The organism is Solirubrobacter ginsenosidimutans (assembly GCF_027587205.1).
On the sequence record NZ_JAPDOD010000001.1, the window covers coordinates 1 to 111803 of the forward strand.

Consider the following 111803-nt stretch of genomic DNA (forward strand, 5'->3'; position numbering starts at 1 on the left):
GCGGGCGCGTCATACCTCCAGGGTGATTTCCGCACGCGGGGGGTAGATGGAGCTCTCCAGGAGCCCGGCCTCGACGGCACGCTCGATCGCCTCGCTGCGCGACGCGGCGCCGAGCTTTCCGTAGAACGCGACCGTCTCGCCTACCGCAGTCGAGGGCTAGATTCGGCGCCGGCGACCCGGTCGTCCGGGGGTGACGGCCGCGGCCACGACCGCGGTTTTCGCGACTGGCGCAGGGCCGGGTGTGACGGCCTTGGCCACCACTGCGGTCCTCGCCACCGGCGCGCCGACGACTCCCACTCGTCCCACACGTGCTGGTCTCAGGGGCATTTTCAGTCTCCTACGCTCGTCAGTGCGTCATCGGCCTCGAGGGAGGCGATGATCGCTTGGATCGGAATCCGTCCGGTGGCGATCAGTTGGCCGCCCGAGCGCCGCGCCGCCGACGCGAAGCGCGCGGCCCACAAGTTCTCCCAGATCAGCACTCCGGCGGTGCTGTTGGGCTCCATGGCCGCGGCGAGGTGCTCGATGTCCTCCTCGGCCAACAGCTCGGCCAGCTCGGCCTCCAGTGCTTGCAGCTCTCCGAGCTCGCCGACGTCGGCGAGCTCCATCGCCTCGACGGCACCGTCCTCGTCCTTGGTGAGGATCACGATGTCGATCACGCGGATCGTTCCGGAGTCCACCAGCGCGAGCAGCTCTGCCGCCATCTCGCCGGTGAAGTTGCTCGCGCCCGCCGGGAACTCGACGATCAGGTAGTCGACGGGGCCGAGGTCATCCAGGGATGTGTCTGTCATCGCTCGTTTCCTTTCATGGCCGGTTGGGCCGTTCGCTACTGGCGCGCCATCGCGACGCGCAGGCGCTCCTCGGGCATGATCAGGTGGTCGGCGTCTTCTGCGTCCTCGCCGAGATCGATCTGCACCCAGTTGACCGTGCCGGTGAAGACGCTGCTCTCGCCCTCGTAGTCGTCGCTGACCGGGGACGCGGAGTCCTGTCCGACGTCAGCGGTCTCATCCGCGGAGAAGATCAGCGGCACGGTGGCCTCGACGCGACCTTCACCGGTCTTGGAACCATCGAGGTAGAGCGAGACGGTGCCGCCCTTGGCGAGGCCGCCGCCGTCGTAGGCGAACTCCATGCGCACCTGGTGCGTTCCCGGCGCAATCGCGGCGTCCGCGCTGATCTTGAAGCGCTGCAGGCCGAGCAGGTTGTAGCAATAGGTCGGGCGGCCATCTTTGACGTAGAGGCTCCAGCCGGCGAAGGCGCCGCCTTGGGCCAGGATCACGCCCTCGGCGCCCGCCTCGGGCACGACGACCTCCGCCGTGACCGCGTGGGACTTGTTCTTGGTGTTGAGGACGCTGTTCTCGCTGAGGCGTCCCATACCACCGAAGAGCAGCTGCGACTTTCCCTTCACGAGCTCCGGGCGGCCGACGAGGTCGGCGTCGAAGCGCTCGACGCGACGGTCGTCGAGCGGGAGCACGTTGTACTTGCGCGCCTCGTCGAGCCAGAGCTGTTGCAGTTCGGCCAGCTTCTCCGGCATCTCGGCGGCGAGGTCGTGCGCCTGGCTCCAGTCCGTAGTCGTGTCGTAGAGCTCCCAGACGTCGTCCGAGAACGGCGGCAAAGCTCCCGCCACCACCCATGGCACGCTGTGGTTGGTGACCGCGGTCCAGCCCTGGTGGTAGATGCCGCGGTTGCAGAACATCTCGAAGTACTGCGTGTCGTGGCGGTCATTCTCGGTCGCCCCGTCGAACGAGTAGGCCATGCTCACGCCCTCGATCGGCTGCTGGGTGACCCCATTGACAGTCGTCGGTTGGGGGAGCCCGGCCGCTTCGAGCACGGTGGGGGCGACGTCGATCACATGGTGGAACTGCGAGCGGACCTCGCCGCGCGCGGCGATCCCGCGCGGCCAATGGACGATCGTGCCGTTGCGCGTTCCGCCCCAGTGTGAGGCGACCTGCTTCGTCCATTGATACGGCGTATCCATCGCGTGCGCCCAGCCAACCGCGAAGTGGTTGTACGCCTTCGGTGTGCCGAAGTCGTCGATGTGCGCCGCCATGAACTCGGGCGTCTCGAGGGCCGCGGCGCCGTTGAAGATGAATGTCTCGTTGAAGCTGCCGTTGATCCCGCCCTCAGCGCTGGCCCCGTTGTCGCCGATGATGTAGTAGACGAGCGTGTCCTCGAGCACGCCGAGGTCGTCGAGCGCGTCGACGAGCCGTCCGACGTGATAGTCGGTGTGCTCCAGGAAGCCGGCGTAGACCTCCATCTGGCGGGCGAGAATCGGCTTCAGTTCATCGGGCATGTCATCCCAAGCCGGAATCTCGTCATGCCGGGCCGTCAGCTTGGTCTCGGCGGGCACGACTCCGAGCTCCTTCTGCCGGGTCAGGATCTCTTCGCGCAGCGCGTCCCAGCCCTGGTCAAAGCGCCCCTTGTACTTGTCCGACCACTCCGTCGGAACGTGATGCGGAGCGTGCGTCGCGCCCGGCGCGAAGTACATGAAAAATGGCTTGTCGGGCATCAGCGACTTCTGCTGGCGCGTCCACTTGATCGCCTTGTCGGTCATGTCCGCGGTGAAGTGGTAGCCCTGCTCCGGCGTCGTCTCGGGCTCGACCGGCGTCGTGCCCTCATAGACGGCCGGGTAGTACTGGTTCGTCTCTCCGCCGATGAATCCGTAGAAGTACTCGAAGCCTCCGCCGCCGGTCGGCCACGCGTCGAACGGGCCCATCGGGCTCGTCTGCCAGACCGGCACCTCGTGGCACTTGCCGAACTGGGCCGTCGAATAGCCGTTCAGCAGCAGCGTCTGCGCCAACGGGGCACAGGTATTGGGGCGAACCGAGTTGTACCCAGGCGCCGAGGTGGCCAATTCCGTGATGACCCCCATTCCCACCGAATGGTGGTTGCGCCCCGACAGCAAGGCCGCCCGCGTCGGCGCGCACAGCGCCGTCGTGTGGAAGCGGTTGTACCTAAGGCCGTTGCCTGCCAGCCGCTCAGCCGTCGGCGTCGCGCACGGCCCGCCGAACGCGCTCGCGGCGGCGAAGCCGACATCGTCGAGCAAGACGACGAGCACGTTGGGCGCGCCCGCCGGTGGGCGAAGCGGCTTGATCGCCGGAAACGACGCGTCTGGGTCCCTGGCGTCGTACGGGAGTGTTCCTTCGAACGGTCTGTCCGGAATCGGCAGAACGGCACGATCCAGTCCATCGGACTCACCCTGGCTCACGAAATTCCTCTCGACCGGTTTGGGCGTTGCGCCAGCTTCCACGACGGATCGCCCGCGGTCGTCACCCAATCTGGACGATCTTGCTCGCCCCGCACGTCGGAAAGATCACGCAACCGCGGTATCGAAGATCGCCGTCGCGGCGTCCAGGATGCATCTGCATGTCGCCCACCCGCGTTCTGATCGTCGACGACCAGCCGGTCTTCCGGCAGGCTGCTCGCGATCTTCTCGAGGCGCGGGGGTACTCCGTCGTCGCGGAGGCTTGCGGGTTGGCCACCGCGCGGAAGGCACTCGCGAGCACAGCACCGGATGCGGTGTTGCTCGACGTCTGCCTGGGGGAGGAGAGCGGGTTCGACGTCGCACGTGCGCTGACCGGTGAGCGCCCGGACCTCGCCGTGCTCCTGGTATCGGCGGACGCCTGCGACGGAGGCCACGAATACGCGCGGGAGTGCGGTGCACGCGGATTCGTGCTCAAGGCGCGCCTGGTCGACGCGGACTTGAACACGTTCTGGCGACAGGCGGCAGGGGTCTTGGCGGCGCGGGAGCGGGACGAGCTCCGGCTTCCGCGTCGCTGAGAGCTCCAGAACTCGCGTCACCGCTCGCGGCGGTGCGAGGGACCGCATCACCCACTTGAGGCGATGCACGGGCGGCGAGTCAGGTAGAAGGTCGGCGCCGTGGCACACGCCGACGGCTGGCCCACACTGTTCTCGAGCGCGTTCCGCCAATCGCGTAACGCGATGTTGCTCGTCGATGAGCAGCGCCACGTGATCGAAGCCAACGGAGCCTTTCTCGGGCTCGTCGGCCGCGGCAGCGAAGCGCTTGTCGGGCGCCCAGTCTGGGAACTCGTAATCGATGGTCCGCTCGCCACTGAGCGCGAGTGGCGCCATCATCTCGCCGTGCGGCGTTTCACCGGCGAAGCCATGCTGCACACCGCCGACGGCACCGGTGTCGCGATTCAGTGGGGTGCGACCGCGGAGGTCGTCGCCGGCCGTCACGTCGTGCTCTTCGTGACGCTCAGCACCTCACGCTGGGGTGGCCGTTTCCGCCGTGAGGCCGACCAGGACGGTCCGCCGCGGGTGCTCTCAGCTCGCGAGCGTGAAGTGGTCCGCCTCGTCGCGCGGGGCGCTTCCGGCCCAGAGATCGCCGATGAGCTGCGGATCACCCATGACACGGTGCGCACCCACGTGCGTAACGCCATGACCAAGCTCGGCGCTCGCTCGCGCGCCCACCTCGTCGCCAAGGCACTCGGCGCCGATCTGCTGGGGCCCGAACCCGCTTGAGCAGGATGCGCTCGTCGATCAGGCGGCCAAGCCAACGCGTTCGACGAGATCGTCGCCTAGCGCGGTCCGCTGGCGCTGGCGGCAGCCCGAAGTGGCCCTGACGTTTTGGGGCTGCTCGTCGCCGAGGCGCTATATGCCGTCGCGGCGTAGGGCTTGACTTCGTCCTCGCGGCGCGGGAGGGTCTGCCTCAGAGGCGTTCGCGCCGATCGCCAGTGGGTGCGAACGCCACGATTGGAGGAAGCATGAAGCTCCAGATCGCGGCCACCGCGCTCGCCGTGGGGGCGTGCGCAGCAGTCGCGCCGGCGGCATCGGCTCACGCGCCGGCGCGCGTGTCGGTGGCCGGCCTCAATGGCTCGGGTGACTGGGTCATGGACCAGGTCTACGACGCCGACATCGGCGTGCATTTCAAACAACACTTCACCTTCGCCAAGCGCGCAGGGCGTGTGGCAAGCATCCCGGCCGGAGGTGGCTCGGTCAAAGTGCCGATACGCGTGCACGTCGAGTCTGCGGCCGACGGCACGTACTCGAGCGGCTCAGGACTGAAGTCGTATACATGCACCGCGACCTCGGACACCAACGCCAAAGCGACGGTCTCGCTGGCCCGCCGAGGGGCGAAGCTCCGGGTGACCACCACAGTCCTCGAGGAACTCGCCCCCGGATCACCTGACTGCACCGAACCAGGCGCGGCGTGGTGGCCCACCGATACTGACCTCTTCGAGCGCGCCCTGAGGATCCACGCAGACGTCAGCCGCGCCTCGCTGCTCAAACCGATCCCGCTGCAGTTCCCCGAAACGACCGCCGACTGTGGCGAGCCGGCACTCGTCGCAGCCTGCAGCGAGAAGATCGCCTGGTCGGGCACGCTCAAGATGCAGGGCCAGCGCTAGGGGCGGTGGTGATCGAGTGCGGTTCACGCCGCCGGACGACGGCCGTTGCCGCAACGATGCCCGGTTCCATCCAGATGGCACGCGAAGGCGCCGCTGGTCGGCACCGAGGTAGCGTTGGCATATGAGCAAGAAGGTCGCGGTGACTGGGGGGGAGCGGAAAGCTGGGTTCGGCTTGTATCGACGCGCTTCTGGAGGACGGTTGGACGGTTTTCAACTTCGACCTTTCCCCTCCGCGTGAGCCGAAGTGTCGCTTCACTCGACTGGATCTGACCGACTACGGCCAGGTGGTGGAAGCGTTCGCCGGCATCGACGAGCTCCACGACGGCGTCGATGCGGTGGTGCACCTTGCGGCGATCCCGGGCGCGACGCACGCCGGCAATGCCGCGACCTTCGTCAACAACATCACCGCGACCTACCACGTCTTTCAGGCGGTGAAGCCGCTCAAGATCCACAACGTCGTCTGGGCCTCCAGCGAGACGCTGCTCGGCTACCCGTTCAATCGCCCGCCGGTGTACGTCCCGCTGGACGAGGACGTGCCCAAGTTGCCCGAGGTCGCCTACTCACTCGTCAAGGACCTCGAGGAGGAGATGGCGGTCCAGTTCTGCCGCTGGGACCCCGGCCAGAAGCTGATCGGGCTGCGGTTCTCGAACGTCATGTCTCCTGACGACTACGCCGACTTCGCGGCCTTCGAGAACGACCCTGCGAGCCGCAAATGGAACCTGTGGTCCTACATCGACGCCCGCGACGGCGCCCAAGCTGTCGTTCAAGCTCTCGCTTACGACCGACCCGGCTTTGAAGCCTTCCTGATCGCCGCTGACGACACCGCGATGAGCACGCCGTCGCTCCAGCTCATGGACGTATTCTTCCCCGGCGTCGAGGTCCGCTCCGAGATCGAAGGCACCGCCGCACTCTGCTCGATCGCGAAGGCGCGCCGGCTCCTCGGATTCACCCCGCGCCACCGGTGGCGCGACCATGTGCCGACCCCTCCGACAGCGAGCTGACACTCAGACAGCGTGGCCACCGCGGCCCCGCCACGTTCTCGATCGCGTCGTCGAGGGCTTCGGTTCAGCCGTCCGCATCAAGTGCACCGAAGCGGATGCCGACAGGACGTTCAATGGTCAAGGCGTCTCAACTCATTGGATCCTCGTCCTCCCCGTGGGCGCCGGTGCGTCGTCGGTCGGTGTTCGGGATCGTCGTGGGGTTCGGCACGCGGCTGCTCGTGGCGCTGGCGCTGACGCTCATGGCCGTCGGGTCGGTCGGATTCGTGTTGCTGGCCCATCAACTGCGAAGCAACCAGATCGCGAGCTACGCGAGCGAACACCGGACGGACGTGCGCAACATCGAACGCATCGGCCGACGCGACTCGACGACGTTGCACGCCCTGCCGGCGATCGACGATCTCCTCGCGGGCGTCGGCGAGCGCCCGGGCACGGTCCAGACGCGACTGATCGACGCACGCTCGGTCGTGATCGCGGCGGGCGATGACACCACCGCGAACGGCAGACGTGAGTCAAACGCGCGGATCACGCGCGCGCTGCGGAGCGGTGTCAGCTACGCGGGGGTCAAGGACGGCCCGACGCCCGATCGGCGGGATTTCGAATTCATCGCGCCGGCCCACCTCCCCGACGGGCACTACGTCCTCTTGGTCAGCTATGACCATCGTGTCCTCGATGCGGACTTCCGCGAGATCCGGAAGACCGTGATCTGGATCGGACTGCTCGCGCTGATCGCGGGCGCGGCCGTCTTCTACCTCGTGGGCGGGCGGACGCTGCTGCGCAGCCATCGCATCGCGCTCCAGCGTGCGACGCGCGACGGGCTGACCGATCTCCCCAACCATGGGGCCTTCCAGGACGAGTTCCCGCGGGCCGTGAGCTCGGCGGTGCGGCATCAGCAACCGCTGGCGCTGATCGTGCTCGACATCGACGACTTCAAGTTCCTCAACGACCGCCATGGGCACCTCCAAGGCGACGCCATTCTGCGCCGGATGGCCGACGCGCTTCGCTCCGGTCGTGTGGAGGATCGCGCCTATCGCGTCGGCGGCGACGAGTTCGCGCTCCTGCTGCCCGGCACCGACGGTGAGGGCGCCCGCGCGGTCGCGACGCGCCTCGCCGGAGCGCTCAGCGGCTCGGAGGTCGTCGCCAGCATGGGCATCAGCGACCTGCGCCAGGGTCAGCTGGCCGAGGATCTCCACGCCGAAGCCGACGCCGCGCTCTACGACGCCAAACGCCGCGGCGGCCAACGCATCACGCACTTCGACGAGATCCGCCAGCAGACGGTCATCACCACCTCCGCTCGCACCGATCTGGTCCGGAGCCTGATCGACGAAGCGCGCATGAGCATGGTCTTCCAGCCCATCTGGGATCTCGAATCCACGCGTCTACTTGGGATCGAGGCGCTGATGCGGCCGGATCCGGACAGCGGCCTTGGCAACCCGGCGGAAGCCTTCGACCTTGCCGAGCAGATCGGCCGCGTGCACGACCTCGATGTCCTCTGCGCCGAGCGAGCGCTGCAAGACGCCCCGGAACTGCCCGACGGGACGCTGCTGTTTCTCAACATCTCCCCGCAGACGCTCGACCTCGACGCCACCAGCGACGGCTGGTTGCTCGACGCCGCCGCGCGCGCCGGCATCTCGCCCGACCGGGTCGTCCTCGAGGTCACCGAGCGCTTCGGTGCCCGCACGGAATCGGTCGTCAGCAGCCTGCGACGACTGCGCGTCGAGGGCTTTCGCATCGCCCTCGACGACGTGGGAACCGGCAACTCGGGGCTGGAGATGCTGCAGAAGGTCAACGCCGACTTCGTGAAGATCGATCGCAGCATCGTGGTCGCGGCGCCTGCGGACCGCAGCGCCCGTGCGGTGCTGATGGCGATGGCGACCTACGCCCGTCAGACCGGCTCCTACGTCATCGCGGAGGGCATCGAAGACCAGCAGACCCTCGACTTCCTGGCAAGCATCGACGACCGCGACGTCCAACTCGACCAGATCATCCAGGGCGGACAGGGATACGGTCTCGGACGTCCCGCCCCCGCCGAGGACGTCCTCGCGGCGACATCAGACGGTTCTCGCCGGAACGTCGGCGTGCAGCGCGCTCCAGCCCAGCGCCCCCGTGACGCCCTCGAGCTGGGTCATGATCCGTGGCCCGTCGCCGTCGATGTCGAACTGGATCAAGCCCTTGGCATGCGCGCTGTCGCGCATCTTGAGGATGCTCATGGCCCGGCGCAGCTCTGAGCCGATCTCGACGTAGCGCAGCATGATCACGTTCTGAAACAGGAACGACAGGCCGCCGAGCGGCTCCAAGGTGGGGCCGAGGGCGAGTGTCTCACTGGTGATCATCAGCGAAGCGCCCGCGGCGCTGACGAGCGCGGTGAGGACTCGACAATAGGCCGGCAGCCGCTGGGTCTCGCCGGCGGCGAGGACGAGCTCGGTCAGGCTGTCGATGACCACGCGTTGGACGGGGGCATCGTCCAGTTCCGCGCGCACTACCGCGGCGAGCGCGTCGAGGTTGACGTCCTCGGGGAGGACGTGTCGGATCCGGAGTCGTCCGGAGTCGTGCGCGTCGGTCACGTCCCACCCGAACCCCAGGGCTTTGGCCAGGAGCTGTTCGGGGGTCTCCTGGAAGGAGATGTAGAGGCAGCTCTCGTCTTCCAGCGCGCCGTGGGCGACGAAGCGCAGCGCGATCGTCGTCTTGCCGCAACCGGTCGGGCCGAGCAGCGCGGTGGTGTCGGCGGCGTACAGCCCGCCGCCCATCAACGCGTCGAGCTCGGGCAATCCGCTTTCGATGCGCGCGCTCTCCACGGCGGGGGAGGGAAGGGCCGGCAACGTCTCCAGCCGTGGGTAGACCTTGATCCCCGCGTTTGAGACGCGCATCGCGTGCTTGCCCTCGAGGTGGCGTGCTCCGCGCAGCTTGACGGTTCGCAGCCAGCGGCGATCGACCGGCTCGCGTGATTCGTAGGCCATCCGGATGATCACGTCGGCGACCGCGAACTCCGGCAGCTCCTCCATCTCGAGCTCCGTGTACTCGCCGACGAGTACGAGCACGACCCCGGTACCGGCGACGAGGCTCGCGAAGTCATACAACGTCTTACGCATGCTCTTCGGGTCGCCATAGTCGCGAAGCGCCTTCGCGCTGTCGATCACGACGATGGCGGGATGGGTCTCGAAGCATTCGCGCACGACCTCGGCCGCGATTTCGCCTGTGGCGCCCGCGGGCTCCTCGCCGCCGCTCAGCAGGTCGGCGAGGTCGATGAACTCGACCTGCGTGCCCAGTTCGCCGGCGTCGAAGAAGGTGAACTGGCCGACGTGCTCGATGAGCTTGTCGTGGGGCTCCGAAAGGGTCGTGTAGTAGATCGCACGGCGCTCACGCGTGGCGATCCCAAAACACATCTGCTGCGCCAGGATCGTCTTGCCGGTGCCCGGGCTGCCGGCCAGGACCACGAGGCTTCCGGCAGGGAGGCCACCTCCGAGCACGAGATCCAGTTCTTCGATGCCGGTCCTGACGATGCGCATTTCAACCGGCTCTCTCGAGGAGTGTGTTGACGGTCTCAGTCAGATCACCGTTCTTGAATGGCTTGGCGATCGCCGCGTCGGCGTGGAACGTGGCGATGTTCGCCTCCGCGCTGAGGACGACGATCGGTATCGCCGCGGTGCGCGTGTCGGCGCGCAGGCGGGCGATCATCTCGTGCCCGTTCATCAGGGGCATCATCACGTCCGTCACGATCAGCGCGGCATTGCAGTTCGCCACCGCGGCGAGGCCCGCTTCGCCGTTGGCTGCCTCGATGACCTGATGACCGGCGTCTTCGAGGAGGAACCGAATCAGCGCGCGAACGCTGCGCTCGTCGTCGACGACGACGATCGTCTTCGCCGATGATGCGCGTGTCGGGTCGGCTGGAGGAGTGGCAATCTCTGACGTCATTGCCTGCCGGTCGCTCGCGATGCGCTGCAGTCGTTCGAGCGCGGCGCGGATCGTGCGCGACACCTGCATCTGGGTAATGCCGACGATTTCGCCGATCTGCGTCTGAGTGAGGTCTTCGTGGAAGCGGAGGTGCAGGACGCGACGTTCGCGCCGAGGGAGGTGACGCATCAGGCTCTCGAGCAGCATCGCGTTCTCGGTCGCGAGGAACCCGGTCTCGTCGATTGCGATTCCGGGGGTGCGGCTGTCTCCGTCGTTGCGGGGCTGATCGAGCGAGAGGGCGCGGCGCGCGGTGGCGGCTTGGAGCACTTCGGTGATTCGCTCCACGCTCGTTTCGACGCGGGCGGCGATCTCCGGGACGGTGGGGGAGCGGCCGAGTTCTGCGCGGAGCGCGCTCGTGTTGCGGTCCACGCGCGCGGCGAGCGTTTGGATGTCGCGGGGCGGGCGGACCGACCACCCGCGGTCGCGCAGATGGCGCCTGAGTTCGCCCAGGATCGTGGGGAACGCGAGCGTGGAGAACGCCAGCCCGCGTTTGGGGTCGAAGCGCTCGATTGCCTTGAGCAGCCCGATCGCGGCGATCTGCTCGAGATCCTCAATGTCGTCGGAGTCGCGGTAGCGCCACGCGAGTTTTCGCGCCAGCGGCATGAATTGCGCCGTGATGGCGTCTCGGGTCGCGGGGCTGTGGTCGACGGCGAACCGCGCGAACAGTCGTCGCTCGTTGTCGTGGAAGACCCGATAGCGACGGTCGTCCTCCGGAGTTCGTCGGGCCTTGGCCATAGAGGACATCACCCCCACGGACGGGAGGGAGAGCCGTCGAGTGGCGTCGCCGGCGACGCACGGTTCGAGCTAGAGAGCGACACGCGACAACCTCCGACAACCGCTGGCAGGCTGGATCAGAAGTCAGACGGCGTTACCGGAATCCCGACCGCGCCGTGCGATGCCCTCGCCACCAGTCTAGGCGCGCGCGGGAGACCTCGTGGAAGAAAACGTTGGCAACCTCACTTGGACGCGTGAGATGCTTGGTACGGGTGTGCCCGCGTTATGAGCCCTGAGCGCGATGAGACCGACCGAGAGCACGATCAGGAGGCGATGCTGACCCGCCTGCGCGAAGAGGCTGCGACGCGCGAGGGAGATCTGGCGGTGTTGCGTGAGCGGCTTGATGTGGCCGAGCACGAGTTGGACGACCTGCGCGCGATCCGCGACGCGCTGACCCCGCCTGAGCTGCCGAAGCGCCCCGGATTGGAGTTGGCCGCGGTGTTTGAACCCGCGGCGACGGAACGCGTGAGCGGCGACTTCTACCTCGTGGCCGAAGGGCCGCGGGAATCCACGGTGCTGGTCGTCGGCGATGTCGTCGGTCACGGGTTGACGGCCGCGCGCCGAGCCGCGTTCGTGCGGACGACCTTCGTCGTGACCGCGCCCTTCTCCGACGATCCCTGCCGGCTGTTGAATTGGGCCAACACCGCGCTGATCGAGCGTGCCGGCACCAGTACGGATTTCGTCACCGCCGCGTGCGTTACGTACCTGCCGGGCGAGCAACGGTTGCGCTGGGCCTACGCCGGGCATCCCCCAGCGCTGCGGCTCGACGGCGGCGGCGAACTCACGGCGCCCAGCCAAGGAACCCTGCTTGGCACTCGTGAGGATGTTGGGTGCGTGGAGGGCTCCCTGCAGACTCGTCCCGGCATGGGCGTTCTCCTGTACACCGACGGGCTGACCGAAGCTCGCCACGCAGGGGAGCAATTCGGGCTGGACGGCGTGAGCGTCGCGCTCGCTGGCCTGCTCCAGCCGTCGCCGTCTGAGGCGATCACGACGCTGCGCGCCCGCGTGGCCGAGTTCGCCTCCGGCCATCTGACGGACGATCTCTGCATGCTCGCCGCGCGGATCGACTGATGGAGGAGGCGTGATGTCAGAGCGAGATGACCGAAGCGATCGCGAAGCGGCGCGAATGAGGCTGCTGCGCGACGCGGAGCTGCAGACCCGAGACGACGCCGATCAGACGGCGGCAGATCTGGACCAGACGCATGCCAACACCGATCAGACGGCGTCGGACGTGGATCAATGGGGGTCGCAGGCCGATCAGGCACTGTCCGCACGCGATCAGCATGCTTCGGATCGCGACCAGGCCGCGGCCGATTGGGAGGAGGCGCAGACTCCCCCGAGTGTCGAGACCGATCAGGCGCACGAAGCGTCACGAGACGAGCGCGTGGCGGCCACAGATGAGCGTGATGCCACGGCGGCCAGCCGGGCGAGTGTCAGCGCCCAGCGACTCGATACGGCAAGACGACGCGACAACGTGGCCCGGGGGCGCGATCTCACCGCTGCGGCCCGCGACCGGGCTGCCCGCTCCCGCGACGAGGAGGCCGATATCCGCGATCGCTTGGCAGACGCGCAGGATCGCGAGTCAACGGTGCCCGGCGGCCCCGACGACGCCACCGACGTGCCGGCGGCGCTGCGCGATGCTGGAGCAACCCTCCGCAAGGACTCTGCGCAGGACCGCGCTGCCGCCGCCCGTGACCGCGACTCCGCCGCGAGGGACCGCGAAGCGGCCGCCTCCGATCGTGACCCGGAGTCCGCGAACGAGTGATCAACGCCCGCCTCGCTGAGCACGGCGACGAGCGCCGGCATGGCCTGATCGGGTGACGGAGCATGCTCAGCCTTCCGATCACGAACGCCGGCGATGCGCTGCGATGGGTCGAGCTTGACGGCGCGGAGCCTGTCCGGGTGTACCTGCATGGGCTGGGATCGGCCGGACCTGGTGGCGGCGCTGGTGGTGGTCGAGCCGAATCTCGACCCCGCGGAGCCTGACCGCGCGGTGATCGGCAGCCGCGGGATCGCGGCCTACTCCGAGGCCGAGTTTGCCGACTACGGCTTCGCCCAGACACTCGCGGCGGCCGGCTCGGTGTGGGCCGCGACCATGCGGCTATCCGACCCGCGGATCCTCCATCGCAGCGCGGTCGCGCTCACGCGAGCCGAGCTGCGAGCGACGTTCGCGGGCTTGTCGGTTCCCCGCACGCTGATCACGGGCGACGCCGTCGATCCGCACTCCGACGCGTTGCGCGGTGCCGGTGTGCGGGTGAAGACGATCGACGGCGCCGGACACAACGTGATGCTGGACGCACCCGCCGCGTTCGTGCACGCGCTCGCGCAAATCTGAGCGAGCGGCCCGCCACCGCACCCCTGGGCGATCGTGTGGCCGGAGAGCCGCTGCGCGCCGCCAGCCGCGGCCTGGCGGCGCTGCTTCGGCGTGGGCTACTCGCCCGAGTCGTACTTGAAGCTGATCGCCAGACGGACCCGGAAGTTCACGACGCCGCCGTCGCCGATCGTCACGTCCTGACGCACGACCTCGGCGACGCGTAGATCGCGCACCGTCTTGGCGGCGGTGTCGACGGCGGCCTTGGCCGCTGCCTCCCACGAGTCGCTACTCACACCGATGACCTCGGTCACGCGGTAGACACTGTCAGCCATTTTGCCCTCCCCGGGCTAGATGCTGCAGGACGCGCCCCTCGCATCCCGGGGCGCCGGATGCCGGCCGTACGCTACGTGACATTACGGGCACGCGCGATTTCACCCTGTTGGCCGGGCGTGTCCGCGCCGCCGGATCTTCGCCTCCGGCCGGGTCGGCCCTGACGGTGAACGCCCCGGGCGCGGCGAATGCGCGTCGGTAGTGCAGGTCCCCGTTGACTGCATTGGGAACTGGCGGTATTGCCGGTCGTCGCGCTAGGTCGCGTGGGCCTGACCGATGAATTTTGCGCGCCGTGCCGGTCTGTACGCCGAATACCGACTTACGGGAGGCTGTCGCCCATGCGGAAACTGACCTTTGGCATGAACCTGAGCCTGGACGGCTACATCGCCGCGCCCGGCGACGACCTCAGCTGGGGCGTGCCGAGCGACGAACTGTTCCAGTGGTGGTCCGACCGGGTGGGGGCGACGGGCCTGGCGCTGTACGGGCGCAAACTGTGGGAGGCGATGAGCTCCCACTGGCCGACCGCCGACCAGCAGCCTGGCGCCACACCGGCGCAGATCGAGTACGCCGGCCGCTGGCGGAACATGCCGAAGGTGGTGTTCTCCTCGACGACCAGCACGGTCGACTGGAACACCCGCCTGGTCACCGGCGACGCGGTCACCGAGATCACCAGGCTCAAGGCCGACGACGGCGGCCCCGTGGACATCGGCGGTGCCACCCTCGCCGCGGCGGCCATGCGGGCCGGGCTGATCGACGAGTACGCGATCGTCACCCATCCGGTCCTGGTGGGCGGCGGCACACGGTTCTTCACGGCCCTGGACAACTGGGTGAACCTAAGCCTGGTGGAGACCCGGGCGTTTCCCGACGGCGTGCTCCTGACCAGGTACGAGACCAGGCGCTGAATACCCGACCTCGGATCGGCGCGGCCTCGGGCTTCGATGCTCGTCACCGGTCACGGTTGCGCGTTGCCTCGCGCTCGGACTGGCGTCTCACGCACGCGTACCGGCGTGCCGCACTCCGAAGCGTCGTCGGCATACGCCTTGGTCGCGGTGCGATAGCGCGCGTAGAGTTCCCAGACACCGGTCTTCGGCAGACGCAGGGCCGCGATGCTCCAGGCTCCATCGCGCGCGCGTGCGACGGCCAGCCGCGTCGCGCGCTTGGCGCCCGGCGCGTAGCCCCACAGCTGCACCTGCCCTGAGTCCACATCGCTCCCGGCCGTGCCCGTGACGGCGAGCACTCGTGCGGACACGCGCACCACGTCGAAGCCGAGCTCGACGCCCAGCGCCCCGCGGTAGGCGGGTGCGGTGGAGGTGAGATCGAACGGCATGCCCTGGGCGGGCGTGATCGCCCACGTGGTGTCGAGTGTGTCCGAGGCCCACGGCGGCTGCGTGAACGAACGCGTCGTCTGGACCAGCGCGGTGGCGCCTGCCGCGACCGTGATCGTCGTGCTTGTGCTGGCGGGCTCGCCGAGCGCGTGATGCGGGCGGGCCCATCGACCGGCGCAGCGGACGACAGAGGCGCTGACGGCCGTCTGCTCGTCGATCGTCGCGCCGGAGATCGCCGGCTTGCCGAGTGTCTGGATGCTGAGAGTCTCGGCGGTTGCGCCGGCGGCGATCGACAGCTGGTGCGTGACCTTCGAAGGAAGGTTCCCCGGCACGCCCTCGGCGGCCTGCTGAAGCGTGAAGGACGGGTTGGCGAGCGCGGGCGCGGGAAGCGCGCACAGCAGCGCGACGGCGGCGAGCGGGAGGTGGCGGCGCATGATCCGCAAGTATCCCCCCGCCGCCGTCCCGGATAATCGCGAAGCGCACCCTTGGGCGGCCTTCGCATCAAGCGCGTGCCGCGGAGATCTGCGCTCGTCACCAAGCCGTCCGCCATGGGAGTGCTAAGGGATGGAGCTCGGTGACTCAGCGCGCGCGTGTAGGACGAAGCCTGCGTCGCCGGGTGGCAGCGTTTCGGTGCGTGGCGGGTCGGGGCTGGAGATCTTCCAGCGCAGGCGCTGGGCCGTCTGGCCCTGGGCGATGATCAGCGCGTTCGATGAGCGGGCGCTGCGGACGGCCGGCAGCACCTGGATGTGCTCCGCGGCGTCGGGGAACGCCGCGGCGACGATCCGCTCCGGCGTGCCGGCGAGGGCGACGACGAGCGGGAAGCGGACGTCGCCCACCTTGTGACGGCAGCCACTGGCCCGCCTGCCGTCGACGTCGAGGACGAGGCACACCGCGCTCTTGCGGGGGACCAGCCAGGCCGTGGCGTCCTCGAGATTCAGCAGCCGCCTGGCACCCGGCAGCCCGTCGAGCGCGTCGCCAGGCTGCTCGGGGCGCTTGAGAACCGAGTAGAAGTCGGAGGCTTTGAAGCCCGGAGCAGCGTGGTACTCGTTCTGCTGCGGTCGACCGTCGGGCGCCGTCCACTGGAGCTTGGTCGGGCGAGCGGGGACGTCGAGCGCGAAGGTGTTGTCCTTGACCGGGCGGGTCACCGTCGACCCATCCGCGAGCGTGACGGTCGCCTCCGCCACGCCGTCGGGGAAGACGCTGACGAGCGTGCTCGGCCCCTCCTCGTCGGAGAAGGAGCCGATCGGCCTGCGACCGTCCAAGTACGTGCTCGCCGGTCCGCAGCCCATCCCGCCCATCCGGTTCTGCTTCGTCGCCGTGACCAGGCAGAGATCGTTGCCGCGCAGGACGAGGAAGACGTTGATCGTCGGCGTGGCCGCGATCCGACGCGAGACGTCGCCCGGCTGCTCTCCGGCGAAGCGGTCGACACGGCGCGCGGGCCGGCGCAGAACGCCGTAGGCGTCCTCGACGCGCGTCGGCGTCGCCGGTTTCGCGCTCGGCGCCGGCGCTTCCCGCTCACGCTCCGGCACCGACGGTGACAGCGCGAGCACCGCTACGAGCGCAGCCAACGGCAACGCTGCCGCAGCGGCCACCCGGCGCGACCGGCGCAGCCGCCGCCGGCGCCGCGCCGCGTCGAGCAGGACCGCCTGCAACTCGGGCATATCCGTCATGCGTTGTCTCCCACCCGGCGTCGCAACGAGTCCAGGCCACGCGATACGCGCTTGCGCACCACCGCCTCCGAGGTCCGCAACTCACGCGCGATGTCCTCGTAGTCGCGCTCGTCGACGATCCTCGCCTGAACCGCCTGCGCCTGCTCCGGCGAGAGATGACCCATGGCGTCCGCCAGCACTTGGCCGGCATGAATGCGCTCCAACGCCGCCAACGTCTCGTCCTCGAGCACCAGCGGCCGCATCCGCAACCGCGCCCGCGCCCGTGACTCGACGCGCCGACGCTCGGCGCTGCGACCCATGACGTTGCGCGCGATCCCGAACAGCCACCCGACCGCCGGCGTGTCACCCGCCCGGAAGCGCTCGGAGCCCAGCAATGCCGCGGCAAAGCACTCCGCGCACAGATCTGCCGCGACCTCCACGTGCTGCACGCGGCGGTAGAAGTAGCGGAAGATCGCGCGCTCGTGCCGCGCGTAGAACTCGCCGAACGCGCTCGGATCGCGCCGGGCTCGAGCCAGCAGCTGCTCATCTGAGTCCACGACGATCTATCTACGGGATCGCGCACCGCTTGTGACCGGACAGACGCAACACGCGAGAACGTCGGCGACAGCTGGCGGCGGTCTGCTTGAGCGCAGGTCGCGCGGTCGCCCGTCGGGCGACCGCGGGCTCACATCCGGGCGCGCAGCACGTCGACCTCGCAGCCGGGCGCGGACGGGTCGAACCCATGCTCGACCAGCCAGCGGATCACCGACAGGCTCCGCAGCGACCACCACCCTTGGATCACGTCGCGGTCGACATCGGTGCCGTAGCCGGCGAGGACGTCGTCGAGGTGCTCCTCGTGTCCGAGCGTCAAGTTGGCGAGGTCGAACAGGGCGTCGCCCTGGCTCGCCTCGGACCAGTCGATCACGCCGGTGATCGCGTCGTCGCCGTCGACGAACACATGCGTGATCTGCAGGTCGCCGTGCGTGAACACGGGCGTCCACGGCCGCAGCGCGGCCGCGGCGATCTCGCGGTTGCGTGTCACCAGGTCGGTGGGCAGGACGCCGTCGGCGATCAGCCAAGCGCATTCGCGGTCGAGGTCTGCCTCGAACGCCTCGCGGCTGCGGCCGCGCCAGGGCGGGAGCGGCGCGTCGTGCAGCCGACGCACCGCGGCACCCGCCGCCGCCCATGCCGCCGGCGACGCGGGGGACGGCTCGCCGAGGCGGCCGAGCGCCGTTCCGGTGACGGCCGCGAGTGCGAGCACGGGCGGCTCGCGCCACAGGACCTTCGGCGTCGGGACCGGCGCCAGGGACATCGCCTCGACCTCGACGTCGATGCGCGTCTGATCGGCATCGATCTTGAGGAATACGTCGCCGACGCGGAGGGTCGCCCGCTCGCTGTGGGCAACGACGACTTTGACCTCATCCACGCCGGCGATCATCCCAGGACCGGGGGAGAACCGGCTATCTGAGCGTCACGCGCTAGCGGCGCCGAACGCGCATCCAGGCCAGCACGAGCAGCGGCACGATGACGACGACGGTGATGATGATCGGCCACATAAGGCGGAGACTAGACCACCGCCGCGTCGTGAGGTCCTACGGCGCTCGTCGTGCGCGTCGGCGAACGGGCGAGCGCGGGGGGGCAGCCGTCGGCACTCTGCGAGCCGTGAGATCGCCCACCGGGGGTGAGGGGCGGTCACCCGGGGGACGGCGAGCATCGCCGAGATGCACACGGCGACGCTCCCTGCCGGCTTTCCCGCGCCCGCGACGATCGAGCGCGCGTACGACCAGGCTGACCTCAACCGGGCGATCCAGGCCTACCGTTTCTTCTTTCCGACCGTGTCCGGGCTGGCGATGGTCAAGGGCAATGAACCCGTCGGACTCGTGGACAATCGCGTCTTCGGGCAGCTGGACACGCAGCCGCGCCATGTCGGCTTCACGCTGAACTCCGACACCCCCTATGGACCGATTCCGCTCGACCTGCGCGACGGGCCCATGGTCATCGAACTGCCTGCTGGTCCGCTGATCTGTGTCGCGCTGGACCTCAACCAGCGCTGGGTGGCAGACATGGGCCTCCCGGGTCCTGACGCCGGCCGTGGAGGGAAACATCTCCTGCTGCCACCCGGCTACGAAGGTGAGATCCCCGACGGGTACCACGCCGCCCGCGCGACCACCTACCGCGTGATCGCCGGCGTCCGATCGTTGCCGGTCGGCGGTGACGTCGAAGCGGCGATGGCCCGGATCGCGACGATCCGGGTGCACCCGTTGCACGCCGACGCCGACTGGGCGCCGCCGACGTTCGTGAACTTCAGCGATCGCGATCAGGACACGACGCCGCTGCGCTGGGAGACCACGCTCGAGTTCTGGCGCGCGCTGCACGAGGTGATCGATACCGAGCCGCGCCTCGACGAGTTCCGCATCCTCTATGGCGAGCTCGCCGCGCTCGGGATCGCTTGCGGCAAACCGTTCGCTCCTGACGAACGCATGACCCGCATCCTCGAACAGGCGGCGGTCACGGGCAACGAGCAGATGCGCGTGCAGGCGTTCGCTGACCGCCGGCCCGATCGCGTCGTCTGGCCGGACCGCCAGTGGGAGTGGGCGGCGCTGCGCTTCGAGGACGGCGACTTCTACGCCGACGGCTACCTCGACGTCGACGCGCGAGAGAAGTGGTTCTTTCAGGCGATCGCGTCCTCACCCGCCATGTTCCGGCGCGGCGCCGGCGCCGGCTCGGTCTACTGGCTCGGGCTGCGCGACGCCTCCGGCGCCTATCTCGACGGCAGCCAGAGCTATCGGCTGCGCGTGCCGCTGCCCGTGCCCGGCAAGCTGTTCTGGTCGGTCACGGTGTATGACGCAGTCACGCGCAGCCAGATCCGGACCGAGCAGGGTCACGCCGCGTTGCGCTCGCTGTTCGAACTGGCCGACGCTGACGATTCCGGGCACGTCGACCTGCTCTTCGGCCCACACGCACCCGGCGGACAGACCGACGCCTGGATCCGGACCATCCCGAACCGCGGCTGGTTCGTCTACTTCCGTGTCTACGGGCCGGAGACGTCAAGCTTCGACGGCTCCTGGAAACCCGGCGACTTCGAGCTTCTCTGAGACCCCCGGGACTGCCGCTCAATCGCCCGCCACAATGCCCGCGAGCACGTAGCGGAGTATGTCGACCACCTGCTCGGGCTCGCGTGCCACAGCGAGCGCGGCACGATCGACCTCCTTTAGCGCGTGATCGTGCTCGGTCGGATGCAAGGTGATCAGCGGCTTGCCGAGCGCCGCGGCGTAGCCGGCGTCAAACGCGGCGTTCCACTGCCGATACTGATCCCCGAACCGGACCACGACGATGTCGGCCCGCTCGATGAGCGTTCGCGTTCGGATGGCGTTGACCCCGGCCCCGAGGTGGTCGTTCCAGAAGGGACGCTCCTGCTCGCCGAGGATCGCCGTGCCGGCGGCGTCGGAGGCGGCGTGGTCGGTCACCGGTGCCGTGAGCCGAAGGTCGAGGCCGGCTGCCGCCGCGCCACGCTCGATCCGCTCACGCCAGTCCGTGTGGATCTCGCCCGAGAGGTAGACCTGCCAGTTCATCGCCAGAGCGTAGTGCGCGACGGACGCACGTCCGTGGCGCTACCGCCTGTGAAGGGCGACGTTGTCCGGTTCGATTCCACTGACTGCGAGCACGATCCGTACCTCGGTGGTGTCGCCGGCGGCGGCCCAACCGGCTGGGTCTCGGAGACCTGCGAAACGCACCGGCACGCCGTCGACGCGCAACTCGACGGCGAACGACTCCGCGCCGGCGACCCGCGCCGCGACCGCGCGGCGATGTGCGTGGATGCGGAGCGCGCGAGTCGCCCGGCGCACCGACGGCCAGGTGCGCGTTGACTCGTCGCCTCGTATGCGCGAGCATCGGCTGGTGTTCCGGTGGGCCTGCGTGTTGGCCGTCACCGCATGCGCCGTGTTCGGCCCTCGTGCTCGAGCGTCCGCGGCCGAGCCGCCCCTGTACGCCCGACGCCGTCGAGCATCGCGTCCATCAGGCCGCGTGGTCGCCGGACGGGAGACGACTTGCCGCGATCACCGAGGAGTCGATCCGGGTGTGGAACCTCGCGGGTACCTTGCGGGCGCGGATGCCGAAACCGGAGTCGTTTCTGCTTCTGGCGAAGCTGCTCTGGCCGCGAGGCGCGTGATGCGCGCGTTCGTGAGTTCCGCGGCGGTGGGCTCGACGCGGTTCCTGGTCCGAGCGGTCGCGGCCGTGACCGCGCTCGTCGCATGGATCTCGGTCTCACCGGCGCAAGCAGCGATGCCGGACGGCCAGATCTTCGCGACCGAGGAGCGGCTGTCGAACGAGTGCTCCACATGCGATCAGCCTGGCGCGACCTACGTCGTGTGGCGTGGCGCGCTCCAGCGTCCGTTTCACAAGCTCCGCGGCCTACGCGTCGACAACCAGCCAGCGGTCTCGCCGGACGGCCGCCTGGTGGCGTACGTGGGGTGGCCGCAAGCCAACGTCTACGTGCGTGCGATCGACGCGCACGCCAACTCGGTCGGTCCGCGCCGCTTGCTCGTCCGGCTGCCGTCGATCGCCGATCGCGCCCAGCTGGACTGCGCGTTCTCCCCCGACGGCCGCTCGCTCGTGATGCTCGGTGAGGGCGATTTCGAGGCGAACCCGGGACAGCTGGCGTGGACGGTCGGGCTCGACGGCAGCGGCTTACGTCAGCTGCCGATCCCGTAACCCCTACTCGGATGGGGGCCGGCTTGGTCGTCGCGGCAGCGGCTGGCCTTCGATGCTCAGGGCACGATCTACACCCTCGGAGACGACGGCAGCGACATCCGCCCGATCCCGAACCAGGGATACGACAATCACGAGGCGCGGTGGACGCCTGACGGCCGGCGGCTGTTGTTCCTGCGGGGCGGCCTGGAGCTGATGGCGGTCGACGCGGACGGCCAGCACCTGCGTCAGCTGCACCGATGGAGTCGCTTCCGGGATGCGATGGCGCTATCTCCCGACGGCCGTCATCTCGCATTGCTCGTCCGCGGGGAAAATCGCACCCACGTGGAGATCGCGCACGCAGACGGAACGCATCCGCATCGCCTGAAGCTGCAGCGCCCGCTGCCCGCCAGGGCGCTGGCGTGGACCACCGGGTGAAACGGGTCGAACAGGGAGACCGAAGCTCTGCCGCCCGGCAACCAACGTCAAGCTGCGATCCCCCCGCCCTGGACATCTCATTTCCAACGCGCCCCAAGCCGCGTACGCTGCCCGGTATGGCTAAGAGGCGCTGGAGCGACCTGGACCCACGATTCCGCCAGGCAATGATGCTCGTCGGCGCCGTGGAGGCCGGACTGAAGATCGCGGCGTTGATCGACCTCGCGCAGCGCCCGGCTCGGCACGTTCGCGGCTCGAAGGCGTGGTGGGCGGCCGCCATCACGGTGGTGAACTCCGCTGGTGCGGTACCGATCGTCTACTTCCTGCGCGGCCGACGCTCCCTGTAGCGTCTCGGCCATGCCCACGCTGTCACCCACGGAGATCATCGGCCGGGCGTTCCGGATCTACCGTGACCAGATCGGCGTCTTGTTGCCGGCCGCCCTGATCGTGTTCGCCATCAACGCCGTCGTGAGCTGGGTGTTCGACCACGGCGTGTTGGCGCTGGTTGCCGCCGTGGTCTCGCTCGTGCTGGCGATCCTCTACGACGGCATGGTCGTGCAGCTGGTGCGTGACGTGCAGGACGGCCGGCGTGACAACTCAGTGGGAGAGCTGTTCAGCAGTGTGTCGCCGGTCCTGCTGCCGCTGACCGGCGTCTCGATCCTCGGCGGCATCGGGATCGGCATCGGATTCGTGTTCTGCATCGTTCCGGGCCTGTTCTTGCTGACCTTCTGGTCTGTGGTGGCGCCCGTAACCGTGATCGAGCGGCCGGGAATGTTCAGCGCCTTCGGCCGCAGCTGGGAACTGGTGCGCGGCCACGCATGGCCGGTCTTCGGCGCGATCGTGCTCGTGTTCCTGCTCGTCGTCGCGGCCTCCGTCGCGGCCGCGCTGATCGGGCTGGTACTCGGAGACGTCGGCCGCGCCGTCCTGAACTGGATCTTCAACGCGCTCACGCAACCGGTGGCGGCGCTCACGACCTCGGTGCTCTACTTCGCGCTTCTTCAGGTGCGCAGCGCGGCCGAGACACCGCAGGCGTAGACGGTCATCGCGTCGACGCCGATCGAAGCGTGGGAGCTCGCTGGCGTCGCGGGCGACTGCACGAGTAGTCTGGCCGCCAGGCGCTGCGAGGCGGATACTGATCGCTATGTCACGCATCGCCCGCCTGCTCGCCGGCGTGGCCCATGCGCTGCGGACCGAAGACAACGCCGACGCGCGCGTGCACTTTCACTCCGGCGATCATGGCCGTCCGTACGTCTGCGAGGACCCGCGCTGCGAATCGCCGAGTCTTGACCCCGCGGAAGCCGAATGGTGGGAGATCACGCGAGAGCTGCTCGCACCTTAGTCCGCCTCGGGGCCGAGCGCGAGGGCGCGAGTCCGAGATCCGGCCCGCTCGAAATGTCGCTCGACGCGGTCCGGGACCGGATCAGGGCGCAGTCAGCATCACCCGAATCGGATGACGACCGCCGGGCGCTGTGCGCGCAGCATTCGGCGACGTGCATCCCGCACCGGCTGGGATGCACGCCCGCAACCGCTGTGTGGAGGTGCCGAATGCCGACGGCAGAGGAGCCACGGATCCTCGTGATCGCGAATCGCACGGCCTCGACGCCGAGGCTGCTGCACGAGATCGGCGAGCGCGCCGGCACGGGGGCGACGTTCACGCTGCTCATCCCGCCCGATCACGGGGAGCACTCCGACTGGAGCCCGGAAGTGGCACTGGAGCTGGTGGGGCGCGCCGCGGGCGCCGACGTGGCGAGCATGGCCTCCGGCGAGGATCCCCTCGACACCGTGCACCGCGCCGTCTCCGACGGCGAGTTCGACGAGCTGATCGTCTGCACCGCCCCGGCCCATCTCGCCCGCTGGGTGCATCACGACCTGCCCCATCGCCTCCAGCACCTCGGGCTCCCGGTCATGGTGATCGCGCCGGACGATGCGCCGATCCCCGGCCACGTAAGCCAAGCGATGCCGGAGACGGTGACCTTTGCCCTTCCGGGTGGCGGCGGTGAGTTCTAGCGGTGCGGAGTGGTGAGTCCGCGTCACCGATCTCCGGCGGCCAGGTGCTCTAGCCACGCCGCGAGCTGATCGTGGTGGGAATGTCCTGCCCAGTCCGCAGCTGGGGTGCCGAAGGATGCGTCGCGGATCGTGGGATCGGCCCCGAGTGTCACGAGGAGTTCGCAGAGATCCCGGTCGCCGGCGTAGGCGGCGACGTGTAGAGCGGTCTGGCCGTCGCGGTGGTTGACGTCGTAGCCGATGCGCGCGAGCAGTTCGACGCCGCGGGCGTTGCCGCGGTTGGCCGCGTCGATGAGGGCGCGGGGATGGCGGTGGGTGAGGGCGGCGGCGAGCGCCGGGTCGCGTGCCAACTCGCGCTCGACCCCGTCGCGGTCACCGCGCATGCCGAGCGCGAGCAGGTCATCGACCGCATCGGTCGCCCGGGGGGTTGCGCCCGCGTCGAGCAGCAGGCGCTCGATCGCCTGCGCTCCGCCGGCGCGGGCGCGCTCGACCGGGCGCAGGCCGCGCAGTGCGGGATGCCGGGTGCCGCGGCCGTCGGGGTCGACGCCGTGGCGGAGCAGCAGTGAGACGCGCTCGGCGTAGGCGTCGTTGTCGGCGACGAAGACAAGCGCGTCCTCGAGCAGCAGCTTCGGCTCGGTCAGATGCTCGCCCAGGCGTTGCGGCCAGGGCCCGCGCCGGCGCCCGCCCAGCCCGTGGGCGAGGAGCAGCTCGAGGTAGTCGCTCTCGGGCCGGAAGTGCCGGTTGTAGATCGTCTGGTCGTCGTTGGGGTCGGCTCCCGCTTCGAGGAGTACCGTCGCGAGCGCGAGCGATTCGTGGTGCGGCGGCTGGTTGGGCGCGTCCTCGCCGTACCCGAACGCGCCGGTGAGCGCCGTGAAGAGGTACGTCCCATCCCAGAGATAGCCGGCGTTGGGGTCAGCGCCGTGCTCGAGCAGCAGCCGCGCCACCGCGACCTGCGAGTGGCTCGGGTCGTCGCTCACCACGCGCGAGTAGGCGACGTAGAGCAGCGGCTTCCAGCCGAACGGCCCACCGATCGCCGCGGTCAGCGACCGATCACCGGCGAGCATCCGCGCCGCGGCCGCCGTGTCACCGACCGCGGCCGCGGTGTGGATCGAGCGGCCCGCGAGCGACGGATCGTGTCGGAGCAGTTGCGCGGCGCGCGCGGGCCGGCTCTGGTCGTCGCCGCCGTAGACGAGGCACGCCAGGCGGAGGAACTCGTCGGCGTCGTCACGCATCGGCGCGACCTCGTGTGGGTCGCGCCGGTAGCGGGTGACAGCCTCGACGTAGGCCTTGAGCTTCGGCCAGCTGGGGTGCCCGTAGCTGCGGGCGACGGTCAGCTGCGCATCGCTCAAGCGGAAGCCGGTGCCCTGATCCGCGACATGCCGATGGAACTCGCGCGCGAGCGCGAGCGCCCCTGGGTCGCCATCACGCACTCGGCGCTGAACCGTGCGTGCCTCATTGCGGAGGTGCTCCCAGCTCGGGCGCGGCGGAAGACTGCGGATAGCCATCGAACGCACCTCACGTTTGGGCCGATGTCCGCATGGGTCGGGCCGAGGAGGTCCGAAGCTGACCGTCGATACGGCTGCTCGGGTGGGCTGAGCCCTGTCCGCGGACGGGTGGCGCCCCGAGAGCGCCGGCGACAGCGTAAACCAATGCCGCGGGCCGGCGCCACGATCTCCAAGGTCGTGCCGACCTACCCCCGGACGCTCACGGTGACCTTCGTGCCCTGCTTTCGGAGGCTGACGGTCACGCGGGTCGTCCGGTTGCGCAGCGAGCGCCGCCCGGCCGCGCTGAGCTTCACGCGGACGCTGAGGGTCTTGCCCGCCTTGACGGACACGTCGCGTTGTGCGACCACGCGGCCTCGGCCACGCAGGACGAGCCGGTCGGCGCACGCTGCGCCACCGGTGGAGCAGCGGAGCTTGACGGTGAGCGTCCCGGTCCGGGAGGGCTTCAGATGCTTCGGCAATGCCAGGAGGCGCAGCGTTCCTGCCTTCGGGCGGGTGGGGACGGTCGGCTTCGGTGCCACGACGACGGGCGGTGCCGGCGCGGCGGGCCGGGGAACGAGCCGCTCGGCGGCGGTCGTGGGCCACGGGCCGGGTCCGTTGGCGCCGCCGGCGACGAGCATCGAGCCGTCGGCGAGCATCTTCGTGACGGCCCCGGCGTGGGCGTCCGCCATCGCCGGCAGCGGCTGCCAGGTGCCACTCGCGACGTCATAGACCTCGGCGGTGGCCTCGTAGGAGATCTCCCCGAAGCGCCGCTGGCCGAACGGCCCGACGATCGTGGCCCAGGACCCGCCGACGGCCGCGATGCGGCCGTCGGGCAACGTGACGAACGCTGAAGCGTATGCGCGCGGCCTGAGCAGATCCCCCGTGGGTGACCAGGTGCCGGTCGCCGGGTCGAAGATCTCCGAGCCGCGGTGGGCGGTGGCGTCGATCATCACCCCGGCGGCGCCGCCGGGACGCCCGCCGGCGACCAGCACGCGGCCATCCGGCAGGAGCGCGGCGCCGGACCCCTCGCCGCTGTAGGCAGGGCGGGCCACGACGGTCCAGGTGTCGCTCGCGACGTCGTAGATCTCCGCCCGCGGCTCGTCGTAGGAGATCGGATCGGCCCACACGCTCTTGTTGCCGACGACGAGGAACCGGCCGTCCCGCAACCGGACGACGGCCTGCCCGGCGCCGCCCACCTCATGCGGGTTCGCGGTCAGCTTCCACGCCCCGGTGGCGGGGTCGAAGATCTCGCCACCCGGCCACTGGCTCGAGTAGTTGCCGGCACCGAGGAAGAGCACGCGGCCGTCGTCGAGCACGAAGCTGGAGATGCCCGCGTGCTCCGCGAGCGTGTGCGCCGCCGGTGTCCACGTTCCGGCGGCTGGGTCGAGGATCTCGGCGTTGCGCAGATCGGCTTGCTCCTCGCCGCCGATGACGAGCACGCGGCCGTCGGGCAGCGTGACGGCCGAGGCGACCCGCCGCGGCTCACGCAGCGGCCGTCCGGCCGCCCACGTGTTCGTGCTCGGATCGTAGATGTCGACCGTGGCGACATCCCGCTGCGCCACCGGGTCGTACCCGCCGGCCAGCAGGACACGGCCGTCTTTGAGCACGGTGCTCGCGATGCTGCTCCGTATCTGACTGAACTGCCCGGCGGGCGTCCAGTCGTAGTCGGTCGCATACGCGGGGGTGGCGAACACGGCGCAGACGAGCGCGGCGGCCGGGAGGATCCGTCGGAACATTGCGCGGCATTCCACGCGTTCATTCAGGACTTGTCAACCAGATAATCGTCGAATCGGATGCCGTCGATCAAACGGCGGCGGGGTCCGGTCGGCGCTCTAGTGTCCCGTTGGTGGACGCCCTCCGGGGTCTCGGTCGTTGGCTGCCAGGGCTCGCGCTGCTGCGCGGCCCTCGTGACGGCGGGCTCCGCCGCGACGCCGTCGCGGGCGTCGTCCTCGCCGCGCTGCTCGTGCCGCAGGGCATGGCGTACGCCGAGCTCGCCGGCATGCCACCCGTCACCGGCCTCTATGCGACCGCCGTGCCGCTCGCCGTGTACTTCCTGCTCGGCCCATCCCGCATCCTCATCCTGGGGCCGGACTCGGCCGTGTCTCCGCTCGTCGCCGCGGCGATCATCCCGCTCGCGGCCGGCGGCGACATGGCGATGCGGGTCGAGCTCGCCGGGCTGCTCGCCCTGCTCGTCGGAGCGATCATGCTGGCCGGTGGCCTGGCGCGGTTCGGCTTCGTGACCGAGTTGCTGTCGATGCCCGTCCGGCTCGGCTACTTGGCGGGCATCGCGGTGACCGTCATCGTCGCGCAGCTCCCCAAGCTGTTCGGGTTCTCCGTCGACGCCGAGAGCTTCATCCCGGGGGTGCGGGACTTCGTCACCGGACTCGATGAGACCAACGCGACGGCGCTCGCCATCGGGCTCGGGTCGCTCGCGGTGATCGTCGGGCTGCGACTCGTCGCGCCCAAGGTGCCCGGTGTCTTTCTCGCCGTGGCGCTCGCGACGGCGGCGGTCGCCGCGCTCGGGCTCGCCGATGACGTGCCGGTCGTCGGCTCCGTCCCATCGGGCCTACCGGCTTTCGGGGTGCCCGATGTCTCGCTCGACGACTTCAAGGCGCTCATCCCGGCGGCGGTCGGAATCGCGTTCGTGGCGTTCACCGACACGAGCGTCCTGTCGCGCAGCTATGCCGGACGGCTGAATCAGGAGGTCGATCAGAACCAGGAGCTCGCGGTCCTCGGCGTCGCGAACCTCGCGACCGGGTTCTTCCAGGGGTTCCCGATCTCCTCCAGCAGCTCGCGTACCGCGGTCGCCGAGGACATCGGCGCCCGCAGCCAACTCGCCGGCGTGACCGGCGCTCTCGTCCTCAGCGTGCTGCTGATCGCCGGGACCGGCCTCGTGCATGACCTGCCGGTGTCGACGCTCGCCGCGGTCGTCATCGTCGCGGTCCTGTCGCTGATCGACGTCGGCGCCGCGCGCCGGCTGTACAGCCGGCGACGCTCGGAGTTCGCCCTGGCGATGGTGGCCTTCAGCGGCGTGGCCGTGCTCGGCGTGCTCTGGGGCATCGGGATCGCGATCGGGCTCTCGTTGCTGAACTTCATCCGGCGAGCCTGGCGCCCCCACGACGCCGTGCTCGGCCGCGTCGACAACCTGAAGGGCTATCACGACATCGGGCGCTACCCCGAAGCGCGTCGCATCCCCGGGCTCGTGCTCTACCGCTTCGACGCGCCGCTGTTCTTCGCGAACGTCGACCACTTCCGCGAGCGGGTCCGCGCGCTGGCGCGCTCCGGCGACGTCGCCTGGATCGTCGTCGCCGCCGAGCCGATCACCGACATCGACGTGACCGCGGGTGAGGCGCTCGGCGCCCTCCACGACGAGCTCGAGGCCGCCGGCATCGAGCTCGCGTTCGCCGAGCTCAAGGATCCGGTGCGCGACTGGCTGCGTCGCTACGGCGTCGACGACGCGATCGGCGGCAACCGGTTCTTTCCGACCATCGGCGTCGCCGTCGCCGCCTACCTGCGCGAGACCGGCGTCGACTGGTTCGACTGGGAAGATCGCCCGGAGCAGCCCGGCGCTCAGCGGTAGCGCTGACGCAGCTCGTGCTTGAGGACCTTTCCCGACGGCGTGTGGGGGAGGTCCTCGACCAGCTCGACCGAGCGCGGGAGCTTGTAGCCCGCGAGCCGCTCACGCGCGAAGGCGACGAGCTCCTCGGACGTGACGGGCGAGCGCGCCACGACGAGGGCCTTGACGGATTCGCCCCAGCGCGCGTCGGGCACGCCGATCACGGCCACCTCTTGCACCGCCGGGTGGTGTGAAAGCGCCTCCTCGACCTCGATCGGGTACACGTTCTCGCCGCCGGTCACGATCATGTCCTTGATCCGGTCGGTGAGGAACAGGTAGCCCTCCCGGTCGAGATAGCCGCCGTCGCCCGTGCGCAGCCAGCCGTCGTCGGTCAGGGCGGCCGCGGTCTCGGCGGGCCGGTTCGCGTAGCCGGCCATCACGTTCGGGCCGCGCAGCCAGACCTCGCCGTCGACGACGCGCAGCTCCATCCACGGCGACGGACGCCCCGCGGCGCGCAGCAGGTCCTCGCGCTCGTGATCGGCGGGAGCGAGGAGGACCACGCCGCCGGTCGTCTCGGTCAGGCCGTACACGCCGAACAGCTCGCAGTCGAACGTGCGCAGCGCGGCCTTCAGCACCGGTGTCGTGATCGGCGAGGCGCCGTAGGCGATCGACCGCAGCGCCGAGAAGTCGCGCGAAGCCGCTCCCGGGACCGACGTGAGCATCTGCAGGATCGTCGGCACGAACACGGCGTTGGTCACCCGCTCGGACTCGAGCTGGTCGAGCACGGCCGCCGCGTCGAACTCGCTGACGATGATCGTGGTCGCGCCCTGGGAGAGCCCGAGGTAGGTCCAGGCGATGCCGCCGACGTGGAACATCGGCAGCGGCGTCAGCGACACGGTGTCCGCGTCGAACGACCACACCGGCACATGCAGGCACGCCGCCGCAAGGTTGCGGTGCGTGGTCAGCACACCCTTGGGCACGCCGGTCGTGCCGGACGTGTACATCTGCAGGACGGGGTCATCGGCCTCGCCGCGCGCGCCCGGATCGGTGGGCGAAGCGGCGGCGAGCCACGCCTCGTAGTCGTCGCCGATCGCGACGACACGCAGGTCGTGCGCCACGCCGGCGGCGACCTCGACCGCGACGTCGACGAACTCCGGGCCCGCGAGCAGCACCGGTGCGCCGGCGTCCGTGACGACCGCCGTCAGCTCGGGCGCCGCGAGCCGCCAGTTCAACGGCACCGCGACCGCGCCGAGCTTGGCCGCCGCGGCCAGCAACTCGACCACCTCGGGCGCGCTGCGATCCAGGTGGGCGACGCGCGACCCAGGCCCTACGCCCGCGGCGAGCAGCGCCTGAGCGAGCCGGTTGGAGCGCTCGTCGAGCTGCGCATACGTGACGGTCCGCGCGCGGTGGCGGACGGCTGGGTGCGCGGGCCGCGCCGCGGCCATCTCGCGCACGACGTCCGCCACGCGCAGCGTGTCGAGGTCAATCATCCAGGAACCAGCGAGCGACCGAGAGCTGCGCGGCGCCGACGTCGCGCGTCGCGCCCGCCAGGGTCGAGGCGAGCGTGCGGATCGGCTCCACGCGCACGGTCTTGGCGAAGTTCAGCTGCAGGTTCGTCGCCATCCGGATGCCTGCCTCGTAGCGGTCGAGGACCGCCAGGCTGCCGCCCCACGGAGCGAGCGCCGTCTTCGCGACGACCCGCATCAAGCCGTCGACCTCCACGTCAGAGCTCTTCGGTGATGCCGGCGGTCGTCATCGCGGCGAACTGCGACTCGACGTCGTTGGCGAGCACGAGCAGATCGCGGATCTGCCCGTTGCGATCGCGCACGTGGTCGGCGAGGAGCGCTTCGGGATCGAACCCGAGCGCGACGAACATCGCGATCAGCTCCGTCTGGTCGGCGATCACCTCGACCACGAGCTTGGCGAGCTCGAGCTCGACGGCATCGTGCACGGCGTGGCGCGCGAGCTCGCGGCCGAGGCCGCGCCCGCGCGCGGCAGGATCGACGACGAGGCGCACCTCGCCGACGTGGCTCGACCAGCCGTGCAGCGGCACGACCGCCACCGACCCGACGACCTCGCCCGCCTCGACGGCGATCGTGCGCGCCGACCCGGGCCGCGCCCAGGCGGCCGCGATGGCCGGATCGTCGACGTCCTCCTTCAGGAACGTGCGGTCGGCCTCCGGGATGCGCGCGAAGAAGCGCTGCAACGCGGGCTCATCCCCGGCTGCGATCGGTCGGAACTCCATCACCACTCCTTCGCTTCGGGCAGTTCGTCTGAGTGCTCGATGATCCAGCCGGTCAGACGGGGCATCGTGTGCTTGACGGCGCTGCGGCCGGTGCCGAACGTGACGTGTCCGCCGGGCAGCCGGAGCTCCTCGCGGCGCGTGGGATCGCCGATCAGGTCCATGATCGGCTCGACCGCCGCGGGGGGCACGACGCCGTCGCGCTCGGCCATCGCGTTGAGTACGTTGCCGCGCACGTCGGCGAGGTTGACCTTGCGGTCGCCGAGCCGGATCGACCCGGTCATCAGGACGTTCTTGCGGACGAGCTCCTCGACCAGCTGGCGGAACATCGCGCCGGGGAACGGGACATGATCGCGCGACCACTGCCCCATCGCCTGGAAGCCTTCGACGAACTCGTCGTTCCAGAGGTTGTCGAGCAGCGTCGCCTTCTGTGCGATCTCGGTCGTCGGCGCCTGCATGTAGAAGCCGCTGTAGAGGACGTCCGCGGGGACGTTGCCGGTGTCGTCGACCAGCTCGTCCGCGTTCAGCCGGCCGTCGCGCAGGAACGCGACCATCGCGCCCATCTGGTCGAAGTCGACCGGCGTCGCCATCAGGATCAGGTTGCGCACCGGCGCCTGCCGGTGCGCCGCGGCATAGATCGCGGCGAGGACGCCGCCGAGGCAGTAGCCCATCAGCGTGACCTCGTCGCTGCCGCTCTCGCGCAGGACGGCCTTGACGGCGCGCGGCAGATAGAAGTCGACGTAGCGCTCGAGGTCGTTGTCGGCGTCGAGGTAGTCCGGCACGCCCCAATCGAGCATGTAGACGTCCAGGCCCGCGGCCGTGAGGTACTCGACGAGGCTGTTGCCGGGGCGCAGATCGAGGATGTAGCTGCGGCTGACGAGGCTGTGCACGATCAGCACCGGCGGGCCATGGGAGATCGGCCCGTTGCGATAACGCCACACCTCGGCCTTGCCGCGCTTCCAGACGACTTCCTTGGGCGTCGCGCCGACCGCGGGCGCATGCGTGCCGCGCACGTAGCGCACGCCGTTGCGCGCCCGCAGCAACGACCGCTCAACATCGCGGTTGATCCTTGAAACGAGATCAAGTGGGTTGAGTGTCGGCGGCATCAGTCGTCGCGCTCCTCGACGTTCTCGGACAGGTGGTTGAGTCGCCGCTCCATCCGCGCGAGCTGCTCGCGCATGCGCTGCAGGTCGGTGCCCGCGGGGAGGTTGGCGAGGTGCAGAGCGCGCGTGGAAACGCCCGTGGCCTTGCGCTTGACACCCTTTGTCGTGCGCGTCACCTTCGTCATCAGGTCGAAGTAGGCCTCGGTTCGCACGACCGCTTCGACGGGCTCGCCGACGGCGCGCTCGAGGCGGTGCACGGCTCTGAGCCATAGCGGCTTCGCGCTCATGGCAGGGAGCGTACTGGTTAGTTGACCTGACTTCAAGTCAGGTTGCCGCGTCGCCCGTGCCGGCCATGCTCCACTGGGCACCGCCGTCGACGGTGAGCACGGTGCCGGTGGTGTAGCTCGACGCGTCGCTCGCGAGATAGAGCGCGGCGCCGACGATCTCCTCGGCATCGCCCGCCCGCCGGGCCGGGAACGTGCGGGCGCGCTCCGCGAACACGTCCATGTCCCACCCGCGCGCGATGGTCGTCAGGAACGGCCCGGGCATGATCGCGTTGACGCGCACGGCCGGCCCGAACGCGTGCGCGAGCCCGACGGTCATCGCGTTCACGCCGGCCTTGGCCGCGGCGTAGGGGACGATGTCGCGCGTCGGCCGCACGGCGCCGGTGCTGGAGACGTTGATGATCGACCCGCCGCCGGCCTCGACCATCCGCTCGCCGATCAGTGCGGCGAGCCGGAACGGCCCCTTCAGATTGACGGCGACGACCTTGTCGAAGAGCTCCTCGGTGACGTCGGTCAGGCGCTCGTAGACCGGCGAGACACCGGCGTTGTTCACGAGCACGTCGACGCGGCCGAAGTCGCGATAGACGTCCGCGACCAACCCATCGAGCTCCTCCCAGTGTCCGATGTGGCAGGCGTGGGCGCTCGCGCGGCCGCCGTCGGCGCGCAGCGCGGCGGCGACCTCGTCGCAGGCGTCGGCCTTGCGGCTGACGACGACGACCTCGGCGCCGGCCTGCGCGAAGCCGCGGGCGATCGCCAACCCGAGCCCGCGGGTCCCACCGGTGACGACGGCGACGCGGTCGGAAAGGTCGAAACGGTCCCGGATCAGAGTCTCGGCTGGCTCGTGCAGAGTGTCCACCTCCTAGTGAGTGCCGGCGAGCGCGAAGGATGCGACGCCGTACGTGCTGCCGTCTTCGGTCACCTGCTCGTGGACGCGTCCCGCGTCCAGCAGCAGATCGAGGTGCCCGAGCACCTCCCAGACGACCAACAGGGGTTGCTCGAGGATGGTCTTCTCGGGCCACAGGTCGGCGGCGATCCCGTACGCGGTGGTCTCGCCGGCCCCGAGGACGGCGACGATCCGTTCGCAGCGGCGCTCGTGGTCGGCGAGCCGCTGCGCGACGAGCGCGACGTGGTCGGTGATGTCGTCGCCGTGCCCGGTGTGCAGGCGGCGGAGCGGCATCGCTGCCGTCTGCCGCAGGCTCTCCAGGTATTCGACGCGCGCGCGTGGGCGTGAGCCGGTGGGCTCCAGCGCGGGGTAGATCTCGGTGTTGGAGGAGATCTTGGCGAGCAGGTGGTCGCCGACGAACGCGACCCGCTCGCGATCGTCCACGAACAGCGCGTCGGTGGTGCTGTGCCCGGGGCGGGCGACGACGCGCAGGTCGCGGCCGCCCGCTCGGATGTGCTCGGCGTCCGCCAGCACGACCTCGGCGGTGTAGGGATCCGACTGGAGGCGTAGGAACTCCCAGAACGCCTCGGTGTCGGCGAGGACCGTCTCCGGCACACCGTGATGGCGCATCAGCGCGAGCGAGAAGCGCCGGTCGGCCTCGCCGCGCTCCTCGGCGTGCGCGCCATAGGCGGCCGCGCGCTCGTAGGCGGCGATGCGCGCGCCCGAGCGCGCGGCGATCGTGGCCGCGAGCCCGCTGTGGTCCAGGTGGTGGTGCGTCACCAGCACCAGTTCGAGGTCCTCGAGTCGCACGCCCGCGCGGCGCAGGCCGGCCTCGAGCGCGGTCAGCGCCGCGTCGTCGCAGGGGCCCGTGTCGATCAGCGTGAGCGGGTCGCCCGGCAGCAGCCAGGCATTGACCGAGCCGATGTGCGGCAGCGGGAGCGGGATGCGAACGGGGTCGTGCATAGGCTGATTCGAGTTCAAGTATGACAAGCGGCAGGCCCTCCGTCCACTCTCTGTTGGCCGGGCCTTGTCATCCTCGGACGACTATGTATGATTTGAAGTCAGTTTGGTATCCGAGTTGGGGAGTGAGCACATGTCCGTGGAAGCGGCGACCGAGGTCATCCAGTACGAGGTCAATGGACCGGTCGCGACGATCTGGTTCAACCGGCCGGAGGTCAAGAACTGCGTCAACTGGGACCTGTTGATGGGGCTCGGCGCGCTGCTGGAGCGTGCTGAGAACGACGACGACGTGCGCGCGGTGGTGATCCGCGGACGCGGCAACACGTTCTGCGCCGGCGCCGATCTGAACATGCTCGACTCCGAATTCCTCGGCACCACCAACCAGTCGGTCAAGATCGCCCAGATCTCGGCCCGCACGTTCGACCGCGCGTTCAACCTGTCCAAGCCGACGATCGCCGTGGTCGAGGGCTTCGCGGTGGCCGGCGGCTTCGAGCTGTTCATCTCCTGCGACTTCGCCGTCGTCGAGGACAACGCCCGCATCGGTGACTTTCACATCCGCCGGGCGCTGTTCGGCGGCGCCGGCCCGATCTATCGCCTGCCGCGCTACATCGGCCTGCGCAAGACGAAGGAGCTGCTGCTCACCGGCAAGCTGCTCTCCGGCAAGGAGTGCGAGGAGTGGGGCCTGGCCAACGTCTCCGCCCCGGCCGCGGAGCTCGACCAGGCGCTGGCCGACTTCCTCGCCCCGCTGATCGACAAGAGCGCGTTCACGATGCGCATCACCAAGCTCGCCGCCAACCGCGGCCTCGACGGCGACACCGAGACGCTGCTGGCGCTCGAAAGCATGACCTGCAATGTCGCGCACCAGTCGCAGGACGCCAAGGAGGGCGTGCAGGCCTTCCTCGAGAAGCGCGAGCCGGTCTGGAAGCACGCGTAACCAGACCAGCGCTTCACGAAACGGCCGGCGCGCTTGCGCCGGCCGTTTCGGCGTTTCAAGGGAGGAGATGCCGGCCGGCGTCGACGAGCGGAGCGACGAGGCGCTGGGCGTCGTCGAAGCCCGAGCCGACCATCGCGCCGCCGGCCGCGCGGGCGGCGATGCCCTGGCAGACGACGGCGAGCTTGAAGAACGCGAAGGCCTGATACCAGGCGGCGTCAGAGACGTCGAAGCCGGTCGCCCGCGCGTAGCGCTCGATTACCTCGGCGCGCGACGGGAAGCCCTCGGCCGCGGTGACCGGCGCGACGATCCGCGCCGCGGCCAGCACGCCGTTGTCGCCCGCCTCGCTCCAGAACGCGAGCAGCGCCCCGAGATCGGTCAGCGGATCGCCGAGTGTGCTCATCTCCCAGTCCAGGACGGCCACGATGCGGCCGGGCCGCGTGGCGTGCAGGACGGTGTTGTCAAGCCGGAAGTCACCATGCACGATCGCGTGGACGCGCTCCGGTGGCAGTGTGCGGACCAGCTCGTCGCGCAGCGCGTCCAGCGCGGGAACGTCCTCGACCCGCGACGCCTCCGACTGCTGCGACCAGCGCCGCAGCTGGCGCGCCATGTAGCCCGCCGGGCGGCCGAACTCGGCCAGCCCGACCGCGGCCGGGTCGACGGTATGCAGCGCGGCGAGCACGTCGACGAGCGCTTCGCCGATCGCGCGTCGCTCCTCCGGCGCCTCGGCGTAGCCGTCGGGCAGCACGTTGCGGCAGATGTGCCCGAGCACGCGCTCCATCACGTAAAACGGCGCGCCGAGCTCGTCGCCCAGGTAGAGGGTGCGCGGCACGGGGACGGCGGTGCCGTCAAGGGCGGTGAGCACGCGGTACTCACGGCCCATGTCGTGCGCGGTGGGCAGGATGTGCCCGAGCGGTGGCCGGCGCAGGATGAGCTCACCGGCATCGCAGGCGACGCGATAGGTCAGGTTCGATTTGCCGCCGGAGATCAGCGCGACGTCGCAGTCCAGCCAGCGCGGGTCGTGCAGCACGTCGGCCAGCAGCGGGCCGACGACATCCGGGTCGGCGCCGGTGTTGATGCGCTCCAGGCGTTGCGCGGTCGGGTCGTTGAAGCCGGTCTCGGTCATGCGCGCTCCATCGCGGAGACCGCGAGTGCGCGGCCGAGCTCGCGCTCGTGGTGCGCGGCGTCCCCGAACTGCTGCTCGCGGACGATGATCCGCCGCAGGAAGCGGTGCGCCTGATGCTCCTCGGTGAAGGCGATGCCGCCGAAGACCTGCAGCGCACCGTGCGCCACCTCGCGCGCGGCGCGCGCCACGTAGGCCTTCGTGATCGCCGCGGTCCGCTGGGCGTCGGGCAGCTCGTCGTCGAGCGCGGCGGCGGCGTAGAGCACCGTCGACCAGGCACTCGCGCTGCGCACGTACATGTCGGCCAGGAGGTGGCGCAGCGCCTGGTAGGAACCGATCGTGCGGCCGAACTGCCGGCGCTCGGCGGCGTAGTCGCGCGCGTCGGAGAGCATGCGCTCGGCCGCGCCCACGGACTCCGCGGCGGCGAGCAGGGCGCCGATCGCGGTGAGCCGCGCGACTTCGACCTCATGGAGCTCGCCACCGTCGGCGGTCACGGTGAACAACGGCGTGCCGATGTCGAGCGACGCCGCCGGCTCGATCGTGGCGTCCGCCGCGGCGACGAGCGCGACCGTACCCTCGCCCACGACCGCGAAGCGATCGACCTCGGCGGCGTGCTCGACGGGCGTCGCGGGCAGCGCGATCGCCACCCGCTCCTGATGGGGCACGCCGATGTAGCGCAGCGCCGCGCTGCCCACGAACGGCGTGGCGGCCAGATGCGCCCCGAGCAAGCGGGCGGCGAGACACAGCTCGACGGCACCGAGCTCCGCATCGAAGAACTCCTCCAAGGCCGACCACAGCCGCGCGCGCTGCTGCGGCGTCGCGGTGTGCGCCGTCTCCGCGGGCAGCCATTCACGCTCCAGGAGCGTCGTCAGCGCCTCGCCGAGCATCGTCTGCTCGTCGGTCAGTTCGAGGTCCATGGCCTACTCCTGGGGCAGCGCGAGGATGCGGTCGGCGATGATGTTGCGCTGAATCTGCTGCGTGCCGCCGTAGACGCTCGCGGCGCGCGAGTACAGGTACGTCTCGGTCCAGAACTCGTCCTCCGGGCCGAGGATCTCGAACGCGCTCGCGGCCAGGCGTTGCTCGGCCTCGGCCATCAGGAGCTTCACGCTCGAGCTGTCCGGGCCGACGGCGCCCCCGTTGAGGAACTCGCCGACGGTCCGGTACGCGTGGTGGCGCAGGACCTCGACGCCGATCAGTGCCTGCGCGAGCTGGACCTGCACGAGCGGGTCGTCGAGGCGCCCCTTCGCGGCCGCGTCCTGGACGGCGCGGTCGAGCCAGGTGCGCAGCTTGACCTGGCGCGGGAGGGCGGCCGTCCCGCGTTCGTGGCCGAGCGTGTGCATGGCGATCTTCCAGCCGTCGCCGCGCCGGCTGAGGAGGTTCTCCTTGGGGACGATCACGTCGTCCAGGAAAAGCTCGCAGAACTCGGCGTGCCCGGTGATCTGCGTCATCGGGCGCACGTCGACGCCGGCGGACCGCATGTCGACGATCAGCATCGAGATGCCCTTGTGCTTGGGGCCGTCCGTCTCCGTGCGCGCGAGCACGCCGCACCAGCGCGCGTACTGGCCCCACGAGACCCACGTCTTGGAGCCGCTGAGCACGAAGTGGTCGTCCTGCTCGGTCGCGCGGGTGCGCAGCGACGCGAGGTCCGAGCCGGCCTCGGGCTCGCTGAAGCCCTGGCACCAGATCTCCTCGGCGGAGAGGATCGAGGGGATGTACCGCCGGCGCTGCTCGTCGTTGCCGAAGCGCAGCAGGGACGGGCCGAGCACGTCGAGCCCGACCACGTTGACGAACTCCGGAGCCCCCGCGGCGGCGAGCTCCTGGTCGACGACGATCTGTTCGACGGGCGGCCGTCCACCGCCGCCGAACTCGCCGGGCCATGCACGGCCCACGAAGCCGGCCGTGTAACAGGCGGCTTGCCACTCGCGCAGCACGGTCATCCGGTCGTCAAGAGCGCGGGGGAGCGCCGCGCCGACCTGCGGGGCCTGGGCCAGGAAGCTGCGAACCTCGTCCTGGAGCGCCCGCTCCTGATCGGTAGCTCGAAGTTGCATGAACTGAGATCGTATCAGTAGAGGGCGGCGAAGTGGCGCTTCTTGCATCCTTTGACGAGGTGCGATAGTTTGAATTGACTTCAATCTGTGAACACGAGGCTGTAGGAGGAGCTGAGACATGACTTCAAGCGGCGAGGTGATCGATCTCCTCGTGCTCGGTGCGGGGATGGCCGGGCTCAGTGCCGCGGCCAAAGCGGCCTCAGAGGGCGCCAGCGTCGTGCTCGTCGAGAAGGGCGAGGCGATCGGCGGCTCGGCCGTGTACGCCGGATTCATCTGGACCGCGCCGACCGCCGAGGTCATGCGCGAGGTCAATCCGGACGGCGACCCGGCGCTTGGACGCCGGATCGTCGAGGGCTATGACGACGCGCTCGCGTTCGTCCGCTCGCTCGGTGTGCACGTCGCCGACCCGGTCACGGTGCTCGGCTACGGGCGCGGGTGCGCGACCGACATGGCGAACTTCCTGATGGCCTGCGACCGCCTCGTGCGCGAGCGCGGCGAGGTGCTGGTGCGCAGCCACGCGCTCCGGCTGCTCACGGAGGACGGTTCCGTCGTCGGCGCCGAGGTCGAGACGCCCGCCGGCACGCGCACCGTTCACGCGCGCAGCACGCTGCTCGCCACCGGCGGCTTCGGCGGCGATCCCGACCTGCGCGCCGAGTACATCGCGCCCGCGGCGAGGGACATCCCACTGCGCGCGAACCTCAAGAGCACGGGCGACGGGATGCGCCTCGCCCAGGCCGCGGGTGCGGCCACAGGCGAACCCAACGCCGGCTTCTACGGCCACCTGATCCCGTCCGGGGTCGCCTACACGAACCCGTACGAGTTCACCGACCTGACCTTCTACCACTCCGAGCACGGTGTGCTGCTGAACCGCAGCGGTCAGCGCTTCTGCGACGAGACGATCGGCGATCACCTGAGCACGCTGCACGTGCTCGATCAGGCCGGCGCGCGGGCATTGCTGATCACCGACCAGCGCGTGCACGAGCAGTGGATGCTCGCGCCCTACGTCGAAGGTGTCGAGCCGCTCGACAAGTTTCAGCTCGCGTACAAGCGCGGGGCGCGGGCGGCGATCGCCGAGGACATCGAGGAGCTCGCCTACCTGCCCGAGGAATGGGGCTACGACGGCGAAGCCGCCAGCGCCGCGTTGCTCGAGTACAACCGCCAGTGCGAGGCGGGCGAGCTCGAGCCCGGACGCCGGCTCGACCCCGCGCCGCTCGTGACTCCCCCGTACTACGTGATCGAGGTCATCCCCGCGATCACCTTCACCTTCACCGGCCTGCGGATCGACGAGCGCGCGCGTGTGCTCGGCGCCGACGGAGAGCCGATCCGCGGGCTGCTGGCCGCCGGTGCGGATGCCGGCGGCGTGTTCCACCGCGCCTACGCCGGCGGCCTCGCGGCCGCGCTGGTGTTCGGCCTGCAGGCCGCCGCCACCGCTACGCAGGCTCGACTCGCTCTCTAGAGCGATCCCCACGAGGAGAGACCGATGGGAACACTGGACGGCAAGGTCGCGTTCATCACGGGCGCGGGCCGCGGCCAGGGCCGCTCGCACGCGCTCAGGCTCGCCGCGGAGGGCGCGGACATCATCGCGCTCGACGTCTGCGACGAGGCGGTCGGCACGATCGGCTACCGGCTGTCGACGCCTGAGGATCTCGACGAGACGATCGCGGGCGTCGAGGCGCTCGGCCGCCGTGCGGTCAAAGGCGTGGCCGACGTGCGCGATCTCGATCAGGTCATCGCCGTGGCGCAGCAGGGCTTGTCCGAGCTCGGCCGGATCGACGTCGTCTGCGCCAACGCCGGCATCGGCTCCTGGGCGGTCGCCTGGGAGATGACGGCCGAGCAGTGGAAGGACATGATCGACATCAACCTCACGGGCGTCTTCAACGCCGCGCGCGCCGCGCTGCCGTCGATGGTGGCGCGCGGCGAAGGCGGCTCGGTGATCCTCACGAGCTCGACCGCCGGCCTGATCGGCTACGCCAACACCGCGCACTACACCGCGGCCAAGCACGGCGTGATCGGCCTGATGAAGGTGCTCGCGCAGGAGGCGGGGCTGCACGGCATCCGCGTCAACGCGATCTGCCCGACGACCGTCAACACGCCGCTCGTCATCAACGAGGGCACGTTCCAGTTGTTCGCGCCGCACCTCGAGAACCCCGGGCCCGCCGACGTGCGCGCTCCGTTCGCGGGGCTCAACATCCTGCCCGACGTGCCGTGGATCGAGCCGTCGGACGTGTCCGACGCCGTCGCGTGGCTGGCGTCGGACCAGGCGCGCTACGTCACCGGCGTCGCGCTGCCGATCGACGCCGGCAACGTCGTCAAGAAGGGATAGCGATGACCGGCCGCGTTGTCGTCGTGACAGGGGCGAGTCAAGGTCAGGGCGCGGCTGAGGCCCGTGCCCTGCGGGATGCGGGCGCATCGGTGATCGCCGTCGATGTGCGCGATCCCGTCGAGCCGCTCGACGGGGTGGCCTACCGGCGGCTCGACGTCTCGGACCCGGATGGCTGGGCCGCGCTGGCCGCGGATCTGGACATCGTGCACGGGCTCGTCAACAACGCGGGGATCACGCATCGGGCCTCGTTGTGGGATGTCACGCCCGAGGATCTCGATCGCGTGCTCAGCATCAACCTGAGCGGCCCGTTGCTGGGCATCCAGGCGCTGGCGCCGCTGATGCGCGACGGCGGCTCGATCGTCAACGTCGCCTCGCTCGCGGCCCTCACGGGCCACTTCGCGACCGCCTATACGGCTTCCAAATGGGGCCTGCGCGGTGTCTCGCGCAGCGCCTGCACGGAACTCGGGCCGCTCGGCATCCGCGTCAACACGATCTTCCCCGGCGCGATGGCCGCGCCGATGACCGCGACGCCGCAGGCGTTCATCGACCGCTTGCTCGAGGAGATCCCGCTGGGACGTGCGGGCGTGGCTGAGGACGTCGCGCCGCTCGTCGTCTTCCTGATCTCCGATGCGTCGAGCTGGATCAGCGGCGCGGAGATCGCCGTGGACGGCGGGCAGTCGGCGCACGGCGGGATGAAGGGCCTGGCCGATCTCGTGCGCGCCGAGCGGTCGCGCCGCTGACCCCGCGAGGGGCCGGCGGCGCGGGCTGCCTCAGACGTTCGCCGTGACGACCTGGAGCGCGTGGAGGACCTCGTCCGGGACCTCTTCGCCGGGCTCGATCGAGATCGTCTTGTCCAGCAGGTACTCGTCGATCGCGTACGGGCCGTGCTCGCGGCCGATCCCGGACTCTTTGTAACCGCCGAAGGACGAGTTGAAGTCCGCCGACATGGTGTTCACGCGGAACGTGCCGGTGCGGATGCGGCGCGCGATCTCGAAGCCCTTGACGGGGTCGCTCGTGAAGACCGAGCCCGAGAGGCCGAACTTGCTGTCGTTCGCGAGCCGGACGGCGTCGGCCTCGTCGTCGTAGGGGATCACGACGATGACGGGCCCGAAGATCTCCTCCTGGGCGATCGTCGAGTCGTTGCTGACGTTCGTCAGCAGCGTCGGCTCCACGTACCAGCCGTGCTCGAGATCCGAGGGGATGCCGCCGCCGAACGCCACCGTGGCGCCCTCGCCGACCGCGGTCTTGATGTAGCCCAGGACACGGTTGCGGTGCGCTTCGGTGACGAGCGGGCCGACGACCGTGTCGGCGGCGTGCGGGTCGCCGACCTTGTAGGTCTTGAACACCTCGATGGCCCGGGCCACGATCTCGTCGTATTGCGCCCGCGGCGCCAGGATCCGGCTCATGCAGGTGCAGTTCTCGCCCTGCGTGGTTCCGGCGCCGAGCGCGACGACCATCGGGACGGCGGTGTCGAGGTCGGCGTCTTCGAGGATGATCGCCGCCGACTTGCCGCCGAGCTCGAGCACGCAGCGCTTGACCTGCGCGCCGCAGACCTCGCCGATCTTCTTGCCGACCTCGGTGGAGCCCGTGAACGTGACCATGTCGACGTCCGGGTGGGCGACCAGGTGCTCAGACGCCTCGCGGGTGGCCGCGACGATGTTGATCACGCCGGGCGGGAACCCGGCCTCGGTGACCAGGTCGGCCATCGCGAAGAGCGTCAGCGGGTCCGGGTCCGGGGCCTTGACCACGGCGGTGCAGCCGGCCACGATCGCCGGCGCGATCTTCTGCGCGATGCCCGGCAGCGGGAAGTTGAAGGCGGTGAGCGCCGCCACCACGCCGACCGGTTCGCGCACGAGCAGGCTCTTGCTCTCGTACTTCATGATCAACCCGCCGGCGGCGCCGGCCATCGAGGTGAGGTCCGCCTCGCGCACCTCGGCGAACGTGTGCTCGCGGCCGACCTTCGCGTAGTAGTTCCAGTGCAGCGTCGGCGCGACCGAGTGGTAGACGTCGGCGGTGATCTTGTTGTGGCCGAGCTCGTCCACGGTCAAGTCGGAGAACTCGGGCGCATGCTCGCCGATCAGCGCCGCCAGCCGCTCCATCAGCTCCGCGCGCTCGGCGACCGGCCGTGTCGGCCAGTCCGTCTCGTAGAACGCCTTACGAGCGGCCTCGACCGCGCGATCGATGTCGGCGTCGTTGGCCGCTGGAACGAAGCCGATCTTCTCGCCGGTCGCGGGCGAGATGACATCGAAGCGCTCCGTCGAGTCCGGCGCTTGCCAGCCGCCGTCGATGTAGAGGCTTGGATATTCGCGGGACAGCATGGTCTCTCTCCTCCGTATGTACGTGGTAGACGATCTCACGCGGCGGCCATTCCGCCGTCGACGCTCAGCACGGTCCCGGTGACGAAGCCGCTGCCGGGACCGAGCAGGAAGAGCACCGCGTCGTCGAGCTCGCCGGTGCGGCCGCCGCGGCCCAGTGGCGTACGCGACAGCAGGAACTTCGGGAACTGCTCGGGGTCCTCGCCGAGCTCCGCCGTCATCTCCGAGGCGAAGAATCCGGGCGCAACCGCGTTGACGCGAATCTTGTAGCGACCCCATTGCGAGGCGAGCTCCCGGGTCAGCCCGATGATGCCCGCCTTGGACGCGACGTAGGCGGCGTCTGGGATCTCCCCGATCGAGCGCAGCCCCATGACCGATGCGATGTTGACGATCGAGCCCCCGGCCCCGTTGGCGTTCCGCATCCGCTCCGCCGCGAGACAGGAAAGCGCGAACGGGGCGATCAGGTTGAGATCGAGCACGTTCGCGAACGTCCCGGTCAGCGTGCGCAGCGCGGGGGCGGTGGCGCCCGAGCCCGCGTTGTTGATGAGCCCGTCGAGCCTTCCGTGGCGCTCGATCACGCCGTCGATCAGCCGCTCGCGGTCGGCCTCGTCGGTGACGTCGCAGACGACGGGATCCGCGTTGGGGATCTCCTGCGTCAGCGCGTCGAGGCGCTCGGCGCGGCGCGCTGCGAGGACCGGGATCCCGCCGGCGGCGCCGATCGCGCGGGCGAGTTGCGCGCCGAGGCCGGAGCTCGCGCCGGTGATGATCACGACCCGGCCATCCATCTCAGCGGGCATCGAGCGCTGCCTCCTCCTCGACCCGCATGAGGTGCACGTCCACGAGGTCGGGCACACGCCCCAACTCGCCGTCGCGCGCGAGCACGCCCAACGCTTCCTCGCCCCAGCGCCGATGGTCGAAGTACGCCTCGATGTAGCCCACGCGCGTGGTCTCCGGGAGGAGACCGACCGGCCGCTGGCCCTCCACGTCGAGCGGCTCGCACTCGACCTCGTTGAGTACGCGGTTCACGAACAACGCGCGAGCGCCGAACGCGCCGTCCATCGCCGCGAGCACCCGGTCCGCGAGCTCGGTGAAGGAGCTCCAGGCCTGCTCGGGATCGACCGACGCCGGCCGGTCGGCCTCGAGCATGAACTTCGCCAGCGCCGTCTGGCCGCCGACGCGGTCCAACAGCACGGTCTCCTCGGCCTCGCAGGAACGGAGCCGGTACAGGCAGTTGACGTGATCCTGGGCGACCATCTCGTTCTGCTCGGGGCTGAAGGCCAGCGTCTCGCCCGGCGCGAAGCGCAGCACCGCGAAGCGCCACGCCCGCGGCCGCTGCTTGAAGCCACCGTTGACGTCCGCCTGCGCGACCGCGCGATTGGTGTGGTAGCTGAGCAGCGACGGCATCGGGCGCAGCAGTTCCTGGGCCATGTGCACGTGGACCTGCGTGTAGTGGCGCTCGCACTCCTCCGGACGCTTGGAAGGGGTCGGGTCGAACCGGCTGAAGTGCTTGCCCATGCCGGTGTCAGCTCCCGCCGACGGGCTCGGCCGCCAGCGGCATGAAGCTGCGCGTGATCGCGCTCTGGGTCAGCTGGGCGCCCTCGAGCACGCTGCTGATCTTCCCGTCGACGATCACGAGCACGCGATCGCAGAGGTCCGCCAGCTCTTCCAGATCGCTCGAGCTGATCAGCACCGCCGCGCCCTCCTGGGCGGCGTTGACGAGCTCACGATGGAGGTCGCTCTTGGCGCCGACGTCGACCCCCTGGGTCGGCTCGTCCAGCAGGAAGACGGACGGCTTCTGGGACAGCCACTTGCCGAACAGGATCTTCTGCTGGTTGCCGCCGCTGAAGATGCTGAGCGGCTCCTCCGTGGCGTTCGCGGGGCGCACCGACAACCGCTCGAACCACTCCTTGGTCCGCGCCTTCTCGGCCTTGCGCCGCACGATCCCGCCCTTCCAGAACGGCTTGAGGTCGGGCAGCGTGAGGTTCTCACGCGCGCTCATGGTCATGACGCCCCCGCCGGTCTTGCGGTCCGGCGCGACGTACGCCACGCCTTGCCCGATGGCGACATCGGGACGCGAGGACGGCAGCGGCTTGCCCGCCACCTTGACCTCGCCGGCGGCGCGTGGCAGCGAGCCGAAGGCCGCGCCGAGCACGGTGTCGCGGCCCGAGCCGGCCAGCCCCGCGATCCCGACGATCTCGCCGCGCTCCGCCGCGATCGAAATACCGGACGCCGCGCCGGCGTGGAGATCGGAGATCTCGAACACGGTCTCGTGCTTGCGTGCCGCCGCGCGCTTGGCCTTCTGACGCCGGGTCTCGCTCTCCTCGGCCAGCAGCTCCTCGCCGGCGAGCAGCCCGACGATCGAGGCGTGGTCGAAGTCGGAGACCGGGCCCGCGCCGACCACCTTGCCGTCGCGGAACACCGAAACCTTCTGGGCGACCCGGAAGACCTCGCCGAGGTGGTGGGTCACGTACAGCACCCCGACACCGAGGGCCGCAATCGCGGCGACGCGATCCAGCAGGTTGTCGACTTCGTCGACCGGCAACGTCGCGGTCGGCTCGTCGAGGACGAGCAGGCAGTGCGGGTAGTCGGGGTCTTCGCGGAGCGCACGCGCGATGGCGACACCGGTCCGCTCCGAAGCGGCGAGGCTGGAGATCATCGCCTTCGGGTCGATGTCGAGGTTCAGCTTCGCCAGGTCCGCTTTGGCCTGCTCGCGGCTCGCCCGGTCCCGGATCGTTCCCCACGCTGTGGGGAAGCCCGAGCCGAGCGACATGTTGTCCTGGACCGACAGGGTCGGGACGAGCCCGAGGTCCTGCTGCACGAACCGGCAACCGAGCCTGTAGGACTGCACGGGTGCCTGGAACGGCAGCTCGTTCCCCTCGATCCGGATGGCGCCGCCCGGATCGGGCGCGTGGTATCCGGACAGGATCTTGATCAGGGTCGACTTGCCCGACCCGTTCTGACCCAGGAGCGCATGAACCTCGCCGGGTTGGATGGTCATGCTGACGCCCGCCAGCGCCTGTGTGCGCGTGAACGTCTTCGACACCGTGTCGACTTCGAGGACCGCGGTCATCGTGTTCTCCTGGATCGCGTCACTGGTTGCCGTTCCCTTAGGAGGAGAGGCCCCAGAGCTTCTTGAACTGATCGAGTGCGTCCGTGGGCTCGCCCCAATTCCCGGTGATGTCGCCGACGTTGTCCTTGGTCAGGATCTGCGTCGTCTGCAGTCCGGACGCTTCCTGATCGATCGGCATGCCGAGCGAGTCCCGGAACATCGCGTCCATCATCACGTAGGTCGAGTAGACGGGATCGAACCCGGTCCACGCCAGCTGCTTGCCGGTCTTCAGGGCGGCGATCCCCGCCTCGTCGGCGGCCTGGCCGATGACCTTGACCTTGTTCGAGAGGCCGGCCGACGCGAGCGCGGCGTCGATGCCGGCCGCGAACGGGCCGACGTCGAAGGCCACGTAGTTGGCGTCCGGGTTCGAGCGCAGCGCCGACACCATCACGCTCGGCACCTTGCCCGCGGTCAGATCCGGGATCGTGATCTCCTGGATCTTCACCTTGCAATCCGGGCAGAGCTCCTTGACTTCCTTCTGGAAGCCGTCGGTGAAGCCCTCGAGGATCGGATACGCCGGGACGTGCTCGATGACGACGTTGCCCTTGCCCTTGGAGTCCGAGACGAAGAAGTCGGCGAGGACCTTGCCCATCAGCGCGTCGTTGGCGTACGCGTTCGCGTCGACGATGATCGGGTCCTTGACCTCGACCGGGTGCACGGACGTCAGCACCCACTTCGCGCCGGCGTCCTGGACCTTCTTGATCATGGCCGGCGTGAGCGGGATGCCGGCCTCGGCGATGTAGTTGGCCTTCTTCGTGATCGCCGTATCGATCGCGGCGTTGAACGTCGCCGGGTTGGCGGGGTCGTAGCTGACGACCGAGTAGTTCCACTTCGCCTGCCCGGCGAGGTCCTTCAGCGACTTCTGCAGCTTCTGGTTGTTCGGGTCGTTCGTCCCGAGCATCACGAGCGTCTTGCCGGCGGGGGGCGCGCCCTTGAGCGGATCCTTGATGGTGATCGCGGTCGGTGCCGCCTGGTAGGGCTTGAGCCGGTCCAGCGCCGTCGTGACGCCCGCACCGCCGCCGGAGCTCGAGCTCGCCGAGCCGCCCGAAGCGGAATTACTGCTCGAGCCGCTTTCCGAGCCGCAGGCGGTGACCGCGAGACCGAGTGCAAGTGTGGCGATGAGTGCGGGAACTCCGCGGGTGTGGGTCATTGATCTCTCCTCAGAGACGAGAACTTGTCGAAGCGAAAAGGGGGAGAGCCGGGAGGGCTCAGTGCGCCACGGAGGGGCGTTGTGAGTCCGCGGTCGCGCCGGGGGCGGACTCGGGTTCCGGTGGCACTTCGATGCCCGCGCCGGAGTCGTCTGGGCCGTCAGGGCCCGTGGAACCGCGCCCGATGCGCTCCTTGAACTTCCGCCAGCGGCCGGACGGGGCACGCTGGATCGACAGGGCGACGGCGATGATCAGCGCGACGCCGTTGAACATGTCGTTCAGCCAGCTCGCACCTGACACGAGCTGCAGTCCTTGCACGCCAGTGGCCAGGACGAAGATCGCCAGCAGTGTTCCCCAGACGTTGAACCGCCCTGGGATCAGCTGCGTCGAGCCGAGGAAGGCGGCGGCGAAGGCCGGCAGCAGGAGCGTCCCGCCGAAGTTCAGCGACGGCCCGTTCAGCGACGCGAACATGATCCCCGCGCCGCCGGCGACGGTCGCCGAGAGTACGAGGGCCACCGTCGTGTAGCTGCGGATCCGAACGCCCGACAGGCGGGCGGCCTCGGGGTTGCCGCCGATGGCGTACAGGTACCGGCCGGTCGGCGTGTGCGCCGTCAGCCACCACAACACGAACGCGATGACGAGCATGTACAGCACGACGATCTGGAAGCCGCCCACCGTCGTCTGCGTGAAGTTGTTCCAACCCGTCGACGTGGGCGGCAACGGCTGGGCGTTGTGGGAGACGATCACCTGCGTCGCCGCGAGGATCGAGCTCATGCCCAACGTCGCGATGAACGAGTTCACGCCGAGCCTGACGACGATGAACGCGTTGGTGCAGCCGATGATGATCGCGACGGCCATTCCGAAGGCCATCGCAGGGACGGGGCCCCAGCCATGGTCGTTCATCAGTACGACGGTGGTCACGCTGACGAGGCCGGCCGTCGCCCCGACCGACAGGTCGTAGAGACCTGCCGCGAGCGGAATCAGGATGGCGAGGGCGACGATGCCGGTGACGGCCTGCTGGGCGGCGACGCTGTGGAGCGTCGCGGTGGTCAGGAACTGGTCCGGGACCCAGATGCCGAACACGATGATGAACAGCGCCCAGAGGTACAGGCCGCTGAAGCGGTCGAACCCGGGGCTGAGCTTCCGTCGCGGCTTGCGCGCGGTTGCTTCGCTCACAGTCGCCACTTCAAATCCTTTGACCTATTTCGCATTGCGCCCACTCCTCCGGTGGCTGAATTGAACTCGATTCGAATGTACACAGCGAACGGAGGGCTGTCAAGAGAACTGCGACGTTTAACAGAAGTGTCTTCAGTTCAGGTGCACCGACTCGCGGCGTCACCGCTCACACCGTCCGCACCGGGGCCCCGAGTGCCTTCTCATCGGCCGCGAGCCTGGCGCGCAGGTCCGCGAAGTCGGGCGGGTCTGCCAACGCCATCCGGTAGGAGCCGAGCCGCCGCGCGGCGTTGATAGCGATCACGCCGACCAGCCGGCCGTCACGCTCGCCGCCATAGACGAACCGCGACCCGTCTTCGGTCTCCTCCAGGAGCTCGAGACGCTCCGCGCGCCCGGGTAGGCCGAGCGCTTGGATCTTCGTGTCGTATTGATCGGACCAGAAGTACGGCGGCTGGTCGTAGGGCTTGCGCTCCTGTGCCGGCAGCAGGACGTTGCGACCGGCGTGCTGCCCTTGCTCGGCCGCGACGGTCCAGTGCTCGATGCGGATCGCGTCGCCACCGGCCAGGGGATGCGGCCAGGACACGATGTCGCCGGCGCCGAGGATGTCGGGGTCGCCGATTGCGGTCAGCGTCGCGTCGCATTGGAGCCCGGGGGTGACCTGCAGCCCGCTGCCCGCGAGCCACTCCGTGTTCGGGAGGGCGCCCATCCCGACGAGGACGACGTCAGCGGGGACGTGCGTGCCGTCGGTCAGCTCGACCGCTTCGACCTGGCCGGTGCCGTGCAGCGCGGCGACACCCGTGCCCAGGCGCAGGTCGACGCCGTGATCGCTGTGCAGGGCGGCGCACCACTCGCCCAGCTGCGGCCCCAGCGGCAGCATCGGCGTCGGCGCGATGTCGATCAGGGTCACGTCGAGGCCCTGCTTGCGGGCGGTCTGGGCGACCTCGCAACCGATGAAGCCCGCGCCCACGACGGCGACGCGCGGGCGGCGCTCGAGCGCCGCCCGCAGCGCGATCGCGTCATCGAGGCTGCGCAGGACGTGGACGCCCTCCAGCTCGCCGCCGGGGCCGGGCCAGCGTCGCGCCCTGGACCCGGTGGCGAGGATCAACCGGTCGTACGGAAGCTCGTCGCCGTCGGCGAGCACGACTCGCCGGCGGGCGCGATCGAGCCTCGCCGCGGGCACGCCCAGGCGCCACTGCGCGTCGAAGGTGTCCGACGGGAGCACGACGCGCTCCGCCTCGTGCTCGCCGGCCAGCAGCTCCTTCGACAGCGGCGGCCGGGTGTACGGCCGGTGAACCTCCTCGCCCACCACGACCAGATCGCCGTCGAACCCTCCGGTTCGAGCGGCCTGTGCCGCCCGCAACCCGGCGAGCGACGCCCCGACGATGACCAACTGACGCATCTTGCTCTCCTCGGTCCAAATCGATAAACTGAAGTCAGTTTAGATTCCCCGTCAACCCCCTGGAGATATGACCGAGCCCCTTCGCGCCGCCATCGTCGGCGCCGGCCCGAGCGGCTTCTACGCCGCCGGGCAGCTGCTGGCCGTCGACGAGCCGTCGTTCGCCGTCGACCTCTATGACCGCCTGCCGACTCCCTACGGACTCGTGCGGTCGGGCGTGGCCCCGGACCACCCGAAGATCAAGTCGGTCACCCGCGCGTACGACAAGACCACCGAGCACGAGCGCTTCCGCTTCTTCGGGCACGTCGAGCTCGGCGGCGACATCACCCGCCGCCAACTGCTCGAGCACTACCACGTCGTCCTGTACACGCTCGGCACGTCGATCGACCGGCGGCTCGGGATCCCGGGCGAGGAGTTGCGCGGCTCGCATGCCGCGACCGAGTTCGTCGCCTGGTACAACGGCCACCCCGACCACAGCGGGCTGGAGGTCGACCTGCAGGGCAAGCATGCGGTCGTCGTCGGAGCCGGCAACGTCGCGATCGACGTCGCGCGGATGCTCGCGCTGGCGCCGTCGGAGCTTGCCGGCACCGACACGGCCGATCATGCGATCGAGGTGCTCGCGGCCTCGGGCATTGAGGACATCACGATCCTGGCTCGCCGTGGCCCGCTGCAGGCGGCGTTCACGAATCCCGAGCTGCTCGAGATGGGCGAGCTCGAGCGCGGCGACGTCGAGATCGTCGGCGGCGAGCTGGACGAGCTGTCGGCGGTCGCGCTTGGACAGGCCGACAAGACCCGCCGGCGGAACGTCGAGATCCTGCAGTCGTACGAGGCGCGGCCGAAGACCGGGAAGCCGATCACCGTCCGTTTCCGCTTCCTGGCCTCTCCGGTCGAGCTGCTCGGCGACGAGCACGGCCATGTGCGCGCCGTGAGGATCGAGAACAACGCGATCGAGGCGCGCGACGACGGCTCGCTGGTCGCGCGCGGTACCGGCACGTTCGACGAGTACCCGGCACAGCTCGTGTTCCGCTCGATCGGCTACACGGGGCAGCCGGTCGACGACGTCCCGTTCGACGAGCGGCGCGGCCTGATCCGCAACGCGGGCGGGCGCGTGACCGATCCCGGTGGCACGCACCAGCTCGGCGAGTACGTGTCCGGCTGGATCAAACGCGGCCCGTCGGGCGTGATCGGAACCAACAAGAAGGATTCCCTGGACACCGTCAACAAGATCGTGGAAGACGTCGCCGCCGGCCGGGTGAACCAGCCGATCTCCGACGACATCGACGGCCTCGTCGAAGCGTGCGCGCCGGACGTGGTGACGTGGGAGGGCTGGCAGGCGATCGACGCGATCGAGACCGCCGCCGGCGAAGGCTGCACGCCCGCGCGCCCGCGCGTGAAGCTCACGGACTGGGCGGCACTCCGCTCAGCGGCCAACTCGATCTCAATTCAGGGATGAGGGCCGCCATGACTGGACGCTTCGCAGGGAAGGTCGTGATCGTCACCGGCGCCGGTACGGGTCTCGGGCTCGCCGCGGCGCTGCGGCTGGCGCGGGAGGGCGCCGATCTCTCGCTCGTCGACGTCAACGGCGACGCGCTGGCGTCGGCAGGCGCGGCCGTTCGCGCCGAGGCGCCAGACGCCCGCATCTCGCTGACCACCGCGGACGTCAGCGCCGAGGACGAGGTCGCAGCGTACGTCGAGGAGACGATCGCCGAACTCGGCCGCATCGATGGCCTGTACAACAACGCCGGCATCGAGGGCAAGCAGGACCCGGTCGAGGCGTACGGCGCCGAGATGCTCGACAAGGTGCTCGCCGTCAACGTCAAGGGCGTGCTGTACGGGATGAAGCACACGCTGTCTCACTTCAAGGCCCAGGGCTCGGGCGCGATCGTCAACGCGGCGTCCGTCGGCGGCATCCGCGCCGTGCCGAACCTGGTCGCCTACGTCGCCAGCAAGCACGCGGTCGCGGGCATGACCAAACAGGCCGCGATCGAGTACGGCGAATACGGTGTCCGCGTCAACGCCGTCGCGCCCGGGGCGATCTTGACCGACATGGTCAAGGGCTCGCTGATCCAGATCGCGGGCGAGGACGGCTGGGAGGAGGCCGGCGCCGCGTTCGTCAGCGTCAACCCGATGAAGCGATTCGGTCAGCCGGACGAGGTGGCCGCCCTCGTCGCCTTCCTGCTCTCCGACGACGCGTCGTTCGTCAACGGCACCGTCATCGCGATCGACGGGGGACAGTCGCAGGCCTACTGACGACCGAGCACTGAAGCCAGAGTCTCCACGGCGCGGTCGAACGCGTGTCGCGGCGCCGCGGCGTAGCCGACGATCACGCCTGCGCTGTCGGGAGGCTCGCAGAACCCATCCGCGATCAGCCCGCCGAGCCCGAGCCCCTCGAGGCGCGCGGCACTGAGGATCGCGGCTTCCTGCAGCGGGTCTTCGAGCGGGATCAGCAAGTTGAGCCCGGCCGCGCCGCCGAGCACGCGGAGGCCCGGATGCACGGCGGCCAACACGGCGTCGCGTCGGCGCTGATAGTGCAGTCGCATCCGGCGGACATGGCCGTCGTACTTGTTCGTGCGAAGCAGCTCGGCGAAGGCGAGCTGATCGAGTGCCCCGGCGTGCCAGTCGGCACGTCGCTTCTCGGCCATCACCGCCTCGCGCAGGTCGCCCGGGACCGCGAGCCATCCGAGCCGCACGCCAGGTGCGAGGGTCTTGGAGGTCGTCCCGCCGTAGGCGACGACGCCGGGATCGAGGCCCTGCAGCGGGCCGATGGGACGCCCGTCGTAGCGAAATTCCCCGTCGTAGTCGTCCTCGATGACGATCGCGCCCCGGCTGCGGGCCCAGCGAAGCAGCTGGAGCCGCCGGGCCGCGCTCAACGTCGCGCCGGTCGGGTGCTGTCGATTCGGGGTCAGCAGGACCGCACCCGCGTCGATCGACTCGAGCTCGTGGGTACGCGCGCCATCGGCGTCCACGCCGATCGCGACGAGCTCGTGCCCGGCGGCCCGCAGGATCTCGCGGTGCAGCGCCATGCTTTGGGCCTCCACCGCGACTCGCCGAACCCCGGTCGCGGCCAGGGTCCTGGCCATCAGAACCAGGCTCTGCGTGAAGCCCGTCGTCACCAGCAGGTCGCCGGCGGTCACGCGCAGCCCGCGGGCACGCGCGAGGTAACTCGCGAGCTCCGTACGCAGCTCGAGCCGGCCCTGCGGAGATCCATAGCCGAAGGCGTCGTCCGGCGCGATCGCGAACGCTTGCTTGAGCGCTCGCAGCCACTCGCCGCGCGGGAACGAGCTCGGGTCCGGTCTGCCCGGGCGCATGTCGAATCGCCACCGCGTCGGCATCGCTTCGCGCCGCTCCCCGCCGCTGGACCCTGGCGCAGCGGTGCGCGCGACCACGGTGCCTGAGCCGCGCTGACCGGAAAGCCACCCTTCAGCCACGAGTTGCCCGTACGCCTGTACGACCGTTCCGCGCGAGATCCCGAGGTCGCGCGCGAGCGCACGGCTGGGCGGCAGCCGCGTCCCGGCTACGAGCCGCCCGCTGCGGATCGCTTCGCGCAAGGTCTCTTCGAGACCCGCGCGGAGCCCGCGGCCACCGCCGCGATCGATGTCCACCAGCAGATCAAGGCCCGAATTGGCCCACGATTGCGGCGTAGGATTGGACATCGAAGCTGCGCCATTGTCCTCCTAGGGTGAAGGCCATGTCAACTCTCTCGCCAACGACGTTCGAGGAGCCCCGGCTCGACGTCACCCGACTCGCCCGCCCCGCCTATCGCGCGATGGCCGCGCTTTCCGGCGCGGTCGAACTCGACTCCGGACTCCGTGACCTCGTCTCCCTGCGCGCCTCGATCATCAACGGCTGCGCGTACTGCGTCGACATGCACACGCTCGACGCGCGCGCCCGCGGCGAGAGCGAGCAGCGACTTCACGCGATCGCGACGTGGCACGAGGCGCCGTTCTTCAGCGAGCGCGAGCGAGCGGCACTCCGCCTGACCGATGAGATCACGCTGATCGCCGGCACGCACGTCACGCGAGAGGCGTTCGAGGCCGCGCGCGGGCACTTCCCCGACGAAGAGCTCACCCAGTTGATCTGGGCGATCATCGCGATCAACGCCTGGAACCGCCTGGCGGTCGCCACGCGCATGCGGCCAGGCGAATACACCCCGAGTTGACGGTCACGGGCTGTACGGCGTCTTGGTCACGAGCGAGAGGACCTCGCGGTCGATGATCTTCGACAGGGCCTCGGCCGCCTGCACGAAGTCGGGGTCCTGATAGGCCGCGGCGAAGGCCGTCGGCACGGCGTTGGCGTCCTCGACCTCCCAGACGTCGTGGACCTCGTGGAGGTCGCCGACGAGCGTCATCCACCCGCCGACGAGCCTCCAGCCGTTCGCCTCCATCACCCGCTTGACCGTGACCATCGCCTCGTTGAACGCGGGGAGCCGGCCGTACTCGATCTTCACGTTGGCGTAGAGGTAGAGCATGGTGTCTAGGAGTCGGTCACGACGATGGCGCTCTCCGGGCAGGTGCCGGCAAGCTCCACCGCGAGTTCGCGCTGATCGTCCGGGATCTCGATCGGATCGCCGCCCCGGATCGTCACGAACCCCTCGTCGTCGGACTCGAGGTACTGCGGGGCGAGCGAGTAGCAGCGTCCGTGGCCCTGGCATGCGGTCGTCACCTGCAGCTTCACGACCCCACCTCCCAGCGCAGCGGGAGCGTCTCGAGGGCCATCATCGCGCCGCCGCCGCGCTCCTGCAGCGTGGCGTCGGAGTCCAGCTCGAAGTGCGGGATCACCGACAGCCACTCCTGAACCGCGATCGCCATCTCGCGCCGCGCGAGATGCATGCCCAGGCAACGGTGCGGGCCGCTCGCGAACCCGAAGTGGTTGTTCTTCTTGCGGTCGATGACGAACTCGTCGGCGCGCTCCCAGTGGCGCGGGTCGCGGTTGGCGCCGGACACGAGCGCGTAGACCATGTCGCCCTTCTTGAGCTGGACGCCGTGGAACTCGATGTCGCGGGTGACCTTGCGCCCGTCGCCGAAGATGATCGTGTAGTAGCGCAGCGTCTCCTCGACCGCGAGCGGCGCGAGCTCGGGGTCGTCGATCAGCTTCTGGCGATCGGCGGGATTGAGGGCGAGGTGGTGGAACATGTACCCGAGCTCGGCGCGCGTCGTGTCCAGGCCCGCGAGCGTGAGCACCGTGCACATGTCCAGCAGGACTTCCTCGTCCAGCGGCTCGTCGTCGACGGTCGAGTTGAGCAGGTACGTGAAGAGGTCCCCCTCCGGCTGCGGATTGATCCGCCGGTCGGCGAGCTGCTCGCTCCAGAAGACGCGCATCTCGCTGAGCGCCTTGCCCATGTTCTCGGCGCCTTCAGGATCGCCGCCGAAGCCGCCGAAGAACATGTCGACCCACTCGGCGAACTGCTCGGTGTAGGACACCGGCACGCCGATCACGCTCAGGAACGCCGCGGTGGGGTAGAGCAGCGCGAAATCCTCGATGAAGTCGCCCCGCCCCTTGGCGACGAGCGGCTCGATGAAGCTCCGGCACAGCTCACGCATCATCGGGGCCGCCGCCTCCATCGCCTTCGGCGAGAACCACGGGTTCAGGATGCGGCGGTACTTGATGTGATCCGGCGCGTCGACCTGCGTCGGCACGAACCGGTAGATCGGGTTCGGCTCCCACGGGGTGATCGACTCGCTGGAGAAGATCTCCGGCGTCTTGTAGATGTCCTTGACGGCCTCGTGGCGCGTGAACACCCAGTAGCCGCCACCGGAGTACTTGTTGTAGAAGTGCGGGCAGCTCTCGCGCAGGTCGTTGGCGAGCGCCCAGTAGTCACCCAGGTCGCGGGTCGTGGAGAAGTCCTGATGCATCACCGGGCAACCGGTGACCTCCTCTCCCTTCACCTGGGAAATCGTGCTGGCTTCCATGGTTTCGGTCTGCCTCTTACGTTCGCTGGACTGGGATTCAGGCGCCGCCGTGCGAGGCGGCGAGCACCGAGGGGATCTCCGCGGCGACGCGCTGAGCGATGTCGCGGCCGGCGAGATAGCCGAAGACCATCGCGGGGCCGAGCGTTCCGCCCGCGCCGCCGTAGGTCATGCCGAGCGGCGAGGCCATCGCGTTGCCCGCCGCGTAGAGGCCGGTGATCACGTCGCCGTCCACGTCCAGGACGCGCGCATGCGTGTCGGTCGCCGGTCCGCCCTTGGTCCCGAGTGCGCCGCTGAACACCTGGATCGCGTAGTAGGGCGCGGTCTCGACCGGCCCGAGCGAGGCCCGCGCGGTGCCGTCGCGCAGCGTCGGGTCGCCCCACCACTTGTCCTGCGCGCTCCAGCCCCGCTTGAAGTCGGGATCGTGGAGGTCACGCGCGTTGGCGTTGAACCGCTCGATCGTCGCCTCGAGCGCGTCGCCCGGGATGCCGAGCTTCTCCGCCAACTCGGTCGGCGTGTTCCCGGAGGTGATCCAGTCGGTGCGAGCCTTCTCGGTTCCGCCCAGGCCGCCGGCGAAGCCGTACTTGTCGAGCCAGGTCTGGTCGAACACGAGCCAGCACGGCAGGTTGCGGTACACGCCCATCGTCGTGTCCTGCTCGTGGAAGGCGGCGCCGAACGCGTTGTAGTTGGAGGCCTCGTTGGTGAACCGCTTGCCCTCCCGGTTGACCATGATGGCTCCCGGCAGCGTCCGCTCGTAGGTGAGCAGCTGCTGCCCGGTGGGGACGATGTCGGTGGGCAGCTCGATCATCGGCATCCACCACGCTTCGCGCATGTTCCCGAGCATCGCGCCGATGCGCATGGCCATCTTGAGCCCGTCGCCCGTGTTCGTGTCCACGGCGACCGTATGCGTGCACGGCCCGCGCAGGAACGCCCGCTTGAGCTCGGCGTTGTGCTCGAAGCCACCGGTGGCGATCACCACGTTGGCCGCGCGCACCTCCTTGCGCCCCTCGGGCGTCTCGAAGACGACGCCGGCGACGTCGCCGTCCTCCATGATCAGTTCGACGGCGCGGTGGCTGGTCTGCGGCTCGACGCCGCGATCGAGGCACGCCTTCAGCAAGCGGCCGCCGAGTGCGAGGCCCATCCCGCGCTCGTCGTTGGCGGCGCGGCGCTGCATCTCCTCGGCGGTCAGCTCTTGCGGGACCGCCTGGCCGAGCGTCGTCTCCCCGATCGTGAGGTGGTAGCTCGGGTAGTAGGGCGAGATGTGGACGCGGTCGGCCCACGCGCCGAGCTCGCCGTAGGGGAACGTCTCGGTCTCGAGCGACCGGCCGCCCTGGGGCATGCCGCCGGGCTGTTCGGGGTGGTAGTCGGGAAAATCCGGGACGGCCCTGAACTTGACCGGCGTGCGCTCGTCCAGCCAGCGGACCATCTCCGGGCCGACGTCGATGTACGTCTCCGCCATCTCGTCCGAGATGGTGTCGTTGGACAGCGCGCGGAGGTACTCGAGTGCCTTCTCACGGGAGTCGCCCTTCTCCGGAGGCTCGTGCTGGTTGAGCGGGATCCAGATCATCCCTCCCGAGTAGACCGTGGTCCCGCCGAGCGTCGCGCCCTTCTCGAACAGGCCGACGTTCGCCCCCAGCTCAGCTGCGGTCACGGCGGCCGTCAGTCCGGCCGCGCCCGTGCCGAGCACGATCACATCGTAGTCGCCCATCCGGTCTCCTCCACATCGCAGAATCGAACTTACTTCAGCTCGACCAAGCTACTCCAGGGTTCGAGATATGTCAACGGTTGCGGCCATTGCGCGTGCGAGTATGGTGTTCCAATCTGAGTTCAGGTAGAGGAGAGAGCAGATGGCGACGGGAGTGCTGGACGGCAAGGTGGCGATCGTCACGGGGGCGGCGATGGGCATGGGCGAGGCGACCGCTCGCGTGTTCGCCGCGGCCGGAGCCCATGTGCTCGTGAGTGACATCAACGCCGAGCTCGGCGAAGCGACCGCGGAGCGCATCCGCGAGGCCGGCGGGGACGCGTCGTTTCACCGGACGGACGTCTCGAACGCCGCCGACGCCGCGGCCATGGTCCGCACGGCCGTCGAGCGCTACGGGCGGCTCGACTGCGCGGTCAACAACGCCGCCGTCACGCCTGACACGCATCCGATCGCCGAGCTCGACGAGCAGGAGTGGGATCGCGTCCTGGCCGTCGATCTCAAGGGTGTCGCGCTATCGCTCAAGTACGAGCTCACGCAGCTGCTCGCGCAGGGTGACGGCGGCTCGATCGTCAACATCGGCTCGGTGAGCTCGAGCCGGCCGCAGCCGAACAACGCGGCGTACGTCGCGGCCAAGCACGGCGTGATCGGCCTCACCAAGGTGGCGTCGCTCGAGAACGCCCCGCACGGGATTCGCGTCAACACGGTCTGTCCGGGGGCGATCGATACGCCGATGATCCGCGGCGCGCTCGAGACGGCCGGCTTCACCGAAGCGGAGTTCGCTCCCGTCCTCAGCCTGTTCGGGCGGTTCGGCAAGCCGGAAGAGGTCGCGCAGGCGAGCTTGTGGCTGTGCTCGGGGCAGTCCTCGTACGTGACCGGCGCGGTGCTCGCCGTCGACGCCGGCTACACCTCCCGCTGATTCGCGGCTCGCTTGACGAGGCGGCGCGGCGGCCGTAGACTGAATCGAAGTAAGTTCAAGAACGTGGAGGAGAGAGCGGATGACCGAGACGACCATCGACTACGACACGATTCGAGCTCTGCAGGACCGAACCGACGTCGAAGAGGTGCTCTACAAGTACTCGTCGGCGGTCGACTCGTTCGACAGAGACGGAGTCCGCAGCTGCCTCGCGGACGACATCCATGCCCAGTACGGGAACGGCGAGGCCGTCACCGACGGCGACACGCTGGCCAACTGGATCGCCGACGCGACGGCGACCTGCACCTGGCAGCACCACCTGCTCAACGTCTACCACGTCAAGCTCGACGGCGACCAGGCCAGAACGGTGTCCTACCTGACGTCCTATCAGGTCTTCGAGGAGGACCCGAAGGCCGCGATCATCCTCGTCGCGCGCTATCACGACGTGCTGCGGCGCACCGCCGACGGCTGGAAGATCTCCGAGCGCGTGATGGAGCTGCTGTGGGGCGAGACCAAGCCTGACACGGGCTTCCTCGACGGCCTCGGCGGCCGCGGTCCCAAGGTCTGGGCGCGCAGCTGATGTCCGTGCGCACCGCGGTGACCATGACGCTGGACAAGGACGACCTCGACGAGGTCGTGGGGATCTTCACGACGTTCATCAAGGACGTCCAGGAGAAGGACTACGGCGTCCTGACCTACCACTACTTCGTCGACGACGGCGATCGCCCGGTGATCCACGTCTTCGAGGAGTACGAGAGCTCGAAGGCCCACCTGGATCACTTCGCCAACATCGACATGCAGGCCGTCGCGCGCCTGATGGAGCTCGTCACGCTCTCGGAGCCGCATTACTACGGCGAGCCGAGCGTAGACGAGCAGGAGCTGCTCAAGGGGTTCGGCAACGTCCACTATCACCGACCGCTGATCAGCATCGAGGAACCGGCGACGCGATGACTGTCTCGACACTCGAGTTCCAGCCGGAGGCCGAGCGCTACTACGCGGAGGGCTACTGGCAGGACGGTGATCTGTGGAGCGACTTCGATGCGCGTGCGCGCGAGCACGCCTCTCGCGTCGCTTTGGTCCTCGAGGACCGCGCGGTGACGTATGCGGAGCTGCGCCGAGCGGCGATCGCCCTCTCGCACCGGCTGGCCGACGCGGACGTCGGGGCGGGGGAGGTCGTGATCCTGCTCGGCCGCCACTCGATCGAGGCCGCGGTGGCGATGCTCGGGTGCCTGCACCGCGGCGTCGTGCTCGCTCCACTGCCGCCGATGTTCAACCAGACGCAGATGGCGGCGCTGGCCGAGCAGACGAGCGCGCGGGCGATCGTGACCTTCGGCGGCGACAAGGAGGTCGCCAAGTGCCGTGAGGTGGCGGGCGACCGCCTGCCGCTGCTGACCGTCGTGCCCGCGGACGTCGACAAGGCGCGCGCGCTCGATGACGCGCGCATGCCGCGCCACGCGGACGAGGTCGCGCTGGTCTTGCACTCCTCCGGCACGACGTCGGCGCCCAAGGGCATCGCGCACTCCTCGAACACGCTGCGCTATGCGACCCGAGGGGTGTGCTCGCGCTGGGGCCTGACGGGCGACGACATCTACCTGACCGTGGTCGAGTTCGGCTTCGTCGGCGGGCTCGTGTTCGGGTACCTGCCGGTGCTGCTGCAGGGCGCGACCGGCGTGCTGCTGAGCCGCTGGGACCCTGAGGAGGCGCTGCGGCTGATCGAGGCGCACCGCTGCACGTACGTGCTCGCGATGCCGACGCATGCGACCGACATGATCCTTGCCGCCGAGCAGACCGACCGCGACCTCTCGTCCATGCGGGTCCTCGCCGGCCCGGGCCTGACGCCGGAGCGGCGGATGGCCATGCACCAGGCGTTCGGAACCCCGCCGTTGGGCGACTACGGGCTCTCGGAGGTCCCCGGCCATGCCGCGCACGCCCCCGACGATCCGCCCGCGAAGATCATGCGCACCGAGGGCCGCCCGTACGACGGCACGGAGATCCGGATCCTCGGCGACGACGGTGAGCCCGTGCCCGCGGGGAACGTCGGCGCGGTCGTGGTCAACGGCCCGAGCCGGTTCCTCGGCTTCCTCAACAACGACGACCTCACGCGGACGTCGCTGACATCGTGGGGCGGCTACGAGACCGGCGACCTCGGGCTGCTCGACGAGGACGGCCACTTCGTCTACGTCGGGCGCTCCAAGGACATCATCCGCCGCGGTGGCGTGACCATCGTGCCGGCCGAGGTCGAGCCCGTGATCCTCCGCCATCCCGCCGTCCGCGAGGTCGCGATCGTGCCGCTGCCGGACGAGCGCCTGGGCGAGCGCGCGTGCGCGGCGATCATCGCCCGCGAGGGCTTCGCGGCGCCGACCCTGGCCGAGCTGCAGGAGTTCCTCGACGCCGAGGGCGTCGCCAAGTACACCTGGCCCGAGTCCGTCGAGGTCTTCGAGCAGTTCCCGCGCACGCCTTCGCTGAAGGTCGTCAAGCGCGAGGTCGTCGAGCTCGTACTGGCGCGCGTCACGGCATGAGCACCGCGTTGCGGCGCATGTACGAGGTCATCGACGGCCCCGAGCCCGAGCGCTGTCGGGAGCTGCTCGCCGACGACCTGCGGTTCTCGATCGTGTTCTCCACCGGCGCGGTCGCCGAGGACTTCGCCGGCGGGCGCGAGGCGTTCGACGCCTACCTCGCGCAGCGCGACGCACCCGCGTGGACCCACCACGTATTGAGCGAGTCCTCACACGGCGCCGTCGAGCTCGTGCTCGGCGAGACCCGGGTGGACGGCTGGCCGCTGGCGACGTTCGTCGCCGCGGCGCGCGTGGACGGCAGCGGCCTGATCGACCGCTACGTGGTCGGACGCTCGACCGCGGTGCTCTTCGACCTCTAAGGAGTCTGTTGAAGAATGGTCGGTGCGCCTGCCGCGGGAGGCGTATCGGAATTCTTCAACCGGCTCCTAGGCCGCCTTGCGCTTCGCCGCGGGCTTGCGCTTCGCCTTCGCCGGCGCCTCGGGCGGCAGGCCCGCGATCGCCAGGCAGCGGCCGACGAAGAACTCGCGGACCTGGTCGAGCGAGAGGCTGCCGCCGCGCGGGCGATACCAGTGCCAGACGCTGTTGTAGAGGCCGAGGATCGCGCGGGCGAGCAGCCGCGGATCGGCCTGGGGGATCGCGCCCTGCTCCATGCCGCGGGTGAGGAAGGTGGCCCAGGCGAACTCGATGTCGCGCATCTGCGAGCGGGCCAGCTGGCGCGACTCCTCCTCACGGGCGGACGTGCGGTGCAGGCCGGCGAGCGACTGCTCGGCGACCAGGACGCGGTTGCGCAGAACGTCGTGGTCGGTCAGCTCGAAGGCGGCGTTGAGCACGGCCTTCAGGGCCTCTGTGAAGTCCTCGTGCTCGGCGATCGCGTTGTCGAACTTCGCGCGATCGGCCTGGACGGCGAGTGCCTGGATCTCGTACAGGCAGTGGAGCTTGGACTCGAAGTAGTGGTAGAGGGCCGTCGAGCCGATGCCGACTTCCTTGGCGATGTCCGCCCACTTGGTGTACTCGTAGCCGTGCTGACCGAAGTACTCGATCGCCGCGTAGATGATGTCGTCGCGCTTGCTGCGCGAGGAACGCGGACGACGCTTCGCAGTGGGTGAGGCGGCCAAGGGGGAGCTCGATCCTGTCTAGTTGACTTCACCCCAACGTTACCAGCGGATCCGGCGACGATTCCCCTGCTTTTCACGCTCCTCGTGACAAACGTAACGTGACTTCAGCTCAGCTCACCCGGACGAGGGTCTTCCCGGTGGTGTCACCGGCGAGCATGCGCATGAGCGCTTGCGGCGCGTTCTCGAGACCGTCGACGATCGTCTCCCGGTAGGCGAGCCGACCCTCGGCGAGGTAGCCGGCGAGCTCGCGCTGGGCCTCGGGGAAGCGGTGCAGATAGGCGCTGGCGCGGAAGCCGCGCAGCGTGAGGTTGTTGGCGACCGCCTGGAAGAGGTTGGTCGGGCCCGGCTGGGGCTCGGTGCTCTCGTACTCGGAGATCGCGCCGCACATGGCGATCCGGCCCCAGGGGCGCAGCGCAGCCAGTGCGGCCTGCAGGTGATCCCCGCCGACGGCGTCGAAGTAGACGTCGATCCCGTCCGGGGCGGCCCCGCGCAGGAGATCGCCGACGGGGCCGTCGTGGTAGTCGAAGGCGGCGTCGAGGCCGAGCTCGTCGAGCAGGTAGCGGACCTTCGCCGGCGATCCGGCGCTGCCGATCACGGTGTGACCGCGCAGCTTGGCGATCTGTGCCGCGAGGCTGCCCACGGCACCGGCGGCGGCCGAGACCCAGACGACGTCGCCCTCGCGTAGCTCGGCGGCGTCGATCAGCCCGACCCAGGCGGTGAGCGCCATGTTGCCGACGGCGCCGAGGAACTTCTCCGGCGGCGCGAGCGAGGTGTCGATGTGCGCGAGCGTGCCGACGCCCCCGAGCGAGGGCTGCCCGGCCTTGACCACGGCGTAGTCGCGCCAGCCCCAGGCGTGCGTCACGGCGTCGCCGGGCGCGAACCCCTCGGCACGTGACTCCACGACCTCGCCGACGGTCAGGATCTCGTCCATCGCCGCGTTGAGCGGGAACGAATTGAAGTAGCCCGCCGGGCCGCTCTCGCGCAGCCGCAGGCGCATGCCCGGGTCGCACGAGGTGAACTGGTTGCGGACGAGGACCTCGCCTTCACCCGGGGCCGGCAGCTCGACCTCCGCGACGCGGAAGTTCTCCGGCCCGACCCGGCCGCTCGGATACGCGATCAGCTGCACCTGCCGAGCGGTCATGCCGCGCTCCGCAGCAGCAGGCACGAGGCGAGCGGGCCGGCGCCGGCCGAGACCGCGGCGACTTTCGCGCCTTCGACCTGACGCTCGTCGGCCTGGCCGCGCAGCTGGAGGCAGGCCTCATAGAGATGCCCGAAGCCGTGCAAGCGCCCGGCCGAGAGCTGTCCGCCGGAGGTGGCCAGCGGCAGCTCGCCATCTAGAGCGATCCGCGACCCGCCCTCGACGAACGGCCCGCCCTCGCCCTTGGCGCAGAAGCCCATGCCCTCGAGCCAGAACAGCGTCAACACGGTGAAGCCGTCATACAGGTTCGCGACGTCCACGTCGGCCGGCTTGAGGTCGGTCCGCGACCACATGTGCGCACCGGCGCTGGCCGCCGCCGTCTGCGTCATGTCCTCCCACTGATCCCACGACGCGCGGCCGCTCAACGCACTGCCGACCGCCTCGAAGTGGATCGGCTGGTTCGGCATGTCGGCGGCGTGCTCGGCCTTCGACACGATCAAGGCGGTCACGCCGTCGACGGCGATGTCACAGTCGAACAGACACAGCGGGTCGCTGATCATCTTCGAGGACAGATAGTCGTCCATCGTCAGGTCGCCCTGCAACACGGCCTTCGGGTTGCGCTGGGCGTTGCGGCGGGCATTGAGGGCGATCGCCGCGAGCTGCTCGCGCGTCGTGCCGTACTCGTACATGTGCCGCGTGGCATACAACCCCATCCAGTTCGGGCCCGAGAAGGCCCCGAACGGCAGCATCCACTGCATCGCGCCGGTCACGCCGCCGGCGTCGCTGTTCACGCGCTCGGTGACCGTCCGCCACACCGTGGCCTCGTTCAACGCGCGATAGACGAGCACGTGCTCGCAGACGCCGGTGGCGACCGCCATGCAGGCATGGATCACCGCGGCGAACATCCCGGGCGTCTCGGGGCCGCCGTAGTACCAGGTGGGGTTCAGGCGCAGCGCATCGATCACCGCGTGGGGGCCGGGGCCGGAGGACCCGGGGCTCGAAGGCGCGAGGCCGTCGGCGCGCGAGACCGCGCCGGGCCAGGAGATCACGCCGTCGATGTCGGCGGGCTTCAGGCCGGCGTCACCGATCGCCTCCAGTGCGGCGTCCAGCGTCAGGGCCATCACGCCCTTCTCGACGCGGCGCCCGACCTCTGACTGGCCGATGCCGGAGATGATGCACGCATCCTCGAACTTGTTCATGACGCGGGGCGGAAGAAGGGGATGAACGCGTCACCGCGGGGCTCGAACGCGACATCGACGGCCATGCCGATCGTCGGCGCCTCGCAGTCGACCACGCGGGCGATCAGGCGCAGACCGGGCTGCTCGGCGAGCTCGACGGCTGCGAGCACGAACGGGACCTCGAGGTCGGGCATCCACTGCTGGCGGTTGATCGTGTACGTGTAGACCGTCCCGCGACCGCTGACCGCCTCCGGCGCGACGTCATCGCTCCAGCACTCAGGGCAGCGCGGGGACGGCGGATGAAGGTAGTAGCCGCAGGCCTGGCAGCGCTCGAACCGCAGCTCGCCGTCGGCTCCTCCGGTCCAGAACGCGCGGTTCTCGTCGTTGATCTGCGGTGTCGGTAGGGGCATTTGCGAGTCTCTCCTCGAACTGCTACTTTGCCTGAACTGAAATCGTATCAGTAATCGAGACCAGCGTAAAAGCGTGCTTCCGGAGGAGATCGTCCAGATGAACCTAGCCCAGCTTGTGGCGACTCAGGCGGAGCGTTACGGCGCTCGCCAGCTCGCGCTCGTGGACGGCGAGCCGCTCAGCTACGAGCAGCTCGCGGATCGCGCGGGCCGCTTCACCTCCGGGCTGCAGGAGCTCGGCATCCAGCCCGGCGATCGCGTCGCGGTGATGATGCCGACGCGCGCGGAGTTCCTCTACGCGTGGTTCGGGATCCTCGGCGCGGGCGCGATCGAGGTGCCGATCCACGATGCGGCGCGCGGCCCGGGCATCGCCTACATCCTCGAGACCACGGGCGCGCGGGCGCTGATCGTCGACGAGGAGCACGTCGAGCACGTCGCCGGGTACATCGACTCCGTCGAGCAGGTGATCGTCCGCGGCGACGCCGGCGAGTTGGTGGCCCTGGACTTCGCGTCACTGATGGCGAACCCCGTCGCCGCTCCGGTCGAGCGCAAGCCGGGCGACCCCGCATCGATCCTCTTCACCGGCGGCACGACCGGCCCGCCCAAGGGCGTCGTGCTCCCGCACAACCACAACCTGAACCTGGCGCGGGGCGTCGTCGAGCTCGTCCGCTACACCGAGGACGACGTGCTGTTCTCGGTCTTCCCGCTCTTCCACGCCAACGCGAAGTACATGAGCGTGCTCGCGGCGCTGGTGTCAGGCGCGCGCGTGGTGATCAACCGCCGCTTCTCGGCCAGTCGCTTCTGGGAGATCTGCCGTCGTGAGGGCGTGACCGCGTTCAACGGCCAGGGCGAGATGCTGCGCATCCTGCTCAAGCAGCCCGTGAGTGACACCGACCGCGACAACACCGTGCGCGTGGTCGTCGGCGCCGCCGCCGCGACCGACCTCGTCGAACAGTTCGAGCAGCGCTACGACCTCGCCGTGCTCGACGCCTACGGGATGACCGAGACCGGCCCGACGATCGCGGCCTCCTGGGAGGCGAGGCGCGCGGGCGCCGCGGGGGTCCCGACGCCGTGGTATGAGGCGAAGGTCGTCGACGCCGATGACGTCGAGGTCGGGCCTGGTGTCACCGGCGAGATCGTCGTGCGGCCGAAGCTGCCGTTCGTGATGATGGAGCGCTACTGGGGCAACGACGCCGCGACCTTGGACTCGATGCGCAACCTCTGGTTCCACACCGGCGACAACGCCTACCGCGACGAGGACGGCTACTTCTGGTTCGTCGCGCGCGGGACGGACTCGATCCGCCGCCGCGGCGAGAACGTGTCCGCGTGGGAGGTCGAGCGGGTGCTCGCCGATCACCCGGAGCTGCTCGAGGCCGCCGTCTACGGCGTGCCGTCCGAGCTCGGCGGGCAGGAGGTCATGGTGGCCTGCGTGCGCCGCCCGGAGTCCGAGATCACGGCCGAGGAGCTGCTCGACTTCTGCACGGGCAAGATGCCCCACTTCGCGGTCCCGCGCTACGTCCGCTTCATGGACCGGCTCCCGCGCTCGCACGCGCAGCGGGTCTTGAAGCCCGAGCTCAAGTCGGCGGGCGCGGGTGCGCCGGGCGTCTGGGATCGTGAGTCCGTCGGCTACGTCGTCCAGCGGTAGGAGAGAGACCATGGGTTTGGAAGGCAAGGTGGCCGTGGTCACGGGCGGCGGCGCCGGGATCGGCCGCTCGATCGTGGCGCGGCTCGCCGCCGAGGGCGCGCGCGTCGCCGCGCTCGACATCCGGATGGAGACCGCCGAGAAGAGCATCGAGCTCGCGGGCGGCGACGGCCTCGCGGTCGTCTGCGACGTCAGTGACAGCGCGTCCGTGGACGCGGCGATCGCGCGCGTCGAGGCCGAGCTCGGCCCGGTCGACATCCTGGTCAACAACGCGGGCGCGATCGGCATGGACCATCTGCGCCGCGTCAAGCCGCTGATCGCGCGCCAGCGCGAGGAGGCGCTCAACGGCGGCGTCAAGACGCCGCTGGACGCGCTCGTGCGGCTGACCGACGAGGAGTGGCGGCGGATGCTCGCCATCCACCTCGACGGCACCTTCTACTGCACGCGCGCGGCGGCGCGCTGTATGGCCGCGCGGGGCAGCGGCGTGATCGTGAACATGAGCTCGATCTGCGGCCTCGAGGGCTGCACCGGGCACCCCCATTACTCCGCCGCCAAGGCCGCGATCCTCGGTTTCACGAAGGCCGCGGCGAAGGAGCTGATCGTGCAGGGCATCCGCGTCAACGCGGTCGCTCCCGGGCACGTGGGCACCACCACGCTGCAGGGCGAGATCAACGAGGAGCGCCAGGCGATCGCCAACTCGACGCCGGCCGGCCGGCTGGCCGAGCCGGAGGAGATCGCCGCGACGGTGGCGTTCCTCGCCTCCGGCGACGCGAGCTACTTCGTCGGCCAGATCCTGAGCCCGAACGGCGGGCTGGTCACGGCCTGAACGTGTGCCCGATCAGGTTCGCGCTCGCGACGCGAGCGTCGAGTTTCTCGTGCTCTGCTCACGAAAGTCGACGCTCGCTCACCATCCCATGAGTTTTAGGGCCTGAGCTCGCGCTTGAGGACCTTGCCTGCCGCATTGCGCGGCAGGCTGGTCACGAAGTGGATGGCGGTCGGCTTCTTGTAGCTCGCCAGGTGCGCCCGGCAGTGGCCGATGAGCTCGTGCTCGGTGCAGGCGCCGACGACGAAGGCCACCGGCGTCTCGCCCCAGCGCGGGTGGGGGACGCCGACCACTGCGACGTCGGCGACCGCCGGGTGCTCGCGCAGCACGCGCTCGACCTCGGCGGGGTAGATGTTCTCGCCGCCGCTGACGATCATGTCCTTCTTGCGATCCACGAGCCGCAGATAGCCCTCCGCGTCGCGGGTGGCGAGGTCGCCGCTGTGAAACCAGCCGCCGGCGAACGCCTCCGCGGTGGCGTCGGCGTCGTTCCAGTAGCCCTGCATGACGAACGGACCGCGGTAGACGATCTCGCCGACTCCGTCGACCTCGTCTTCGAGCCGCAGTTCGACGTCGCGCATCGGCTTGCCGACCGAGCCCATCTTGCGGGTGGCGTCAGGGCCTTTGAGGAGCGTCGTCGCGCCGGACATCTCCGTCTGGCCGTAGGCGCTCACGATGTCCACGCCGGGGTAGGTGCGCGCGAGCGCCTCGAGGGTCTTGCGGGAGGCCGGCGCGGCGCCCCACATCGCGACGCGCAGCCGCGTCCGCTGCGCGATGGCGGTGACCTGGTCCCACTGCGTCGGGACGAAGATGCACATCGTCACGGCGTGCTGCTCCATCAGCCGCACGGCATGCGCCGGGTCGAAGCCCGTCGTGGGGGTGAGGATCGCGGTGGCGCCGAGCGCCAGGAACGGCAGCATCCCGTTGATCCCGCCGATGTGAAAGAGCGGCTGGCCGGACAGCCAGACGTCATCGGCGGTCGCGCCCATCTCGTGGATCCAGCTCAGCGTGGAAGCGACCAGGTTCGCATGCGTGAGGACTGCGCCCTTCGGACGACCGGTCGTGCCGGACGTGTAGCAGAGCAGGGCGGGGTCGGACGATTCGATCGGGGCCCGCGGCGCGGGCTCATGGTCGAGTGGGCCGTCGACGAGCACGGCCGCACCGCAGTCGGCGAGGATGTAGTCGATCTCGTTCTGGGTGAGGCGGAAGTTGATCGGGACCGCGATCGCCCCGAGTCGCAGGCAGGCCAGCAGCGTCTCGGGGAACTCGAGGCCGTTGTGGAGGAGCATGGCGACGCGGTCGCCCGCGCGTACGCCGCGGGCGGCAAGTGCGCCGGCGACGCGGGAGGCGCGCTCGTGCAGCTCTCGATGGGTGCGCTCGACGCCGTCGAAGACGAGGGCAACGCGATCGGAGTGCTCGTGGTCGAGCAGCTCCGTCAGGTGCTGAGCACCGTGCACGCGCTCACTCCCGGCGCCCCGTAGACCTGGGTGAAGCCGACCCGCGCAGGCCCTGGGATCTGGCGCTCGCCGGCCTCGCCGCGCAGCTGGAGCACGACCTCGTGCACCTGGCGCAGCCCGGAGGCGCCGATCGGCTCGCCGTTGGCCAGGCAGCCGCCGTCGGTGTTGACCGGCAGGCGCCCGCCGATGCGCGTCGCGCCTGTCTGGATCAACTGCTCCTGTTCACCGTGTTGGCAGAGTCCGGTCTCGGCGAGGTGCATGATCTCGGCGCCCGACTCGGTGTCCTGGAGCTGGGCGACGTCGACGTCGTCGGGGCCGATGCCCGCCTGCTCGAACGCCGACGCGGCCGCCTCGGCCGTGGGCGACACGCCGTCATGCACCGGGATCGACGGGCTGAAGACCTCGAAGGAGCCGAAGCGGCGCGTCTTGAACACCGCCGAGCGCAGGTAGACGGGCGAGTTGCTCGCGCGTGCCTGCTCGCCGCGTGCGAGCACGAGCGCCACCGCGCCCTCGCCGGGCGAGCAGAACATGTACTGGCGCAGCGGGTCGTTGACCATTCTCGAGGCGAGCACGTCCTCCTCCGAGAGCGGCTGCCGGCGCCACGCGTTCGGGTTCAGGCTGCCGTTCTCGAATGCCTTGCTCGCGACCTTGGCCAGCGTCGACTCGCTGATCGAGTGCTGGGCCATGTAGCGCTGGATCTTCATCGCGAAGAACTGGGTCGTCAGCATCAGGCCGGTCTCGCCGTACCAGGAGCCGATACCCCACTCCTCGGGCAGCGGGTTGAAGGCGCCCGGCGGGTGCTTGTCGAAGCCGACCACGAGCGCCGTCTCGGCGCTGCCGGCGGTGAGCATCGCGTGCGCCGTGATCAGCGCGGACCCGCCCGTCGCGCAGCCGTTCTTGACGTTGATGAACGGCACGCCGGTGAGCCCGAGCACCGACACCGTCGTGTCGGCGTTGCCAGCGGCGTCGGAGCCGCCCGCGGCGAAGTCGATCTGCTCCCAGCCGAGGCCGGCGTCCTGGAGCGCGGCGCGGGCGGCATGCGCGGCCATCTCGAGCCCGGAGACGCCGGCGTGGCGGCCGAAGGGGTGGATGCCCAGGCCGATGACGGCGATGTCGTCGCTCATGACACCGGCCGGAACGCGAACGTGGCCTCGGGGATCAGCGTCAGCTCCATCTCCATGCCGATCTGGAGTTTCGCGGGGTCGGACTCGGTCAGCCGCGCCTCGACGCGCACCTCGCCCGGCAGCTCGACGTACCCGACGCCGTAGGGCTCGAACGCTTCCGGGCCTGTGTAGGGCGGGGACTTCGGGCGGAAGTGCTGGATCGTCCAGCTCCAGAGCGTCCCGCGGCGCGCGAGCCGGCGCTCGATGACGTCCGTGGACGTGCAGCGCGGGCAGGTGCCCTGGCGCGGGAAGCTCACGGTGCCGCAGCGGCGGCACTCCGAGCCGAGCAGCACGGGCTCGCTCGGCGTGCCGGCGAGCAGCTCAGCGTGCATGCGCGCGCGAGGGGAAGGTGATCGCGGGCGAGCGGCCGACCATGTAGCGGTCCATCCGCCCGTCGGCGTCGAGGTGCGCGACCGCGAGGAACGTGCCGATGAAGCGGCCGTCGTCCCAGCGCGTCTCGCCGAGCGCGAACTCCGTGTCGCCGTCGATGGCCGTGTGGACGACGTAGTGCGCCCAGCCGTCCATGTCGCCGGCGTCGACGAACTCGCGCAGCTGCTCCTTGCCGCCGCGCAGTTGCGTGGCCTTGCGATCGTCCCCGTTCGCCCATTCGATCGCGAACTCGACGTCGTCCGAGACGAGGTCGAGTGACGAGTACGGCTCTGGGCCGTCGAGGGTCTCGAAGTAGCGCTCGAAGAAGCTCATGCCGCGGTGCGCTCCAGCTCGGGGGCCGCGGGCGGCAGGCCGATCAACGCGAGCTCCAGTTCGGTGTAATAGTCGGCGATACGGCTCAGCGCGATGATCCCGTTCGGCCGGTACCAGTGCCAGATGCTGTTGTAGAGGCCGAGCACGGCACGCGTGAGCAGGCGCGGGTCGGTCTCCGGGATCGCGCCGTCGCGCATCGCGGTGGCGAGGAAGCTCGCCCAGGCGAACTCCAGCTCGCGCATCCGCGACCGCGCCGCCAGGCGGGCCTGCTCCTCGCGCTCGGAGCTGCTGGGGCTGGACAGCCGGCCCTGCTCGGCGACCAGCACGCGGTTGCGGTTGACGTCGTGCTCGGAGAGGTCGAAGCACCCGGCCAGCACCGCCTCGAACGCGCGCACGGGATCCCGCTCGTCCGCGACGATGGCGACGAACCGGCTGCGGAAGTCCTCGATGGCCTCGTCCATGATCTCGTACAGGCAGTGCTGTTTGGACTCGAAGTAGTGATAGAGGGCGGTCGCGCCGACGCCGACGTCGGCCGCGATGTCGGCCCACTTGGTGTGCTCGTATCCGTCTCGGCCGAAGCGATCCGTCGCCGCGATGAGGACCTCTTGCCGCTTGCTGCGTCCGCGGCGGCCCTTCTGCCCTTCCTGAGCTGAATTCATCTTGGTGGAAGCCTAGCAGTTGTCGGGCTCACATCAAAGGAAGTGGACGGCCTAGTTCGCTTCAGTTGCGACGACGTCTGCGAACTTACGTAGCGCGGCCTCGCGGCGGGTGGGGATGTGCTCGCTGGGCAGGCCGGTGGCCGGCACCGCGTAGCGGCGCAACTCGTGGCGCGCGACGAGCTCGCGGTGCACCTCGTCGGCGCCGTCCACGAAACGCGCGTGGCGGGCGAAGCGGTAGAGCATCTCCAATGGCATGTCACCCGAGTAGCCGAGCGCGCCGTGGATCTGCACGGCGCGGTCGATCACGTCGTGCAGCACGTTGGCACCGAAGAACTTGATCATCGAGACGTCCGTGCGGGCGGCGCTCGAGCCGTGGTTGTCCATCAGCCACGCGGCGTGCAGGGTCATCAGCCGGGCCGCCTGCATCTCGGCGGCGGAGTCGGCGATCCACGCCTGAACGGTCTGGGTGTCCTTGAGCAGGCCGTGCTTGACGGGGCGGTAGAGCGCGCGCTCGCACATCGCGTCATAGGCGCGGCGCGCCATTCCCAGCCAGCGCATGCAGTGGTGGATGCGGCCGGGGACGAGCCGCTTCTGGGCGATCAGGAAGCCCTCGCCCTCGCCGCCGAGCAGCGCGTCGGGGCCGAGCTGGACGTCGGCGTAGAAGATCTCGGAGTGGCCGCCGAGGACCCCGAAGCGCTCCTGCGGGTGCTCCATCGTGGGCACGTCGCGCACGATCTCCACCCCGGGGGCGTCGACCGGCACGATGAACATCGAGGCGCGGCGGTGCGGGGGAGCGTCGGGGTCGGTGACGGCCATGACGATCAGGAAGTCGGCGATCGAGCCGTTGGAGGTGAACCACTTGTGCCCGTTGAGCACGTAGCCGTCTCCGTGCTTCGTCGCGCGAGTGATCAGCTGCGTGGGATCCGAGCCCGGCGTCTCCGGCTCGGTCATCGAGAACGCCGAGCGGATCTCACCGGCGAGCATCGGGTGCAGCCAGCGCTCCTTCTGCTCGTCGGTGCCGGCGAGCGCGAGGATCTCACTGTTGCCGGAGTCCGGCGCCTGGCAGCCGAACACGGGCGGCGCGTAGATCGAGGTCCCGAGGATCTCGTTCATCAGCCCGAGCTTGACTTGGCCGAAGCCTTGGCCGCCGAGCTCGGGCGGGAGATGCGCGGCCCACAGGCCGCGCTGCTTGACCTGCTCCTGCAGCGGCGCATTGATCCGATCGAGATCGGCCTGGGTCAGACGGTCCTCGATGGCCTCGATCGGCCACACCTCTTCGCGCACGAAGGCGCGCATCCACTCGAGCTGGCGCTCGAACTCGGGGTCGGTGCTGAAGTCCCAGGCCACGTGGTCGTCCTTTCGACAGAACTGAACTCGGATAAGTTAGCAGGACCGGTGCCGTAAACTTGTCGCGTGACCGACTCCGACGACGATTCGACGTTCGGGCAGTTCATCCGCCATCAGCGCGAGATGCAGGACCTGACGATGCGCCAGCTCGCCGACCTGGTCGGCATCTCGAACCCGTATCTGTCGCAGATCGAGCGCGGGCTGCGCGAGCCGTCGGAGAAGGTGGTGGAGGCGATCGCCGACAACCTCGAGATGTCGGCTGAGACGCTCAAGCACTATCGGCCGCGTCCGGCGGCGGCAGAGTCCGAGGAGTCGGCGGTGGTGGCCGCGATCCGGGCCGATCCGGGGCTGGGTGCGAAGGAGCGGGCGGCGCTGATCGAGGTCTACGAGGCGTTCGTGGCCAGAAAGCACTGAGCCGCGGCGCCCTTATGAGGCGCCGCGGCTCAGGAGTCGCCGCAGGAGGAGGGGGAGGTTGCGGCGAAGCTCTAACGGGCGTCGACGAACTCGCGCGCGGCGCTCGTGTAAGTCTTGGTGAGCTCACGCGCGAAGTCGGCCTGTGTGGCGGCGATCGTCTGCAGCCACTCGACCTTGGTCGCGCCGGCGGCCTTCTCGTAGCCGTCGACGAACTGGGCGGCGACCTTCTCGTAGGAGTCGAGGTAGGCGGCGCCGGCCTTGCGGCCGTTCTCGGCGGCCTTCTCGTTGAACTCGGCGACCTTGGCGGTGGCCTTCTCGTTGAACTCGGCGACCTTCTCGGCGGTGGTGTCGATGGGGGCGGTCTTCGTCTGCGTGGCCATGTCGTTTCCTTTGGTCGGGGGCTGCTTGCTTGTGTTAGCAAGATTAGCAAGCGAGTTGGCTAAGTCAAGTGACTTCAGGTAAATTTCTCGGCATGCTCCACTTTGAATCCGTCGGCGAAGGCCCGGCGGTGCTGCTGATCATGGGCCTCGGCCTCCCGGGCGACGCCTGGTGGCGGACCGTCCCCGTCCTCGCGCGCTCGCTCAGGGTCGTGACGTTCGACAACCGCGGCTGCGGACGCAGTGAGCGTCCGGCCGGCGGGCTGACGCTCGCGGGGATGGCCGCGGATGCTGTCTCCGTACTCGACGCCGCGGGAATCGCCCGCGCACACGTGTACGGGATCTCGATGGGCGGGATGATCGCCCAGGAACTCACACTGCGACACCCGGAGCGCGTCGATTCGCTCGTGCTCGGCGCGACCTCCGCGGGTGGCGCCGCCGCGACGCCGCCCGACCGCGAGACGCTGGCCTTCCTCGGGCGCCGCGCCACGGTCCCCGACGAGGAGGGCCGCTGGGCGTCCGTGCCGTACGTGTACAGCGAGCGCACGCGTCACTCGAGCGGCGAGCGCATCGGCGAGGACTTCGCGCGCCGGCGTGCGTATCGGTTCGACCCCGTCGGCTACGGCGCGCAGCTCGCCGCCGCGACGGGGCACGACGCGGCAACGCGGCTCGGTGACATCGCCGCGCCGACGTTGGTCGTACACGGCGCCGAGGACCGGATGATCCCGCCGGCGAACGGCCGTGCGCTCGCCGCGAGGATCGCGGGTTCGCGCCTGCTCGAGCTCGACGACGCGGCGCACCTGTACACCACCGACGAGCCTGCTGCCGACGAAGCGGTACTCGAGTTCCTGGCCCGCTAGGTGCTTGAAAGTCAACCGCGCGGGGTGGGGAAGGCCCTCGCCGTGGTCGGCCGTGCGCGTTTGAGGGGCGGAGTGCGGGTTTCGATCAGGTTCGGACTGGTCGAGTTGGCGCGCGGGTGGGGGTGCGGAACGAGAGCTGCCTGACAGGCAGCCCTGGTTACACACCCCCTCGCCGCCCGTGGAAGCGGCCCCCTGCCCACGCGGGGCAGTCGGCGTTCGTCCCGCTAGCCGACGGCGTCGAAGAAGCGGGCGACCTCGGCGTCGGCCTCCGGCGCCTCGGTCGTGTAGAGGTGGCCCGTGCCCTCGAGGAGGTGCAGCCGGCCTTCGGGGAGGCGGCTCGCGATCAGATGGGCGTTGGCCACGGGCACGACGCGGTCGTCCTCGCCGTGCATCACGAGCGCGGGGACCTGGATGCGGTGCAGGCGGCTCGCGCAGTTGTGCATCGCGGCGGCCATCAGGTGGGCCTTGTAGGCATCCTCGTCGAACGTGTAGGCGAGGCGGTGGCGGATGTCCTCGGCGATGCGGTCGGCGTGCTTCTCGCGACAGCGGCGGCCGTAGTTGTACGCCACCGACGCCCAGGCGGCCTCCTCACGCGGCCGTTGGTCGCGGTTGTAGAAGAACGACATGACCTCCTCGTCGGCTGTCTTGGCGCGGCGGCCGCCGGGCGTCGTCGCGCCGAGCACGAGCGAGCGGACGCGCCGGGGGTGGCGCAGCGCGATCTGCTGGGCGACCATGCCGCCGAGCGAGAGCCCATAGACGTCGGCCCGCGTGATGTCGAGCGCGTCGAGCACGGCGACGGCGTCGTCGGCGAGCGCTTCGGTCGTGTAGGCGGGCGTGAGGCCGCGCGAGCGCCCGACGCCGCGGTTGTCGAACGTGATCACACGGAAGTCGCGGCTGAGCGTGTCCACCGTTCGCCACCACGCCCCGCCGCTCAGGCCGAGGCCCATGACGAGCAGCACGGGCCGGCCCTCGCCGGTGCTCTCCCAGTACAACTGGGTGTGCAGGTCAGGGTGCGCGGTGCCGGTGGCGGTCGCTGGGCGCATTAGAGCAACCATAGAGCACGGTTAGCAAGTTAGCTTCAGTTCTGCCAACCCTCCCGGGAAGCCGGACGAACGAGAGTTATTTGAAATGACTTCAGTTCTGGTGTAGGTTGCCCGCCATGAACGCTCCTACACACATCCGCCGCTTCGTCGTCCCCACCGTCCGCGAGCTCGGTCTTTCTCACGGTACCCGCGACGTCCCGCCCGAACAGCGCGTCGCGCGCCCGACGCAGCGCTCCCTCGTCGCCGCGTCGCTGCTCTTCTGCCCCGGCCGCGCGGGACGCGGCTGATGCAGGCCTTCCAGCTCGTCGAGTGGCAGCAACCGCCCGTCCTGCGGGACGTGCCGGTCCCGGAGCCGGGTCCGGGCGAGGTGCTCGTGAAGGTCGGCGGAGCGGGTGCGTGCCACTCCGACCTGCACCTGATGGAGTGGCCGGCGGGGTTTCTGCCCTATGAGCTCCCGTTCACGCTCGGGCACGAGAACGCCGGGTGGATCGAGGCGCTCGGGCCGGGCGTGAAGGGTTGGGAGGTCGGCGAGGCCGTCGCGGTCTACGGGCCGTGGGGCTGCGGACGCTGCCGCCCGTGCCGGACCGGGCTGGAGACCCTGTGCGAGCGCGCGGCGCAGCTCGGGGCGGCCGGCGGTGGCCTCGGCCGCAACGGTGGCATGGCCGAGTACATGCTCGTCCCCGACCCGCGGCTGCTCGTGCCGCTCGGGGATCTCGATCCCCGCGACGCGGCGCCGTTGTCCGACGCCGCGCTGACGCCGTACCACGCGATCAAGCTCGCGCTCCATCAGCTCGTCCCAGGCACGAGCGCAGTGGTCATCGGCGTCGGCGGCCTCGGCCACATGGCCGTGCAGATCCTGCGCGCGCTGACGCCTGCCCGCGTGATCGCCACGGACGTCGATGCCGCCAAGCTCGCGCTCGCGGTCGACGTGGGCGCAGATCACGCGATCGAGGCCGGCGAGGACGCCGCGGCCGAGATCCGAGAGCTCACCGGTGGCATCGGCGCCACGCTCGTGCTCGACTGCGTGGGCAGCAACTCCACACTCACGCTCGACACGCAGGTGGTCGCCAAGGGCGGGGCCGTGATGGTCGTCGGCGTGGCCGGCGGCACGCTGGAATACCGCTTCAACACGCTGCCGTCCGACGCGAGCCTGACCCACCCGTATTGGGGCAGCATCGTCGAACTCGGAGAGGTGCTCGAGTTGGCGCGCGCGGGTCGCATCACGCCTCACGCCGAACGCTTCCCACTCGAGCGCGTCGCCGACGCGTACGAGCGGATGCAGAGCGGCACCCTCTCCGGGCGCGCCGTCATCACGCCGCACGGCTGAGCCGGGCTAAGCCTGGATCCCCCGATTCTCGCGGGCCCTCGCGGCCGTGGACAGCGCTCCTCGCCGATCGGCCGGGACCCGAAGGGAACCACCCTGAGGGTGCCCGGCCGATCGACGATCAGCGGTGCCCACGACCACGAGTCATCCACGATCGATCGGTGGATCCAGGCTAAGCCAGCGGCAGCGCCACGGTCAGGACGGTGCCCGCGCCGGCCGGGCTGTCGATCCGCATCCTTCCTCCGAGGGCGGCAGCGCGATCAGCGATCCCGAGCAGCCCGTACCCGTCAGGGTCGGCGCCGCCGACGCCGTCGTCGCGGACCTCGACGGTCAGCGTGCCACTGCTGAGCGTCGCGATCACCCCCGCGGTCGCCGCGTGCGCGTGCTTGACGACGTTGGTCAGCGCCTCCGCGACGATGAAGTACGCGCTCGACTCGATCTCGGGCGGGAGCCGCGTGCGGGGCACCTCCACGTGGATGGGGAGGGCGAGGCGCGCGACGAGGCTGTCGATCGCGTCCGCCAGGCCTCCGCGGGTCAAGACGGCCGGGAGAATCCCGTGGGCGAGCTCGCGAAGCTCGACGTTGCCCTGCTCCGCGTGGTCCAGCGCCTCGGCGAGGAGCGACGCCGACAGCTCCGGGTCCTCGCGGTGCACGCGCTGCGCGAGCTTCAGGGTGACGATCGAATGCACGAGGCGCTGCTGGGCGCCGTCGTGAAGGTCACGGGCGACGCGGCGCCGCGCTTCGTCGCCCGCGGTGATCACGCGCGCGCGGGACGCGGTGAGCTGATCGCGGCTGTGGGCGTTGGCGATCGCGGTGTCGATCAGTCCCGCCAACTCGGCCAGGCGCTCCTCGGAACCGGTGGGCGGGAGCTCTCCCGCCTTCCAGCTCGCGGCGATGACTCCCCAGAGGCGGCTCTCGACCGTGATCGGCGCGCCGATCGTCACGTGGATGTTCGTACGCCGGGCGAGATCGGCGACGTCGCCGTGCCCCTCCTCCGAGAGGTCGATCCGCGCTGGACGGCCGCTCCGCAAAACGCGGGCGGTGACGCTGTCTCCCTCGAGCGACACGCGCATGCCGGCGCGGACGATGGACGGGTCCTGGCCGATCTGGGCGACGATCATCGCCTCCTGCGAGCTCTCGTAACGCATCATGCCGGCCTGCGCCGCTCCCAGCAGCTGGCGCACCTCCGCGATGACCGCGTCGAACAGGTCCGTCGGTGCGGCCTCCTCCGCGACGAGCGTCGCCACCCGGCGCAGTACCGCCTGCTCGGCCGCCAGGCGCTGGAGCTCGGCGCGCGCCTCCGCGTTGGCGATCGCGGTGGCGACCAACTCCGTGAACTGCGAGACGTGGCGCTCGGCGTCCGCGGGGAAGGGCTGCTGCTCGTAGTGGGCGACGACCATCGCGCCCCACGGGCGCCCCCTGACGAGGATCGGGCACCCGACCGCGGCGCGGATACCGTGCACCTTCGCGCGCTCGGCGATCGATCCGTCCGCGCTGTCGTAGTCGTCGAGGCGCACGGGACGACGCTCGCGGTACACCGTCGCCGAGATGCCACTGCCGTCGAGCGGCATTCGCACGCCCACGCGGATGCCGCCCTGCGGCTGCTCCCCGCACACGGCGACCACGGTCGCGGTCCCGTCGGGCTCGTAGCGCAGGATCGCGGTGTCGATCCGCTGTCCGAAAACGCCCGCCACCTCCGTGGCGACCTTGGCGAACAGCTCCTCGGCCGGTGCCTCCTCGGCCACCAGCGTGGCGACGCGCCGCAGAGCGGCCTGCTCGTCCAAGAGGCGGGCGAGCTCGACGCGCGCCTCGGTGTTGGAGATCGCGGTGGCGATCAGCTCCGTGAACTGCTCGAGCCGTGGCCCGGCATCGTTCGGCATCGTGGCGCCACGCAGGGCCGCCGCGACGATCGCGCCCCACAGGCGGCCCGCGACCCGGATCGGACAGCCGATCGCGGTGTTGGTCTTCAGGCGGCGCGCGCGCTCACCGATCTCGCCACTGGCCTCCGGGCCGACGTCGTCGATGCGGGCCGGCCGGCCGCTCCGCGCGATCTTCGTGACGACGTTCACCCCGCCGAGCGGCAGTCGCGTGCCGGTCGTGACCACCTCGCCGAGCCTGCCCCAGCCGGCGACGACCGTTGCCGTCTGCTCGCCGTCGAAGCGGATCAGGCCCGACGAGGCGGCGTCGAGGAGCCGCCCCAGCTCCTCCGCGACCGCGTCGAACACGTCCGGCGGTGGGGCCCCGCGGGCGACGAGCATGGCGACCCGCCGGAGCGCCGCCTGCTCGTCGGCCAGCCGCGTGAGCTGCTCGCGGGTCTCGCTGCTGGAGATGGCCGTCGCGACCAGCTCCGTGAAGTCCGCGAGCCGTTCCTCGATCCGATCCGGCAGCGGCATTCCCTTCGCCATCGCGACGCCGATGTGTCCCCACCCCGCGCCGTCGACGACCACCGGCGCCGCGGCGGCCGAACCGATCCCCACGCGCACCCCCGCCTCCACGGGATCGCCTGCGATGTCTTCCGCGACGTCCTCGATGCGGACCGGTTGGCCGGTCCGCATCTGCTCCCTCATCGCCACGAGCGAAGGGTCGTTCCACGCCCACTTGGAGCCGGCCGGGAACGGGTTCGGTCCGTCGCCCCAGGTCCCCGCGATGGTGACGCTCCCGTCCCGCTCCCACCGGTAGATCTGCACCAGCCGGGGGCGCAGCAGCTCCGCGACCTCACGAGCGATCGCCTCGAAGATGATCACCGGCGCCGCACCGTTGGCCACGAGGACCGCGACCCGACGGAGCGCCGCCTGCTGCTCCGCCATCGTCAGATCCGAGGCAGACATGAGAGGAGTCTAAATCTCCCGCTGAGCGACGATCGGCGGCGCCCATCCCGTCGAGGAGGCGCTGCCGGCCGGCGTGCTGCCTCAGGCGGCGCGGGGTCGCCATGGCTCGTGCTCGTGCGCGAGCCAGACCAGCTCGGGGTCGAGCGCACGTACCCGCAGCTGGCCTTCGCTGTGCGGCTCGTCGAGCTCGCCGAACCACACCGCCACGTCGCCGCCGGCGACGACCGGACGCCCGCCGGTCTCGACGACGACCACCTGCATGCCGCGCGTGTGGCCCGGCGCCGGGACGAGTCGGAGCCCGGGGAGCAGCTCGAGCTCGCCGTCGACCGGTACGTACCGCACGCCGGGCGCGTCGACCCACTCGCGAATGGTGTAGTCGTCCTCGCCGCGCGCGTCGTCGAGCTCCCGACGCTGGACGTAGATCGGCCTGCCGGCGAAGAGGTGGTTGCCGCCGCAGTGGTCGAAGTGCAGGTGCGTGTTGACGACGATGTCGATGCCGGCGAGATCGAAGTCCTGCTCGCTCAGTGGCTGGAGGCGAGGATCGAGGTCGGCTACGGCCGGGTGCAGCTCCGTCATGCCGGTGTCGACCAGCACGCGCGCGTCGGGATGGTCGATGACGTGCACGTAGACCGGCATCCGCTCGCCCTCGGCGAGCAGGTCGGCGACGCGGACCGGCGTGATGGTGATGGAGGCGGGGGCGTTCGGCATCCGCATTCCTCTCGTCTATGGGACAGTCGACCGGTATGACTGGGCGAGCCCTCGATAGTCATCGCAGCAACCTGAGCGCACCGCAGCCGGTGACGATCCGCAACGGCGGAGGTGCGCCGCTCAAGCTCGGCGGGGCGTCCGCGACCGGCGACTTCATCGTCGATGCGGGTGCGTGCATGGCAGCGCTTGCCCGGGTCGGCGGTGAGCTTCATGGGCGTCCGTCGGGCTGCTCGCGGCCTCCAAGCCGGGCTGTGGGCCGGTGCCCGCAGGACGGGAACGTGCCGAGCGCGTCCACGTCATAGCCCTCCGGGTAGATCGCGAACTCGCGCAGCTCGCGGACATGGACCGCCCGGCGGCGGGGCGGCAGATGGCGTTCGACCCGCGCGCGGGCGCGCATTCCCGCGACGGTCAGCACGCGCGTGACGGCTCCGGGATCCGCGTAGCGGAAGGCGTCGCGCAGCGGCGCGTCGAGCAGCGCGAGCGTGGCACGGCGCAACAGCGGCCGAAGCGGTCGCGGATAGAAGCCGACCAGCAGCGCCAGGGTGGCGTCCGACACGGCGAGTCCCCCCGGCGAGTAGGCGAAGTGCTCGCGCTCGTAGGCGTCGAGATGCGCGGCGAACTCCTGGTAGGTGTCCGGGCTGTCTCTGATGTTCATGTGGCGGCCGAGCTCGCGGTAGTAGTTCGCGCTCGCGACGCGCTCCGCCTCGGTCATCGCCCGCCATCCGAACCGGTCCATCCAGCGCATCGGGATGACCACGAACGTCGAGAGCACGTAGCGCATATCGTCGTTGGAGATCGCGTACGCGCCGTGCATCTGGTTCATGCGCCGGATCCCCGCACGACCCGTCGCACTGGCGAAGCCGTGCTCGAGGACGGCGTCGAGGATGAGCCCGGTGTCGGCGTAGCGCTTATGCGTGCGACGCTCGAACTCGCCTGTGGCCGCGAGCAGCTCCCCGATGCTCGGAACGGCGTAGGTCCGATACAGCGCGAGCCCGAGCGACTGCGTCATATCCCAAGGAAACTCGTGGCCGCTCATGATCCGATAGATCTCGACGAACTCGGTCTCCGGGTCCAGCCGCGCGATGCGCGCTTGCCAGTGGTCGCGCTTCACACGCCGCTTTTATCAGCTGGGCGAGGAATGCGGGCCGGCGGGCGGGCGCCTGTTGCAAATGCATCGCCGCGAGGCGCAAAGCGACGCCGGCGAAGGGCCGGCACAAAGTCACCGACGCGCAGCTCGCAACAGCGTGCAAGCAGGACTTCGCGCGGCTGCGCGACCAGGTCATGCAGACGCTCATCAGCTTCGAATGGATCTCAGGCGAGGCCGCCGCCCAAGGCATCACGGTGACCGACGCCGAGGTCAATCAGTCCTTCGAGGAACAGAAGAAGCAGAGCTTCCCCAAAGAGGCGGACTTCCAGAAGTTCCTCGAGCGGAGCGGCCAGACGCGAGAGGACATCCTCCGGCGCGTGAGGCTCGACCTGTTGTCGAACAAGCTTCGAGACAAGGTCATCGCGGGCAAGGATCAGATCTCCGACCAGGCGATCGCGCAGTTCTACGCCGACCACCAGGCGCTCTTCGCCGAGCCCGAGAAGCGCGCGCTGCGCGTCGTGCTGACCAAGCGCGAGGCCGACGCCAAGCGAGCGCGCTCGGCACTTGACCGCGGCACCTCGTGGAAGGCCGTGGCGAACCGGTACTCGATCGACCCCGAGTCCAAGCGCGCCGGCGGCAAGGTTCCCGCCGTGGCGAAGGGCACGCTGGACCGCAAGCTCGACAAGGCTGTCTTCAGCGCCGTCGGGCACCGACTGGTCGGCCCGATCCGTACGCGGTCCGGCTACTGGATCTTCACGGTCACCAGCGTCAAGCCGGCGCGCCAGCAACCGCTCGCGGAGGTCACGGACGTGATCAAGGAGACGCTCGTCTCGGAGGCACAGCAGGCGGCGCTCGACGCCTTCGTGCAGGACTTCACAGTGCGCTGGAGGGCCAAGACCGAGTGCGCGAAGGGATATCGAACGACCGACTGCCGCAACGGCCCGACGCCGACGCCGGCGCTCAAGTGAGGCAGTACCAGACCGTTAAATAGGTCCATACTCGCGGTGTGTTCGACCCACGCACCGCATGACGCCCAATGGGAACCGGTAGGTCGCCGCTAGACCGAGGGGCGTCCGCTCGAACCGAGGTGCTGCACGCGAGCGAACGCACGCGGATCACGCGCCTCTTTCTTCACGACCGCACGGTCATCCGCAAGGAGCCGCTCGGAGCGGACGCGGAGCGGCGCATGCGGCACGAGCTCGCGATGCTCGAGCGGTTGCGGGGCGCGGCAGGAGTCGCGCAGCTGGCGGACGCGCCGCGGTTGCCGGGCTCGATCGTGCTGGTCGACGTCGGCGGCACGAGCCTGGTCGAACTGGCGAAGCCGTTGGTCGTCGACGAGCTGGTACGGCTTGCGTTGCTCGTGGCCCGGGCGGTCGCGGCGATGCACCGCCAGGGCGTGATGCACCGCGACCTTGCGCCGGCCAACATCGTGGTGGCCGACGGCGGGGCTCCGTGCCTGGTGGATTTTGCGTTGGCGACGACGTTGGCCGAGGTGCGTCCAGACTTCGTGCACCCGAGTGAGATCGTCGGGACGCTGGCGTATCTGGCGCCGGAACAGACCGGCCGGACTGGCCGGTTCGTGGACGAGCGCGCCGATCTGTACGCGCTGGGCGCGACGCTGTATGAGCTCGCCACCGGCGAGCCGCCGTTCGGCTCGGGCGACCCGTTGCGACTCGTCCACGATCATCTCGCGCGCGTGCCGATTCCGCCGGCGCGGGTGAACCCGGAGGTCCCCGCACAGGTCTCCGAGATCGTCATGCACCTGCTGGAGAAGGAGCCGGACAACCGCTACCAGACCGCCGCCGGCCTGGTCCGCGACTTGGAAGCGGTGGACGGCACGGGGGACGCGTCGCTGAGCATCGGCGAGCGGGACTTCCTGGTGCGGCTGCTGCCGCCGTCACGGTTGGTGGGACGTGACGCGGAGGTTCAGACGCTGCGCGGGGCGTTCGAGGAGGCCCTGGTGGGCCGGTGTCGCGGCGTGCTGGTCAGCGGTGCGCCGGGGGTCGGCAAGACGGCGCTGGCCGCCGAGGTGCGGCCCGTCGTCGCGAGCCGGGGCGGCTGGTTCGTCGCCGGCAAGTTCGACCAGCACCGGCGGGATCTCGAGTTCGACGCGGCCCATCAGGCGCTTCGCGCGCTGGGCCGGGTGCTGCTGGCCGAGCCGGAGCATGAGCTGAGCCGGCTTCGGGCGGGGATCCTGGACGAGGTCGGGGCCAACGCTGGCCTGCTGACCGCTGTCGTACCGGAGTTCGCGGCGCTGCTCGCTGCCCCTCCCGACGCGGGGGATCCGCTGACGGCACAGGTCCGGGCGGCGCAGGCGGGCCTGGCGGTGTTGCGCGCTGTCGCCTCGCCGCAACGGCCGGTGGTGGTGTTCCTCGATGACCTTCAGTGGGCGGGGCGGACGCCGCTCGGCTTCATGGACCTGGTGCTGACCGGCGAGCCGATCGACGGCCTGTTGCTGGTGGGCGCCTACCGCGACGACAACCTGGACGGCGAGCATCCGCTCGAGGCGCTGCTGTCCCGCTACAACGACCAGGGCGGCGTGCGACACCTCCGGCTGGCCAATCTGTCCGGAGCGACCCTCGTCGACATGGTTGCCGAGATGCTGCACGTGGACCGGGAGCGGGCGGCGGGTCTCGTGACGGCGATCGAGCCGCACACGCACGGCAACCCGTATGACACCGTGGAGCTGCTCGACGCGCTGCGTCGCGACGGCGTGCTGACAGCGACGGCCGACGGGTGGCGATGGGACGACGCGGTTGCCCGTGCTCGCCTGCGACGGTCCGAGGTCGCCGAGCCGCTCGGGGCGCGCATCGAGCAACTCGGGCCGCAGTCACGGAAGCTGGTGCAGGCGATGGCGTGTCTGGGCGGGCGAGTTGAGCTGAGGCTGCTGCAGACCGCGACGGGCGAGCCGGCGGGCGCGGTCGAGCCGCTGCTCGCGCCCGCGCTCGCGGAGGGCCTGCTCGTGCTCGACTCCGGGGAACGCGAAGCGGCGCGGTTTCGCCACGACCGTATCCGCGAGTTGGTCCTGGACGGTCTGGACCCGCAACGGCGACGCGCCCTGCAGTTGGCGATCGCGCGGCGGCTGGTCGCGGCGCCGGAGTGGTTCGCGGTCGCCGCGGAGCAGTATCTGGCGGTCGTCGACGAGGTCGATGATCCGCCGGAGCGGCAACGGGTGGTGGCGCTGTTGCGGCGGGCCGCCGACCAGGCAAGGTTGATCGGCGACTACGCGCGCGTGAACGCACTGCTCGTGGCCGCGCTGCGGCTGGTCGACTCGTTCGACACCGCCGCGGTGCTCACGCTCCGCACCGGCCGCCACGCCGCCCTGTTCAGCCTGGGTCGTCTGGAAGAAGCGGACGCGGAGTACCGCGAGATCGAGCAGCTGCGACCGAGTGCGATCGACCGCGCGGAGGCGACGGCGGTGCAGGTGCGCAGCCTGAGCCACCAGACGCGTTTCGCGGAGGCCGTCGAGCTCGGCCTCGGAGCGCTGCGCGCGTGTGGCATCGAAGTTCCAGGTGCGGGTGGGTTCTCAGCCGGGCTCGACGAGAAGTTCGACCGCCTGCATCGGTGGCTGGACAGCACGGGCCCAGCCGAGGATCTGTCTCGCCGCGAGCTCAGCGACCCCGCTCTGCTGGCCACGAGCAACCTGATCGACGCGGTCCTGCCGCTCGGTTACTTCGTCGCCGATGCCCCGATGGTCGCCTGGCTGGCCATGGAAGCGGTGCGGACTTGGATCGAGCACGGCCCGAGCCGTCTCCTGGTCGGGTCGGCCGCCCATGCCGCCTATCAGGCCGGCCCGCAGCGCGACGACTACCCCGCCGCGTACCGAGCCTTGCGGCGCATCGTGGCGCTCGGCGAGGCCCACGGGTACGAGCCTGGCACCTCACAGGCGCGATACATGGCCGCCACCAGCGCCGGCTGGTTCGAGCCGATCGAGAGCGGCATCCACGCCGCGCATCAGGCCCGTGAAGGGCTGATCGCCGGGGGCGAGCTGGCCTACGGCGGGTACACCTACCAGATATCCGTGCCGTACTCCGCCGACTGCGCGCCGTCGCTGGCGAGCCTGGTCGCGGAGATCGAGAGCGGGTTCGCCTTCCTGCGCCGGACCGGCAACGAGCAGACCGGCCGGTGGCTCGACAGCTATCAGTGGCTCGCCGGTGTCCTGGGCGGCGAAGTGGCCGGCGAGGCGGTCCCGCTCGATCGCTACGCCGACGACCCGACCGCGCTGATCTACGCGCATCTGTGCCGCGCCATCGCTGCCGCCATCTTTGGTGACGCCGCCGGCCTGGCGCAGCACAGCGCCGCGGCGATCGAGCTGCTCCCGGCCGTCCATGGCTTCTACGTCGTCGCCCAGGTCCGCCTGCTGCGCGGGTTGGCCGTCGCCGACGAGGCCCGGGGCGCAGACGCCGAGGCGCGCGACGATCTCATCGCCGAGTTGGACGAACTCGCTCGCTGGCTGGGCGGCCGGGCCGCGCACGCACCCGACAACTTCCTCCACCTGCTGCGGCTGATCGAGGCCGAGCGGGCGTGGGCGGTGGGCGACTTCGGGGCCGCCGTGCTCGCCTTCGACGCCGCGCGGCGCGAGGCCGCCCGCCGTCAGCGGCCCTGGCACGCGGCCCTGATCGCCGAGCGAGCGGCCCGCTTCTATCGCGCCCACGACGTCGAGCAGGCCGGCGACGATCTCCTCGCCGAGGCTCGCCGCCAGTACCTTGCCTGGGGCGCGACGGCGAAGGTCGCCCAGATCGACTGGGCGCACCCGCCCCTGAGAAACCAGACCGACGCGGCCGCGGAGCACGGTGGAGCGGAGCCCGCCGATCTCTCCCGTCACCGCTCGACCGTCACGACCGGGACGATCGACCTGCTCGGGATCCTGTCCGCCTCCCAGGCGCTCAGCTCGGAGACGAGCATCGAACGGCTGCACGCGCGCGTGGTCGAGGTGCTCGGCGCGATGACCGGCGCCACCGGTGTCCACTTGCTGCTGTGGAGCGACGCGCTGCAGGACTGGCTGCTCCCTGCAAGCCGCGCCGGCGGCTCCGTTCCGGCGCACGACACCGACGAGCCGGCGGTCCCGATGTCCGTGTTGCGGTACGTCCAGCGGACGCGCGAACCGCTGGTCGTGCGCGATGCCGTCGGCGACGACCGCTTCACCCGTGACCCCTACTTCGCCGGCCTCGGCGCCTGCTCGGTGCTGGCCGTCCCGATCGTCAGCCGCGGCACGCTGCAGGCACTGCTGGTACTGGAGAACCGGCTCATCCGCGACGCGTTCACGACCCAGCGGCTGGACGCGGTCAAGCTGATCGCCGGACAACTCGCCGTCTCCCTGGACAACACGCAACTGTATGCCGACTATCGCCGCATCGCCGACGAGCAGGCGGCCCTGCGACGCGTGGCGACGCTTGTCGCAGAAGGTCCCGCGCCCACCGCGGTCTTCGACGCCGTGGCCACAGAGATGCAGGGGCTACTGGACGCCGACGGCGTGACGCTGGGGCGCTACGAGCCGGGCAACGCGATCACCGTCATGGCCCATCGCGGATTCGAGGGGTGGCAACTGCCCGTCGGCGAGCGTTTCACCCACGACGGTGACAGCGTGACGGCCAGGGTGCGCCGCACCGGGCGGCCGGCGCGGATGGAGTTCGCCGGCGAGCCGGACGCTGCCTTCACGCGGCTCGTCCAGGACCTCGGTGTGCGCGCGGGCGTCGGGGCGCCGATCGTCGTCGAGGGCCGGCTGTGGGGCATCGCGGTCGTGTACTGGACGCGCGAGCAGTCACCGCCCGCGGACAGCGTGGAGCGCATCGACCAGTTCGCGAAGCTGCTCGAGACCGCGATCGCGAACGCCGACAGCCGCGACCAGCTCATCGCCTCCCGCGCCCGTCTTCTCGCGGCCGGCGACGAGGCCCGCCGCCGCGTGGTCCGCGACCTCCACGACGGCGCCCAACAGCGACTCATCAACGCCACCCTCACGCTCAAACTCGCCCAGCGAGCGCTTCAGAGCGCCGACGCGGAGGCGGTGTCACTCGTCGGCGAGGCGCTCGAGGCGGTCGAGCAGGGAAACGAGGAGATCCGCGAGCTGGCACACGGGATGCACCCCGTCGCCCTCACGCGCGGCGGCCTGCACGCGGCGCTCAGCGCGATCGCGGCCCGCCTCGACGTGCCCGTCGACATGGACATCCCGGATGAGCGGTTCCCCGCGGAGATCGAGGCGAGTGCGTACTTCATCGTGGCGGAGGCACTCACCAACACGGTCAAGCACGCGCAAGCGACGCGCGCGCAAGTCAGCGTCTCCGTCGAGCACGGCCTGCTCCGCGCCGAGATTCGCGACGACGGGATCGGCGGCGCCGATCAGCACGGTCACGGACTCGTGGGGATGAGCGACCGAGTCGCCGCCCTGCGGGGACGATTTGCGCTCACGAGCCCGCCTGGCGCGGGCACGCTCATCGTCGCGACGCTGCCGATCGCACCCGGCTGAGCCCAAGCCCCGTCGCATTCTCACCCCGGTTGCTTGAAAGAAATTCGGGAGGCGGTGTCGGATCGGCCAGGTGGCGTTCGTAGTGGGGGTGAGGCCGCCCACAAGGGGGCGGCGCCAAGGGAAAGGAATCGCGACATGAAGCTGACGACCATGACTCAGGTCACCATCGACGGAGTGATGCAGGGAAACGGCGGCGCGTCGGAGGAGGACCGCAGGAACGGATTCGAGCGTGGGGGATGGGCGCTGGGGAAGGGCGACGCGGATACGCACGCCTTCATGAACGAGACCTACCAGCGCGCCGACGCGTTCCTGTTCGGCCGGCGGACGTACGAGCTGTTCGCCAGCTCGTGGGGGTCCTTGACGATCGAGGATGTCCCTGGCTGGGAGCGCGTCTGGCAGGCGTTGGACACCCGGCCCAAGTATGTGGCATCGACCACGCTCGCCGATCCGGCGTGGTCGGACACGACCGTCCTGTCCGGCGACCTTGCGACCGCCATCGCCGACCTGAAGGCCCAGCCGGGGGGCGAGCTGCAGGTGCACGGCAGCGGCACCCTGACCCGATGGCTGCTCGAGAACGATCTGGTCGATGAGATGACCTTGCTTGTCGTTCCCGTGATCCTCGGCCAGGGCGCGCGGCTGTTCCCCGACGCCGGCCCGGACCTCGCGCTCGACCTGGTCGAGTCGAGAGTCGACTCGAAGGGCGTGACGATCCAGGTCTACCGGCCGGCCGGGCGCCCGCAGTACGCAGGAAACTGACGCACCTGACCCGCGTACGACAGGAGACGATCTTCAGATGCAATACCTGCTTTCCGTGATCCACGACCAGGTCGGCCTCGCCACCCCGGAAGAGGACGCTGCGATCGACGTGTTCAATGACCGGCTCCAGGCCGAGGGCCACTGGGTCTTTGCCGGCGGCCTCGCCTCGCCCGACACGGCCACCGTCATCGACAACCGGGGTGGGGAGGCGCTGGTCACCGACGGGCCCTTTCTGGAGTCCAAGGAGTACCTCGCCGGCTTCTGGATCATCGAGGCCCCCGACCTCGACGTGGCGATCGAGCTCGCCACCGCGGGGTCGAAGGCCTGCAATCGGAAGGTCGAGGTGCGCCCGTTCCAGTGAACGTCGCCGACGTCGAGCGGGCGATCACCCGGGTCCACCACGAGGAGTGGGCGCGGGTGGTCGCCTCCCTGACGAGGCGCTTCGGTGACCTCGACATCGCCGAGGAGGCGGCCGCCGAGGCGTTCGCGACCGCCGTCGAGCGGTGGCCGGCCGACGGCGTACCCCCCAACCCCGGGGCCTGGCTGACCACCACCGCCAACCGCAAGGCCATCGACCGGATCCGGCGCGAGAACAAGCGCGACGACAAGCACAAGGAGGCTCGGATGGTGTACGACGACGACCCGCCCGAACCTCTCGGCGCCATCGACGACGACCGGCTCCGGCTGCTGTTCACCTGCTGTCATCCGGCGCTGGCGATGCAAGCCCGCGTGGCGCTGACGCTGCGCCTGGTCGGCGGTCTGACCGTGCCCGAGATCGCCCGCGCCTTCCTGGTGCAGGCGACCACCTTGGAACAGCGGATCACCCGCGCGAAGGCCAAGATCAAGGCGGCTCGCATCCCCTATCGCGTGCCCTCCGCCGAGGATCTCCCGGCACGCGTCTCCGGCGTGCTCGCCGTCCTCTTTCTCGTCTTCAACGAGGGCTACCTGGCGACCGGCCCCGACACCGATCCCCTCCGTCACGACCTGACCGCCGAGGCGATCCGGCTCACCCGCCTGATCCGTGCCCTGCTGCCGGACGACGGTGAGGTCGCCGGGCTGCTGGCGCTGATGCTCCTCACCGAGGCCCGTCGCCCCGCCCGGGTCTCGGCCGGCGGCGAACTGGTCGCCCTCGACGAGCAGGACCGTGGTGCCTGGGACGCCGCGATGATCGCCGAGGGCCACCGGCTGGTGCGCGAGCGGCTCGTCGCTGCCGCCGCCGGGGTGGCTCCGGGTCGTTACCAGATCCTTGCGGCGATCAACGCCGTGCACACCTCCGCCCGCGACATGCGCGACACCGACTGGTCGCAGGTCCTTGCCCTCTACGACCAGCTCGTCCGCCTCGACCCCTCGCCGATCATCGCCCTCAACCGGGCCATCGCGGTCGCCGAGCTCGACGGCCCGCAGGTGGCACTGGCGGCCGTCGACCGGCTTGAGGACGAGCTGGCCGGCTATCACGCCTACCACGCCACCCGCGCCGACCTGCTGCGCAGGCTGGGCCAAAGTCAGCAGTCGCGCGCGGCGTACGCCAGAGCCATCGAGCTGGCGGGCAACACCGCCGAGATCGCCTACCTGACACGCCGCCGCGACCAACTGCGGGTTTCCCGCACCAGTGGACGTAGTTCCCCCGCTCGAGAGCCGTAGTTCCCCACATCACCACGAATCGCGGGTTGCCGATACGGGTGGTGTCACCCCCAATCTGGAGCGAAGCAATCGATGTCGATTCATACCAACGAGCCGCAGACCGGTCAGGATTCGTCCGAGGGCCATCGGAATCCGAAGGCCGAGGCCAAGGCAGCTAAGGCATACGCCAAGGCCGTGCGCCCTTGGTACAAGAAGAAGCGCGTCCTGATCCCTGCGGGGTTGGTCGCGCTCGCGATGGTGGGCGCGGCGACATCGAGCCAGAGCCCTGAGAGCGGCAGCACGACCACCACGGCAGTTGCCGACACGAAGGCCGCCAAGTCGGATAAGAAGGCGGGCAAGTCCGAGGAGAACGTCGCCAAGGTCGGTCAGACCGTGACGAACGCTGGGACGACGTACAGGGTCACGACGGCGAAGACGACGAAGAGAATCGGCGATCCCGATCTGCTCGGCGCGCGTGCCGATGGCGTCTTTGTGGTCGTGAGCCTTGAGTTGACCAACACCAAGGACGAGACCAAGACGTTCATGGACAGCAACGCCAAGCTCAAGACGTCGGACGGCAAAGAGTATGAGACGTCCGACAAGGCAGTGATGGCGTTCGGCGATGACAGCCTGATGCTCAAGGACATCCAGCCGGACCTCACGACCCGTGGCAAGCTGGCGTTCGAGATTCCGCCGAGCAAGGTGAGCAACTCCACCCTCGTGATCGAGGACCTGTGGGGCTCGGGCGACGTCAAGGTCGCCCTCGGCTTGTAGAAGAGCTCCCCCGCGTCCGCGTCTTTGGTGATGCGCTGTCGGCCGCGCCGACCGCGAGCGGGCATTGCAGCCCGCTCGCGGTCGTTGGGCGGCCGCTGCTTGCGCTGGCGAGCGCGGGCTACTTGAGACCGCCCCAGTCCGGAGCGCTGTCCCACTGCGGGGTGCGCGTGACCGGCGTGATCGCGGTGCCATCCGTCAGCATGCGGAACACGTCGGCGGCGCCGTCGGTGCCGGTGAGGCCGAACGTGATCGAGGTTCCGTCGGGCGAGAACGACGACGAGTAGAGCTTCGTCTCGGCCGGCACGTGTGTGAGCTGCTCGAGCCCCGTCCCGTCCGGGCGGATCGTGTACATGTTCGAGTTGAGGAAGTCGTCGGTTTCAGGCGCGCGGAAGAGGATCCGCGATCCGTCGGGTGACCAGTCGGGGCCGTCGCCGGCGGACAGCTCCCACGGCGTGATGCGGCGCAGACCGGTCCCGTCGGCGTTGACGACGAACACGGCGCCCTTGTTGGCTGGCTTGGCCGTGATGTTGTGCCGGACGAATACGAGCCGCTTGCCGTCCGGCGACCACTGGACCTGGTCGTCCTCGGCGGCTCGCCGCGGCGGGAGCGTGACGCGGCGCAGGTGGCTGCCGTCCAGCCGCATGCGGTAGATCGAGACGTGCTCGATGATGTCGTCGACGATGCGCCCACTCGCGCGCGCGAACGCGATCTCCTTGCCGTTCGGCGAGATCGCGGGGTAGAAGTTGTCGGCGCAGCGTGGCGGCGCTTGGCCCGGGGCGCAGCCGTTGCCGACCTCGCGCACGCGCGAGCCGTCCGGCCGCACGGTGTAGATGTGGCAGAAGTCGCCGCAGCGCTGGAACGCGATCAGGCTGCTGTCCGGGGCGAAGTCCGGGAAGTCGTCGCTCAGGTCGTCGGGCGGGGTGGTGACCTGGCGTTCCGCGGTGCCGTCGGGGGCGATCGTGAAGATCGCGCCGTGGGTGCGGTCGGGCCCGAGGTAGCGCCGGAAGGCGATCGGGCCGTTGCGGCCGGGGGCCGTGGCGTGTGCCGTCTCCGCCGCAGCGCCGACGAGCAGCGCCGCGAAGGCAAGACCTGTGAGGGATCTGGCGGTCATGCCGTGACGCTATGAAGCGCCACGCGCCGGCACATCGGGGCCTGCACGAGACTTCCGGGCGCGCCGACTGTGGCTAGCCACAATGGCAGCGCGCCCGCTCTCTGAGACGATCGCCCCGTGCGCCCAACGGTGCTGGTCGTCGACGACCACGCGGAGTTCCGCCACTCCGCGCGTGCGCTGCTGGACGCTGAGGGTTTCGAGGTCGTCGCGGAAGCGAGCGACGGCGCCGAGGCACTGGCCGCGAACGAGCGCGCGAAGCCCGCGATCGTGCTGCTCGACGTCCAGCTTCCCGACCTCGACGGGTTCGCCGTCGCGGAGCAGCTGGCGCGGGGACCCGACCCGCCGGCGGTCGTGCTCACCTCAGGGCGCGACGCGCGTACGTTCGGCGCGCGGTTGAGCACCGCGGCCGCGCGTGGGTTCATCGCCAAGCGCGACCTCAGCGGAGCAGCGCTTGCCCGCCTCCTGGGCTGACCGCACGCGCCGCGCGCTGTGGCCTGCCGGCGCCGCGATCGGGTTGGCCGCCGAGTACGCGGCGAACGGGCTCGATGCGCCAGGCCGCGCGCTTGCCGACCTCGCGACGGGCTGGGTCGTGCTCGGCTGCGGGCTGCTGCTGTGGAGACGCGCCCCGCGCCGGACGACCGGCCCGCTGCTGGCGGCGACCGGTCTGACGTGGTTCGCCGGGAACTTCGCCGGCGCGCTCATATACGTCCACCGCGGCCCGCTCGTGCACGCGCTCGTACCCTCCTCGCCGGCGATGGTCGTCGCCGGCTACGCGGCCGCGGTGATCACGCCGGTGTGGGAGAGCGAGCCGGCGACGCTCGTGCTGTCGGCGGCGCTCGCGCTCGCGGGCCGTCGCGGGCCGCCGCTCGCACTCGCGCTCGTGCTCGCGGCCGGAGCGCTCGCGCGGCTCGCGTTCCCCGGCGGCGATGCGGACGACGCCGCGCTGCTCGCGTACGAGGTCACACTCTGTTGGATCGCGATCGCGCGGCTGACCGCGAGCCGCCGTGGCGCGCTCGCCGATCTGGTCGTGGAGCTCGGCGAGCATCCATCCCCGTCGCTGCGCGACGGGCTCGCGGCTGCGGTTGGCGACCCGGCGCTCGAGCTCGGCTTCTGGCAGGACGGCGCCTACTGCGACGCGCATGGCGACCCGATCGAGCTGCCGCCGCCAGGCGGGCGCCGCGTGGCGACGCTGATCGAGCGCGACGGCCGGCCGCTCGCCGCGCTCGTGCACGACGCGGCCGCGCTCGACGACCCTGCGCTCGTCGAGGCCGTCGCGGCGGCCGCCCGGCTCGCCGCGTCCAACGCGCGGCTGCAGGCCGAGGTGCACGCGCAGGTGGACGAGCTGGAGGCGTCGCGGCGGCGCCTGCTCGCGGCCGGCGACCACGAGCGGCGGCGGCTCGAGCAGCGGCTGCGTGAAGGGGCCGAGCGCCGCCTCGCGCGCCTGGCGGAGGTGCTGGAGCCGCTGCCCGCCGAGCGTGTCGAGCGTGCCCGCGGCGTGCTCGAGCGCACGCGCGCGGACCTGCGCGAGCTGGCGGCGGGGCTTCATCCAGTCCGCGCGGGGCTGGGCGACGCGGTGGCCGCGCTCACCCGCGACGGCTCCGTGCCGGTCGAGCTCACCGTCCCGTCGGAGCGTCTTGACCCCGAGGTCGAGGCGGTCGCGTACTTCGTCTGCGCCGAAGGGCTCGCGAACGTCACGAAGTACGCGTGCGCCACGCGCGTCGAGATCCGTGTCGAGCGCTTCGACGGGCGGGTCGTCGTGGAGGTCGCCGACGACGGCGTCGGCGGTGCCGATCCGGAGCGCGGCAGCGGGCTGCGCGGACTCTCGGACCGGTTGCAGGCGCGCGGGGGCCGCCTGCGGGTCGAGAGCCCGGACGGCGGCGGCACCCGCCTCGCGGCCGAGATCCCGCTCGACTAGCTGATCTTGCGCCAGGGCTTGCCGCCCCAGTAGACGCGTGCGAATGCGTCGAGGCCCTCGCCCGAGGCGATGTTCGAGAGCCGCAGTTCGCCGCTGCGCAGGCTCCATGCGGCCGTGAAGATGTCCAGGCCGTATGCGTCGCCGCAGTCCGGATGGTCGGCGTGGACGGTGACGCGACCGCCGGCCACGGCGTAGCTGCCGCGGCAATCCGTCGGGTTGCTCGGGTTCCCGCCCACGTGGTGCAGCCAGCGCCCGCCGCGGAACGTCATCGTCATGATCCCGCCGTTGTCGTTCGCGGAGCCCTCGTCGACCCCGTGAGCGACCATGAACGAGATCGGCATGTCGGTCCGGTACACGCCCTCCGGGAACGACGGCGGCTTGTCGATCCGCGTCCACGGCCGGCCGTGCAGCAGCTCGCGCACCGCCTGATCGCCCGGCTCCGCCGGCGGCAGCGCGCGGACCCGGCTCCAGCGGATCGTCGCGCCATCGATCGTGTACGCGGCCTGCCACGAGCCCTGGCACTCGCCGCCGTCGGTGAAGACGATGACGTCGCCGGCGATCCGGTAGCGGCCGGAGCAGCGGTTCGCGCCATCGCGAGCGCGCCAGCGCCACTCGTAGCGGCCGCCGTCCATGTGGATGGTCTGGAGGCCCAGCTCGTGCCCGGCGACGTCCTCCGCGAGGCCCGCCCGGATCCCCTCGTCGTAGGTCACGCGGGCGCGCCAGACACCGTCGAGCGCGTGCGGATCGCCTGACGCCGCGAGCGCGGCCACCGGCGGGGGCTCGCACGCCGCGGGCGCCGCCACGGGCGTGCCCGTCTCCCGCGCCAGCCGGCGGATCCGGCCGATCAGCGCTTTCGTGCGCGGGTCGCGCTCGAGGTCCGCGTAGACGACCGAGGCGGCAGCGCGCAGGTTCGCGAGGCCGGTGGGCGTGGTCTGCACGACGCGGCCGCCCTGCTCGCAGTAGCGGCGTGCGCCCTCGGCCTCGGGGACGATCGAACCGATCGTCTGCTCGCGCGCACGCTCGGCCGCCTTGCGCAACACGTCGCGCTGCTCGTCGCTGAGCGCGTCCCAGGCCTCGCGGTTGACGACGATCGTGTCGGCCTTCGGGTACAGCGTCACGTTGGCGGTGGCGGTCGCCACGCGCATCGTCGCGAGCGCGAGCGCGAACGAGGACTCCGCGCCCGCCACGGAGCCGTCCAGCGACCCGCGCTTGAACTCCTGGTCGTTCAGGTCGGCGGGTAGGGCGCCGAACGTGCGCATGAGCGAGTAGGCGACGTCCGAGCGCGGCACACGGATCGTCGCGCCGAGGTAGTCGCCGGGCGCCAGCAGCGGACGCTTGAAGCCGAACGGATGGCGCAGGCCCTCGGGGACGAGCGCGAGGCCGACGACACCGGCGCGGTCGAGCCCGGCGAGCAGTTCGCCGGCGAGCGAGCCGCGGCTGATCCGGTCCAGCAGCGGCTCGGACGTGACGAGAAACGGCGCGTGCAGCGCCCGCAGGCTCGTCACGCCCTCGGTGTCCCACGCGCGTGCCGGGATCACGCCCATGTCGAGCTTGCCGGCCGCGACCATGCGCGCAACGCGCTGGTCCCAAGCGGGGTGCGACTTGCCCGCCGCCTGCCAGGCACCAACGATCCGGATCCGGCCGCCGGACAGCGTGCGCGCCTCGCGCGCAAGCTCGGTGATGATGCGCCCGGAAGGGCGCCCCGGCGTGTCGTCGGTGCCGATCCGCAGCGTCACCGTGCCCCCGGAGCCGCCCGCCTTGTCGCCGCCGCAGCTCGCCGCGAGCAGTACCAGCGGGACGATCAGGAGCTTCTTCATGGTGAGACGACGCTATGGCGACGCGCTCGCGCGCGCATCGTGGCGGTCACGAGGATTCTCTCCCACCGGCACTGTTGCCAGCAACAGTGCCGGGCTGAAGAATGCGGGCATGAGGTCCGCTCGCGTCGTCGTGTCCGTCCTCGTACTGGCCTACGCGCTCGCCGTCGTCCTCGTGCTGCCGCGCTCCGGTCCGCTGATCACCAGCTATGCGCGCGCGTCGGACGCCGCGCAAGCACTCGCGCTCGTCTGCGGCCTCGCGCTGCTCGGTGCCGGCCTCCTCACGCTGTGGGAGCGCCCGCGCGACGCGCTCGGCCCGGTCGCTCTCGCGGCGGGTGCCGCCTGGTTCGCGACAGATTGGGTCGGGTGGGAGGGGGGCCCGCCGCTTGCTCGTAGCCTCGGAATGGTGCTGGCGCCGCTGCTGCCGGCGCTGCTGCTGCAGCTCGCGTCGCCGCCGCGCCCCCTGGTCGTGGCCGGCTACGCGGCGACGGCCGCGGTGAGCCTCGGGCTCGCACTGTTCCGCGACCCGTTCGAGGACGAGCGCTGCTGGAGCAACTGCACCGACAACGTCTTCCTCGCACGCGCGGACGAGCCTGTCGCGCGCGTGCTCGGCGGCCTGTCGGTCGGCATCGCGATCGTGCTCGGGCTGGCGCTCGTCGCGACGACGGTACGCCGGCTTGCGGGCGCGAGTCCGACGGGCCGGCGCGCGCTCTGGCCGCTGCTCGCGCCGCTCGCCATAGCCGGCGCGGCGGGCGCCGGCTATGCGTTGGCGCTGTCGGTCGCCGTGGAGGATCCGCGGCGGACCGGCTTCGCCGCGCTCTACCTGATCCGCGCGGTGGCGCTGACCGGGGTCGCCGCGGGCCTCGTCTGGATCGCGACGCGCGCGCGCCGCACGCGCGCCGCGGTGGCGCGAGTCGCTGCAGCGCGCGCGGTGCCGCTGCGCGACGTTCTCGCCCAGGCCCTCCGCGACCCGGCGCTGGAAGTGGCCTATCCGCTGCCGGGCTCAGACCGGACGGTCGACGCGCGCGGCCGGCCCGCGGCGCTCGGCGGCAGCGGCCGAGCGCTCACCCGGATCGTTCGCAGCGGGCGGCCGGTCGCGATCGTCTCCCACGACGCGACACTGCTCGACGGCCCTGAGCTCGAGCGCGAGATCGGCGCCGCTGCGCGCCTCGCCGTCGACAACGAGCGACTGGAGGCCGTCGTTCGTGCGCACGTCGAAGACCTCCGCGCCTCGCGTGCGCGCATCGTCGAGAGCGGCGACCTCGCACGGCGCCGGCTCGAGCGTGACCTGCACGACGGCGCGCAGCAACGGCTGCTCGCGCTGTCGTTCGAGCTCCGCCTCGCGCAAGCCGGCGCTCAAGGCGGCGTCGCGGCCGCCCTGACTGAGGCCGCAGGCGAGGCGCAGGCGTCGCTCGACGAGCTGCGCGAGCTGGCGCATGGGATCTATCCGGCGATCCTCGCCGAGGCAGGGCTCGAGGCGGCATTGCAGACCCTCGCGGAGGCCGCGCCGCTGCCGGTCGAGCTCGGCGACATCACCGGCGAGCGCTTCCCGGCTTCCGTCGAGACCGCGGCCTATCTTCTCGTCGCGGCGGCCGTCGAGGAGGCCGGCGGCCATCTCTCCGTGGCGGTGCGGCGTGACGGACGCCTGCTCCGCATCTCGCTCGCCGACGGTCGCGGCGGGCCGGCGGCCGCGGCGCGCCGGCTCGCCGACCGCGTCGGCGCGCTCGGCGGCCGGATCGACGTGCACGGCGGCGCCGTCGTGGCGGAGCTGCCATGCGCGTAGTCGTCGCCGACGACGTGATGCTCACCCGCGAGGGCATCGTGCGGCTGCTCGGCGACAGCGGCATCGAGGTGGCCGGCCAAGCCGAGAACTCCGACGAGCTGCTGCGACAGGTGCGGCTCACACGGCCCGACGCGGCGATCGTCGACATCCGCATGCCGCCCACCCAAACCGACGAAGGGCTGGTCGCCGCCCAGCGCATCCGTGCCGAGCACGCCGGCGTCGCCGTGCTCGTGCTCTCCAGCTACATCGAGCCCGGATACGCGCTGCGGCTGCTCGAGGAACATCCCGAGCGCGTCGGCTACCTGCTCAAGGAGCGCGTGTTCGACGCCGCGATCCTCGTCGACGCACTGCGCCGCCTCGCTGACGGCGAGTGCGTGATCGACCCGACGATCGTCGCGCGGCTCCTCGGGCGCCGGCGCCGGCGCGATCCGCTCGAGGAGCTCACTCCCCGCGAGCGCGAGGTCCTCGGCCTCGTCGCCGAAGGGCTGTCCAACCACGCGATCGCCACGCGGTTGGTCGTGACCGAACGCACGGTCGAGGCGCACGTCAAGCAGGTGTTCCTCAAGCTCGGTCTCGGCACGGACGCCGCCACGCACCGGCGCGTGCTCGCCGTGCTGGCCTATCTGCGGGCGAATCCCTAGGCCGTTCCGATCGCCGATATGGTTCGAGTCGTGAGGGCGCTGATCATCCAGGGCGGATGGGACGGTCACTCGCCCCGTGCCTTCGCCGAGGCCTACGCGGGGATGCTCCGCGAAGAGGGATTCACCGTCGAGACCGCGGACTCCTTGGACGTCCTGATCGACGGGCTTGACGGCCTGAGCCTGATCGTGCCCGTCTGGACGATGGGCAGCATCTCCGAGTCGCAGCTGCGGGGGCTTCTCGACGCCGTCGCGGGCGGCGTCGGCCTTGCTGGTTTTCACGGTGGTGCGGGCGATGCGTTCCGTGACGCGGTTGAGTATCAGTGGATGGTCGGCGGGCAGTTCGTCGCCCACCCCGATGGCATCAAGGACTACGCCGTCGCGATCGTGGACCAGGAGAGCCCGATCACCCGCGGTCTCAGCGACTTCACAGTCACGTCCGAGCAGTACTACATGCACGTCGACCCGTCCAACCACGTGCTGGCGACGACCACCTTTCACCCGGCGACGGCTCCCTGGGCCGAGGGTGTGGTCATGCCGGTGGCGTGGACGCGCCGGTGGGGCGCGGGCGCGGTGTTCTACTGCTCGATCGGCCACGCGGTGGCCGAGCTCGACGTGCCCGAAGTGGCCGCGTTGCACCGGAACGGGATGCTCTGGGCCGCTCGGCGTAGCGCGGCGTGACGGCGGCGCGGCTGACGATCGATCCGTCGGGCCGCTGCCGGTCCGCGTAATGGCCGGTGTCGCCGGCGAGCCGCCAAAGTCAGGGCTTCGCATCCGCTCGCGCGCGCTCGTGTGGGAGGCCATCTGGGCCGAGCGGAAATGACGCCGTGATGCGAGTTCCAACGCCGACCGGGCTGTCGACGGTCAACTGGCCGCCGAGCGCGGCAACCCGGTCGTCCATCCCGATCAGGCCGGTTCCACCGGCGTTGGCGCCTCCCACCCCGTCGTCGCATACGTCGATCCGGAGCACCCCTTCCGCCGCGACGGCCGTAACGCCGGCGCGGGTCGCCTGCGCGTGCTTGGCGACGTTGGTCAGTGCTTCGCCGATCACGAAGTACGCGCTCGCCTCGATCTCGAGCGCGAAGCGGTGCGCGGGCACGTCCAGGTCGACCTGGAGGTTGGTCCGCTCCACGAGCGAGCGCAAGCCGGCAAGCAGGCCACCGCGAAGGAGCGGGGTGGGGAGGATGCCGTGTGCGAGCTCGCGCAGCTCCGCGTTGCCCTGCTCAGTCTGCCGGAGCGCCTCCTCGACGAGCGCGTCCGCGTCCGGCTGGCCGTCGCGTAGCGCGCGCAGGGCGAGTTTTTGGACGACGATGCTGTGCACCAGGCGCTGCTGCGCGCCGTCGTGCAGGTCCCGCACGACCCGGCGTCGCGCCTCGTCGGCGGCGGTCTGCACACGTACGCGGGAGGCCACGAGCTGATCGTGTGCGTCGGCGTTCGCGATGGCGGTGCCGAGCAGCTCGACGAATTGCGCCATGCGATCCTCCGACTCGGCAGGCGGAACGAGGCCTACCGCATGCCAGAGGGCGGCCACAACGCCCCACGTCCGGCCGCCGACAAGCACAGGTGCCCCGATCGCCGCCGTGACGCCGAGCTCGTGGGTGAGGCGGGCGATCTCCCCGCGTACCGCGGCATAGTTCTCGATCCGGGCCGGTCGACCCGTCCTGCGAATGATCGTGGCGAGGCTGTCACCGTCGTGGTTGAGTCGCGTGCCGGACGGGAAGCGCTCCGCGTCGCGGCCGACATGACTCACGATGATGAACTCCTGGCCCGGTTCGAATCGCATCAGCGTGACGCCGTCGGAGGCGAGGAGCCGGCCCATCTCCCGCGCGACGGCATCAAAGACAGCGGAGGTCGATGCGCCTTCGGCCACCAACGTCGCCACACGGCGTAGCGCCGCCTGCTCCTCAGTGAGCTGTAGCGCCTGCGCGCGCGCTTCGGCACCGCCAATCGCCGTCGCGACGAGGTCGACGTACGGGGTAACGCGAGCTTCGGTCTCCGGCGGCAACAGCTCTTCGTCGAGCGCCCACAAGGTCAGAGCGCCCCACACGTGGTCCCGGACGAGAATGGGACAGCCGAGCGCCGACCGGACCCCGACGTCGACGGTGCGCTCTGGGATCGTGCCCGCCCGGGCTTCGCTTGCGATCCACTTGGTCCGGCCTTCCCGCAGCACAGCGCCGACGATCGCCTCGTCGGCGTGGGGGCGCCGCGCCGCCACGGTCAACCGGGCCGCAGCGTGAGAGCCCGAGACGGCGACCACGCTGACCGTTCCGTCGCCCTCGTCACGCCACAGCGCACAGTCGACGTTTCCGATCGCGCACGCCGCCTCCCGCACCGCTTCGGCGAACACCGCGTCAAGCGGCACCTCCCTGGCGATCAGCGTCGCGACCCGCCGGAGCGACGCCTGATCCTCGGCCAGTCGAGCGACCTCAGCCCGCGCGTTGGCGTTCGCCACGGCCGTCGCCACGAGGTCGGAGAAGTTCGCCAGCCGTGCCTCGGTATCCGCCGCGAACGGACCCTGCTTTGAATGCACGCCCAAGGCCCCCCACGGCTGACCATCGACGATGATCGGAAACGCGACCGTGGATACTGCTCCGAGGACATCGCGGACATACGCCGCCAAAGGTCCGGGAACGTCTGACCAGTCGTCCCAGCGCACGCGAAGCTCTGGCGAGGCGATCGTCGTCGGCTCCTGTTCAGCCGCCCAGCGCGGGGCCCCGGATGGACGGCTGCCATCCGCCGCCCAAAAGGCAAGCGTTTCGACAGAGTCCCGATCAAAACGGGCCATCCCCGCGAAGTCGGCCTCGAGCAGCAAGCCGATTTCACGCGCGACGGCCTCGAAGACCTCGCTCGGGTCCGCGGCGCGGGCCACCAGTGTGGCCACCCGGCGCAGTGCCGCCTGTTCGTCCGCCAGGCGCTCGAGCGGGGGATCGTTACCGCCGCGCACGCGCCGACGTGCCATGCGCGGACAATACCGGAGCATCCACGGGCCCCGCGGCCCTCTGGGATTCAGCGTCACCCGGAGCGGGTGATGTGTGCGTCCACCGCGGCGGGATATCGTCGCGTGATGCCACTAAGACCGTTGCGTCGTGCGCCGATGATGCTCGGCGGAGTCGGCTTCCAGGTCGGCTTGGACGAGGCGCACCACAAGCAGCTGCAGGCGCAGTGGGAGGCGGCGAGGGCTGCCGCGCCGGGACCCGACGTTGTCACGCAGCTCAAGGAACTCAAGTCTCTCCTCGACGAAGGTGCGCTCACGCCTGAGGAGTTCCAGACGGCGAAGGGGAAGGTCCTGCAGAACTGAGCGAGGTGGGGAGGGAGGCGGAGGCGTCTCCGTTGCCGAGGCACGCCTGCGGCAGACGGGAACGCGCCGGCCGCGCGATGAAGCGCTTCCGACTGGAGGTGACCGCGGCGCCGTCCCAGCGACCGTCGGGGTGAACGGGTGTCGCTTCGACGCACGCGCGCAGCGCGTCGAGGTCAGCCGGGTCGGCGACGCCCACCAAGTCCCGCAGCGATCCCCGCAGCTGCGCGCGGAGGAACGCGTGCGTCGGGGCGTCGTCGGGCGCCGTGACGGTGTCGCTCAGCGTGTCCGACACGACGACCTCGAGCCCCGCGGCGGCGAGCATGGCGGGGTAGCGCTCGGCGTTCGACGCGCCCGGCAGCGACGGCGACACGCGTCCGCGGCGGGCGGCTTGGAGGCGGTCCCAGATGCCCGGGCGCCCGAGGTCGTCCGCGAGTCGCACGATCGTCGCGTCCTCGCGTTCGAGCACGCACACGAGGCCGTGCGGAAGGAGCAGCTGCCTGAGGTTCGTGAGCGTGGCGACCTCGTCGCGGGCGTGGTGGATCGCCATCGCCGCCCAGGCGAGGTCGAACGTCCCCAGCGCCTGGAGATCGTCACCGTCCAGGTCCAACGCGCGCGTCTCGACGCGATCGGCCACGCCGAGTCGTGCCGCTATGGCCTCCGCGCGGGCGAGCATCGCGGCGGAGCCGTCGACCGCGACGACGGTCGCGGACTCAAAGCGCTCGGCGAGCAGCGCGGTTCCGACACCAGGTCCGCATCCGAGGTCGATGACGCGGCGGACCGTGTCGCCGGTCGTCGCGAACCGGTCGGCGCACAGCGCGATCGCCTCGGAGGTGAGGCCGGAGGTCAATTGGCCCTCGACTTCAAGGGCCGCGGCGATGCGCTCGAGCTCGAAGGCTCCATGGTGTCCGTGCGGCATGCGACCTACGCTAGCCGCCTAGTGCGCTAATCGCATACCCTCTTGCCGATGACGCAAGAGAGTTCGCTCGAGAGTGCCGCTCGTCGCCGCTTGCGCGCACTCCGTCAGGCGCGTGGCTGGTCGCTCGACGAGCTGGCGCGGCACGCCAACATCGGCGCATCGACACTGAGCCGGCTCGAGACCGGGCACCGGCGGATGGCGATCGACCATCTCGTGACGCTCGCCCGCGTGCTGGACACGACGGTCGACGAGCTGCTGATCGCGGACGACGACGAGGATGTGGTGATCCGTCCGCGCCGCGACGCCGCGGGCAGCTCCACCTACTGGCTGCTCACCCGCCCGGACGATCCATCGGGACGGGTCGTCGCCAAGATGCGCATCCCGGAACACGCGCAGCTTCCCGAAGCGCGGGTCCATCCAGGCCGCGACTGGTTCTACGTGCTCGAAGGCACCGTGCGACTACGGCTCGGCAGCCGCGAGGTCCTGGTGACCAGCGGTCAAGCGGCCAGCTTCGACACGATGACCCCGCATACGATGGCCGGCCACGGCGGGCCCGCCGAGATCCTGAGCATCCTCGATCACCACGGCGAGCGCGCTCATCTCCACTCCTGATCGTGCCTCGGTCGGAGCGGGTGCGTTCACGTCACGCGCTGCGCCAGCCAGTAGTCCAGGCGCTTCTCCATCCGGCCCGAGTCGAGCAGGTCTCGTACCCACGCGTCGACGCAGGCCTTCCACGCCGGGTCGCCCTTCGAGAGGCCGAAGGCGACATCGAACGGGTCGAGCATCTCGTCGGCGGACACTCGCCGGCCCGTGACCCGCCCGTTGAGACCGACGGCGACGAGCGGCGGGTGTTTGAACTCATCCCGGATGATCTGCATCGCGGACGCGTCCGTCATCGTCGCTTCGGCGCGGCCGGCGGCGATCGGCTCGTAGAGGATCAGCTGGCCGGTGAGGCGCTCCCCGTTGATCCGCGCCCGCGGCAGGTACTTCTTGGCCAGCCCGAGCTGGGCCGTCCCGAACCCCGCGACGAAGCGGACGCTCGGGCGATTGAGGTCCGCGATCGTCTGGTACGGCGAGTCCCGCGGGACGTAGAACAGCTGGCCGGCCCGGTAGTAGGGCGTGGAGAAATCGATCAGCTTCGCCCGTTCGCGGGTCACGAACAGCTGAGCTCCGATGATGTCCGCCTGGCCGGTGATGAGCGTGCGCGCGAGGACGTCGTACGTGTACTCGGTGATGTCGTAGTCGACGCCCAGCAGCGTCGCCAGTTCGGCCGCGTTCTGCGCTTCGACGCCCGCCCAGCGGCCGTCGCGCAGCTTGAAGCCGAACCGCGGCGTCGCACCGATCGCCCAGAACAGCGTGCCTTCGTCCTTGATCCGATCGAGCGTCGGCGACTGCGCGTTGCAGGCCCGCGTGACCGCCTCGGGGAACCGGGTCTGGATCGGCGGCGGATCGAAGTCGCCGTTGGCCGCGTTGCCGGTGGACGCCGGGTGCGAGCCGTCGCCACCGCACGCGCCAAGCACAATCAGCGCGCTGAGGAGAACCGCCGGCGGACGACGCCGCCCCGTAGCCCGCGTAAGGATCCGCACAACCCCAATCCCGTAGTCTACGGCACGAGCGCGTGAAATGAACCAAGGGCTCACTGGCCGCATGGTCGTTGCGAGTGCCGTGCTTGCGCTCATCGTGGGAGCGGCGTTTGCCGTGCTCCTGATCGCCATCACGGGCCTTCGCGCGTCGACGGAGCTCGGCCGCGAGACCCAGGAGGAGCTGGCCGCGGTCGACGCGCTCGAGCGGTTGGCCGTCGATCTTGAAACGGGCCTGCGCGGCTATGTCATCACGCGCGAGCAACGCTTCCTCGAGCCGTGGGAGGACGGACGCACCCAACTCCCCGCGATCGCGGCGCGGCTCCAACGCCTGGCGGCCGGCGAGTCCAGCGATCTGGCGCGGGCCGAGCGCCTCGTCCAGGCGACGAACGACTACATCGGCGCGTACGGCGAGCCCCTGATCGATGCCGTGCGACGCTCCGACCCGTCGGCCCGCGGTGTCGCGACCACCGACGAGGGCAAGCAGCGAACCGACGCGCTCAGGGCGAGCTTCAACCGGCTCAAGCAGGTGGGCCGCGAACGCTTGACCGCGCGCGAGGCCGACGCCGAACGCGACGCGCGGCGGGCGACGATCGCGGCCATCATCGGCGTCGGCGGGTCGCTCTTGCTCATCGCGCTCTTCACGGGCTATCTCTCGCGCGTGATCGTCCGTCCGGTCCGCCGCGTGGCCGGCGCCGCGGGCAGGCTGGCCGGCGGCGACCTCGGCGTCCGGCTGTCCGAGGCCGGCGTGGGCGAGATCGGTGAGCTCGAGCGCGCGTTCAACCGGATGGGAAGCTCGCTTGAGGTCAGCCAGGAGCAACTGCGGCGCCTGGCCGACGAGCACGCCGCGCTCCGGCGCGTCGCGACGCTCGTCGCGCAGGCCGTCCCGCCCGCCGAGATCTTCGCGGCCGTCGCCACCGAGGTCCGCGGGCTGTTCGCCGCCGACAGCGTCGCGATCGCGCGGTTCGAGGACGACGGCGCGGTGGTGATCGTCGCGGCCGATCCCCCCGGGCACATCGCTGTCGGTGTGCCACTGGCGCTTGGCGAAGGAACGTCGATCGCCACGGTGCTCAAGACCGTTCGTCCGGTCCGGACCGACGAGTACGCACACCCCTCGGGTCCGCTGGCCGACGTGATCGACGAGATGGGGCTGCGTTCCTCCGTGGGCTGTCCGATCCTCGTCGAGGACCAGCTCTGGGGCGCGATCGCCGCCGGCAGCCGCGGGGAACCGCTCGGACCCGAGACCGAGGTGCGTCTCACCAAGTTCACCGGGCTCGTCGCCACGGCCATCGCCAACGCCGAAAGCCGCTCGGCGCTCGCGGCCTCGCGCGCCCGTGTGGTCGCCGCCGCGGACGACACGCGCCGCCGCATCGAGCGCGACCTGCACGATGGTGCGCAGCAGCGACTCGTCCACACGATCATCACGCTCAAGTGGGCCCACCGTGCGCTCGGGAACCGGCGCGAGGACGCCGGCGAACTGGTGCGCGAAGCGCTCACCCAGGCCGAACAGGCGCAGGCGGAGTTGCGCGAGCTGGCACACGGGATCCTGCCGTCGGTGCTCACCCGCAACGGTCTCCAGGCGTCCGTGGACACGATCGTGTCCAACACGCCCCTCGACGTAACGACCGAGGTGACCGATCAGCGCTTTCCGGCCGCGGTCGAGGCCACCGCCTACTTCGTCATCAGTGAGGCGCTCACCAACGTCGTCAAACACTCGAAGGCTGACCAGGCGGAGGTCAAGGTCGGCGTGAACGACGGCACGCTGCGGATCGAGGTCCGAGACGCCGGCGTGGGGGGCGCCGACTTCGAGGACGGTACGGGTCTGATCGGCCTGCAGGATCGTGTGGCGGCCCTCGACGGACGGCTTCACGTCACGAGCCCTGCCGCCGGCGGCACCGTGGTCGTCGCGCTTCTGCCCGTGGGTTGAGGCCGGCCGCTACTGCTTGAGCGTGCCGCGGCGCGTGAGCTTTTCCCACAGCCGGCGGTGCTGGACCTTGATGTCGCCGAAGAACGTCCCGCCGCTGAGCACGACCCGCGGCGCGCCCGGAGTTCGCAGCCCCGCGTCGAGCTTGGTGCGGCCGATCTGCGTACGCGCCCGGAGTTCGACCTCGACGCCCTCCGGAACGAGCAGGACCACGTTCCCGAACACCGCGCGCGCGTTGATATGCGTCTCGATCGTGGTGATCTGCGCTTGGCGGAGGTCGAGCTTGATGTTGCCGAACCACGTCCGGAACTCATTCTCCGCGTCCACGGTCCAGGTGCCCACGCGCTTGACGTCTCCCACCGCTCGGATGTTCGCCGTCGGCACCGCCTCGTGGACCACGATCGCGTCCGGCAGGTCGGACGTGAGCGGCACGAGCTCGGAGCGCATCACAGCGCCGGCAGCCGCTTCGATCCGGTCGGTCAGGTCCTCGAGCGTCAGTCGTCCCTCGGCCGCGGCTTCACGCAAGCGGTCAACGGTGGCGTCGCGCTCGGCATCGGAAGCCCGGATGTCCATGCCACAGCACTCTAGGCGCCGGCGTGAGGTCATTCCGAGGTCGCCCTGCCCGGCGGCGACGGACGTCAGGTTCTCCTCACCGCCACCTGATCCGCGCACTGCACTCCGTCGCAGATCACATCACAACACCCGCGACCCACGAAGGCTGAGTGGCCGCGCCGCTGGTCGCCTCGAGCGCGACGACGTCCTATCCCTCGATCTTCTTGCCGGCCGGCGAGACGACGTACCACTCCGCCCCGAAGCCGTCGACGTTCTGGCCCTTCGTATCGCCCGCCTTCTTGTCTTGGACGAAGTAGTACAGCGGGTGTCCCTTGTAGGTGACCTGCGTCGTGCCGTCCGCGCGCTTGCTGGTCCCGAGCAAGGACGCCTTCGCCGAGCCGGCCGCCTTCGGGCGGCCTTTGGTCGTCAGCGGCGGCCACGCTGTGGCGCACGCGTCCGCGCATGTGCTCTTCTTCGTCCGGTCCTTCTCAAAGAGGTAGAGCGTGCGGCCCTTGCTGTCGACGAGGTAGGTGCCGAGCTTGCCGTGACGCGTCTTCACGGTCGTCGAGCCGGTCGCAGCGAGCCCGGGGCCCGCGAACGTCACTAGGCAAGCCGCGGTCAGCGCGATCAAGCCGATAATCAAGCGCATGCTGAACCTCCCGTACGTCGCCCAAGCGGGGACCTTCACGTCTCGGGATACGCGCCGGTTCGAACCGAGGTTCGGCGTCGAGCTCGGCCGCGTGAGAGCGCCCTGAGAACAGCGAAGGTGGCCCGATCGTGATAGGGGGCGCTTCGACGGCTTCGGGCCGGAGGGCGCCGGTTGATGGAATCCCGGCTGGGTGGAGGCGCGGCTGGTCGATATCCATGGTCGGGAGTGGCTGTTTCACGACAAGCATCGTCGTCGTGACGGTGACGCGAAATCGCCACGACGGTGATGATCGCGCCGAGGAACACCGACACCTTGACGAGCAGCTTCCCGGCTATTGGTGGACACACGTTCGATTGGTGAGTCTGCGCATAACGGGTTTGAATGCCGCGCCGTGCACAGACGGACCCTCATCGCGCTCTTCTGTTCGACAGCGGCGCTGTTTCCCGTGGCTGCCCGCGCCGACACCGCCGGGGTCTGGACGACCGCCGGCGGCATGAGCGCGTCGCGGGCCGCGCCGGTCGCCTTCCCGCTTCCCGACGGTGGCGCGCTCGTTGCCGGCGGGTTCGACTGGACCCGCACGCGTGATGCAGAGCGCTACAACGCTGCGAAGAACTCCTGGACAGCCGCAGCGCCGATGCGTGAACGCCGGTACTCCGCGGCGACCGTGCCGCTGGCGGACGGCCGGGTGCTGGTCGCGGGTGGCATCAGCGACAGCGACCCGACGGCTACGGCCGAGCTCTACGATCCGGCGACGGGCGCCTGGACCGCCACCGGCTCGATGCTCGTCGCCCGCTCCGACCACGACGGCGTGCTGCTCGCGGACGGGCGGGTGCTCGTCTTCGGTGGGAACAGCGGCGGGTCACTCGCCGAAGGCGCTGAGATCTGGGATCCGGCGACCGGCACGTGGAAGCGGACAAGCGGCCCCGTGATGCCGCGCGACAGTGCGGCGATGGTGCGCCTGACCGACGGCAAGGTGCTCGTCGTCGGCGGCTGGAACGGCGACTATCTGGACACCACCGACGTCTATGACCCCGTGGCGGACACCTGGACGGCGGGGAAGCCCATGGGTGAGCGACGGGGTGATCCGGGCGCGGTGCCGTTGCCCGACGGCCGCATCCTGGTGGCCGGCGGGTACACGCGGGTGGGCGTGTTCGGTAACGCCAGCCGGACGAGCGAGATCTACGATCCCGCGCAGGACAGCTGGACCCCGTCCGGTCTGCTGCATCGCGGGCGTGCGATGTCGGAGATGGGCAATCTGGCCGGCGGGCGTCCGTTCATCAGTGGCGGCCACGAGTTCGAGCTCCACGTCATCGACGGCATGCTGCAAGGGGTGGAGCAAAACGAGGACACACTCGAGCTCTATGACATCGATACGGGCACATGGCAGATCTCTCCGCCCGCGCCGCTCGCCCGCTGGAGCCACGCCGCGGTCCCGCTCCGCGACGGCTCGTTGCTGCTCGCCGGCACCTCGCATCACCTGACCGGACTGTCTCCGACGACAGTGGACCGCTACTTTCCGCCCGGGCTGACGCCGCCAACCGCGATGCCAAGCCCTACACCCACCGCCACGCCGACCGTCACACCTGAGCCGACGCCGTCCGCGACCCCGGCGCCCGAGACCCCGCGCATCACACCGCAGCCCGTCGTCAAGCCCCTCCCGCCCGTGCTCGCCGCGTTGCCGAAGGCGCTGAAGGCGGACGCCAAGGGCCGGATCGCGCTGCGCCTGCGCTGCACCGGCGCCGGTACCTGCCGGGACACGCTCACGCTCAAGACACGCGCGGGCAAGCGGCTCGCCCGCACCGTGGTGCGCATAGCGGCGGGGCGCACCGCGACCGTGCGGCTCACGCTGGGCAAGGCGGGGCTGCGCGCGCTCAAGGGCCGCTCGACCAATGTCACGCTCGAGCTCACGCAGGCCAAGGTGCACGTTCGGGGCACGCTCAAGCGAAGCTGACGCGCGCGCACCGCGCCCGGTTTCGCGAGGGCCGCCCGGCGAGGCAGCCCGATACGGCTCACACGTCGCCGTAGTGGATCTCCAAGCTCGCGGGCACGACACCGAGGTTCCGCACGCCGACGAACCCCGGCCTCGAGGACCGGGTCATGCGCTCACTCCCGGAACCAAGGCGCGATCCAGGCGCGCCCCGGGCTTCGCAGGAGACAACCGAGCGCATTGGCGTTGGACGATTGCCGCCCCCACTGAAACGCCATGTTGCCGTCGGTGAGCGCGATACTGCGATCGCCGAGTACCTGGCACGCGCCGTTGTCGACGACGTCCCCGCCGATGGTCCCCGAGATCTGCGCGTGGGCGCTGTCGACCAGTGCCGAGAATCCAGCCGTGGCCGCGAGGATCGCGACCGTCGTTCCGAGCTTGGATGGGTACATGCGGTTCTCCTTCCGGGTGCCGATCTACTCTCCGAAGGCGAGCGTGTTTGAGGTTCCGTCCTTGACACGGGAGCCAAGAGGCAGGCACGTGAGAAACTCGAGGTCGGTCTGATTGTGCTCGTAGACGGACGCGCCGAGCCCGGCGTGGCCGTTGTAGCCGATCACGCCCGGCCCGTGAGCATCGGCGCACGCCGAACCTGCCGCGGCGAGCATGCCGACAGCGATCGCGAAGATCGCCAAGCAGTGCTTGAGGTCGATGTCGAAGATGGGCTCCGCCTTTCAGGATGTGTTCGGCGGTATGACCCCGGGGAGAGCGGCAAAGTTGGCCACATGCAGCACCCGTTCACGCGGTACTCGCAACGCGGCGTGCCGCTAGCGTCGAATCGCGAGACCTTTCGAGACCGTCTTCAGGACCGGCCGAACCTGTGCCTCGCGGCCTCGCAAATGATCAGGATCACGCCGTACACGGCACCTCCGAGTAGCGCTGTGATCACGAACTCGACAGCGCCGGAGAACGGGTCGAGTCCGAGAAGCGCCGCGACGCCGAAGGCCACCACCACGCAGGCGATCGCGTCGATGACCCGGCGAACCTCGGAGACGAGCATCGGCCTGCAACCTAACGGCTTTCGTCGCGAACGCCCGGCTGTAGAGTCCTGAGTGATGAAGGTACTCATCGCCATCGGCTTGGTCATCGCCGTGTTCGGGGTCGGCAGCGGCTTGGCCGCACTGCCGGTCACGGTGAACGAGCCGTGCTCGACTTGGTACGGCGCGAACGAGGCCGACGCGTGGCGACCGCAGGCCGCTACCAATCTGGTTCCACTCGGGACGCGGTGCGAGTATCCACCCGGTTCGCGCACCCTGCACGAGGATCACGTCCCGAGCACATTCAGTTATGCAGCATGGCTCGTCGTCGTTGCGGCGTCCTGCGCATTTACGGTCTCGCGCTGGTGCGTGGCCGCGCTGCGCGGAGCGGCGTGCGCACTGTTGATTGCGGGCCTGTTCGGGTTGCTCTACGTGTACTGGGGCGAGTACACCGCGGCGGCGTTCAGCTCGTGCGTACTGGGCGCTCCGCTCGTCTTCGCACTTGACGTGCGTGCCCGAGCCGATCTGCAGGGCTCACTGCTGTTCTGCCTGGCTCTTCCCGTGATCGCGAATGCAGCATGGTTCGTGCCCGGGTTACTGGGTGCCTACGCGGCTGCGGCGGCGTGCGTGGCACTCGGAGGCGCGCTCGCTTCGTTCGCGCTCGACCAGGCGAGCCGCTCGTTCGTGGCGGGCGCAGATGTGGCCTGATGGAGCGAGGATCGCGCCGCCGGTGTCTGAGATCGCTGCGCGCCACACCGCTCCGCCGGTCGAGCGATTCGCCGCCCAACCGAGAGTGATGCTCCTGTGGATAGTTGGGAGACACCGGAGCGTCGGACTTGGCGTGGCAGCCGTGACGCGCCGGCAGCAGAGCCGCTCTGAGTCCGTTCAGAGCATCGCCCGAGGACGACTGGGCGATGTCCGTGCGCGGCGCCTGCAAGCGCAACGAGGATCGATGCAAGTATTCGTGGCGATGAAGGTTGCGATCCTCGATGACTGGTTCGACACGCTGCGTGGTCTGCCGTGCTTCGAGCGGCTCGATGGTCACGAGGTCACGGTCTTCACCGACCACGTGCAGGACACCGAGGCGCTGGCCGAGCGCCTGCAGGGCTTCGATGCACTCGTGCTGATTCGCGAGCGCACGGAGATCCGCGCGCCGCTGCTCGAGCGCCTTCCGGAGCTGCGATTGATCAGCCAGCGCAGCGTCTTTCCGCACATCGACGTCGACGCGTGCACGCGGCTCGGGGTCACCGTCTGCTCGGACCTGCATGCCGGCACACCGTCGTACTCAACCGCGGAGCTGACCTGGGCGCTCGTGCTCGCCGCGGTGCGCGATCTCCCGCGGCAGGTGGCCTCATGCCGCGCGGGCGAGTGGCAGGCCGGGGTTGGCCGTTCGCTGGTCGGCAAGACGCTCGGGCTCTACGGCTACGGCCGGATCGCGAAGGTTGTGGCCGGTTACGGCGCGGCGTTCGGGATGCGGACCCTGGTCTGGGCGCGTCCGCAGTCACGCGAACGGGCGCTTGCAGACGGCCTCGATACGACCCCGACCAAGCAAGACTTCTTCGCGGACTGTGACGTGCTGTCGCTGCACATGCGGCTCGTCGCCGCCACGCGCGGCATCGTCACGCGTTCCGATCTGGAATTGATGAAGCCGACCGCGCTGCTGGTCAACACGAGCCGGGCGGGCCTGATCGAGCCCGGCGCGCTGGTCGCCGCGCTGCGCGCGGGCCGCCCGGGTATGGCCGCCGTTGACGTCTACGACGAGGAGCCGCTGCGTGACCCGTCCGACCCGCTGTTGACGATGGAGAACGCCCTCTGCACACCCCACATTGGCTACGTC

110 protein-coding genes and 1 pseudogene (1 of these 111 running past the window's edge) are annotated in these 111803 nt (G+C 70.2%); 52 read left to right on the forward strand and 59 right to left on the reverse strand.

The window, feature by feature from the left end:
* Positions 1-329: 329 nt before the first annotated feature.
* Together OM076_RS00005 and OM076_RS00010 are read right to left on the reverse strand one after the other, a co-directional pair.
* Entirely contained in the window at positions 330-788 is a 459-nt protein-coding gene (locus OM076_RS00005) for a DUF6325 family protein (protein ID WP_270037218.1), read from the reverse strand.
* A gap of 35 nt (positions 789-823) precedes the next feature.
* Entirely contained in the window at positions 824-3178 is a 2355-nt protein-coding gene (locus OM076_RS00010; protein WP_272597453.1) for an arylsulfatase, read from the reverse strand.
* A gap of 182 nt (positions 3179-3360) precedes the next feature.
* Between OM076_RS00010 and OM076_RS00015 the strand changes: the two genes are divergently transcribed.
* The 5 genes and pseudogenes from OM076_RS00015 to OM076_RS00035 form a co-directional block, all read left to right on the forward strand.
* On the forward strand, positions 3361-3774 hold the full coding sequence (locus OM076_RS00015) for a response regulator (protein WP_270037220.1): 414 nt from the start codon (positions 3361-3363) through the stop codon (positions 3772-3774).
* Positions 3775-3873: 99 nt separating this feature from the next.
* Positions 3874-4479 (forward strand): helix-turn-helix transcriptional regulator, encoded by a 606-nt coding sequence (locus tag OM076_RS00020; protein WP_270037221.1) that lies wholly within the window; start codon positions 3874-3876, stop codon positions 4477-4479.
* A 242-nt stretch (positions 4480-4721) separates the two neighbouring features.
* Entirely contained in the window at positions 4722-5363 is a 642-nt protein-coding gene (locus OM076_RS00025; protein ID WP_270037222.1) for a hypothetical protein, read from the forward strand.
* Between the two features lie 143 nt (positions 5364-5506).
* Positions 5507-6364 carry an NAD-dependent epimerase/dehydratase family protein gene (locus OM076_RS00030; protein ID WP_270037785.1) on the forward strand — a complete coding sequence of 286 codons (858 nt, stop codon included), beginning with the start codon at positions 5507-5509 and terminating at the stop codon, positions 6362-6364.
* 239 nt (positions 6365-6603) lie between these two features.
* Positions 6604-8307: pseudogene (locus OM076_RS00035) on the forward strand (EAL domain-containing protein); the annotation flags it as partial.
* A gap of 105 nt (positions 8308-8412) precedes the next feature.
* Here the strand turns inward: OM076_RS00035 and OM076_RS00040 are convergent.
* Both OM076_RS00040 and OM076_RS00045 read right to left on the reverse strand, forming a co-directional pair.
* Positions 8413-9867, reverse strand: a complete 1455-nt coding sequence (locus OM076_RS00040) for a DUF7125 family protein (protein ID WP_270037223.1) — start codon at positions 9865-9867, stop codon at positions 8413-8415.
* Position 9868: 1 nt separating this feature from the next.
* Complete coding sequence (locus OM076_RS00045; protein WP_270037224.1) at positions 9869-11047, reverse strand: sigma-70 family RNA polymerase sigma factor; 1179 nt, start codon at positions 11045-11047, stop codon at positions 9869-9871.
* Between the two features lie 312 nt (positions 11048-11359).
* On the opposite strand from OM076_RS00045, the gene OM076_RS00050 reads away from it, so the two are divergent.
* The 3 genes from OM076_RS00050 (at position 11360) to OM076_RS00060 (ending at position 13421) form a co-directional block, all read left to right on the forward strand.
* On the forward strand, positions 11360-12157 hold the full coding sequence (locus tag OM076_RS00050; protein WP_270037226.1) for a PP2C family protein-serine/threonine phosphatase: 798 nt from the start codon (positions 11360-11362) through the stop codon (positions 12155-12157).
* 55 nt (positions 12158-12212) lie between these two features.
* Complete coding sequence (locus tag OM076_RS00055; RefSeq protein ID WP_270037227.1) at positions 12213-12851, forward strand: hypothetical protein; 639 nt, start codon at positions 12213-12215, stop codon at positions 12849-12851.
* A 147-nt stretch (positions 12852-12998) separates the two neighbouring features.
* Complete coding sequence (locus OM076_RS00060; RefSeq protein WP_270037228.1) at positions 12999-13421, forward strand: alpha/beta fold hydrolase; 423 nt, start codon at positions 12999-13001, stop codon at positions 13419-13421.
* A gap of 95 nt (positions 13422-13516) precedes the next feature.
* On the opposite strand, the gene OM076_RS00065 is transcribed toward OM076_RS00060, so the two are convergent.
* The gene (locus tag OM076_RS00065; protein ID WP_270037229.1) at positions 13517-13732 is read right to left on the reverse strand and encodes a dodecin family protein; all 216 of its coding nucleotides are present in this window, start codon (positions 13730-13732) and stop codon (positions 13517-13519) included.
* A 336-nt stretch (positions 13733-14068) separates the two neighbouring features.
* Between OM076_RS00065 and OM076_RS00070 the strand changes: the two genes are divergently transcribed.
* Entirely contained in the window at positions 14069-14632 is a 564-nt protein-coding gene (locus tag OM076_RS00070; protein WP_270037230.1) for a dihydrofolate reductase family protein, read from the forward strand.
* Between the two features lie 50 nt (positions 14633-14682).
* Here OM076_RS00070 and OM076_RS00075 read toward each other — a convergent pair whose 3' ends face one another.
* From OM076_RS00075 to OM076_RS00090, 4 genes are all read right to left on the reverse strand, one after another.
* Entirely contained in the window at positions 14683-15489 is an 807-nt protein-coding gene (locus OM076_RS00075) for a hypothetical protein (RefSeq protein ID WP_270037231.1), read from the reverse strand.
* 123 nt (positions 15490-15612) lie between these two features.
* A complete protein-coding gene (locus OM076_RS00080; RefSeq protein ID WP_270037232.1) occupies positions 15613-16725 on the reverse strand; it encodes a hypothetical protein in 1113 nt (370 codons plus the stop codon).
* Positions 16722-17261 (reverse strand): RNA polymerase sigma factor, encoded by a 540-nt coding sequence (locus OM076_RS00085; protein WP_270037233.1) that lies wholly within the window; start codon positions 17259-17261, stop codon positions 16722-16724. The genes OM076_RS00080 and OM076_RS00085 overlap by 4 nt, the downstream gene beginning before the upstream one ends.
* A 128-nt stretch (positions 17262-17389) precedes the next feature.
* A complete protein-coding gene (locus OM076_RS00090) occupies positions 17390-18130 on the reverse strand; it encodes a phosphotransferase family protein (RefSeq protein WP_270037234.1) in 741 nt (246 codons plus the stop codon).
* A 295-nt stretch (positions 18131-18425) separates the two neighbouring features.
* On the opposite strand from OM076_RS00090, the gene OM076_RS00095 reads away from it, so the two are divergent.
* Complete coding sequence (locus tag OM076_RS00095; RefSeq protein WP_270037235.1) at positions 18426-19799, forward strand: DUF1254 domain-containing protein; 1374 nt, start codon at positions 18426-18428, stop codon at positions 19797-19799.
* An 18-nt stretch (positions 19800-19817) separates the two neighbouring features.
* Here the strand turns inward: OM076_RS00095 and OM076_RS00100 are convergent, their stop codons facing one another.
* A complete protein-coding gene (locus OM076_RS00100; protein ID WP_270037236.1) occupies positions 19818-20276 on the reverse strand; it encodes a YtoQ family protein in 459 nt (152 codons plus the stop codon).
* 607 nt (positions 20277-20883) lie between these two features.
* On the opposite strand from OM076_RS00100, the gene OM076_RS00105 reads away from it, so the two are divergent.
* From OM076_RS00105 to OM076_RS00130, 6 genes are all read left to right on the forward strand, one after another.
* Positions 20884-21414 carry a TolB family protein gene (locus OM076_RS00105; protein WP_270037237.1) on the forward strand — a complete coding sequence of 177 codons (531 nt, stop codon included), beginning with the start codon at positions 20884-20886 and terminating at the stop codon, positions 21412-21414.
* A gap of 165 nt (positions 21415-21579) precedes the next feature.
* Positions 21580-21828, forward strand: coding sequence for a TolB-like translocation protein (locus tag OM076_RS00110; RefSeq protein ID WP_270037238.1), 249 nt, complete (start codon positions 21580-21582; stop codon positions 21826-21828).
* A gap of 164 nt (positions 21829-21992) precedes the next feature.
* On the forward strand, positions 21993-22172 hold the full coding sequence (locus OM076_RS00115; protein ID WP_270037239.1) for a hypothetical protein: 180 nt from the start codon (positions 21993-21995) through the stop codon (positions 22170-22172).
* 10 nt (positions 22173-22182) lie between these two features.
* Entirely contained in the window at positions 22183-22860 is a 678-nt protein-coding gene (locus OM076_RS00120) for a hypothetical protein (protein WP_270037240.1), read from the forward strand.
* Positions 22861-22966: 106 nt separating this feature from the next.
* The gene (locus OM076_RS00125) at positions 22967-23164 is read left to right on the forward strand and encodes a hypothetical protein (RefSeq protein WP_270037241.1); all 198 of its coding nucleotides are present in this window, start codon (positions 22967-22969) and stop codon (positions 23162-23164) included.
* Positions 23165-23370: 206 nt separating this feature from the next.
* Positions 23371-23832: a hypothetical protein gene (locus OM076_RS00130; protein WP_270037242.1), complete on the forward strand. Its 462-nt coding sequence runs from the start codon at positions 23371-23373 to the stop codon at positions 23830-23832.
* Positions 23833-23855: 23 nt separating this feature from the next.
* On the opposite strand, the gene OM076_RS45780 is transcribed toward OM076_RS00130, so the two are convergent.
* The gene (locus OM076_RS45780; RefSeq protein WP_270037243.1) at positions 23856-25259 is read right to left on the reverse strand and encodes an ankyrin repeat domain-containing protein; all 1404 of its coding nucleotides are present in this window, start codon (positions 25257-25259) and stop codon (positions 23856-23858) included.
* 260 nt (positions 25260-25519) lie between these two features.
* A complete protein-coding gene (locus OM076_RS00140; RefSeq protein WP_270037244.1) occupies positions 25520-27049 on the reverse strand; it encodes a Kelch repeat-containing protein in 1530 nt (509 codons plus the stop codon).
* Positions 27050-27159: 110 nt separating this feature from the next.
* On the opposite strand from OM076_RS00140, the gene OM076_RS00145 reads away from it, so the two are divergent.
* Positions 27160-28893 carry a SulP family inorganic anion transporter gene (locus OM076_RS00145; RefSeq protein ID WP_270037245.1) on the forward strand — a complete coding sequence of 578 codons (1734 nt, stop codon included), beginning with the start codon at positions 27160-27162 and terminating at the stop codon, positions 28891-28893.
* Here OM076_RS00145 and OM076_RS00150 read toward each other — a convergent pair.
* The 7 genes from OM076_RS00150 to OM076_RS00180 all read right to left on the reverse strand — a co-directional run bounded on the left by OM076_RS00150 (position 28884) and on the right by OM076_RS00180 (position 34344).
* Positions 28884-30359 carry a long-chain-fatty-acid--CoA ligase gene (locus tag OM076_RS00150; protein ID WP_270037246.1) on the reverse strand — a complete coding sequence of 492 codons (1476 nt, stop codon included), beginning with the start codon at positions 30357-30359 and terminating at the stop codon, positions 28884-28886. The genes OM076_RS00145 and OM076_RS00150 overlap by 10 nt on opposite strands.
* Positions 30352-30591 carry a hypothetical protein gene (locus OM076_RS00155; RefSeq protein WP_270037248.1) on the reverse strand — a complete coding sequence of 80 codons (240 nt, stop codon included), beginning with the start codon at positions 30589-30591 and terminating at the stop codon, positions 30352-30354. Before OM076_RS00155 ends, OM076_RS00150 begins: the two co-directional genes overlap by 8 nt.
* A 1-nt stretch (position 30592) precedes the next feature.
* Positions 30593-31114, reverse strand: coding sequence for a GNAT family N-acetyltransferase (locus tag OM076_RS00160; RefSeq protein WP_270037250.1), 522 nt, complete (start codon positions 31112-31114; stop codon positions 30593-30595).
* On the reverse strand, positions 31114-32154 hold the full coding sequence (locus OM076_RS00165; protein WP_270037251.1) for an alpha/beta fold hydrolase: 1041 nt from the start codon (positions 32152-32154) through the stop codon (positions 31114-31116). Before OM076_RS00165 ends, OM076_RS00160 begins: the two co-directional genes overlap by 1 nt.
* 62 nt (positions 32155-32216) lie before the next feature.
* Complete coding sequence (locus tag OM076_RS00170; protein WP_270037252.1) at positions 32217-32501, reverse strand: hypothetical protein; 285 nt, start codon at positions 32499-32501, stop codon at positions 32217-32219.
* A 37-nt stretch (positions 32502-32538) separates the two neighbouring features.
* Positions 32539-33354 (reverse strand): SDR family NAD(P)-dependent oxidoreductase, encoded by an 816-nt coding sequence (locus OM076_RS00175; RefSeq protein ID WP_270037253.1) that lies wholly within the window; start codon positions 33352-33354, stop codon positions 32539-32541.
* Positions 33355-33357: 3 nt separating this feature from the next.
* Positions 33358-34344: an MBL fold metallo-hydrolase gene (locus OM076_RS00180; RefSeq protein WP_270037254.1), complete on the reverse strand. Its 987-nt coding sequence runs from the start codon at positions 34342-34344 to the stop codon at positions 33358-33360.
* Between the two features lie 130 nt (positions 34345-34474).
* Here OM076_RS00180 and OM076_RS00185 point away from each other — a divergent pair, with 130 nt between their 5' ends.
* Positions 34475-35275: an enoyl-CoA hydratase/isomerase family protein gene (locus OM076_RS00185; protein ID WP_270037255.1), complete on the forward strand. Its 801-nt coding sequence runs from the start codon at positions 34475-34477 to the stop codon at positions 35273-35275.
* Positions 35276-35330: 55 nt separating this feature from the next.
* Here the strand turns inward: OM076_RS00185 and OM076_RS00190 are convergent, their stop codons facing one another.
* From OM076_RS00190 to OM076_RS00200, 3 genes are read right to left on the reverse strand one after another with little or no spacing between them, the layout of a single operon-like run.
* Entirely contained in the window at positions 35331-36398 is a 1068-nt protein-coding gene (locus OM076_RS00190; protein ID WP_270037256.1) for a phosphotransferase family protein, read from the reverse strand.
* A complete protein-coding gene (locus tag OM076_RS00195) occupies positions 36395-37312 on the reverse strand; it encodes an acyl-CoA dehydrogenase family protein (protein ID WP_270037257.1) in 918 nt (305 codons plus the stop codon). The genes OM076_RS00190 and OM076_RS00195 overlap by 4 nt, the downstream gene beginning before the upstream one ends.
* A 3-nt stretch (positions 37313-37315) precedes the next feature.
* Positions 37316-38443, reverse strand: coding sequence for an acyl-CoA dehydrogenase family protein (locus tag OM076_RS00200; RefSeq protein ID WP_270037258.1), 1128 nt, complete (start codon positions 38441-38443; stop codon positions 37316-37318).
* A 118-nt stretch (positions 38444-38561) separates the two neighbouring features.
* Between OM076_RS00200 and OM076_RS00205 the strand changes: the two genes are divergently transcribed.
* Genes OM076_RS00205 through OM076_RS00215 form a run of 3 tightly spaced genes read left to right on the forward strand, consistent with a single transcriptional unit; the run spans position 38562 to position 41506 of the window.
* Positions 38562-39899, forward strand: coding sequence for an FAD-dependent oxidoreductase (locus OM076_RS00205; protein WP_270037259.1), 1338 nt, complete (start codon positions 38562-38564; stop codon positions 39897-39899).
* 24 nt (positions 39900-39923) lie between these two features.
* Complete coding sequence (locus OM076_RS00210) at positions 39924-40766, forward strand: mycofactocin-coupled SDR family oxidoreductase (RefSeq protein ID WP_270037260.1); 843 nt, start codon at positions 39924-39926, stop codon at positions 40764-40766.
* 2 nt (positions 40767-40768) lie between these two features.
* On the forward strand, positions 40769-41506 hold the full coding sequence (locus OM076_RS00215; protein WP_270037261.1) for an SDR family NAD(P)-dependent oxidoreductase: 738 nt from the start codon (positions 40769-40771) through the stop codon (positions 41504-41506).
* A 30-nt stretch (positions 41507-41536) separates the two neighbouring features.
* Here the strand turns inward: OM076_RS00215 and OM076_RS00220 are convergent, their stop codons facing one another.
* From OM076_RS00220 to OM076_RS00250, 7 genes are all read right to left on the reverse strand, one after another.
* The gene (locus OM076_RS00220; RefSeq protein ID WP_270037262.1) at positions 41537-43084 is read right to left on the reverse strand and encodes an aldehyde dehydrogenase; all 1548 of its coding nucleotides are present in this window, start codon (positions 43082-43084) and stop codon (positions 41537-41539) included.
* A 35-nt stretch (positions 43085-43119) separates the two neighbouring features.
* On the reverse strand, positions 43120-43878 hold the full coding sequence (locus tag OM076_RS00225; protein WP_270037263.1) for an SDR family NAD(P)-dependent oxidoreductase: 759 nt from the start codon (positions 43876-43878) through the stop codon (positions 43120-43122).
* The gene (locus OM076_RS00230; protein ID WP_270037264.1) at positions 43868-44596 is read right to left on the reverse strand and encodes a hypothetical protein; all 729 of its coding nucleotides are present in this window, start codon (positions 44594-44596) and stop codon (positions 43868-43870) included. Before OM076_RS00230 ends, OM076_RS00225 begins: the two co-directional genes overlap by 11 nt.
* A gap of 7 nt (positions 44597-44603) precedes the next feature.
* A complete protein-coding gene (locus tag OM076_RS00235) occupies positions 44604-46151 on the reverse strand; it encodes a sugar ABC transporter ATP-binding protein (protein ID WP_270037265.1) in 1548 nt (515 codons plus the stop codon).
* Between the two features lie 37 nt (positions 46152-46188).
* Complete coding sequence (locus OM076_RS00240) at positions 46189-47340, reverse strand: sugar ABC transporter substrate-binding protein (RefSeq protein WP_270037266.1); 1152 nt, start codon at positions 47338-47340, stop codon at positions 46189-46191.
* Positions 47341-47398: 58 nt separating this feature from the next.
* Positions 47399-48514 (reverse strand): ABC transporter permease, encoded by a 1116-nt coding sequence (locus OM076_RS00245; protein ID WP_270037267.1) that lies wholly within the window; start codon positions 48512-48514, stop codon positions 47399-47401.
* Between the two features lie 166 nt (positions 48515-48680).
* Positions 48681-49910 carry an NAD(P)/FAD-dependent oxidoreductase gene (locus OM076_RS00250; protein WP_270037268.1) on the reverse strand — a complete coding sequence of 410 codons (1230 nt, stop codon included), beginning with the start codon at positions 49908-49910 and terminating at the stop codon, positions 48681-48683.
* 67 nt (positions 49911-49977) lie between these two features.
* Here OM076_RS00250 and OM076_RS00255 point away from each other — a divergent pair, with 67 nt between their 5' ends.
* Together OM076_RS00255 and OM076_RS00260 are read left to right on the forward strand one after the other, a co-directional pair.
* Positions 49978-51360 carry an FAD-dependent oxidoreductase gene (locus OM076_RS00255; protein WP_270037269.1) on the forward strand — a complete coding sequence of 461 codons (1383 nt, stop codon included), beginning with the start codon at positions 49978-49980 and terminating at the stop codon, positions 51358-51360.
* An 8-nt stretch (positions 51361-51368) separates the two neighbouring features.
* A complete protein-coding gene (locus OM076_RS00260; RefSeq protein ID WP_270037270.1) occupies positions 51369-52157 on the forward strand; it encodes a glucose 1-dehydrogenase in 789 nt (262 codons plus the stop codon).
* On the opposite strand, the gene pdxR is transcribed toward OM076_RS00260, so the two are convergent.
* Positions 52151-53560 (reverse strand): MocR-like pyridoxine biosynthesis transcription factor PdxR, encoded by a 1410-nt coding sequence (gene pdxR, locus OM076_RS00265; protein WP_270037271.1) that lies wholly within the window; start codon positions 53558-53560, stop codon positions 52151-52153. The genes OM076_RS00260 and pdxR overlap by 7 nt on opposite strands.
* Before the next feature lie 35 nt (positions 53561-53595).
* On the opposite strand from pdxR, the gene OM076_RS00270 reads away from it, so the two are divergent.
* The gene (locus tag OM076_RS00270; RefSeq protein ID WP_270037272.1) at positions 53596-54066 is read left to right on the forward strand and encodes a carboxymuconolactone decarboxylase family protein; all 471 of its coding nucleotides are present in this window, start codon (positions 53596-53598) and stop codon (positions 54064-54066) included.
* A 3-nt stretch (positions 54067-54069) separates the two neighbouring features.
* Here the strand turns inward: OM076_RS00270 and OM076_RS00275 are convergent, their stop codons facing one another.
* The 4 genes from OM076_RS00275 to OM076_RS00290 form a co-directional block, all read right to left on the reverse strand.
* Positions 54070-54375 (reverse strand): NIPSNAP family protein, encoded by a 306-nt coding sequence (locus OM076_RS00275; RefSeq protein WP_270037273.1) that lies wholly within the window; start codon positions 54373-54375, stop codon positions 54070-54072.
* A gap of 5 nt (positions 54376-54380) precedes the next feature.
* Positions 54381-54581 (reverse strand): ferredoxin, encoded by a 201-nt coding sequence (locus tag OM076_RS00280; RefSeq protein ID WP_270037274.1) that lies wholly within the window; start codon positions 54579-54581, stop codon positions 54381-54383.
* Entirely contained in the window at positions 54578-55792 is a 1215-nt protein-coding gene (locus tag OM076_RS45785) for a cytochrome P450 (protein WP_270037275.1), read from the reverse strand. The genes OM076_RS00280 and OM076_RS45785 overlap by 4 nt, the downstream gene beginning before the upstream one ends.
* 61 nt (positions 55793-55853) lie before the next feature.
* Positions 55854-57521, reverse strand: coding sequence for an FAD-dependent oxidoreductase (locus tag OM076_RS00290; RefSeq protein WP_270037276.1), 1668 nt, complete (start codon positions 57519-57521; stop codon positions 55854-55856).
* 139 nt (positions 57522-57660) lie between these two features.
* On the opposite strand from OM076_RS00290, the gene OM076_RS00295 reads away from it, so the two are divergent.
* From OM076_RS00295 to OM076_RS00315, 5 genes are all read left to right on the forward strand, one after another.
* Positions 57661-58431 carry an SDR family NAD(P)-dependent oxidoreductase gene (locus OM076_RS00295; RefSeq protein ID WP_270037277.1) on the forward strand — a complete coding sequence of 257 codons (771 nt, stop codon included), beginning with the start codon at positions 57661-57663 and terminating at the stop codon, positions 58429-58431.
* A gap of 79 nt (positions 58432-58510) precedes the next feature.
* Positions 58511-59008 (forward strand): nuclear transport factor 2 family protein, encoded by a 498-nt coding sequence (locus tag OM076_RS00300; protein ID WP_270037278.1) that lies wholly within the window; start codon positions 58511-58513, stop codon positions 59006-59008.
* On the forward strand, positions 59008-59379 hold the full coding sequence (locus OM076_RS00305; RefSeq protein ID WP_270037279.1) for a putative quinol monooxygenase: 372 nt from the start codon (positions 59008-59010) through the stop codon (positions 59377-59379). Before OM076_RS00300 ends, OM076_RS00305 begins: the two co-directional genes overlap by 1 nt.
* Positions 59376-60947, forward strand: a complete 1572-nt coding sequence (locus tag OM076_RS00310; protein WP_270037280.1) for a class I adenylate-forming enzyme family protein — start codon at positions 59376-59378, stop codon at positions 60945-60947. Before OM076_RS00305 ends, OM076_RS00310 begins: the two co-directional genes overlap by 4 nt.
* Positions 60944-61303, forward strand: coding sequence for a hypothetical protein (locus OM076_RS00315; RefSeq protein WP_270037281.1), 360 nt, complete (start codon positions 60944-60946; stop codon positions 61301-61303). The genes OM076_RS00310 and OM076_RS00315 overlap by 4 nt, the downstream gene beginning before the upstream one ends.
* A 66-nt stretch (positions 61304-61369) precedes the next feature.
* Here OM076_RS00315 and OM076_RS00320 read toward each other — a convergent pair whose 3' ends face one another.
* From OM076_RS00320 to OM076_RS00335, 4 genes are all read right to left on the reverse strand, one after another.
* Positions 61370-62059 carry a TetR/AcrR family transcriptional regulator gene (locus OM076_RS00320; protein ID WP_270037282.1) on the reverse strand — a complete coding sequence of 230 codons (690 nt, stop codon included), beginning with the start codon at positions 62057-62059 and terminating at the stop codon, positions 61370-61372.
* Between the two features lie 109 nt (positions 62060-62168).
* Entirely contained in the window at positions 62169-63200 is a 1032-nt protein-coding gene (locus OM076_RS00325) for an NADP-dependent oxidoreductase (protein ID WP_270037283.1), read from the reverse strand.
* Positions 63197-64396, reverse strand: coding sequence for a thiolase family protein (locus OM076_RS00330; protein WP_270037284.1), 1200 nt, complete (start codon positions 64394-64396; stop codon positions 63197-63199). Before OM076_RS00330 ends, OM076_RS00325 begins: the two co-directional genes overlap by 4 nt.
* Complete coding sequence (locus OM076_RS00335; protein WP_270037285.1) at positions 64393-64785, reverse strand: Zn-ribbon domain-containing OB-fold protein; 393 nt, start codon at positions 64783-64785, stop codon at positions 64393-64395. Before OM076_RS00335 ends, OM076_RS00330 begins: the two co-directional genes overlap by 4 nt.
* Positions 64786-64882: 97 nt before the next feature.
* On the opposite strand from OM076_RS00335, the gene OM076_RS00340 reads away from it, so the two are divergent.
* Together OM076_RS00340 and OM076_RS00345 are read left to right on the forward strand one after the other, a co-directional pair.
* Complete coding sequence (locus OM076_RS00340; RefSeq protein WP_270037286.1) at positions 64883-66427, forward strand: AMP-binding protein; 1545 nt, start codon at positions 64883-64885, stop codon at positions 66425-66427.
* Between the two features lie 10 nt (positions 66428-66437).
* Entirely contained in the window at positions 66438-67250 is an 813-nt protein-coding gene (locus tag OM076_RS00345; RefSeq protein ID WP_270037287.1) for an SDR family NAD(P)-dependent oxidoreductase, read from the forward strand.
* A gap of 95 nt (positions 67251-67345) precedes the next feature.
* Here OM076_RS00345 and OM076_RS00350 read toward each other — a convergent pair whose 3' ends face one another.
* From OM076_RS00350 to OM076_RS00375, 6 genes are read right to left on the reverse strand one after another with little or no spacing between them, the layout of a single operon-like run.
* Entirely contained in the window at positions 67346-68701 is a 1356-nt protein-coding gene (locus OM076_RS00350; protein WP_270037288.1) for a class I adenylate-forming enzyme family protein, read from the reverse strand.
* Entirely contained in the window at positions 68680-69825 is a 1146-nt protein-coding gene (locus OM076_RS00355; protein WP_270037290.1) for a thiolase family protein, read from the reverse strand. The genes OM076_RS00350 and OM076_RS00355 overlap by 22 nt, the downstream gene beginning before the upstream one ends.
* Positions 69822-70196 carry a Zn-ribbon domain-containing OB-fold protein gene (locus tag OM076_RS00360; RefSeq protein WP_270037291.1) on the reverse strand — a complete coding sequence of 125 codons (375 nt, stop codon included), beginning with the start codon at positions 70194-70196 and terminating at the stop codon, positions 69822-69824. The genes OM076_RS00355 and OM076_RS00360 overlap by 4 nt, the downstream gene beginning before the upstream one ends.
* A complete protein-coding gene (locus OM076_RS00365; RefSeq protein WP_270037292.1) occupies positions 70186-70566 on the reverse strand; it encodes a hypothetical protein in 381 nt (126 codons plus the stop codon). Before OM076_RS00365 ends, OM076_RS00360 begins: the two co-directional genes overlap by 11 nt.
* On the reverse strand, positions 70563-71225 hold the full coding sequence (locus OM076_RS00370) for a TetR/AcrR family transcriptional regulator (RefSeq protein WP_270037293.1): 663 nt from the start codon (positions 71223-71225) through the stop codon (positions 70563-70565). The genes OM076_RS00365 and OM076_RS00370 overlap by 4 nt, the downstream gene beginning before the upstream one ends.
* Positions 71226-71276: 51 nt before the next feature.
* Positions 71277-72572 (reverse strand): acyl-CoA dehydrogenase family protein, encoded by a 1296-nt coding sequence (locus OM076_RS00375; RefSeq protein ID WP_270037294.1) that lies wholly within the window; start codon positions 72570-72572, stop codon positions 71277-71279.
* Positions 72573-72638: 66 nt separating this feature from the next.
* Between OM076_RS00375 and OM076_RS00380 the strand changes: the two genes are divergently transcribed.
* A complete protein-coding gene (locus OM076_RS00380) occupies positions 72639-72986 on the forward strand; it encodes a helix-turn-helix domain-containing protein (RefSeq protein WP_270037295.1) in 348 nt (115 codons plus the stop codon).
* 71 nt (positions 72987-73057) lie between these two features.
* Here the strand turns inward: OM076_RS00380 and OM076_RS00385 are convergent, their stop codons facing one another.
* Positions 73058-73366, reverse strand: a complete 309-nt coding sequence (locus OM076_RS00385; RefSeq protein ID WP_270037296.1) for a phasin family protein — start codon at positions 73364-73366, stop codon at positions 73058-73060.
* A gap of 92 nt (positions 73367-73458) precedes the next feature.
* Here OM076_RS00385 and OM076_RS00390 point away from each other — a divergent pair, with 92 nt between their 5' ends.
* Positions 73459-74223 carry an alpha/beta fold hydrolase gene (locus OM076_RS00390; protein ID WP_270037298.1) on the forward strand — a complete coding sequence of 255 codons (765 nt, stop codon included), beginning with the start codon at positions 73459-73461 and terminating at the stop codon, positions 74221-74223.
* Positions 74224-74447: 224 nt separating this feature from the next.
* Here OM076_RS00390 and OM076_RS00395 read toward each other — a convergent pair whose 3' ends face one another.
* On the reverse strand, positions 74448-75266 hold the full coding sequence (locus tag OM076_RS00395) for an alpha/beta fold hydrolase (protein WP_270037299.1): 819 nt from the start codon (positions 75264-75266) through the stop codon (positions 74448-74450).
* A gap of 116 nt (positions 75267-75382) precedes the next feature.
* Here OM076_RS00395 and OM076_RS00400 point away from each other — a divergent pair, with 116 nt between their 5' ends.
* Both OM076_RS00400 and OM076_RS00405 read left to right on the forward strand, forming a co-directional pair.
* On the forward strand, positions 75383-75553 hold the full coding sequence (locus OM076_RS00400) for a hypothetical protein (RefSeq protein ID WP_270037300.1): 171 nt from the start codon (positions 75383-75385) through the stop codon (positions 75551-75553).
* Complete coding sequence (locus tag OM076_RS00405) at positions 75553-76593, forward strand: NAD(P)-dependent alcohol dehydrogenase (RefSeq protein WP_270037301.1); 1041 nt, start codon at positions 75553-75555, stop codon at positions 76591-76593. Before OM076_RS00400 ends, OM076_RS00405 begins: the two co-directional genes overlap by 1 nt.
* A 169-nt stretch (positions 76594-76762) precedes the next feature.
* Here the strand turns inward: OM076_RS00405 and OM076_RS00410 are convergent, their stop codons facing one another.
* From OM076_RS00410 to OM076_RS00420, 3 genes are all read right to left on the reverse strand, one after another.
* Entirely contained in the window at positions 76763-79417 is a 2655-nt protein-coding gene (locus OM076_RS00410; protein WP_270037302.1) for a GAF domain-containing protein, read from the reverse strand.
* An 81-nt stretch (positions 79418-79498) separates the two neighbouring features.
* Positions 79499-80125: an MBL fold metallo-hydrolase gene (locus tag OM076_RS00415; protein ID WP_270037303.1), complete on the reverse strand. Its 627-nt coding sequence runs from the start codon at positions 80123-80125 to the stop codon at positions 79499-79501.
* 208 nt (positions 80126-80333) lie between these two features.
* A complete protein-coding gene (locus OM076_RS00420; protein ID WP_270037304.1) occupies positions 80334-81236 on the reverse strand; it encodes an oxygenase MpaB family protein in 903 nt (300 codons plus the stop codon).
* Between the two features lie 62 nt (positions 81237-81298).
* Here OM076_RS00420 and OM076_RS00425 point away from each other — a divergent pair, with 62 nt between their 5' ends.
* From OM076_RS00425 to OM076_RS00450, 6 genes are all read left to right on the forward strand, one after another.
* Positions 81299-82180, forward strand: a complete 882-nt coding sequence (locus OM076_RS00425; RefSeq protein WP_270037786.1) for a peptidyl-prolyl cis-trans isomerase — start codon at positions 81299-81301, stop codon at positions 82178-82180.
* A 119-nt stretch (positions 82181-82299) separates the two neighbouring features.
* Positions 82300-87675 (forward strand): AAA family ATPase, encoded by a 5376-nt coding sequence (locus tag OM076_RS00430; protein WP_270037305.1) that lies wholly within the window; start codon positions 82300-82302, stop codon positions 87673-87675.
* 135 nt (positions 87676-87810) lie between these two features.
* A complete protein-coding gene (locus OM076_RS00435; protein WP_270037306.1) occupies positions 87811-88431 on the forward strand; it encodes a dihydrofolate reductase family protein in 621 nt (206 codons plus the stop codon).
* 37 nt (positions 88432-88468) lie between these two features.
* Positions 88469-88792 carry a YciI family protein gene (locus tag OM076_RS00440; RefSeq protein ID WP_270037307.1) on the forward strand — a complete coding sequence of 108 codons (324 nt, stop codon included), beginning with the start codon at positions 88469-88471 and terminating at the stop codon, positions 88790-88792.
* Positions 88789-90072, forward strand: coding sequence for an RNA polymerase sigma factor (locus OM076_RS00445; protein WP_270037308.1), 1284 nt, complete (start codon positions 88789-88791; stop codon positions 90070-90072). The genes OM076_RS00440 and OM076_RS00445 overlap by 4 nt, the downstream gene beginning before the upstream one ends.
* A gap of 72 nt (positions 90073-90144) precedes the next feature.
* Positions 90145-90825, forward strand: coding sequence for a DUF4352 domain-containing protein (locus tag OM076_RS00450; RefSeq protein WP_270037309.1), 681 nt, complete (start codon positions 90145-90147; stop codon positions 90823-90825).
* A 118-nt stretch (positions 90826-90943) separates the two neighbouring features.
* Here OM076_RS00450 and OM076_RS00455 read toward each other — a convergent pair whose 3' ends face one another.
* Positions 90944-91936, reverse strand: a complete 993-nt coding sequence (locus tag OM076_RS00455) for a TolB family protein (RefSeq protein ID WP_270037310.1) — start codon at positions 91934-91936, stop codon at positions 90944-90946.
* Positions 91937-92053: 117 nt separating this feature from the next.
* Here OM076_RS00455 and OM076_RS00460 point away from each other — a divergent pair, with 117 nt between their 5' ends.
* Positions 92054-92407 (forward strand): response regulator, encoded by a 354-nt coding sequence (locus tag OM076_RS00460; protein WP_270037311.1) that lies wholly within the window; start codon positions 92054-92056, stop codon positions 92405-92407.
* Positions 92388-93851 (forward strand): sensor histidine kinase, encoded by a 1464-nt coding sequence (locus tag OM076_RS00465; RefSeq protein ID WP_270037312.1) that lies wholly within the window; start codon positions 92388-92390, stop codon positions 93849-93851. The genes OM076_RS00460 and OM076_RS00465 overlap by 20 nt, the downstream gene beginning before the upstream one ends.
* On the opposite strand, the gene OM076_RS00470 is transcribed toward OM076_RS00465, so the two are convergent.
* Positions 93848-95668: a TRAP transporter substrate-binding protein gene (locus tag OM076_RS00470; RefSeq protein ID WP_270037313.1), complete on the reverse strand. Its 1821-nt coding sequence runs from the start codon at positions 95666-95668 to the stop codon at positions 93848-93850. The genes OM076_RS00465 and OM076_RS00470 overlap by 4 nt on opposite strands.
* A 109-nt stretch (positions 95669-95777) precedes the next feature.
* Between OM076_RS00470 and OM076_RS00475 the strand changes: the two genes are divergently transcribed.
* The 3 genes from OM076_RS00475 to OM076_RS00485 are packed head-to-tail and all read left to right on the forward strand — an operon-like array spanning position 95778 to position 98767.
* On the forward strand, positions 95778-97448 hold the full coding sequence (locus tag OM076_RS00475; RefSeq protein WP_270037314.1) for a histidine kinase: 1671 nt from the start codon (positions 95778-95780) through the stop codon (positions 97446-97448).
* Positions 97439-98089, forward strand: coding sequence for a response regulator transcription factor (locus OM076_RS00480; protein WP_270037315.1), 651 nt, complete (start codon positions 97439-97441; stop codon positions 98087-98089). Before OM076_RS00475 ends, OM076_RS00480 begins: the two co-directional genes overlap by 10 nt.
* A gap of 30 nt (positions 98090-98119) precedes the next feature.
* Positions 98120-98767 carry a ThuA domain-containing protein gene (locus OM076_RS00485; protein ID WP_270037316.1) on the forward strand — a complete coding sequence of 216 codons (648 nt, stop codon included), beginning with the start codon at positions 98120-98122 and terminating at the stop codon, positions 98765-98767.
* Positions 98768-98846: 79 nt separating this feature from the next.
* On the opposite strand, the gene OM076_RS00490 is transcribed toward OM076_RS00485, so the two are convergent.
* Entirely contained in the window at positions 98847-101045 is a 2199-nt protein-coding gene (locus tag OM076_RS00490; protein ID WP_270037317.1) for a sensor histidine kinase, read from the reverse strand.
* Positions 101046-101150: 105 nt separating this feature from the next.
* Here OM076_RS00490 and OM076_RS00495 point away from each other — a divergent pair, with 105 nt between their 5' ends.
* Positions 101151-101384: an SHOCT domain-containing protein gene (locus tag OM076_RS00495; RefSeq protein ID WP_270037318.1), complete on the forward strand. Its 234-nt coding sequence runs from the start codon at positions 101151-101153 to the stop codon at positions 101382-101384.
* On the opposite strand, the gene OM076_RS00500 is transcribed toward OM076_RS00495, so the two are convergent.
* Complete coding sequence (locus OM076_RS00500; protein ID WP_270037319.1) at positions 101335-102300, reverse strand: methyltransferase domain-containing protein; 966 nt, start codon at positions 102298-102300, stop codon at positions 101335-101337. The genes OM076_RS00495 and OM076_RS00500 overlap by 50 nt on opposite strands.
* 48 nt (positions 102301-102348) lie before the next feature.
* On the opposite strand from OM076_RS00500, the gene OM076_RS00505 reads away from it, so the two are divergent.
* A complete protein-coding gene (locus tag OM076_RS00505; RefSeq protein WP_270037320.1) occupies positions 102349-102912 on the forward strand; it encodes a helix-turn-helix domain-containing protein in 564 nt (187 codons plus the stop codon).
* Between the two features lie 26 nt (positions 102913-102938).
* On the opposite strand, the gene OM076_RS00510 is transcribed toward OM076_RS00505, so the two are convergent.
* On the reverse strand, positions 102939-103820 hold the full coding sequence (locus OM076_RS00510) for a substrate-binding periplasmic protein (protein WP_270037321.1): 882 nt from the start codon (positions 103818-103820) through the stop codon (positions 102939-102941).
* Between the two features lie 145 nt (positions 103821-103965).
* On the opposite strand from OM076_RS00510, the gene OM076_RS00515 reads away from it, so the two are divergent.
* Positions 103966-105807 (forward strand): CHASE3 domain-containing protein, encoded by a 1842-nt coding sequence (locus tag OM076_RS00515; protein WP_270037322.1) that lies wholly within the window; start codon positions 103966-103968, stop codon positions 105805-105807.
* A 9-nt stretch (positions 105808-105816) separates the two neighbouring features.
* On the opposite strand, the gene OM076_RS00520 is transcribed toward OM076_RS00515, so the two are convergent.
* Entirely contained in the window at positions 105817-106377 is a 561-nt protein-coding gene (locus tag OM076_RS00520; protein WP_270037323.1) for a DUF1707 SHOCT-like domain-containing protein, read from the reverse strand.
* Positions 106378-106564: 187 nt separating this feature from the next.
* On the reverse strand, positions 106565-107005 hold the full coding sequence (locus tag OM076_RS00525) for a COG4315 family predicted lipoprotein (RefSeq protein ID WP_270037325.1): 441 nt from the start codon (positions 107003-107005) through the stop codon (positions 106565-106567).
* A gap of 445 nt (positions 107006-107450) precedes the next feature.
* Between OM076_RS00525 and OM076_RS00530 the strand changes: the two genes are divergently transcribed.
* On the forward strand, positions 107451-108956 hold the full coding sequence (locus OM076_RS00530; RefSeq protein WP_270037327.1) for a Kelch repeat-containing protein: 1506 nt from the start codon (positions 107451-107453) through the stop codon (positions 108954-108956).
* A gap of 152 nt (positions 108957-109108) precedes the next feature.
* On the opposite strand, the gene OM076_RS00535 is transcribed toward OM076_RS00530, so the two are convergent.
* From OM076_RS00535 to OM076_RS00545, 3 genes are all read right to left on the reverse strand, one after another.
* On the reverse strand, positions 109109-109384 hold the full coding sequence (locus OM076_RS00535) for a hypothetical protein (protein ID WP_270037328.1): 276 nt from the start codon (positions 109382-109384) through the stop codon (positions 109109-109111).
* Positions 109385-109408: 24 nt separating this feature from the next.
* Complete coding sequence (locus OM076_RS00540; protein ID WP_270037329.1) at positions 109409-109624, reverse strand: hypothetical protein; 216 nt, start codon at positions 109622-109624, stop codon at positions 109409-109411.
* 167 nt (positions 109625-109791) lie between these two features.
* On the reverse strand, positions 109792-109989 hold the full coding sequence (locus OM076_RS00545; protein WP_270037330.1) for a hypothetical protein: 198 nt from the start codon (positions 109987-109989) through the stop codon (positions 109792-109794).
* Between the two features lie 55 nt (positions 109990-110044).
* Here OM076_RS00545 and OM076_RS00550 point away from each other — a divergent pair, with 55 nt between their 5' ends.
* Entirely contained in the window at positions 110045-110674 is a 630-nt protein-coding gene (locus OM076_RS00550; protein ID WP_270037331.1) for a hypothetical protein, read from the forward strand.
* Positions 110675-110936: 262 nt separating this feature from the next.
* On the forward strand, positions 110937-111803 hold the 5' portion of the coding sequence (locus tag OM076_RS00555; protein ID WP_272597470.1) for a D-2-hydroxyacid dehydrogenase family protein. The gene runs 102 nt beyond the window's last position; 867 of the gene's 969 nt are visible here — the first part of the coding sequence; it begins with the start codon at positions 110937-110939; its stop codon lies beyond the right edge, outside the window.

What these genes read in the sequence shown, in the direction of transcription:
- OM076_RS00005 (WP_270037218.1), bottom strand. Translation starts at nt 788, where the DNA reads ATGACAGACACATCCCTGGATGACCTCGGCCCCGTCGACTACCTGATC.
- OM076_RS00015 (WP_270037220.1), top strand. Translation starts at nt 3,361, where the DNA reads ATGTCGCCCACCCGCGTTCTGATCGTCGACGACCAGCCGGTCTTCCGG.
- OM076_RS00025 (WP_270037222.1), top strand. Translation starts at nt 4,722, where the DNA reads ATGAAGCTCCAGATCGCGGCCACCGCGCTCGCCGTGGGGGCGTGCGCA.
- OM076_RS00040 (WP_270037223.1), bottom strand. Translation starts at nt 9,867, where the DNA reads ATGCGCATCGTCAGGACCGGCATCGAAGAACTGGATCTCGTGCTCGGA.
- OM076_RS00045 (WP_270037224.1), bottom strand. Translation starts at nt 11,047, where the DNA reads ATGGCCAAGGCCCGACGAACTCCGGAGGACGACCGTCGCTATCGGGTC.
- OM076_RS00050 (WP_270037226.1), top strand. Translation starts at nt 11,360, where the DNA reads ATGCTGACCCGCCTGCGCGAAGAGGCTGCGACGCGCGAGGGAGATCTG.
- OM076_RS00055 (WP_270037227.1), top strand. Translation starts at nt 12,213, where the DNA reads ATGAGGCTGCTGCGCGACGCGGAGCTGCAGACCCGAGACGACGCCGAT.
- OM076_RS00060 (WP_270037228.1), top strand. Translation starts at nt 12,999, where the DNA reads ATGGGCTGGGATCGGCCGGACCTGGTGGCGGCGCTGGTGGTGGTCGAG.
- OM076_RS00065 (WP_270037229.1), bottom strand. Translation starts at nt 13,732, where the DNA reads ATGGCTGACAGTGTCTACCGCGTGACCGAGGTCATCGGTGTGAGTAGC.
- OM076_RS00070 (WP_270037230.1), top strand. Translation starts at nt 14,069, where the DNA reads ATGCGGAAACTGACCTTTGGCATGAACCTGAGCCTGGACGGCTACATC.
- OM076_RS00075 (WP_270037231.1), bottom strand. Translation starts at nt 15,489, where the DNA reads ATGCGCCGCCACCTCCCGCTCGCCGCCGTCGCGCTGCTGTGCGCGCTT.
- OM076_RS00080 (WP_270037232.1), bottom strand. Translation starts at nt 16,725, where the DNA reads ATGACGGATATGCCCGAGTTGCAGGCGGTCCTGCTCGACGCGGCGCGG.
- OM076_RS00095 (WP_270037235.1), top strand. Translation starts at nt 18,426, where the DNA reads ATGCACACGGCGACGCTCCCTGCCGGCTTTCCCGCGCCCGCGACGATC.
- OM076_RS00100 (WP_270037236.1), bottom strand. Translation starts at nt 20,276, where the DNA reads ATGAACTGGCAGGTCTACCTCTCGGGCGAGATCCACACGGACTGGCGT.
- OM076_RS00115 (WP_270037239.1), top strand. Translation starts at nt 21,993, where the DNA reads ATGATGCTCGTCGGCGCCGTGGAGGCCGGACTGAAGATCGCGGCGTTG.
- OM076_RS00120 (WP_270037240.1), top strand. Translation starts at nt 22,183, where the DNA reads ATGCCCACGCTGTCACCCACGGAGATCATCGGCCGGGCGTTCCGGATC.
- OM076_RS00125 (WP_270037241.1), top strand. Translation starts at nt 22,967, where the DNA reads ATGTCACGCATCGCCCGCCTGCTCGCCGGCGTGGCCCATGCGCTGCGG.
- OM076_RS00130 (WP_270037242.1), top strand. Translation starts at nt 23,371, where the DNA reads ATGCCGACGGCAGAGGAGCCACGGATCCTCGTGATCGCGAATCGCACG.
- OM076_RS00140 (WP_270037244.1), bottom strand. Translation starts at nt 27,049, where the DNA reads ATGTTCCGACGGATCCTCCCGGCCGCCGCGCTCGTCTGCGCCGTGTTC.
- OM076_RS00150 (WP_270037246.1), bottom strand. Translation starts at nt 30,359, where the DNA reads ATGATTGACCTCGACACGCTGCGCGTGGCGGACGTCGTGCGCGAGATG.
- OM076_RS00160 (WP_270037250.1), bottom strand. Translation starts at nt 31,114, where the DNA reads ATGGAGTTCCGACCGATCGCAGCCGGGGATGAGCCCGCGTTGCAGCGC.
- OM076_RS00170 (WP_270037252.1), bottom strand. Translation starts at nt 32,501, where the DNA reads ATGAGCGCGAAGCCGCTATGGCTCAGAGCCGTGCACCGCCTCGAGCGC.
- OM076_RS00180 (WP_270037254.1), bottom strand. Translation starts at nt 34,344, where the DNA reads ATGCACGACCCCGTTCGCATCCCGCTCCCGCTGCCGCACATCGGCTCG.
- OM076_RS00185 (WP_270037255.1), top strand. Translation starts at nt 34,475, where the DNA reads ATGTCCGTGGAAGCGGCGACCGAGGTCATCCAGTACGAGGTCAATGGA.
- OM076_RS00190 (WP_270037256.1), bottom strand. Translation starts at nt 36,398, where the DNA reads ATGACCGAGACCGGCTTCAACGACCCGACCGCGCAACGCCTGGAGCGC.
- OM076_RS00195 (WP_270037257.1), bottom strand. Translation starts at nt 37,312, where the DNA reads ATGGACCTCGAACTGACCGACGAGCAGACGATGCTCGGCGAGGCGCTG.
- OM076_RS00200 (WP_270037258.1), bottom strand. Translation starts at nt 38,443, where the DNA reads ATGCAACTTCGAGCTACCGATCAGGAGCGGGCGCTCCAGGACGAGGTT.
- OM076_RS00205 (WP_270037259.1), top strand. Translation starts at nt 38,562, where the DNA reads ATGACTTCAAGCGGCGAGGTGATCGATCTCCTCGTGCTCGGTGCGGGG.
- OM076_RS00210 (WP_270037260.1), top strand. Translation starts at nt 39,924, where the DNA reads ATGGGAACACTGGACGGCAAGGTCGCGTTCATCACGGGCGCGGGCCGC.
- OM076_RS00215 (WP_270037261.1), top strand. Translation starts at nt 40,769, where the DNA reads ATGACCGGCCGCGTTGTCGTCGTGACAGGGGCGAGTCAAGGTCAGGGC.
- OM076_RS00220 (WP_270037262.1), bottom strand. Translation starts at nt 43,084, where the DNA reads ATGCTGTCCCGCGAATATCCAAGCCTCTACATCGACGGCGGCTGGCAA.
- OM076_RS00225 (WP_270037263.1), bottom strand. Translation starts at nt 43,878, where the DNA reads ATGCCCGCTGAGATGGATGGCCGGGTCGTGATCATCACCGGCGCGAGC.
- OM076_RS00230 (WP_270037264.1), bottom strand. Translation starts at nt 44,596, where the DNA reads ATGGGCAAGCACTTCAGCCGGTTCGACCCGACCCCTTCCAAGCGTCCG.
- OM076_RS00235 (WP_270037265.1), bottom strand. Translation starts at nt 46,151, where the DNA reads ATGACCGCGGTCCTCGAAGTCGACACGGTGTCGAAGACGTTCACGCGC.
- OM076_RS00240 (WP_270037266.1), bottom strand. Translation starts at nt 47,340, where the DNA reads ATGACCCACACCCGCGGAGTTCCCGCACTCATCGCCACACTTGCACTC.
- OM076_RS00250 (WP_270037268.1), bottom strand. Translation starts at nt 49,910, where the DNA reads ATGCGTCAGTTGGTCATCGTCGGGGCGTCGCTCGCCGGGTTGCGGGCG.
- OM076_RS00255 (WP_270037269.1), top strand. Translation starts at nt 49,978, where the DNA reads ATGACCGAGCCCCTTCGCGCCGCCATCGTCGGCGCCGGCCCGAGCGGC.
- OM076_RS00260 (WP_270037270.1), top strand. Translation starts at nt 51,369, where the DNA reads ATGACTGGACGCTTCGCAGGGAAGGTCGTGATCGTCACCGGCGCCGGT.
- pdxR (WP_270037271.1), bottom strand. Translation starts at nt 53,560, where the DNA reads ATGTCCAATCCTACGCCGCAATCGTGGGCCAATTCGGGCCTTGATCTG.
- OM076_RS00270 (WP_270037272.1), top strand. Translation starts at nt 53,596, where the DNA reads ATGTCAACTCTCTCGCCAACGACGTTCGAGGAGCCCCGGCTCGACGTC.
- OM076_RS00275 (WP_270037273.1), bottom strand. Translation starts at nt 54,375, where the DNA reads ATGCTCTACCTCTACGCCAACGTGAAGATCGAGTACGGCCGGCTCCCC.
- OM076_RS00290 (WP_270037276.1), bottom strand. Translation starts at nt 57,521, where the DNA reads ATGGGCGACTACGATGTGATCGTGCTCGGCACGGGCGCGGCCGGACTG.
- OM076_RS00295 (WP_270037277.1), top strand. Translation starts at nt 57,661, where the DNA reads ATGGCGACGGGAGTGCTGGACGGCAAGGTGGCGATCGTCACGGGGGCG.
- OM076_RS00300 (WP_270037278.1), top strand. Translation starts at nt 58,511, where the DNA reads ATGACCGAGACGACCATCGACTACGACACGATTCGAGCTCTGCAGGAC.
- OM076_RS00305 (WP_270037279.1), top strand. Translation starts at nt 59,008, where the DNA reads ATGTCCGTGCGCACCGCGGTGACCATGACGCTGGACAAGGACGACCTC.
- OM076_RS00310 (WP_270037280.1), top strand. Translation starts at nt 59,376, where the DNA reads ATGACTGTCTCGACACTCGAGTTCCAGCCGGAGGCCGAGCGCTACTAC.
- OM076_RS00315 (WP_270037281.1), top strand. Translation starts at nt 60,944, where the DNA reads ATGAGCACCGCGTTGCGGCGCATGTACGAGGTCATCGACGGCCCCGAG.
- OM076_RS00325 (WP_270037283.1), bottom strand. Translation starts at nt 63,200, where the DNA reads ATGACCGCTCGGCAGGTGCAGCTGATCGCGTATCCGAGCGGCCGGGTC.
- OM076_RS00330 (WP_270037284.1), bottom strand. Translation starts at nt 64,396, where the DNA reads ATGAACAAGTTCGAGGATGCGTGCATCATCTCCGGCATCGGCCAGTCA.
- OM076_RS00335 (WP_270037285.1), bottom strand. Translation starts at nt 64,785, where the DNA reads ATGCCCCTACCGACACCGCAGATCAACGACGAGAACCGCGCGTTCTGG.
- OM076_RS00340 (WP_270037286.1), top strand. Translation starts at nt 64,883, where the DNA reads ATGAACCTAGCCCAGCTTGTGGCGACTCAGGCGGAGCGTTACGGCGCT.
- OM076_RS00345 (WP_270037287.1), top strand. Translation starts at nt 66,438, where the DNA reads ATGGGTTTGGAAGGCAAGGTGGCCGTGGTCACGGGCGGCGGCGCCGGG.
- OM076_RS00355 (WP_270037290.1), bottom strand. Translation starts at nt 69,825, where the DNA reads ATGAGCGACGACATCGCCGTCATCGGCCTGGGCATCCACCCCTTCGGC.
- OM076_RS00360 (WP_270037291.1), bottom strand. Translation starts at nt 70,196, where the DNA reads ATGCACGCTGAGCTGCTCGCCGGCACGCCGAGCGAGCCCGTGCTGCTC.
- OM076_RS00365 (WP_270037292.1), bottom strand. Translation starts at nt 70,566, where the DNA reads ATGAGCTTCTTCGAGCGCTACTTCGAGACCCTCGACGGCCCAGAGCCG.
- OM076_RS00370 (WP_270037293.1), bottom strand. Translation starts at nt 71,225, where the DNA reads ATGAATTCAGCTCAGGAAGGGCAGAAGGGCCGCCGCGGACGCAGCAAG.
- OM076_RS00385 (WP_270037296.1), bottom strand. Translation starts at nt 73,366, where the DNA reads ATGGCCACGCAGACGAAGACCGCCCCCATCGACACCACCGCCGAGAAG.
- OM076_RS00390 (WP_270037298.1), top strand. Translation starts at nt 73,459, where the DNA reads ATGCTCCACTTTGAATCCGTCGGCGAAGGCCCGGCGGTGCTGCTGATC.
- OM076_RS00395 (WP_270037299.1), bottom strand. Translation starts at nt 75,266, where the DNA reads ATGCGCCCAGCGACCGCCACCGGCACCGCGCACCCTGACCTGCACACC.
- OM076_RS00400 (WP_270037300.1), top strand. Translation starts at nt 75,383, where the DNA reads ATGAACGCTCCTACACACATCCGCCGCTTCGTCGTCCCCACCGTCCGC.
- OM076_RS00405 (WP_270037301.1), top strand. Translation starts at nt 75,553, where the DNA reads ATGCAGGCCTTCCAGCTCGTCGAGTGGCAGCAACCGCCCGTCCTGCGG.
- OM076_RS00410 (WP_270037302.1), bottom strand. Translation starts at nt 79,417, where the DNA reads ATGTCTGCCTCGGATCTGACGATGGCGGAGCAGCAGGCGGCGCTCCGT.
- OM076_RS00415 (WP_270037303.1), bottom strand. Translation starts at nt 80,125, where the DNA reads ATGCCGAACGCCCCCGCCTCCATCACCATCACGCCGGTCCGCGTCGCC.
- OM076_RS00435 (WP_270037306.1), top strand. Translation starts at nt 87,811, where the DNA reads ATGAAGCTGACGACCATGACTCAGGTCACCATCGACGGAGTGATGCAG.
- OM076_RS00440 (WP_270037307.1), top strand. Translation starts at nt 88,469, where the DNA reads ATGCAATACCTGCTTTCCGTGATCCACGACCAGGTCGGCCTCGCCACC.
- OM076_RS00450 (WP_270037309.1), top strand. Translation starts at nt 90,145, where the DNA reads ATGTCGATTCATACCAACGAGCCGCAGACCGGTCAGGATTCGTCCGAG.
- OM076_RS00455 (WP_270037310.1), bottom strand. Translation starts at nt 91,936, where the DNA reads ATGACCGCCAGATCCCTCACAGGTCTTGCCTTCGCGGCGCTGCTCGTC.
- OM076_RS00470 (WP_270037313.1), bottom strand. Translation starts at nt 95,668, where the DNA reads ATGAAGAAGCTCCTGATCGTCCCGCTGGTACTGCTCGCGGCGAGCTGC.
- OM076_RS00475 (WP_270037314.1), top strand. Translation starts at nt 95,778, where the DNA reads ATGAGGTCCGCTCGCGTCGTCGTGTCCGTCCTCGTACTGGCCTACGCG.
- OM076_RS00480 (WP_270037315.1), top strand. Translation starts at nt 97,439, where the DNA reads ATGCGCGTAGTCGTCGCCGACGACGTGATGCTCACCCGCGAGGGCATC.
- OM076_RS00490 (WP_270037317.1), bottom strand. Translation starts at nt 101,045, where the DNA reads ATGGCACGTCGGCGCGTGCGCGGCGGTAACGATCCCCCGCTCGAGCGC.
- OM076_RS00495 (WP_270037318.1), top strand. Translation starts at nt 101,151, where the DNA reads ATGCCACTAAGACCGTTGCGTCGTGCGCCGATGATGCTCGGCGGAGTC.
- OM076_RS00500 (WP_270037319.1), bottom strand. Translation starts at nt 102,300, where the DNA reads ATGCCGCACGGACACCATGGAGCCTTCGAGCTCGAGCGCATCGCCGCG.
- OM076_RS00505 (WP_270037320.1), top strand. Translation starts at nt 102,349, where the DNA reads ATGACGCAAGAGAGTTCGCTCGAGAGTGCCGCTCGTCGCCGCTTGCGC.
- OM076_RS00520 (WP_270037323.1), bottom strand. Translation starts at nt 106,377, where the DNA reads ATGGACATCCGGGCTTCCGATGCCGAGCGCGACGCCACCGTTGACCGC.
- OM076_RS00525 (WP_270037325.1), bottom strand. Translation starts at nt 107,005, where the DNA reads ATGCGCTTGATTATCGGCTTGATCGCGCTGACCGCGGCTTGCCTAGTG.
- OM076_RS00535 (WP_270037328.1), bottom strand. Translation starts at nt 109,384, where the DNA reads ATGTACCCATCCAAGCTCGGAACGACGGTCGCGATCCTCGCGGCCACG.
- OM076_RS00545 (WP_270037330.1), bottom strand. Translation starts at nt 109,989, where the DNA reads ATGCTCGTCTCCGAGGTTCGCCGGGTCATCGACGCGATCGCCTGCGTG.
- OM076_RS00550 (WP_270037331.1), top strand. Translation starts at nt 110,045, where the DNA reads ATGAAGGTACTCATCGCCATCGGCTTGGTCATCGCCGTGTTCGGGGTC.